At 64.8% G+C, this 94,528-nt stretch carries 83 protein-coding genes and 1 other annotated feature; of the genes, 42 read left to right on the top strand and 41 right to left on the bottom strand.

What is annotated here, in order from left to right; all coding sequences use genetic code 11:
• Positions 1-114 precede the first annotated feature (114 nt).
• Positions 115-3,159: a TonB-dependent receptor plug domain-containing protein gene (locus tag ASE58_RS17315; protein ID WP_055764167.1), complete on the bottom strand. Its 3,045-nt coding sequence runs from the start codon at positions 3,157-3,159 to the stop codon at positions 115-117.
• A 175-nt stretch (positions 3,160-3,334) separates the two neighbouring features.
• Here ASE58_RS17315 and ASE58_RS17310 point away from each other — a divergent pair, with 175 nt between their 5' ends.
• Positions 3,335-3,796 (top strand): GNAT family N-acetyltransferase, encoded by a 462-nt coding sequence (locus ASE58_RS17310; RefSeq protein WP_055824292.1) that lies wholly within the window; start codon positions 3,335-3,337, stop codon positions 3,794-3,796.
• A gap of 10 nt (positions 3,797-3,806) precedes the next feature.
• On the opposite strand, the gene ASE58_RS17305 is transcribed toward ASE58_RS17310, so the two are convergent.
• Positions 3,807-4,931: a hypothetical protein gene (locus ASE58_RS17305; RefSeq protein WP_200909397.1), complete on the bottom strand. Its 1,125-nt coding sequence runs from the start codon at positions 4,929-4,931 to the stop codon at positions 3,807-3,809.
• A 219-nt stretch (positions 4,932-5,150) separates the two neighbouring features.
• Between ASE58_RS17305 and poxB the strand changes: the two genes are divergently transcribed.
• Complete coding sequence (gene poxB / locus ASE58_RS17300) at positions 5,151-6,869, top strand: ubiquinone-dependent pyruvate dehydrogenase (protein WP_055824287.1); 1,719 nt, start codon at positions 5,151-5,153, stop codon at positions 6,867-6,869.
• 18 nt (positions 6,870-6,887) lie between these two features.
• Here poxB and ASE58_RS17295 read toward each other — a convergent pair whose 3' ends face one another.
• The 7 genes from ASE58_RS17295 to ASE58_RS17275 form a co-directional block, all read right to left on the bottom strand.
• Positions 6,888-7,346: an SMI1/KNR4 family protein gene (locus ASE58_RS17295; protein WP_055824284.1), complete on the bottom strand. Its 459-nt coding sequence runs from the start codon at positions 7,344-7,346 to the stop codon at positions 6,888-6,890.
• A gap of 195 nt (positions 7,347-7,541) precedes the next feature.
• Positions 7,542-7,973, bottom strand: coding sequence for an NTF2 fold immunity protein (locus ASE58_RS17290; RefSeq protein WP_082457245.1), 432 nt, complete (start codon positions 7,971-7,973; stop codon positions 7,542-7,544).
• A 42-nt stretch (positions 7,974-8,015) separates the two neighbouring features.
• Positions 8,016-8,423, bottom strand: coding sequence for an NTF2 fold immunity protein (locus ASE58_RS17705; protein WP_082468229.1), 408 nt, complete (start codon positions 8,421-8,423; stop codon positions 8,016-8,018).
• 57 nt (positions 8,424-8,480) lie between these two features.
• Positions 8,481-9,056 carry a hypothetical protein gene (locus ASE58_RS17285; RefSeq protein WP_055824281.1) on the bottom strand — a complete coding sequence of 192 codons (576 nt, stop codon included), beginning with the start codon at positions 9,054-9,056 and terminating at the stop codon, positions 8,481-8,483.
• 819 nt (positions 9,057-9,875) lie between these two features.
• A complete protein-coding gene (locus ASE58_RS17700) occupies positions 9,876-10,403 on the bottom strand; it encodes a DUF4303 domain-containing protein (RefSeq protein WP_082468227.1) in 528 nt (175 codons plus the stop codon).
• A gap of 13 nt (positions 10,404-10,416) precedes the next feature.
• The gene (locus ASE58_RS17280) at positions 10,417-14,901 is read right to left on the bottom strand and encodes an RHS repeat-associated core domain-containing protein (RefSeq protein WP_055824279.1); all 4,485 of its coding nucleotides are present in this window, start codon (positions 14,899-14,901) and stop codon (positions 10,417-10,419) included.
• A gap of 13 nt (positions 14,902-14,914) precedes the next feature.
• Positions 14,915-15,340 carry a DUF1795 domain-containing protein gene (locus ASE58_RS17275; protein WP_055824276.1) on the bottom strand — a complete coding sequence of 142 codons (426 nt, stop codon included), beginning with the start codon at positions 15,338-15,340 and terminating at the stop codon, positions 14,915-14,917.
• A gap of 121 nt (positions 15,341-15,461) precedes the next feature.
• Here ASE58_RS17275 and ASE58_RS18085 point away from each other — a divergent pair, with 121 nt between their 5' ends.
• Positions 15,462-15,971: a hypothetical protein gene (locus tag ASE58_RS18085; protein ID WP_156347822.1), complete on the top strand. Its 510-nt coding sequence runs from the start codon at positions 15,462-15,464 to the stop codon at positions 15,969-15,971.
• Between the two features lie 4 nt (positions 15,972-15,975).
• Here the strand turns inward: ASE58_RS18085 and ASE58_RS17265 are convergent, their stop codons facing one another.
• Positions 15,976-16,434 carry a hypothetical protein gene (locus ASE58_RS17265; RefSeq protein WP_055824270.1) on the bottom strand — a complete coding sequence of 153 codons (459 nt, stop codon included), beginning with the start codon at positions 16,432-16,434 and terminating at the stop codon, positions 15,976-15,978.
• A gap of 298 nt (positions 16,435-16,732) precedes the next feature.
• On the opposite strand from ASE58_RS17265, the gene ASE58_RS17260 reads away from it, so the two are divergent.
• The 6 genes from ASE58_RS17260 to ASE58_RS17235 all read left to right on the top strand — a co-directional run bounded on the left by ASE58_RS17260 (position 16,733) and on the right by ASE58_RS17235 (position 22,953).
• On the top strand, positions 16,733-19,120 hold the full coding sequence (locus tag ASE58_RS17260; RefSeq protein ID WP_055824267.1) for a TonB-dependent receptor: 2,388 nt from the start codon (positions 16,733-16,735) through the stop codon (positions 19,118-19,120).
• 162 nt (positions 19,121-19,282) lie between these two features.
• Complete coding sequence (locus tag ASE58_RS17255; RefSeq protein ID WP_055824263.1) at positions 19,283-19,966, top strand: Fe2+-dependent dioxygenase; 684 nt, start codon at positions 19,283-19,285, stop codon at positions 19,964-19,966.
• Positions 19,963-20,595, top strand: a complete 633-nt coding sequence (locus ASE58_RS17250; RefSeq protein ID WP_055824259.1) for a PepSY-associated TM helix domain-containing protein — start codon at positions 19,963-19,965, stop codon at positions 20,593-20,595. The genes ASE58_RS17255 and ASE58_RS17250 overlap by 4 nt, the downstream gene beginning before the upstream one ends.
• A gap of 14 nt (positions 20,596-20,609) precedes the next feature.
• Entirely contained in the window at positions 20,610-21,098 is a 489-nt protein-coding gene (locus ASE58_RS17245) for a DUF2271 domain-containing protein (protein WP_055824257.1), read from the top strand.
• Positions 21,099-21,124: 26 nt separating this feature from the next.
• A complete protein-coding gene (locus ASE58_RS17240; RefSeq protein ID WP_055824254.1) occupies positions 21,125-21,970 on the top strand; it encodes a DUF4198 domain-containing protein in 846 nt (281 codons plus the stop codon).
• Complete coding sequence (locus ASE58_RS17235; RefSeq protein ID WP_235513681.1) at positions 21,970-22,953, top strand: FAD:protein FMN transferase; 984 nt, start codon at positions 21,970-21,972, stop codon at positions 22,951-22,953. Before ASE58_RS17240 ends, ASE58_RS17235 begins: the two co-directional genes overlap by 1 nt.
• 36 nt (positions 22,954-22,989) lie before the next feature.
• On the opposite strand, the gene ASE58_RS17230 is transcribed toward ASE58_RS17235, so the two are convergent.
• The 5 genes from ASE58_RS17230 to ASE58_RS17695 all read right to left on the bottom strand — a co-directional run bounded on the left by ASE58_RS17230 (position 22,990) and on the right by ASE58_RS17695 (position 32,936).
• Positions 22,990-26,376, bottom strand: a complete 3,387-nt coding sequence (locus ASE58_RS17230; RefSeq protein ID WP_055824251.1) for a glycoside hydrolase family 2 — start codon at positions 26,374-26,376, stop codon at positions 22,990-22,992.
• Positions 26,373-27,674: a sugar porter family MFS transporter gene (locus ASE58_RS17225; protein ID WP_055824248.1), complete on the bottom strand. Its 1,302-nt coding sequence runs from the start codon at positions 27,672-27,674 to the stop codon at positions 26,373-26,375. The genes ASE58_RS17230 and ASE58_RS17225 overlap by 4 nt, the downstream gene beginning before the upstream one ends.
• Positions 27,671-29,173, bottom strand: coding sequence for a tryptophan halogenase family protein (locus ASE58_RS17220; protein WP_055824245.1), 1,503 nt, complete (start codon positions 29,171-29,173; stop codon positions 27,671-27,673). The genes ASE58_RS17225 and ASE58_RS17220 overlap by 4 nt, the downstream gene beginning before the upstream one ends.
• Before the next feature lie 175 nt (positions 29,174-29,348).
• Positions 29,349-32,390 carry a TonB-dependent receptor gene (locus ASE58_RS17215; protein WP_055824243.1) on the bottom strand — a complete coding sequence of 1,014 codons (3,042 nt, stop codon included), beginning with the start codon at positions 32,388-32,390 and terminating at the stop codon, positions 29,349-29,351.
• 177 nt (positions 32,391-32,567) lie between these two features.
• Positions 32,568-32,936: an excalibur calcium-binding domain-containing protein gene (locus ASE58_RS17695; protein ID WP_082468225.1), complete on the bottom strand. Its 369-nt coding sequence runs from the start codon at positions 32,934-32,936 to the stop codon at positions 32,568-32,570.
• Between the two features lie 188 nt (positions 32,937-33,124).
• Between ASE58_RS17695 and parA the strand changes: the two genes are divergently transcribed.
• The 3 genes from parA (at position 33,125) to ASE58_RS18080 (ending at position 34,327) form a co-directional block, all read left to right on the top strand.
• Positions 33,125-33,778 (top strand): ParA family partition ATPase, encoded by a 654-nt coding sequence (gene parA, locus ASE58_RS17205; RefSeq protein WP_055764050.1) that lies wholly within the window; start codon positions 33,125-33,127, stop codon positions 33,776-33,778.
• Complete coding sequence (locus ASE58_RS17200) at positions 33,775-34,047, top strand: ribbon-helix-helix domain-containing protein (protein ID WP_055824240.1); 273 nt, start codon at positions 33,775-33,777, stop codon at positions 34,045-34,047. The genes parA and ASE58_RS17200 overlap by 4 nt, the downstream gene beginning before the upstream one ends.
• A 103-nt stretch (positions 34,048-34,150) precedes the next feature.
• The gene (locus ASE58_RS18080) at positions 34,151-34,327 is read left to right on the top strand and encodes a hypothetical protein (protein WP_156347821.1); all 177 of its coding nucleotides are present in this window, start codon (positions 34,151-34,153) and stop codon (positions 34,325-34,327) included.
• A 269-nt stretch (positions 34,328-34,596) separates the two neighbouring features.
• Here ASE58_RS18080 and ASE58_RS17195 read toward each other — a convergent pair whose 3' ends face one another.
• From ASE58_RS17195 to ASE58_RS17185, 3 genes are all read right to left on the bottom strand, one after another.
• Complete coding sequence (locus ASE58_RS17195) at positions 34,597-35,166, bottom strand: class I SAM-dependent methyltransferase (protein ID WP_055824236.1); 570 nt, start codon at positions 35,164-35,166, stop codon at positions 34,597-34,599.
• 307 nt (positions 35,167-35,473) lie between these two features.
• Positions 35,474-36,604: a sensor histidine kinase gene (locus ASE58_RS17190; RefSeq protein WP_055824233.1), complete on the bottom strand. Its 1,131-nt coding sequence runs from the start codon at positions 36,602-36,604 to the stop codon at positions 35,474-35,476.
• 231 nt (positions 36,605-36,835) lie between these two features.
• A complete protein-coding gene (locus ASE58_RS17185) occupies positions 36,836-38,074 on the bottom strand; it encodes a sigma-54-dependent transcriptional regulator (RefSeq protein WP_235515934.1) in 1,239 nt (412 codons plus the stop codon).
• 90 nt (positions 38,075-38,164) lie between these two features.
• Between ASE58_RS17185 and ASE58_RS17180 the strand changes: the two genes are divergently transcribed.
• The 4 genes from ASE58_RS17180 to ASE58_RS17165 all read left to right on the top strand — a co-directional run bounded on the left by ASE58_RS17180 (position 38,165) and on the right by ASE58_RS17165 (position 43,444).
• The gene (locus tag ASE58_RS17180; RefSeq protein WP_235515933.1) at positions 38,165-39,454 is read left to right on the top strand and encodes an efflux RND transporter periplasmic adaptor subunit; all 1,290 of its coding nucleotides are present in this window, start codon (positions 38,165-38,167) and stop codon (positions 39,452-39,454) included.
• Between the two features lie 12 nt (positions 39,455-39,466).
• A complete protein-coding gene (locus ASE58_RS17175) occupies positions 39,467-40,144 on the top strand; it encodes an ABC transporter ATP-binding protein (protein WP_055824230.1) in 678 nt (225 codons plus the stop codon).
• 101 nt (positions 40,145-40,245) lie between these two features.
• Entirely contained in the window at positions 40,246-40,992 is a 747-nt protein-coding gene (locus ASE58_RS17170) for a GIN domain-containing protein (protein WP_055824227.1), read from the top strand.
• A gap of 22 nt (positions 40,993-41,014) precedes the next feature.
• Positions 41,015-43,444 carry an ABC transporter permease gene (locus tag ASE58_RS17165; RefSeq protein ID WP_055824224.1) on the top strand — a complete coding sequence of 810 codons (2,430 nt, stop codon included), beginning with the start codon at positions 41,015-41,017 and terminating at the stop codon, positions 43,442-43,444.
• A 36-nt stretch (positions 43,445-43,480) separates the two neighbouring features.
• Here the strand turns inward: ASE58_RS17165 and ASE58_RS17160 are convergent, their stop codons facing one another.
• Positions 43,481-43,870 carry a type II toxin-antitoxin system VapC family toxin gene (locus ASE58_RS17160; protein ID WP_055824221.1) on the bottom strand — a complete coding sequence of 130 codons (390 nt, stop codon included), beginning with the start codon at positions 43,868-43,870 and terminating at the stop codon, positions 43,481-43,483.
• Entirely contained in the window at positions 43,863-44,111 is a 249-nt protein-coding gene (locus ASE58_RS17155; RefSeq protein WP_055824219.1) for an AbrB/MazE/SpoVT family DNA-binding domain-containing protein, read from the bottom strand. The genes ASE58_RS17160 and ASE58_RS17155 overlap by 8 nt, the downstream gene beginning before the upstream one ends.
• A gap of 209 nt (positions 44,112-44,320) precedes the next feature.
• Between ASE58_RS17155 and ASE58_RS17150 the strand changes: the two genes are divergently transcribed.
• Positions 44,321-44,881: a recombinase family protein gene (locus ASE58_RS17150; protein WP_055824216.1), complete on the top strand. Its 561-nt coding sequence runs from the start codon at positions 44,321-44,323 to the stop codon at positions 44,879-44,881.
• 149 nt (positions 44,882-45,030) lie between these two features.
• Here the strand turns inward: ASE58_RS17150 and ASE58_RS17145 are convergent, their stop codons facing one another.
• Positions 45,031-47,370: a bifunctional diguanylate cyclase/phosphodiesterase gene (locus ASE58_RS17145; RefSeq protein ID WP_055824214.1), complete on the bottom strand. Its 2,340-nt coding sequence runs from the start codon at positions 47,368-47,370 to the stop codon at positions 45,031-45,033.
• 419 nt (positions 47,371-47,789) lie between these two features.
• On the opposite strand from ASE58_RS17145, the gene ASE58_RS17140 reads away from it, so the two are divergent.
• From ASE58_RS17140 to ASE58_RS17130, 3 genes are all read left to right on the top strand, one after another.
• Positions 47,790-48,131 (top strand): type II toxin-antitoxin system RelE/ParE family toxin, encoded by a 342-nt coding sequence (locus ASE58_RS17140; RefSeq protein WP_055824211.1) that lies wholly within the window; start codon positions 47,790-47,792, stop codon positions 48,129-48,131.
• Positions 48,128-48,412, top strand: coding sequence for a helix-turn-helix domain-containing protein (locus tag ASE58_RS17135; protein WP_055824209.1), 285 nt, complete (start codon positions 48,128-48,130; stop codon positions 48,410-48,412). Before ASE58_RS17140 ends, ASE58_RS17135 begins: the two co-directional genes overlap by 4 nt.
• A 100-nt stretch (positions 48,413-48,512) precedes the next feature.
• Positions 48,513-48,734, top strand: a complete 222-nt coding sequence (locus tag ASE58_RS17130) for a type II toxin-antitoxin system ParD family antitoxin (protein ID WP_235513677.1) — start codon at positions 48,513-48,515, stop codon at positions 48,732-48,734.
• A 225-nt stretch (positions 48,735-48,959) separates the two neighbouring features.
• Here the strand turns inward: ASE58_RS17130 and ASE58_RS17125 are convergent, their stop codons facing one another.
• Positions 48,960-50,297, bottom strand: coding sequence for an ABC1 kinase family protein (locus ASE58_RS17125; RefSeq protein ID WP_055824206.1), 1,338 nt, complete (start codon positions 50,295-50,297; stop codon positions 48,960-48,962).
• An 89-nt stretch (positions 50,298-50,386) separates the two neighbouring features.
• Between ASE58_RS17125 and ASE58_RS17120 the strand changes: the two genes are divergently transcribed.
• The 8 genes from ASE58_RS17120 to ASE58_RS17085 all read left to right on the top strand — a co-directional run bounded on the left by ASE58_RS17120 (position 50,387) and on the right by ASE58_RS17085 (position 54,251).
• On the top strand, positions 50,387-50,836 hold the full coding sequence (locus ASE58_RS17120) for an SMI1/KNR4 family protein (RefSeq protein WP_082468223.1): 450 nt from the start codon (positions 50,387-50,389) through the stop codon (positions 50,834-50,836).
• Between the two features lie 87 nt (positions 50,837-50,923).
• Positions 50,924-51,196, top strand: coding sequence for a hypothetical protein (locus ASE58_RS17115; RefSeq protein WP_055824198.1), 273 nt, complete (start codon positions 50,924-50,926; stop codon positions 51,194-51,196).
• Positions 51,197-51,329: 133 nt separating this feature from the next.
• Positions 51,330-51,749: a hypothetical protein gene (locus tag ASE58_RS17110; RefSeq protein ID WP_055824191.1), complete on the top strand. Its 420-nt coding sequence runs from the start codon at positions 51,330-51,332 to the stop codon at positions 51,747-51,749.
• Complete coding sequence (locus ASE58_RS17105) at positions 51,746-52,153, top strand: hypothetical protein (RefSeq protein WP_156347819.1); 408 nt, start codon at positions 51,746-51,748, stop codon at positions 52,151-52,153. Before ASE58_RS17110 ends, ASE58_RS17105 begins: the two co-directional genes overlap by 4 nt.
• Before the next feature lie 215 nt (positions 52,154-52,368).
• Positions 52,369-52,836 carry a suppressor of fused domain protein gene (locus ASE58_RS17100; protein ID WP_055824186.1) on the top strand — a complete coding sequence of 156 codons (468 nt, stop codon included), beginning with the start codon at positions 52,369-52,371 and terminating at the stop codon, positions 52,834-52,836.
• Positions 52,837-52,921: 85 nt separating this feature from the next.
• Positions 52,922-53,227, top strand: coding sequence for a toxin-antitoxin system YwqK family antitoxin (locus ASE58_RS17095; RefSeq protein ID WP_055824181.1), 306 nt, complete (start codon positions 52,922-52,924; stop codon positions 53,225-53,227).
• Positions 53,224-53,511 (top strand): hypothetical protein, encoded by a 288-nt coding sequence (locus ASE58_RS17090; protein WP_055824177.1) that lies wholly within the window; start codon positions 53,224-53,226, stop codon positions 53,509-53,511. Before ASE58_RS17095 ends, ASE58_RS17090 begins: the two co-directional genes overlap by 4 nt.
• Complete coding sequence (locus tag ASE58_RS17085) at positions 53,490-54,251, top strand: hypothetical protein (protein ID WP_055824172.1); 762 nt, start codon at positions 53,490-53,492, stop codon at positions 54,249-54,251. The genes ASE58_RS17090 and ASE58_RS17085 overlap by 22 nt, the downstream gene beginning before the upstream one ends.
• A gap of 43 nt (positions 54,252-54,294) precedes the next feature.
• Here ASE58_RS17085 and ASE58_RS17080 read toward each other — a convergent pair whose 3' ends face one another.
• The 5 genes from ASE58_RS17080 to ASE58_RS17060 all read right to left on the bottom strand — a co-directional run bounded on the left by ASE58_RS17080 (position 54,295) and on the right by ASE58_RS17060 (position 58,169).
• A complete protein-coding gene (locus ASE58_RS17080; protein ID WP_055824169.1) occupies positions 54,295-56,784 on the bottom strand; it encodes a TonB-dependent receptor in 2,490 nt (829 codons plus the stop codon).
• Between the two features lie 76 nt (positions 56,785-56,860).
• Positions 56,861-57,121 (bottom strand): WGR domain-containing protein, encoded by a 261-nt coding sequence (locus ASE58_RS17075; protein ID WP_055824166.1) that lies wholly within the window; start codon positions 57,119-57,121, stop codon positions 56,861-56,863.
• An 81-nt stretch (positions 57,122-57,202) separates the two neighbouring features.
• Entirely contained in the window at positions 57,203-57,442 is a 240-nt protein-coding gene (locus ASE58_RS17070) for a hypothetical protein (protein ID WP_055824161.1), read from the bottom strand.
• Positions 57,439-57,921, bottom strand: coding sequence for a hypothetical protein (locus tag ASE58_RS17065; protein ID WP_055824148.1), 483 nt, complete (start codon positions 57,919-57,921; stop codon positions 57,439-57,441). Before ASE58_RS17065 ends, ASE58_RS17070 begins: the two co-directional genes overlap by 4 nt.
• Positions 57,918-58,169: a hypothetical protein gene (locus ASE58_RS17060; RefSeq protein ID WP_055824146.1), complete on the bottom strand. Its 252-nt coding sequence runs from the start codon at positions 58,167-58,169 to the stop codon at positions 57,918-57,920. The genes ASE58_RS17065 and ASE58_RS17060 overlap by 4 nt, the downstream gene beginning before the upstream one ends.
• Before the next feature lie 215 nt (positions 58,170-58,384).
• Here ASE58_RS17060 and ASE58_RS17055 point away from each other — a divergent pair, with 215 nt between their 5' ends.
• On the top strand, positions 58,385-58,639 hold the full coding sequence (locus tag ASE58_RS17055) for a hypothetical protein (protein ID WP_055824143.1): 255 nt from the start codon (positions 58,385-58,387) through the stop codon (positions 58,637-58,639).
• Between the two features lie 300 nt (positions 58,640-58,939).
• Here the strand turns inward: ASE58_RS17055 and ASE58_RS17050 are convergent, their stop codons facing one another.
• Together ASE58_RS17050 and ASE58_RS17045 are read right to left on the bottom strand one after the other, a co-directional pair.
• The gene (locus tag ASE58_RS17050; protein WP_055824140.1) at positions 58,940-59,632 is read right to left on the bottom strand and encodes an anti-sigma factor family protein; all 693 of its coding nucleotides are present in this window, start codon (positions 59,630-59,632) and stop codon (positions 58,940-58,942) included.
• Complete coding sequence (locus ASE58_RS17045) at positions 59,629-60,111, bottom strand: RNA polymerase sigma factor (protein WP_055824137.1); 483 nt, start codon at positions 60,109-60,111, stop codon at positions 59,629-59,631. The genes ASE58_RS17050 and ASE58_RS17045 overlap by 4 nt, the downstream gene beginning before the upstream one ends.
• A gap of 234 nt (positions 60,112-60,345) precedes the next feature.
• On the opposite strand from ASE58_RS17045, the gene ASE58_RS17040 reads away from it, so the two are divergent.
• The 6 genes from ASE58_RS17040 to ASE58_RS18075 all read left to right on the top strand — a co-directional run bounded on the left by ASE58_RS17040 (position 60,346) and on the right by ASE58_RS18075 (position 69,581).
• A complete protein-coding gene (locus tag ASE58_RS17040; protein ID WP_055824134.1) occupies positions 60,346-61,614 on the top strand; it encodes a S8 family serine peptidase in 1,269 nt (422 codons plus the stop codon).
• Between the two features lie 94 nt (positions 61,615-61,708).
• Positions 61,709-62,419, top strand: coding sequence for a hypothetical protein (locus tag ASE58_RS17035; RefSeq protein ID WP_055824131.1), 711 nt, complete (start codon positions 61,709-61,711; stop codon positions 62,417-62,419).
• 67 nt (positions 62,420-62,486) lie between these two features.
• Positions 62,487-63,371 carry a hypothetical protein gene (locus ASE58_RS17030; protein WP_055824128.1) on the top strand — a complete coding sequence of 295 codons (885 nt, stop codon included), beginning with the start codon at positions 62,487-62,489 and terminating at the stop codon, positions 63,369-63,371.
• Positions 63,372-63,577: 206 nt separating this feature from the next.
• Positions 63,578-65,548 carry an asparagine synthase (glutamine-hydrolyzing) gene (asnB, locus tag ASE58_RS17025; RefSeq protein ID WP_055824125.1) on the top strand — a complete coding sequence of 657 codons (1,971 nt, stop codon included), beginning with the start codon at positions 63,578-63,580 and terminating at the stop codon, positions 65,546-65,548.
• Positions 65,549-65,720: 172 nt separating this feature from the next.
• The gene (locus ASE58_RS17690; protein ID WP_235515932.1) at positions 65,721-67,067 is read left to right on the top strand and encodes a sugar transferase; all 1,347 of its coding nucleotides are present in this window, start codon (positions 65,721-65,723) and stop codon (positions 67,065-67,067) included.
• Positions 67,068-67,880: 813 nt separating this feature from the next.
• Positions 67,881-69,581 (top strand): hypothetical protein, encoded by a 1,701-nt coding sequence (locus ASE58_RS18075; protein ID WP_156347818.1) that lies wholly within the window; start codon positions 67,881-67,883, stop codon positions 69,579-69,581.
• Between the two features lie 106 nt (positions 69,582-69,687).
• Here the strand turns inward: ASE58_RS18075 and ASE58_RS18070 are convergent, their stop codons facing one another.
• The 5 genes from ASE58_RS18070 to ASE58_RS17000 all read right to left on the bottom strand — a co-directional run bounded on the left by ASE58_RS18070 (position 69,688) and on the right by ASE58_RS17000 (position 76,416).
• Positions 69,688-70,863 carry a hypothetical protein gene (locus ASE58_RS18070; protein WP_156347817.1) on the bottom strand — a complete coding sequence of 392 codons (1,176 nt, stop codon included), beginning with the start codon at positions 70,861-70,863 and terminating at the stop codon, positions 69,688-69,690.
• A gap of 50 nt (positions 70,864-70,913) precedes the next feature.
• On the bottom strand, positions 70,914-73,103 hold the full coding sequence (locus tag ASE58_RS17015; RefSeq protein ID WP_082468245.1) for a GumC family protein: 2,190 nt from the start codon (positions 73,101-73,103) through the stop codon (positions 70,914-70,916).
• Positions 73,104-73,113: 10 nt separating this feature from the next.
• Positions 73,114-73,824 (bottom strand): polysaccharide biosynthesis/export family protein, encoded by a 711-nt coding sequence (locus tag ASE58_RS17010; protein WP_055824119.1) that lies wholly within the window; start codon positions 73,822-73,824, stop codon positions 73,114-73,116.
• A gap of 48 nt (positions 73,825-73,872) precedes the next feature.
• A complete protein-coding gene (locus ASE58_RS17005; RefSeq protein WP_055824116.1) occupies positions 73,873-75,240 on the bottom strand; it encodes an O-antigen ligase family protein in 1,368 nt (455 codons plus the stop codon).
• 123 nt (positions 75,241-75,363) lie between these two features.
• Complete coding sequence (locus tag ASE58_RS17000) at positions 75,364-76,416, bottom strand: EpsG family protein (protein ID WP_082468241.1); 1,053 nt, start codon at positions 76,414-76,416, stop codon at positions 75,364-75,366.
• A 185-nt stretch (positions 76,417-76,601) separates the two neighbouring features.
• On the opposite strand from ASE58_RS17000, the gene ASE58_RS16995 reads away from it, so the two are divergent.
• Complete coding sequence (locus ASE58_RS16995; protein ID WP_235513684.1) at positions 76,602-77,807, top strand: glycosyltransferase family 4 protein; 1,206 nt, start codon at positions 76,602-76,604, stop codon at positions 77,805-77,807.
• A 74-nt stretch (positions 77,808-77,881) separates the two neighbouring features.
• On the opposite strand, the gene ASE58_RS18065 is transcribed toward ASE58_RS16995, so the two are convergent.
• The 4 genes from ASE58_RS18065 to ASE58_RS16980 form a co-directional block, all read right to left on the bottom strand.
• Positions 77,882-78,214 (bottom strand): hypothetical protein, encoded by a 333-nt coding sequence (locus ASE58_RS18065; RefSeq protein ID WP_156347816.1) that lies wholly within the window; start codon positions 78,212-78,214, stop codon positions 77,882-77,884.
• A 138-nt stretch (positions 78,215-78,352) separates the two neighbouring features.
• The gene (rffA, locus tag ASE58_RS16990; protein ID WP_055824107.1) at positions 78,353-79,504 is read right to left on the bottom strand and encodes a dTDP-4-amino-4,6-dideoxygalactose transaminase; all 1,152 of its coding nucleotides are present in this window, start codon (positions 79,502-79,504) and stop codon (positions 78,353-78,355) included.
• Positions 79,489-80,238, bottom strand: coding sequence for a GNAT family N-acetyltransferase (locus tag ASE58_RS16985; RefSeq protein ID WP_162233542.1), 750 nt, complete (start codon positions 80,236-80,238; stop codon positions 79,489-79,491). The genes rffA and ASE58_RS16985 overlap by 16 nt, the downstream gene beginning before the upstream one ends.
• A complete protein-coding gene (locus tag ASE58_RS16980) occupies positions 80,228-81,430 on the bottom strand; it encodes a glycosyltransferase (protein WP_156347815.1) in 1,203 nt (400 codons plus the stop codon). Before ASE58_RS16980 ends, ASE58_RS16985 begins: the two co-directional genes overlap by 11 nt.
• Before the next feature lie 101 nt (positions 81,431-81,531).
• Here ASE58_RS16980 and ASE58_RS16975 point away from each other — a divergent pair, with 101 nt between their 5' ends.
• Positions 81,532-82,761, top strand: a complete 1,230-nt coding sequence (locus ASE58_RS16975) for a hypothetical protein (RefSeq protein ID WP_156347814.1) — start codon at positions 81,532-81,534, stop codon at positions 82,759-82,761.
• Positions 82,762-82,816: 55 nt separating this feature from the next.
• Complete coding sequence (locus ASE58_RS16970; RefSeq protein ID WP_082468235.1) at positions 82,817-84,241, top strand: glycosyl hydrolase family 28-related protein; 1,425 nt, start codon at positions 82,817-82,819, stop codon at positions 84,239-84,241.
• Between the two features lie 75 nt (positions 84,242-84,316).
• Here the strand turns inward: ASE58_RS16970 and rfbB are convergent, their stop codons facing one another.
• Both rfbB and rfbA read right to left on the bottom strand, forming a co-directional pair.
• A complete protein-coding gene (gene rfbB / locus ASE58_RS16965; RefSeq protein ID WP_055824089.1) occupies positions 84,317-85,387 on the bottom strand; it encodes a dTDP-glucose 4,6-dehydratase in 1,071 nt (356 codons plus the stop codon).
• An 8-nt stretch (positions 85,388-85,395) separates the two neighbouring features.
• A complete protein-coding gene (gene rfbA, locus ASE58_RS16960) occupies positions 85,396-86,289 on the bottom strand; it encodes a glucose-1-phosphate thymidylyltransferase RfbA (RefSeq protein WP_055824086.1) in 894 nt (297 codons plus the stop codon).
• Between the two features lie 351 nt (positions 86,290-86,640).
• Between rfbA and ASE58_RS16955 the strand changes: the two genes are divergently transcribed.
• The 3 genes from ASE58_RS16955 (at position 86,641) to ASE58_RS16945 (ending at position 90,199) form a co-directional block, all read left to right on the top strand.
• Positions 86,641-87,555: a replication initiator protein A gene (locus ASE58_RS16955; protein ID WP_055824082.1), complete on the top strand. Its 915-nt coding sequence runs from the start codon at positions 86,641-86,643 to the stop codon at positions 87,553-87,555.
• A 432-nt stretch (positions 87,556-87,987) separates the two neighbouring features.
• A complete protein-coding gene (locus ASE58_RS16950) occupies positions 87,988-88,848 on the top strand; it encodes a helix-turn-helix domain-containing protein (RefSeq protein ID WP_055824077.1) in 861 nt (286 codons plus the stop codon).
• Between the two features lie 370 nt (positions 88,849-89,218).
• A complete protein-coding gene (locus ASE58_RS16945; RefSeq protein ID WP_055824074.1) occupies positions 89,219-90,199 on the top strand; it encodes an NAD-dependent epimerase/dehydratase family protein in 981 nt (326 codons plus the stop codon).
• 30 nt (positions 90,200-90,229) lie between these two features.
• Here the strand turns inward: ASE58_RS16945 and ASE58_RS16940 are convergent, their stop codons facing one another.
• Positions 90,230-91,717 carry a SulP family inorganic anion transporter gene (locus ASE58_RS16940; RefSeq protein WP_055824071.1) on the bottom strand — a complete coding sequence of 496 codons (1,488 nt, stop codon included), beginning with the start codon at positions 91,715-91,717 and terminating at the stop codon, positions 90,230-90,232.
• 60 nt (positions 91,718-91,777) lie between these two features.
• Positions 91,778-91,833: a sequence feature (sul1 is cis-regulatory element that is thought to sense ions involved in sulfur or methionine metabolism; They are found in Alphaproteobacteria), on the bottom strand.
• Between the two features lie 172 nt (positions 91,834-92,005).
• Here ASE58_RS16940 and katG point away from each other — a divergent pair.
• Positions 92,006-94,312, top strand: coding sequence for a catalase/peroxidase HPI (katG, locus tag ASE58_RS16935; protein ID WP_055824068.1), 2,307 nt, complete (start codon positions 92,006-92,008; stop codon positions 94,310-94,312).
• Positions 94,313-94,528: the final 216 nt, after the last annotated feature.

Here is a 94,528-nt window from a genome sequence, read left to right as displayed (position 1 = left end):
CCGCTCCCCCACCCGGCCACCCAATCAGGATACGCTGTGGGTGGCCGGGTGGGGGAGCGGGCCGGTACCGCCCTGATCCGGCTTTGCCGGATCAGGCTCCAGGTACCCGATCGATCAGAAGCGGAAGCTCGCGCCTGCGCGGAACTGACGGCCGATCAGGCCGGCATAATGCCACGTCGTCAGGAAGTTCGGCGCGCTGGCATAGGCGGCCGGAGCCAGCGGAGCCTTTACGTCGAACAGGTTCTTCACGTTCAGGAAGAACGAGAAGTTGTCGTTGACCTTCGCCGTGCCGTTCAGGTCGACGTTGATGAACGATTTGACGTAGCAGAACTGTTGGTTCTGCGGGGCCGAGCGGGTGTAGAGATTGCCGGTGGCGCAATCGCGCGGCAGGTTCTGGTCTTCCGACACTGCCTTGATCCGGCTGACATAATAGGTCGTCGCCGACAGGGCGTAGGGCCCGACCTGCAACGTGTTCTGCCAGTTGCCGCGCCATGCGGGCGTGCCGTTGCCCGACGACAGGTTGTACGGCCCCATCGTCCCGGCATAGTTCTGGACGTTGCCGTTCGCCTCACCCGCATTGAGGTTGTATTCGAGGATGTGTGTCACCTCGACGCGGCTCGTGAAGTTCGCGTCGTCCGCGATCGGCGCGGTCAGCGTCGCCGCGAAATCGATGCCCGACGTGGTCGAGTAGTTCGCGTTCACATAGGGCACGTTGATGATGAGCACGCGCGGCAGCGCGTTCGGGAAGTTCGGATCGACCGCATCGACGCTGTTGACCGAATACCCCTGCCCGATCGCCGCGACCGCGGCCTGTGCGGCGGCGAGGTTGGCCGAGTTGTAATAGGCCTTCACCGCATCGCCGACCAACGGGCCGCTGACGATCAGGTCCTTCTTGCGCACATTGTAATAGTCGACGGTGAAGCTGAACCAGCGGACGGGCTGGAAGATCATGCCGGCGGTGAAGCTGCGCGAGATTTCCGGCTTCAGGTCGGGATTGCCCGCCGACCCGCGGCCCAGCGAATATTGCAGGTTGTACGGGTTGCCGTTGGCCGAACACGACGTGGTGGTGCCGGTCCCGCCATGCTGCAGGATGAAGTTGCACGGCGGCGTGGTGGTCACGAAGCCGGCATATTGGCTGCGTGCGCCCGATTCCGCAAAGGTCGGCGCGCGGAAGCCCTCGCTATAGGTGCCGCGGAACGCCAGTTCGCGGATCGGCGTGAACTTCACCCCGACCTTGGGCGAGAAGTGGCTGAACCCTTCCGAATAATGGTCGTAGCGGCCCGACGCGTTCACTTCGAGCTGCTTGACGATCGGGGCGCCCAGTTCGAAATATGCCGCCGACACGGTGTGCGCGCCGAACGCCGAAGCGGTCGTCAGGCCGTAGGTGTCGAGGTTCACGTTCTGGTTGTTGTTTTCCAGCGTCTCGCGCCGCACCTGCCCGCCGATGGCGAGCTGGAGCGGACCGCCCGGCAGGTCGAGCAGGCGCGCGCTGAGCGACGCATCGGCCGATGCCATGGTCGAGAAGGACGGCGTAACCTTGTCCGGGGCGATCAGGTCGCGCACCGCCTGGCTGTTCGCCTGCGGATTGACGAAGTTGTACGAGCCCGTGTTGATCGCGCGCAGCAGCTGCTGGATGTTCAGCAGGCCGTGCTGGGTGATCTGCATCTCGTCACGGGCGTACACGCCGTCGACGCGCCATGCGAAGCGTTCGTCGTCGAACGATCCGGTCAGGCCGGCGGCGGCACGGTACACTTCGTTCTTGCGGTCGCTGCCACCGGCGATGTCGCCGAACATGTAATAGATGCGCGCGGCGCTGGCCGTCGGATCGGCACCGGCCACCGCGAACGGGTTGTTCGGGTTCAGCTGGCGATCGGCGGCGGTGGCGCAGTTGGTGCCGGCCGAGCAGATGTACATCGGCAGGACGATGCCCGGGTTCGCCGATGCGACCGACGGTGCCGCGCCGAAGGGCTGCGTCGCGCGGATAACCGACGGTGTGCCGTTGATGCTGACGTCGCTGCGGCTGTAGCTGGCGGTGACATAGCCTTCGGTCGTGTCGCTCAGGCGGACGCTGAGGCGCGCGTTCAGCGCATAGCGTTCCTGCAGCGGCTGAATCTGGCGATACAGGTCGACCAGGTCGTACTTGCAGCCGGTGCCCTGGACCGCGGTGGTGTTCAGGGTGAAGGTGTCGCGGGCGCAATTGCCCAGACCCAGCGCGCGATACTGGCTGGTCAGCGGCGACCCGGCCGCACCGCTCAGCGGGTTGTTCAGGTCGGTCTGGCGAACGCGCGTGACATAGGCGGTGGGGACATTGACCGTCAGCGAATTGTCCGACGGGTTGTTGTCGAGACCGCCGATCGAGGTCAGGTCCTGCGTGTTGTACGGGAAGCCGCGGCTGTGGTTCGAAACCCGGCCGTCGCGCTGATATTCGCCGTTGATGAACACGTTCCAGCCATGGGCGTCATAGTCGCCGGTGCCGATCGTCAGGTGCGCGCGCTGGTGCGAGGCATCGCCGCGTTCCGCCACGCCGCCTTCGACCAGGCCGTCGATGCCGGTAAAGTGCTTCTTCAGGATCACGTTGACCACGCCGCCGATCGCATCGGCGCCATAGGTCGACGATGCGCCGTCCTTCAGCACTTCGACCTTGTCGACCAGGCTGAACGGGATCGAATTGAGGTCGACATAGGCGTTGCGGCCGTCATCGTTCAGCGGGAAATTGGCCGAACGCAGCCCGTCGATCAGCACCAGCGTCGACGATACACCCAGGCCACGCAGCGACACGGCCGAACCGCCGGCCGAGAAACCGCTCTGGAAGCCGGTGCCGATCGAACCCGCGCCATCGGCCGAGATCGAGCGGATCGCGTCCGACACGTTGGTGATGCCGGCCTTCGCCAGCGTGTCCGACGTCAGCACGGTGACCGGCGAGGGGGTTTCGCTGTCGGTGCGGCGCAGCAGCGAGCCGGTGACGACGATCGTGTCGTCGGCGCCCTGGTCGGCGGTGCCCTGCGTCGTCGTCGGGTTCGTCGCCTGGTCGCGCGCATCGAGGGTGCCGGGCGTGGCGGGCGTGGTCTGCGCGGCGACGGGGCCGGCGATCAACGCGGTGGCAAGCGCACAGGTGGCGGCACCCGCGACGAAGCGCGAGCGACCGAAAACGATCTTCATAGGTTGTATTCCCTCCGGTCGAGGCGAACGATCCCCCCCGGACCGCCGCGTCATGCGCGACAGATGTTCGAGTGTCTCACCCGAGTAAAGCAGGCCGATACAAGTCCTAACATATTGTAACGATATGTTGCCCGAACGACACACCATTGTAATACATCGCGTATCGGGAGGGCATATGGAGACACGCAGGGCAGCGATCGCGGATGCGGAGGGGATGCACCGCGTGCTGCGCGCGATCATCGCCCGGACCGGACGCGAACGGCCAAGCGACGTGGCGTTCGTCACCAGCCACTACATCGCCAACCCGGCCGGCATATGCTGCACGGTGGCGATCGATGCGGCGGGCGCGGTCATCGGGTTCCAGTCGCTGGTCCGGGCGGAGGCGGGCAATCGCTACGCCGTGCCGTCGGGCTGGGGCATCATCGGCACCCACATCGCCCCGCACGCCCACCGGCAGGGCGTGGGCGCCGCGCTGTTCCGCGCCACCCGCGCGGCGGCACAGGCGGCAGGGCTGACCAAGATCGACGCCTATATCGCGGCCGACAACGCCGGCGCGCTACGCTATTACGAGGCGATGGGCTTCCGCACCTATCGCACGCCGGAGGGCATCGTGCAGAAGGTCTGCACGCTGGGGTGACGGCCGGGCGCTAATAGTCCCGCGCGGCGTCGAACCATTGCAGCGCCAGCGCGTCGGTGGTGCCCAGCGCCGTCGCCGCATCGGCACGGCCCAACTGCCACACCGCGTCCGCCAGCGTCTCGCGCTCGGTGGTTTCGATCCCCTTCACCGTGTTGAAATGCGCGGCAAAGGCGGTGATCGCCGCCTGAACCTCAGCCAGCGCCGTCGCCGCCGCGATCGCGGCCTGTGCGGTGTCGAACGCGGCATTGGCGGTCTTCGCCCGGCGTGGCGGCCAAGCGGCGAACGGCCGACCATATTCGCGCGCCCACCAGTCGGGTTTCCGCAGCTTCGCGATCCGGGTGTGGTTGGCGAACGGGCGTTGCCTGGCGCGGGCGTTCAGTTCGCGGCGCAGGCGCTTGCCGACGCCATCGTCGATATCGATCGCGATGAAGCCGTCCAGATCGGGCCAGGTGGCAAGCGGCGGCAGGCCGCTGAGGTCGGGCATGTCGCGAAGCTCAAGCCCCGTCAGCTGCGGATGATCGGCAAGCCGGTCGAGATCGGCGATCTCGCCCCTGAGCGTCAGCGAGCGCAGGTTCGGGAAGCGGGCAAGGCCGCGCAACGACACCGGCTGCACCAGCGGGTCGTTCCACAGCGTCAGGCGCTCGACCTGTTCGAGCACCCCCAGCGCCGGCAGATCGACCGGCCGGTTCGCGTCGCGTCGCCGGGTGGCGGGGGCGAGGGTCAGATATTTCGGCGGCACCCCCTCGCACGACAATCGCGAAAGATCGCCTTCCAGCTCCAGCGTGAAATGCGGCGATGCCGACCGGTCGGGCAGGATCAGGTGCAGCCGACCGCCCGGTTCGGTCAGGTGCAGCCTTAGCTTGTGGAGCCGGGAATCGCGCGCATCGATCGTCCGGTCCCCGGTTAGCAGCGGGACCCATGTCGCATCCTCGATTCTGCGGGTGCGTGCCCAGTCGAACAGTCCGCCATCGCTGCCGATATAGGTGATGAAGCGCGGCCACGGATAATCGGAACCCGTGCGGAACGGGTCGAAGACGTGCCAGTCGATGCGATCGTCCGCCGCGACCACCAGGTCGACCTGCCGGCCGGGCGATGCCGGCCCGATCGACAGCGATCCGACCCCCGGCTCCTTCACCAGCACATGGCTCTGCGGGCCGGTCAGGTCGATCGAATGACGTTCCCAACCTAATTATCGCTTGTCCATTCCACCCCCGCTGTGGTTGCCGCACGCGCTGAACCGTCGAGGCGGCGAAGGCGTTGCGTTGGTTTCGCAACCCATCTTGCGCACTTCGCACGAAGCCAATCGCGTGCTCGCCGGTTTCCCCTCCCGAACCCGTTTCGCGAAGGACATCCCATGCAGATCGCCGACCTCATCACCGACACGCTGGTCGCCGCCGGCGTGGAGCGCATCTGGGGCGTGACCGGCGACAGTTTGAACGCGATCAACGACAGTCTGCGCCGCTCGGGCCAGATCGACTGGATGCATGTCCGCCACGAAGAGGTCGCCGCCTTTTCGGCGGGCGCGGAGGCCGCCGCGACGGGGAAGCTGGCGGTGTGCGCGGGCAGCTGTGGCCCCGGCAACCTGCACCTCATCAACGGGCTGTTCGATTGCCAGCGCAACCGCGTGCCGGTGCTGGCCATCGCCGCGCATATCCCGTCGAGCGAGATCGGCCTGAACTATTTCCAGGAGACGCACCCGACCGAGCTGTTCCGCGAATGCAGCCATTTCTGCGAGATGGTGCAGACCCCCGAACAGCTGCCCGAACTGCTCCACCGGGCGCTGCGCACCGCGATCGGGCAACAGGGTGTGGCGGTGCTGGTGATCCCCGGCGATGTCGCGCTGAAGGACGCGCCGAAGGGCACGCGCGCCGACTTCGCCGCCCCCCTCCCCCCGCGCATCGTGCCGCAGGCGGGGGAAATCGAGCGTCTCGCCGAACTGCTCAACGGATCGCAGGCGGTGACGTTGCTGTGTGGTGCGGGCGTCGCCGGCGCGCATGACGCGGTGGTCGCGCTGGCAGCGAAGCTGAAGGCGCCGATCGTCCATGCTTACCGCGGCAAGGAATGGATCGAGTGGGACAATCCCTATGACGTCGGCATGACCGGGCTGATCGGCTTTTCGTCGGGCTATCACGCGATGATGGAGTGCGACACGCTGCTGATGCTCGGCACCGACTTCCCCTATCGCAACTTCTATCCGGACAAGGCGAAGGTCGCGCAGGTCGACCGTGACCCCTCGGCATTGGGGCGGCGGGTGCAGATCGACATCGGCATCGTCGGCGATGTGGCCGAGACGGCGGCGGCGCTCACCCCGCTGATCGCGCCCGGACGCAACGAGGGTTTTCTGACCAAGGCGCGCGCCCATTATGCCGATGCGCGTAAAGGGCTGGACGACCTCGCCACCCCGCGCGACGGCGACAAGCCGCTGCATCCGCAATATGTCGCGCGGGTGATCGATGCGGTCGCCGCCGACGATGCCGCCTTTACCGTCGATGTCGGCACCCCGGCGGTGTGGGCGGCGCGCTATCTGACGATGAATGGCAAGCGGCGGCTGATCGGATCGTTCAACCACGGGTCGATGGCGAACGCGATGCCGCAGGCGCTGGGCGTGCAGGCGGCATATCCGCAGCGGCAGGTCGTGTCGCTGTCGGGCGATGGCGGGCTGACCATGCTGATGGGCGACATGCTGACCGCGGTGCAGATGGCGCTGCCGATCAAGATCGTCGTCTTCAACAATTCGACCCTGGGCTTTGTCGAGCTGGAGCAGAAGGCGGCGGGCTATGTCGATACCAATGTCGCGCTGAAGAACCCCGATTTCGGGGCGATCGCGGCGCAGATGGGCTTCTTCGGCGCGCGCGTGACCCGGTCGGACGAACTGGAGGAGGTGTTGCGCGCCGCCTTCGCCCATGACGGCCCGGCGCTGGTCGATGTTGTGACCGAGACGATGGAACTGGCCATGCCACCCAAGATCAAGGCGGAACAGGTGAAGGGCTTCAGCCTCTATACGCTGCGCGCGATCATGAGCGGGCGCGGCGACGAGGTGATCGAGCTGGCACGGGCGAATTTGTTGCGGTGAGGGTGGCGAGGGGCTTTGCTATTCGGTCAGCTTGTCGAAGAAACCGGCAATCGAACCGCTAAGCCGCTCCATGGTGCGGGCATGATTTTCCGCGGGCGACTTGTCTTCTTCCCAAGTGTCGAGCGGATGATACCAGACACTGCCATCGCAGCGCGCAACCGAAAAATAGTTACCGCCGCCATCCATGCCGAACGCCAGATGATCGGCAGGGATCAGCTGTCGCTGCTGCAACGCGGTGTTGACGTGCACGATATCCTGTCCGGCGGGTTCCAATCCTTCTTCCGGGATGGGGAAGAAGTAGTCCATGGCATAGTCATCCCCGGCATCGCTGAGGAACAGCGATCGTTCCATGACACCGCCATTCTGACCATGGTAGATTGCGAGAAGGGTATCCGGGATCGGGCCTATCGCGCTTTCGGCGTGCAGGACGTCGTGATCGGACAGCGACGACGAGCCGAATGTGGTGTGCAAAACCATGCTTCCTACTTCTCGATACGAGGTACGGTAGAATCTCTGGCATTCTGGAATGTTGCAGGCGGTGCAGCGAAGGAAATCGACGAGCTGACCTGTCGATACAGGATATCCGGCGAAGCGTGACTGTCGTTGCCGGCTAGCGGTGTAATCCCATGGCCGGGACCCGCTATAACTCGGGACATGTCGGCCGATGCCTATCTACAGCAGGTATCTTTCCCATTTCCCGGTCTGGTCGCGGAAAATATGGCTTTTCTCGATCATCCAGCGGCCATCATGCAGGCTGAGGATGTGACGGAATCTGTCGCCGAACTGCGTTTGCTTCCGCACATGGATCGTCACGTTCGAACGACCGGCTTCGACCCTCTCGATCAGGTCACACTGCGGATCGTGATCGGGCGGAAACCCGACATCGGGCCCGGCCATGCGCCCTGCATCGGAGCGGTAGCCGTGGACATATTCGTCGAAGATCGCGCGAAGATCGTGTCTGGCCTGCTCCGCATGCTGCGACCAATCGGATTGGATGAGCGGGAAATAATAAAGTTCCCACCGGTTCATCACCGTTTGGAATTCGACGAACCTGTTTCGTGCTGCTGAAGCGTCCGCCACGATATATTCCCGGATTGATGCCATTATCGATCGGATATCGAAAATACGTCAGGCGTATCTGCCCTATCAAATATGATGCGATTTCCAACCGTCAGAAATTTCGTCAAATATCTGTCTTTTGGAGAGGCGCCAGTCATCTCCTTTTCGCGTGAATATGTGACGAAACATATCTTTGAAACCGACATGGGTCTGAACGTTCAATGTCGCCTTGCTACGAGTAAGGTCGACCTTTTCGATCGTTTCAGTTTCGGGATCATAGTCGGAAGGAAAGCAGGCAGAAGGGGCATGTAGTATTTCCTCCCGCCGGGTGGCATCATCCCACACATAGCGGTCGAAGACAGGCCGGAGTTCGTCAACGGCCTGATCTATAACGGCCGCTACATTCTCTCGCATGAGAGGATAGAATTTATCGTTCCATTTTTTCATTTCCGATGAAAAGGCGCGATATATCAGGCAAATCTCTTCTTCCGTCATACTGGATTCCCTGGGGTGGAGCGTTGCAAGTGTCCGCTGCGTGCCACGGGCAATGCATCATTCTCCCAGCAGAAGGGCGAGTGCAGCATCGGAATCGTCCAGGCCGGTGGTCTTCCGTATCATATCGCGAACCGCGTCGCGGGTGGCGGCGTCGATGCCAAAATCGTCGTCGAACAGGTTGCCGCCGCGTTCGACGATGAAATAGCGTAGCCAGGCGGCCAGAAGATCGAAGAAGCCGGAAAGATCGGGCGCGATCGGGGCGTAGGTCCAGTTCCCCTCGCCATGGCGGGCATAATGGATCGCACCGTCCGCACCGATGCTGATCGGATTGGCGGTCCAGTCGGCGATCACATGATGGCTCGCGTCCCAGTTCGCCGACGCCTCGCCGGTGCGGGCATCATACCGATAGCCTGCCTGACGCCCGGCCAGTTCATCCAGCGGATAGAAATAGAGTTCCTCCACGATGCACGGGAGTTCGGCGCCCGCAGTATAGCCTGCTGCCTCGATTTCCCGAGCAAGGGCATCGCCGAAGATGGCGCGATCGACGGCCTGTCCGGGGCGATGCAAGGCGATCGCCACGTCTGCCTCCGCTCCCGCGCGGACGAGGTTCTGGGCTGCTTCGGCGTAGGTCATCGGGTCGTGCCGGGTTTCTGCGTATTTTGCTGCGCCTGCCGCCAATGCATCCTGACCACCGGCAGCAGGTACATGTGTTGCATCACGCGGTTTGAACGATGGAACGTGTCGTATCGTCGTCCGGATCGATAAAGACGTACAGTTGAGACGTATCGTGCTTCAAACCATTCAGACTTAACTGCCCCACAAATATCAGGGGCCTTTCCCCTTCAAAAAGCCACGTGGGGGACTGCAGCCGTTTTGGAGGTTTGCCCAGAAATCTAAAAATCCTGTTCTATTGCATCCTTCACGATGCCGCGTGATTTTTTGGCATCGTTTCCTTTTATCTTATCCTGCATATTTTTCATGTAAGATTCGGGAGGGTTTAGCCAGGGCGGCATTGCCTTTAGTATCAGCTCATATTCCTGCAGGGCAGAATTGTCGTGGGAGTAGGAAACGCCCTTCCAATCTAGAAATTTTCTAAGAACATCCTGCAGGTTGACGCTTGTCGCTGGGTTGTCATAGTTTTGACTGATTATGTATAAATACAATGATCCATCGTTGGTATAAGGTTTGGTGAAGAATCCCTAGAAAAAAGCTTCTGCATCAAGGTAAGATATAATATTTTTGTGTAGACATTTTGCTGAAATTTTGCCTTCTACAAAGGACTTTATATCTTCGATCAGGTTCATGGCGCTATCCCCATACCTTCCTGTGTGAAGTGCAGTATGAGATGAGCGTGCCGCTAACTCTCGAGGTGTAATTTTTAACCGGTAACGTATGACAAGAATATAAATCTTGCGAGTTAATGTAACCCTGCAAGCATTATTCCGTTTTACCCTAACCAATGCGCGAAACGAAGCCTTGGGCTACTTCCGGAGGATTTATCTCGACAGCAGAGCGATTTTCTATTTTTTTTGATTCATCGCTATCCGTTATGGTAACGAACAGCGTAATATCATGCAATAATTTTGCTTGAGATTCACGGAGCTTGCGAAGCGAAGCAATCATAAGATTGATCAATTGGAGAAAGTCAGAGTCGTTTAGTTCGTCATTCAATACGACTTGCGTAAGTGTATCATTTATCGGCTGAAAAATATCATCGCCGACCCCTTCAAAGCACCATTCCGCCGGAGACCAGCGCAGATAGCTTTTGTATTGCGGCGTTATTTCTTCAATAGCGCTTTCGCTGGATAGCTTTTCGTTAAAGCAGGACTCGGTAGTGGCGTTCAGGCCAAGGCCCATACCGTCTTCGGAGATAGATAGGCAAAGAGCATACAGCCCATCGGTCCCGTTCTCGGCCACGAAATCGTCAAATGCTTGCCTGACAGCTTGTACAAGCTGGTTCTCGATAGCTTCCCAATCCATTGATCTTCCTTCCTTAAGGCCAGCCAAATACGGATGAGCCGATTTTTTGTAATTCGCCCTTCATGGCACTGGTTGCATCGGCGGGTGATAAGTTCTGACTGGAAATACGGGTATCTGCAGCTTCCAATCCGTCGGCCACCTGTCTTGCATTGGTGACACTATGTCCCCGATTTGGTGCCCACATAAGGGCATCGGGATCATTGACCGGATCGATATTGTACTTTGCCATTACGGCCCTGCTACGCCCTAGAGCGGTTTGCATTGGAGGAATGTTATCGAAATCTCCCTTGAAAACGATATGGTGCGCATGGGGTCGCGGCATACCGGTCGGGGGTCGGGTATTGGTTTGACGCGCGTACCATGCACCCCAATTACATTCCGCCAACCCCTCCGGGTCCATCCACCGCAACGGATCATGGACATAGGCATGGGTGCGCAGCCCGCCGTCCACGCCGATCGGGTCGGGGGAGAGATACTGGCCGGTGTCGGGGTCGTAGTAGCGGTTGAGGTTGTAGTGCAGCCCGCTCTCCGCATCCTCCCATTGCCCCGGAAAGCGCAGCGCGCAGGGCGTCGCCTCGTCCGCATCGCTCCCCTCGCGGCGTTCGCGCAGCAGGGCACGGGCGGTGCGGGTGCGGCCCCATAGTTCGGGCTCGGCGCGCCAGCGGCACGCACCGTCCTCGCCGAACAGCGCGTGCGGCGCGCCCAGCTGGTCGGCGACGATCGGGAGCCATTCGCCCTCGGCGGCAAGCGGTTGCGCATCGGCTCCGGCCGGCACCAGCTCCTTGGCGAGCGGGCGCAGGCCGCCGGGTTCGAAATGCCAGCGTTCGATCGACAGCCGGTCCTGCCCGTCCTCGCCGCCCGCATGGTGCCATGCCTCGGCCAGCGAAATACCCTGCCACACATAGTCGACCCGCCGCGTGCCCGGAGCGTCGCCGCCGACCAGCGCCTTGCCCACGCGCCGGCCGAACGCGTCGTAGCTGTAGCGCCAGCGCGCGCCATCGGGCGTCTCCAGCCCGACCAACCGGTCGAACCCGTCCCAGCGATAGCGCCAGCAGCGCGGGCGAAAGCCATGTTCGGACAGGATGCGTTCGACCATCCGCCCGCGCGCGTCGTAGCGGAAGCGGTTGGCGCCCGCCTCGACCACGCAGTCGTGCCAGTAGCGGTGCTCGCCAGCCAATCCTTCGGCAAGGTTCATCAGCGCGTCGTAGCGATACGCCTCGCGCATCCCGCCGTGCTCGACGCCGACTGCCTGGTCGCGCAGGTCGTAGTGGAAGCGGGTTTCGCCCGTGCCCGCCACCGATCCGCCATCGGCGATCCCGGTCAGCCGCCCGGTGCGATCCCAGTCATAGCGGCGCAGCAGCGCGTCCGGCGTCTCGCGCGTGCCCGAAAAGACGGCGACGCCCCCAGCCCGCTGTTCGGCAAGGCGACCGGCCGGATCATAGGACTGCGCCAGCTGGAACGCGGTACGCGTGCCGAGTGCCGCCGTCTCGCGCAGTGTTTCCAGCCCGCTGGGGTCATGGGCGAAGCGCAGCGTGTGGCCGTTGCTGTCGTACCGGCGCAGCAGGCCAACATCGTCGAACTGCATCGCGGTTTCGCCGCTGGGACTGGTCCGGCCAATACAGCGCCCGGCATCGTCATAGCGATAGGTGACGGCGATGCCGTTCTGCTCTTCGGCGATCAGCCGGCCCTTGCCGTCATAGCTAAGCGTGACGTCGGCGATCCGGCGGGGCGTGTCCTCCGCCAGCTGCCATGTCGTGGCCCCGGTCAGCCGGTCGGCATCGTCGTAGCGATAGGTGATCGCGTCGCTGCCGGCGATCACGCGGACGATACGGTCGCGGTCGTCCCATTCGAAATGCTGCTCGGTCGCATCCGGCATCCGCTTGGCCAGCACCCGGCCGATCGCGTCGCGGGTATAGCGCGTCTCGCGCCCGGCCCAGTCGAGCTGCGCCTCTAGCCGGCCGGCGGTATCGTAGCGGAAGCGCCATGCCTGCCCGGTCGCATCGGTGATCGTCGTCAGGCGGCCGGTGCCGTCATAGCCGAAACGGGTGGTGGCACCCATCGGATCGATCGTCTGGCGCAGCGTATCGAACGCGCCATGGACGAAGCGCGTCGTCTGTCCGTCGCCCCGGATGCGCGCGGCGAGCAGCCCTTCGCCGTCATAGGCGAAGCGGATTTCGCCACCATCGGGCGTGCGCGTGCGGCTGACCGCGCCGCGCGGATTGTCGGGCGATCGGTCATAGAACCAGCTGCTGGTCCGCCCGGCCGGATCACTATGGTCGAGCAGCCGCCCGAACCGGTCCCAGCGATAGCGGGTGACCCGCGCCACGCCGGTGGCGGACGGCGGGTCGTGGCGGGCGACCGGGCGACCGGCCGCATCGTTTTCATATCGGGTGGTGCCCGCGCCGACGACGCTCTCCTCGACCAGCGCGCCGCGTTCGTCATAGCGGGCGGTGCCCCGGATGCCGTCGGTGCCGGTCCACGCCGTGATGTTGCCGGCGGCGTCGCGCGTCCACTCTGCGCTACCCTCCGGCCCGGCGAACGCTACCAGCGCCCCCCACCGATCATAGCGCCACGCCGCGCTGCGCCCGGCCCAGTCGGTCTGCGCGATCAGCCGGCCGTCACCGTCATAGGCAAAGCGCGTTTCGCGGCCGGCAGGGTCGATGCGGCGCTGCAATCGCTCCAGCGTGTCCCATTCGCTGATCGTGCGCGCGCCGAGCGGATCGACCTCCTCGACCACCAGGTTGTTCGCGTCGTAGCGGAAGCTGGTGACCGCGCCGGTCGCATCGACATAGCGCGACAGGCGCTGTTCCGGGAAATAGAGGAACCGGTCGTCGAACATGCCGTCGCCGGTACGCGTGCCGGTCACCCGCCCGGCCGCATCGTACAGGATTTCGACCCTGGTCAGGCCGCTGTCCTGCCACCCGTTCAGCCAGCCTTCGCGCGAATAACGATAATGGAATTCGCCGGTGAAACTGCCCAGCACGTCGAGCAGCTGCCCGCCCGCGTCATAGCGATAGCGGACGACGGGCTCGCGCTCGCCCTCCATCCACAGCGCGGTGATCCAGCCCTGCGGCGTGGTGTCGATGCGAAAGGTCGTGCCGTCGGGAACGCGGACCTGCCGCAGCCGCCCCTCGGCATCGCGGGCGAAGGCGATGCGGTTGCCGCTGCGATCCTCGATTCCGGCCAGCAACGGCATCGCGGGATCGCGTGCCGGCGCGAACAGCAGGAATTGCTGGCTGCGGCTGTCATAGAGGCGCAAGGCATCGCGCGTGCCGGTCAGGTGGTAATAGGGCGCCTTCAGGTGGCGGGCATCGACATGGGCGTCGTCGCCGATCGCGAACAGCAGCCGCTGTCCCCCGGCATCCTCCAGGAGGACGGTCCCCGCCGCCGCGTCGAGCAGCAGCCGTTGCGACCAGTTGCAGATCCAGCGTGGGCCCAGCGCCCCTTCGACCCGCATCCTGCCCGGATAGGTGCGATCAAGGCGCAGCGGCAGCAGCCCCGGATATTCGAAATCGGTGCGCGCATCGGCATAGTCGCCGGTGACGACATCGACCGGCTCACCGAACAGCCGGCGCAGCGGGCCGTCGAGCAGCCCGCCCTTGCGCGTCGCCGAGCGCATGCCCGCGACCTCGGCGACCGATAGTAGCAGCTGTTCGGCGACCGACAGCGCGGCATCGGGCGTGCCATAGCTGCCGGTGGTGTTGTCGGCGAAGATCGTCGTGCACCCTTCCTGCACCACGGCGTCGCACGACAGCTTGTGGCCGATCCGCGCCATGGGCAGGCTGTTGATGTAGATCGTCTCGCTGCCCTCGATGATCGCGGAGGGCGGGGTGCCGGGATGCTTGGTACAGGCGGCGGTGTCGGTGACGCGCGCGGCCTTCTTCCCCTCCAGGAACACGTTGGGGGACCCGGTGTTGATCGGGCCGGACAGGGTGGCGGTCTTGGCACCGGCACCGGCGATGGCGGTGGTGACGAAGCCGCCCGCCGCGCCCGCGCCGAACGCGACCGCCGCGCCCACCAGCGGTGCCGCCATGCCCGCCGTGCCGATGATCGCCGCCGCGCTGACCGCCACCACCGCGCCGACGACGATCCCGGCCGCGATCCCGGCGAGCAGGCCGTTGAAGGTATTGTCGTGCGCGATCTGGTGTTCAATATGCGCGGGCTGTGGTCCGGGCGATGCGATGCGTTTCGCGCCGAATTGTTTTGCTACCCAGAAGGCTGCCTCGTCCGCATGGACCGCTTCGGCAAGCGCCGCCCCCGCCATTGCCCCTGCGATCGGCGCGGCGATCCGCCCGGCGAAGCATTTAACCGCGGCCATCCCGCCGGACATGCCGGCCGATGCGGCGCCGGCCGCGACGATCCCGCCCGATACGACATGGCCGGTGGTGGCGATCGCCGATACGGTGCCGGCGTTGCTCGACGCCGCCGTCCGGTCGCGCAGGTCGCGCAGCTTCGCGTCGGCGGTGGGCGTCGGGGCGGGGGTCGCGGGTCCCGTCACGCCGTCGCGTCCGTTATGCGGCGGCGAAGCTGAACGAGGTGATCGCGGCGACCAGCGCGTCGCGCGTTTCGACCTCCAGCCCCCCCGGGATCGATCCGGTGAAGTTCAGGATCGCATTGTCGCTGTGCAATACCATGGCCATCACCTGATGGATCGGTTTCCCGTCGGTCTTCCAGGCAAGTTCGATGAAATGTGCCTCATGCCCGTCGATGCGACCGGGGGCGTCGGCGATCGCTTCGAACCCGGCAAGCTGCGATGCGAAATTCTGGCGCTGCTGGATCACATAGTCGTGGAACGTCATCCCCATCGGCAACCGGTCGCGGGCGATGACGAGGCTGGTGCCCATGACCTTGGCGTCGCGGGGCAGCAGCACGTTGATGCTCTGATCCTGCCACGGCATCGGCGCGGCGAGCGATCCTTCGGCAATCCGATACGCCATGCGTGGTCTCTCTCCGCTGTCGATCGTTACGCGTCTAGGTAGCGGCTCGAACCGGCTGCGCCTACCCTTGTTGCAAATAACCGCCTGATTTGGACCGGATGCACGTGGATGGAGGTTGCGGATGAGCGGTAGGGACCGGCCGGTCGTGGGGCAGATTTTCTACGTCCCGCTGTACGAAGGGGGCTACGCTTTTGGCTATGTAACCTTGATATATAAATACTTCGGAAATATGTGCAATTTCTTCGATATGATATCGGAAACGCCGGAAGTGCCGGCGGAAATTACGACGACACCGATCATATTATATGATCTTCTGGTCGGCGGAGCGGAGTTCCGACGAAATCGAGAGATCGCCGACAAGCAATGGAAGGTTACATCCTTTCATATGCCCGGCGATGTTCGCCCGCGAAGTGCGTTATTTATCATGCATTCGCGGCCGGTTCATCAACTCGTCGACCTGAATAGGGAGCAAGCCAAGCGCCCGGCAACGGACGAAGAGATCGCGCGTTATCCGGTGTTGGCAAGTTTTTTCTCGCCATTTACTACCAAGATCGTCGAGAAGGCGGTTCGCCATCTGGATATCGATCCGAAGCTGATCGGTGTCGACCGTGCCGCAGGAACGGTGCACTGACGCGCTATTCCGGCTGACCGTTGATGAGCTGAACCCGCAACTGCCGGTAATAGCGGGCCGACGCGGCATTGCCGGCGCGGCGATGGGCCTCGGCGGCGGCGGTAGCGCCGGCGAAGCTGTTCTGGAAGGCATGCTCGGACGTATCGGCGGCCTGGTCGATATAGGGGCGCTCCGGTTCGGGCGTCGTCGCGACCATCATCCATCCGTCCTCGTCCATCACGACGATGCCGTAGTCGGCCTGCCCGGCCCGTGCGCGCCCGGCGAACACGCCCGTTCCCAGCGGCGCCCGCACCCGCCCCGCGCCCAGCCCGTCGGCCAGCCCGGCACGGCATCCGCCGGCCCAGCCCCCCATTACCGGCCCGCCCTCCACCGCGATGCGGCAGCGGACGCCGGTTGCCGGGGCGGGGGCTGCCGCGACCAGGGGCAGGAGGAGAAGGGCCAGGATACGCGCTTTGCCTGCCATATCGTCACCTCGATCATTAGACATGTCGACACATCGACACCCCTGGCCCGCCGGGTGGACGGGCCTGTCGGGCGCGTGATGTTATAGTGCGAGGCGCACCGTCGCCAGCACCGATCGCGGGCTGCCGGGCAGCAGCTTGCAACACTCCGCCGGCTTCGCACCCGGATAGTTCGGCGATCATGTCTGCAACCGGCTTCAAACCGGCAGTCTCACCACCCGCACCAAACACAATAACCATTCGCATTAGCATTGACTCTGCGATTAACTCGCAATAGCTGGCGCCACAAAGGGGACCAGCATGACCGATCGAATGAGCTTTCTGGCGATGACCTGCATCGGGTTCATCGCATCGGCGCCCGCCGCCGCTGCGGAGCGCGATGTGGTGCCGACCGCTCCGACCGGGCCGACGCAGGACCGGGTCGAGGAGCGCGACGTGATCGTCGTCAACGGTCAGAAGGCGGCCGAGGCGAAGCTGGAAAGCCCCAAGGCGACCGGGCCGCTGATCGACACCCCGCAGACGATCACCGTCTTGAACGACCAGACGATCCGCAAGCAGAACCTTCAGACGCTGCGCGACGCATTGCAAACCATTCCCGGCATCACCTTCGGCGCGGGCGAAGGCGGCGGCGGTTATGGCGATACGATCAACCTGCGCGGCTATTCGGCGGCGAACGACATCACCGTCGACGGGGTGCGGGATTCGGCGCAGTATAGCCGCACCGACCCGTTCAACCTGCAGCAGATCGAGGTCTATAACGGCGCGAACACCGTCTTCAACGGATCGGGGTCGGTCGGCGGCACGATCAACCTGGTGTCGAAGGTGCCGGGCGTCGAGGACCTGTCGATCGTGCAGGCTTCGGTCGGCACCGACGACTATTACCGTGCCTCGATCGACGCCAACAAGCGGGTGTCCGATCTGGTCGCGGTGCGGCTGACCGGGGCCTATCACCATAACGGCGTGCCCGGCCGCGATGTCGAAAAGTTCGAACGCTGGGGCATCGCGCCGTCGGTGACGATCGGGATCGATGGTCCGACCAGCCTGACGCTCGCCTATGTCCATCAGGAGGATCGCAACACGCCGCTCTATGGCGTACCCTATTTCCAGAGCGCGATCGGCGGGGGCGTGCTGCCCGGCGTCGACCGGTCTGACTATTACGGTATCGCCAATCTCGACCGGCAGGACCAGACCGTCGACCGCTTCACCGCGACGTTCCGCCATGCGATCGACGACCATCTGTCGGTGCGCAACCTGACCCGTTGGCAGCGGGTCGAGCAGGCCAGCATCACCAGCGCGCCGCAGGGCACCTATTGCCTCGGCACCACCGGATTGCAGCCGGTCGGCGCGAATGCGGCGGCGACGGTCGGCATCGCCTGCCCCGCGGGCCTCGCGGCCGGCAACTGGCGTCCGTCCGGCCCGCGCGGCCTGTCGCGCGACCAGGTGAACGAACTGCTCTACGATCAGGTCGACCTGCGCCATGAGACGGGGACGAAGGGGGCGTTACGCAACGTCGCCAATATCGGCGTGTCGGGCGCGCTCGAAAATTACCACATCACCAGCGGCAGCCTGCTCCGCACCGCCGCCGGGGTCGCGGTGACCGCGCCGGATCTGGCGATCAGCAACCCCGACACGCGCTGGACCGGCCCGGTCAACCTGACCGTGACCTCCCGCGCGCGGTCGGAAACGCAGAATCTGGCGGTCTATGCGTTCGATACGCTGGAGCTGGGCCGTTATGTCGAGCTGAACGGCGGGGTCCGCTGGGAAGTGCAGGACGCCGCGTTCCGCAACCTCCCGCTGGCGGTCGTGCCGCCGGGCACCACCGCGCTGACCGACCTGCAACAGCGGGTGCAGCGTTCGACCGAGCGGCTGTTCTCCTATCGCGGCGGGGTGGTGGTCCACCCGGTCGAGGCGGTCAGCCTCTATGCCGGCTATGGCAAGGCAAAGACGCCCTCGTCGCAGACGGTGCGCCTGGGCTGCGGCGTGCCGACCGCCATCGGCGCGGCCGATCCGTGCGTGGTGGCGCCGGAAACCGCCGAGAATATCGAAGCGGGGGTGAAGGCCGCGCTGTTCGGGCGCAAGCTGGAATTGACTGCTGCGGTGTTCCGCAACGAACGCACCAATTACCGCGTGCCGTCGAACGATCCGGCGCTGCCCGCCGGGTTGCAGGTGCTCGACGGACGCGCGCGGGTCGACGGCGTTGCGCTGGGCCTGTCGGGATCGCCGCTGCCGGCATGGACGATCTTCGCCAACTACACCTATCTCGACGGACGGGTGCGGCAGTCGATTTCCGACCGCGACCTGGGCCTGGGGGTCCGCGACCCGCAGGCCGGCGCGCAACTGGTGCAGACGCCTGAACATTCGGGGTCGCTGTTCACCACCTACAAGCTGCCCTTCGGTCTCGAAGTGGGCTATGGCCTGACCTATCAGGGATCGATCGCGCTGAACGTGCCGACGGCGTTGCAATCGGTGCAGTTCCGCGCCGACGATTACCTGATCCACCGGGCATATCTGGCCTATACGATCGGGAAACGGGCGACGGTGCAGCTGAACGTACAGAACTTCACCGACGAACGCTATCTGACCGGCATCCGCAGCAACGTGAACGCCACGACCGGCGCGGTCAGCGGCGGGTGGGCGATGCCCGGCGACCGGCGTCAGGCGGTGCTCAGCCTCTATTACAACTTCTGATTTGAAAATGCGTCGAAACGCATTTTGCGGCACCGGTCCGCTCCCCCACCCCACCACCCACAGCGTATCCTTGATGGGTGGCCGGGTGGGGGAGCGGGCCGGCGCCGTCGCGAAAATCGCTCTTTCGCGATTTTTCGAACCGACATCGAAAGGCGGCGTCCGATGCTGATCGCGATACCCGATGTGCTGGACGCCGCCGCCCTCGCCCGCGTCCGGGCGCTGGTCGACGGTGGCGACTGGGTGGACGGCAACGTGACGTCGGGCGCGCAATCGGCGCTGGCCAAGCGCAACCGGCAGCTGCCCGAGGACAGCGCCGCCGCGCGCGAAGCGGGGGCGATGGTGCTCGACGCGCTGGGCCGGTCGCCGCTGTTCATCGCCGCCGCGCTGCCGCTGAAGGTCTTTCCGCCGCTGTTCAACCGGTATGAAGGGGGCGAGGCGTTCGGGCTGCATGTCGACAACGCCATCCGCATGAAGCGCGGCACCGATTTCCGCATCCGCAGCGACCTGTCGGCCACGCTGTTCCTCGAAGACCCCGACCGCTATGACGGAGGGGAACTGGTGATCGAGGACCGGTTCGGGCCGCAGACGGTGAAGCTGCCCGCCGGGCACATGGTCCTGTATCCCGCATCCAGCCTGCACCGCGTCACGCCGGTCACGCGCGGGGTGCGGATCGCCGCGTTCTTCTGGATCCAGTCGATGGTGCGCGACGATGGCGAACGCCGGCTGCTGTTCGACCTCGACCGGTCGGTGCAGGCGCTGGCCGCCGATCGCGGACAGGGCGACGGCGAGGTCGTGGCCCTGACCGGGCTGTACCACAATCTGCTGCGCCGCTGGGCCGACGCATGACCGCCGCCACCGTGAAACGCCGCCGCAACTGGCGTGCCTGGTGGGCGAAGCAGCTGATCGCGTGGCATTGGATCAGCGCCGGCATCTCGCTGGCGGCGATGCTGTTGTTCGCGGTGACCGGCATCACGCTGAACCACGCGGCGACGATCGCCGCCGAACCGGTCGTCGCCGAACGATCCGGACAATTGCCCGCGTCCCTGCTGCGTCCGCTTACCCGCGCGGCGGTGGCGAAAGGCCCCCTGCCCGGCACCGTTGCCACTGCCGTCGAACAGGCGGTCGGGCTGACGGTCGCGGGCCACGGCGTCGAATGGTCGGAGGGCGAGGCCTATGTCGCGCTGCCCCGTCCCGGTGGCGATGCGTGGGTCAGCATCGATATCGCCAGCGGCGCGGTGCGGGCCGAGACGACCGACCGGGGCTGGATCAGCTACTTCAACGACCTGCACAAGGCGCGCAATGCCGGGTCGGCATGGTTCTGGTTCATCGACGTGTTCGCCATCGCCTGCGTCCTGTTTTCTATCACCGGCCTGTTGCTGTTGCAGCTTCATGCGAAGCGCCGCCCGTCCACCTGGCCGCTGGTCGCCGGCGGCATCGCGCTGCCGGTCGTGCTGGCCGTGTTTCTGATCCACTGAAGGGGGAAGTCCCGATGCGTATCCTGTCACTGGCGGTTCTGGGCGGTGCCACCGTCGCCGCCGCATCCGCGCCGCCCGCCGGAACGGTCAGCGTCACCATCCCGCGCCTGTCGGTCGCCGAATATCACCGGCCCTATGTCGCGGCGTGGATCGAACCGGCGGGCGGCGGTGCGGCGCGGACGCTGGCGCTGTGGTATGATGTCCGCAAGGCCGGGGCCGAGCCGGGGACGAAATGGCTGTCCGACCTGCGCGCGTGGTGGCGCAAGGGCGGGCGCAGCATGGCGTTGCCCGCCGATGGCGTCAGCGGCGCGACCCGCGCGCCCGGCACGCACAACATCGCGCTGCCCGCGGGCCTGCGCCCCGGCGCCTATGTCCTGAACGTCGAGGCCGCGCGCGAGACCGGCGGGCGCGAACTGGTGCAGGTGCCGCTGACCATCCCCGCGCGCGCCGCCCGCGCGACCGGATCGCACGAATTGGGCGCGGTCACGATCGCCGCCCGCTGACCCCCACCCTGTCGAGGACTTCGCCCATGCCCCGTTTCGCCCGGCACCTGCTTGCCGCCGCCGCCCTGTTGTCGCTGCCCGGCGCCGTGTCCGCCCACCGGCTGTGGCTGTTGCCCTCGGGCACCGTATTTTCCGGCACTGACAGCTGGGTGACGGTCGATTTCGCCGCGTCCAACGACCTGTTCTACGCCGATCACCAGCCCGGCCGCCTGGAAGGGGTGAAGGTGTGGCAGCCTGATGGCACGCCGGGACAGGTGCAGAACGGCGCGACCGGGCGCTATCGCTCGGTCTTCGACGTGAAGCTGGACAAGCCGGGCACGTGGAAGATCGGCACCGCGATGTCGGGCGTGATGGGCAGTTTCAAGGTGAACGGCGTCGAACAGCGCGTCGGCGGACGCGGTGGCCCGCCGGGGCCGGACGGGGTGCGTCGCCCGCCGCTGACCGTCGCCGACATTCCCGCCGACGCGACCGATGTGAAGTTGATCGAAACCGGCAGCCGCAACGAGATTTTCGTGACCTCGGGCGAACCGACCCGCACCGTGCTGAAACCTGCGGGCAAGGGGCTGGAGATCGATTTCGTCACCCATCCCGACGAGCTGGTCGCGGGCGAACCGGCGAAGTTCCGACTGCTGGTCGACGGGCGGCCGGCGCCGGGCGTGAAGGTGACGGTCGTTCCCGGCGGCAAGCGCTATCGCAATGCCGAGGGTGCGCGCGAGCTGACCACCGGTGCCGACGGGATGCTGTCGATCGACTGGCTGGCGGCGGGGATGTACTGGCTGAGCGCGGCCCACGAGGACGCGAAGCCCAGCGCCCCCCGCGCGACGGGGCGGCGGCTGTCCTATGTCACCACGCTGGAGGTGATGACCCCCTGATGCCGGTCCCGCCGCGGATCGCGCTGCCGACCGATCCGCAGGCGGCGGCGCTGGCCAGCCACGACCCCGCCGCACCGGTGGTGACGTGGACCGGGGAGACGATGGGGACCAGCTGGGCGGTGCTCGCCGCGCTGCCGCCGGTGATGGCGGGCGCGGCGGCGGCGTTGCGACGCGCGATCGTGGCGCGGCTGACCGATCTGGTCGCGCAGACGAGCCATTGGGACCCGGCCTCCGCGCTCTGCCGGTTCAACGCGCTGCCCGCCGGGGGCGTCGCGACGCTGCCGGACGATCTGGCGCGGGTGGTCGACCTGTCGCTGCGCATCGCCCATGCGAGCGACGGCGCGTTCGATCCCGCGATCGGTCGTCTGGTCGATTTGTGGGGCTATGGTCCGCCGGGGCCGTGCCCGCCTCCCGCAGCGGCGGCGATCGATGCGGCGCGGGCCGTGTCGGGCTGGCAGCGTTTGCGCTTCGATCCGGCCACCGCGCGATTGCGCCAGCCCGGCGGCCTCGCGCTCGACCTGTCCGGCGTGGCGAAGGGCCATGCGGTCGATGCCGTCGCCGACCTGCTGGCGGCGCAGGGCGTGCGGCATTGCCTGGTCGAGATCGGCGGCGAGCTGGTCGGGCGGGGGATGCGGCCCGATGGCGATCCATGGTGGGTCGACCTCGAAGACCCGCCGGGCGCGGTCTTCGCGCCCTTGCGCCTCGCGCTGCACGAGACTGCGGTTGCGACGTCGGGCAATTATCGCCGGGGCGACCACTCGATCGACCCGCGCACCGGCTATCCGGCGGCGAACGGTGTGCTGTCGGTCAGCGTCGTCGCCCCCTCGGCGATGCTCGCCGATGTACTGGCGACGGCGATCGCGGTCGCCGGGCCGGACAGCGGGGTGATCCCGGCGCTGGACGTTGCCGCCCGGATCGTGGTGCAGGACGACGGCAGGGTGCGCGAGATCCTGACCCCCCGCCTGCGGGCGATGCTGGCCTGATCTACCTGTCGACGTGTCGACAGGTAGATTCCTCGTTCAGCGCGCGACCGGGACCTCCGCGATATTCCACCCGCGCAGCGTCACGCCGGGCGTGGCGGTGACGGTGGCCGGATAGCGGATGGTGATCGTCCGCTTTTCGCCCGGCAGCAGCGCGACGTAATTGTCGCTGTAGAAGGCGGGCAGGATGCGCTTGCCGTCCGGCCCCAGCAGCGTCAGCTTGGCGTTGAGCGCCGGCACCTGGCCGTCATTGGCGAGGTCGACGGTGACCATGTGGTCGCTGCCGTCGACCACCGGAGCCGCCATGCGCGCGGTGAGGGTCGCCGGGGCGAGGCCGTTCAGCGCCTGATACGAAGCGGCATCACGCCCGCGCCAGTAGAAATTGTCCGACACCCGCCGGCCCGCCGCATCATCGAGCGTCAGGCGCACCAGCACCACCGGATGCTGCGCGTAGAGGCCATCGAGCGGCACGGGGCTGAGCGGCGTCGCGCGGTTGGCCAGCGCGTCGACACGGTCGCTGCGCGTGAACAGCTGCGCATTATCCAGCCCGACGACGCGCACCGTGGCGCGCAGCCCCTTGGCATCGGCCTGCGTCGTGTTCAGCACCACCAGCTCGTTACCCGGCAGGTTCAGCTGAACGTGCAGCGGCTCGGCAGCCTTCTTCGCCCCGTAATAGGCGGCGTGGGTGTCGTAATCCCACGAATAGATCTGCCACGCATTCGACGGCCACGCCGGATGCGTCATCCACAACAGCCGCCCGCTATTCTTGGTCCACAAATGGCCCAGGAACCCCTCGTACATCGCCTTGTGCGTTTCGAGGTTCATCATCTGCGCCTTGCGTTCGAAATCGGCGAAGTCGCGGCCGGGGCCGAACATCGTCGCAAGCGTCTGCATGAAGGTTTTCGTGTCGCCGTTCCCGGCGAAATGCCAGTCGTGATAGGCGAGCACATCGCCCAGCGGCCAGCGATCCGCCGCCGGCACATACGACGCGATGGACTCCGCCGTCGAGAAGGACGGCGTGCCGGTCTCGACCGAGAAACCGGTGGCGAGGTCGGTGAAATACCCCTCCGGCGCGCGGTAGTTGTACGGCCCCGACCCCTGCAAATTCACGACGTTCGAGCTGCCGGTGAACCAGCGGGTGCCGTCCAGCTGGAACACGGCATCGTCCAGCCCCTCGTTCAATGCCGGATAGGGTACGCCCTCGTTACGGCCGAACCACAGGATGATCGACGGGTGGTTGCGATAGCGGGCGATGGTGTCGCGCGCGTTGGACAGGAACAGCGCGGCATCGTCGGGTTCGATCTGGAAATTCTGGGTCGATTGCCAGAAATCGTTGAGGACCATCATGCCGTTTTCGTCGGCCAGGTCGTAAAACTCCTCCTCGGTATTGGTCCCCATCCAGTTGCGGATGACGTTCATGTGCGCCTCGCGCTGGAGGCGGAAGAAGGGAGCGAGCCAGGCATAGCTCACCCGCTTCATCGCGTCGTCCATGCCCCAGTTGCCGCCGCGCGCGGCGATCTTCACGCCGTTCACCCGGATCGCCAGATGCGGTTCAGGCAGGGTTTCGGCGATCGGGGTCACCGCCTTCGACACTTCCCCCGCAGCGGTAAGCGATTCCGCCCATCCGGTCGGCGACTGCTTGATCGCGCCGTGACGGACGTCGATCAGCTTCTGGACCGACAGCCCGCCATCGGTGGTCTGCACGTTGACCCGGCGCAAGGCGCCGGCGGCATCGAACAGCGACAGGTCGTAGCTGACCTCGCGGATGCCGAAGCGGCCCGCCTTGCTGTCCGACACGCCGCTCGCGTCGCTGACCTGATAGGTCGCGTGATAGAGATGCGGTTCGCCATAGCCGTTGGGCCACCAGAGTTTCGGGTTGGCGACGGTGAGCGGGGGCAAGTCGGCGGGGGTGAAGCGCACCTCGCTGCGCCCGGTCGGCGCGGTCACGGCCTTTTCGACCGACACGCCCTCGAACGCGACCTTCACCGTGACCTGCGTCGCGGGGCCGCTATTCTCGATCGGCACCGTGACATGCACGTCGGCGCGGTCGGTGCGCGGCAGCGGCAGGTCGGTGACGACATGCGGGTCGAGGATGCGGACGGCGCCATGCGCGACCAGCTCGACCGGCCGCCACAGGCCGGTATTGCGGTCGCGGATGCCCGGAATCCAGTCCCACCCCTCGGTCGCGACGAAGGTCGGACCGTCGATCGCCAGCTGCCCGCCATTTTCGCCCACGCCCGCGCTGACCGATTGTTCGTGCGGGATGCCGGGATGCGGCGGGGGCGAGACCTTCACCGCGATGACGTTCTCGCCCGCTGCGGGCACGATGTCGAACTGGCCACGGATGAACGCACCGCGCGTGCTGCCGAGCTTGGCACCGTTGAGCCAGATGTCGGCGGCATAGTTGATGCCGCCGAACACGATCGTCAGCTTTTTGCCCGCCGCTTGCGGAGGCACGGTGAAGCGGGTGCGGTACCAATAGTCCTGCCGCGCCAGCTTCTCCGGGATCTTCAGGTTGTTGAGGCCATAATAGGGGTCGGGATAGACACCGCGATCGACCAAGGTCTGCAACACCGTGCCCGGCACAGTCGCCGCGCGCCATCTGCCTATGAGCGCCCCGGGTCGCGACAGCGTGGCACCGTCCTCCATAACATCCGGGGCGGCAGCTAGTTGCCAGCCATTGATTTGCCAACGGCCCGGTGCGGTTGGTTGTAGCGCGGGCGCATTCGGTAGCGGCTTTGTGACGGGGGCTGTATAGTCTTCGCCCCTGCCCCGAGGCAGGGTCCATGCGTCCTGTTGCTGGGTAAGGCCGATATTGGCCTGTTTCTGGAACGGCCAGCTGACGCCGACTTCCCAGAGCTGAACATTGGCGAAATCCGGGGCGGGGATGGCTGCGACCTGCGCCGCCGTCAGCGCGCTGGAATGCAGCGTCGCACCCACCAGCGTGCCGCCGAAATGCGGACGTCCGGGCAGCGCGCGCGCAATGTGCAGCACCGGTGCAGTCGGCGACGATGCCAGCATAGCCTGCGCGGTCGGGCGTCCGTCGATATAGAGTACCACGCGGGTGCCGTCCGATACGGCGGCCACCTTTGTCCAGCGGCCTGGAGCGATCGTCGTCCCGGCGATCGTCCTGCCGCCATCGGTAAGCGTCAGCCGACCGCCCACCAGCGACAGCACACGCGCATCGCCCAGCGCCATTAGCGGTACGTCGCCCGGCTGCGTCCCGTTCGTCTGGACCCACATGGTGAAGCTGTACGGCGCACCAGCCCGGGCGACGGCCTCACCACCCTCGACCGGGCGTTCGATGCCGATCCCGCCGGGCAGGAAGCTGGCATTATACGGCCCGCCATTGGCCGGCACCTGCGCCGCCGCCATGCCCGTCAGTCCCACGCCGGCCAGCAGCGCGGCGATCATTGCCGTTTTCATGCAATCGTCCTTTTCGTCAGGTCGGCGCTGATCGCTTCGAGATCGCGGCCACGGGTTTCGGGAAAGAAGCGCCAGACCAGCAGCGCCTGCAGCAGCATCGCGGCGGCAAAGCCCCAGAAGGGCAGCGCACGGTCCCACTGCGCCACCAGCGGAAAGGCGAAGGAGAGGACGGCATTGGCGACCCAGTGCGTCGCACTGCCGATCGCCTGTCCGCGCGCCCGCACGTCGGTCGGGAAGATTTCGCTCAAGTACACCCAGATCACCGCCCCCTGCGACATGGCGAAGGCGGCGATGAACAGGATGAGGAGCGGCAGCAGCAGTGCGGGCGACGCCGCCCCCATATAGACCAAGGCGACCCCGCCCAGCGCGATCGCGGTGACGATCCCGCCACCGATCAGCAGCGGCTTGCGCCCCACCCGGTCGATCACGCCCATGCCGATGACGGTCGCGATCAGGTTCGCGACGCCGATCGCGATCGCCTGCACATCGCCCGACACGCCGGTAAAGCCGGCGGCGGCGAAAATGTCGTTGAGATAATAGAGGATCGCGTTGATCCCCGACAGCTGGTTGAACAGCCCGATGGCGATGGCGAGCAGGATCGGCGTGGCATGCAGCCGCCAGTCGAGCCGCCCGGTGCCGCCACCCTCCCCCGCCGGAATGGCGTCGAGGCCGAGGCGCGCGGCGGCGCGGTCCGCGTCGTCGCTCCGCCCGCGCGCACTCAGCCAGCGCGGGCTTTGTGGCAGGCCGGTCAGCAGGATCAGGAACAGCGCGGCCGGCACCGCCGCCACGCCCAGCTTCCACCGCCATGCGATGTCGGGGGCGACCGCTTGCGCGACCAGATAGTTGCTGAGATACGCGATCAGGATGCCCGCGACGATGTTGAACTGGAACAGCCCGACCAGCAGCCCGCGCCGCTTCGCCGAAGAGATTTCGGCGATATAGACCGGGACCAGCACCGACGACGCGCCGATCGCCAGGCCGCCCAGCACGCGAAACGCGACGAAACCGGTCAGCGTGGTGGCGATGGCGCAGCCGATCGCGGAGACGACATAGAGGAAGCCGATGACACGCAGCACGGCAAGACTGCCCCAGCGGTCGCCCGGCGCGCCGCTGAACAACGCCCCAACCAGCGTGCCCCAGAGCGCGGCGGAGACGGCGAGGCCGAGCCCCGCTTCGGACAGGGCATAATGCGTGCGCAGCGCATCGGTCACGCCCGAGATGACGGCGGTGTCGAACCCGAACAGCAGCCCGCCAAGGCTCATCGCGACGACGGCGCGGGTGTGGGTGGCACCGCTCATGCGCCCGCCACCCGGTTCAGGAAGCGCCCGTGCGGTTCGGCATGGGCCAACGTCTTGCCGATCGCATCGCGCATCCGCGCAAAACTGTCGGCCAGCGTGTCGACGGGAACCGCGTCGGCCAGCGGCGAATGGCGGGTCGGCAGGTCGTTGAACCCCGCATAGAGGCTCAGCCAGCTCGGGTCCTGGAACGTATCCCACTCGTTGCGCACGAATTCTCCTCCCGAACGCCATGCGTCCAGCTTGATCTGCAAGGGTTCTGGCGGTTCGACCGCGCGGATCGCCTGCCAGAACGGTTCGTCCCGACCATTGGCAAGGTAATGGAGGAACAGGAAGTCGCGCAGCCGTTCGAACTCCAGCACCGATTGCCGGTTATAGGTCGCGGCAAGGCGCGGATCGCAGTCCCGGTCGGGGAACAGCGCGACGAAGCGTTCGAGGCCCGACTGAATGAGCGAGATGCTGGTGGATTCGAGCGGTTCTAGAAAGCCCGACGCCAGCCCCAGTCCGACGACATTGCCCGACCAGAACCGCGCGCGGTGGCCGGTGACGAAGCGCAGCCGGTTGGGATCGGCCAGCGGTTCGCCCTCCAGCGAAGCGAGCAACGCATCCTCGGCATCGCCGTCCGACTGGAAATCGCTGCAATAGACCGATCCGTTGCCGATGCGGTGGCGAAGCGGGATGCGCCATTGCCATCCCGCCGTGCGCGCGGTGGCGACGGTATAGGGGACGGGATCGCCCGGCGCCGCCTTGCACGGGATCGCGACGGCGCGGTCGCAGGGCAGCCAGTGGCGCCAGTCGACATAAGGCACGCCCAGCGCCTCGCCCAACAACAGGCTGCGGAAACCGGAGGCGTCGATCCACAGGTCGCCGGCGATGCTGCGTCCGTCTTCGAGCGTGACCGACGTGACATGCCCACGCGCCGGATCGGTCGCGACCTGCGTGATCCGCCCGTCGACATGGCCGACCCGGTTGGCGAGTGCCAGGCGGCGCAACAGCGCGGCGAACTTCGCCGCATCGAAATGCAGCGCGAAGTTGAATACGCCGAGATCATTGGCGGGCCGGTCGGCGGGCGGCAGGAACAGGCCGCCCCGCGCCAGCTGCGTCGCGAGGCAATAATCGCCGATCGGCCCGGCGCGCCCGGCGGCGTGGAGCTTCAGCCAATACTGATGGAACGCGACCCCGCCCGCGCCGACGCCGTACAGGCCGAAGGGGTGGAAGAAGCGATGCGCCGCCCCGCCCCAGCCATCGAAGCGGATGCCGTATTTGATCGTGCCGCCGGTCTCGCGCAGCACATCGGGTTCGCCGAGTTCAATCGCCGACAGGAAATCGCGGATCGCCGGCACCGTCGCCTCGCCCACGCCGACCGTGCCGATCGCCGCGCTGTCGATGACGGTGATCGACAGGTTCAGATGGGTCAGCCGCCGCGCCAGATAGGTCGCCGCCATCCACCCGGCAGTGCCCCCGCCGACGATGACGATCGAGCGTACCGGTTCGTGTGGCATCGTTCCCCCTGTTCGCACGTGGCGTTCGTATCGCTCACCACCGTACCCCCGCGCAGGCGGGGGTCCAGAGCCAAGCAGAACAGCGTTGGCGTATGAGGCCCTGGACCCCCGCCTGCGCGGGGGTGACGCGTGAGGTATGGCAACATGTCGACACCTCGACACGTCGCCACCGCGATCAGAACTTCGCCCGCACGCCGGCGATGAAGCGGCGCTCATAGATGTTCTCGTTGAACACCTGATCCTGCCACGTAAGGTAATAGCGCTCGGTCTCGCCGGTCAGGTTCGATGCCTGGCCATAGACGCTGAACTGCGGCGTGATGTCGTAGCTGACCGACGCGTCGAGATAATGGGTCGGCTCCTGATACTGGGCGAGGCCCTGGATGCCGCCATAGTTGGACGAGGCGAGCCGCTTCGAGCGGAAGTTATAGGCGACGCGCGCCTGCAACCCGTATTTCTCGAACCACAAGGCGGCGTTGACCTGATGCTTGCTGTTGTCCTGGAACGGCATCTTGTTGCCGGCCAGATCGACCTGCCCCGCATCGCCCAGCGACAGCGTATAGTTGGCATCGACGCCGAACCCGCCGAGGAAGCCGTTGACGCCGTAATCGGCCAGCGACTGGCGTGCCGATGCCTCGATCCCCTTCAGCGTGCCGCCTTCGCCCTGCGCCAGCGTGTTGGTGATGACCGGACGACGGATCACGCCGTCATTGTCGGGGATATCGGTGCGGGTTTCGGTCGTGGTCGTGATGAAGCTGTCGACCGAGATGTAGAACGCACCGACCGCGACCAGGCTGGAGCGCCCGGTATAATATTCGAGGCTCGCTTCGGCATTGGTCGCGCGCCACGGGTTCAGGTTCGGGTTGCCGCGCGAATCCGCCGTGCGCGCCTCGAACCGGGCCGGGTTCACCTGCGTATTGATCGCGTAATTGACGTTCAGACCGCCGCCCCATTGCAGGAAGTCGAGGACCGTCATCGTCTTCGAGAAGGCAGCGCGGGCGCGCAGCTTGTCGGTCACGTCGAACGCCACGTTGAACGCGGGCAGGAAGTCGGTGAACTCGCGCTTGGTCACGACGTCACCGGCATCGACCCCCGACACGCCATAGGGCTGCGGCGCGCCGACGATGTTCTGGCGCACGTTCAGGCGGGTGTTGACCACCTGCAACCCGCCATTGGCGCGGAACGGCATGCCCAGCAGCACGCCCTCGCCCGACACCTGGCCATAGCCCGAAATCTGGCTGACATTGACCGTGAAGCTGTCGGCCGGATTCACCAGATTCTGGCTGCCCGGATAGAATTTGTTCTGCCACGCCTCGCTGTCGTCCATCGCGTGCGGGTCGAGCGCATAGAGCGCGGGCGCGCCGCCGGCGGGCAGGGCATATTGCTTGATGAGGCCGGCAAAGATCGGGTCGTTCGCCTGCCGGGTATAGCCCGCGGTATAGGCATTGCCCTGCGCATCGCGCACCGCGCACTTGTTGTCGTTCAGGTTGACGTCGAACGCCTTCCACTTGACCAGGCACCCGCCCGCCGGATTGGCGGCATTGTCGGTGTTGCCGGCATAGAAGGGCGACACGCGATCGAAGGTGAACTGGTCGACGCTGCGTTCGCCATAGCGCCCGCCGAACGCCAGCTTCACGCCGTTTTCGGCGGTATATTCGCCGTCGGCGCGCACCGCCCACAGGTCGCCATTCTGATACTGGTTCCCCTCCGACGAAATCGTCTTCAGGCCATAGCGCGACGGATCGGACGCCTGTGCCAGGAACGCGGGCGAGAAGCCGAACACCGGCGCGCCGCTCGAATAGTCGACGGTCGCGGTCTGGCTGTAGATCTGGTAGCCGGTCGGATTGAACTGGCGATCGCCGCCGACCGATGCCGGATAGTTGCCGACGCCGTTATACGCCCATTGCGTGCCGTTGGTCAGGCTGAACTGCGTATAGGCCTGGTCGCGCTTGCGCGACGCCTTGCCGTAAATCCCGCGGATCGTGCCCTTGAACTGGTCGCTCGGCTGCCAGTCGAGCTGGACATTGTAGTTCTGCGATTCACTCTTGGTGCGGAAGGTTTCCGAATAGCTGTCGAAGCTCGGCAGGCTATAGGTATATTGCTGCACCGTGTTGACGTTGTAGCCGTTGACGACCGCGCCGGTATCGCGCGATTTCGTCGGCAGGAACGGCGACGACAGCCAGTCGACATTCTGGAACTGGAACCCGGCGGTACGGTCATATTGCGTCTGGCGGGTGTAGAAACCGTCGGCGGTCAGCTTCAGCGCATCGTTGATCTCGAACTGCAGCGAGGCGTTGGCCCCGAAGCGTTCGCGGTTGGTGATGCGGTTCCACGCGGTGTGCGACTGCGGCGTGATGAACGCGTCGTTGGCGTCGCCATCGCCGTTCACATCGTACCCGATGATCGTGCCCGCGCCATTGCGCACCGCACGCCCCCGGCTCACGCCGTTGTTGCCGGTCGCGAACGCACCCTGGTTGGTCGCGCTGCCGCCTTCGTTGTTCAGCGCGACGCCGTAATCCTGAATCCCACGGAAGCTGTTGCCGAGCGTCAGGTCGCTATAGGCCGCCGACACAAGCACCCCGAACCGGTCGCCGTGATAGGCGATCAGGCCGTTGGCCGATGGGCTCCACTTCTCGGTCTTGTCGCCATATTGCCCTTCGGCAGCGGCCGACAGGGTGAAGCCCTGCTTCAAATCCATCGGCCGGCGGGTCAGCAGGTCGACAGTGCCCGACAGGCCCGCCTGTTGCAGCGATGCGGTCGGCGACTTGAACACCGTCGCGCCCGAGAACAGCTGCGACGGGATGTCGGTGAAGTTCGGCTGTACCGTCGTCACCGAATTGGCGCCGAGGAACTGTTCGCCGTTCATCAGGGTCGTGACCTGCGGCAGGCCGCGGATGTTGACCGCGCCGCCCTCACCCGCCTCGCGCCGGATCTGCACGCCGGGGATGCGTTGCAGCGAATCGGAGATGGTGACGTCGGGCAGCTTGCCGATGTCCTGCGCGCTGATCGCCTCGACCACGCTGTCGGCATTGCGCTTGATCTCGACCGAGCGGGCCTGCGATGCGCGGATGCCGGTGACGACGATGTCGTCGGCGGGTGCCTCGGCCTGATCGGCGGTGGCGACGGGATCGGTCTGGGCCAGTGCCGGTGCGGCAAGTCCCAGGACGGATACTGCCCCCAGCAGCATCGAACGGACGATCGACGACGAACCGTGACGCATGAAAACCTCCCCATGCTGCGGTAGTGCGACGTGGCACTCCGCTTCTATTTAAGAAAATTGATATTAAATAATTTCCGGCGCTGTCAAACGCTCAATCGCGGCGGCCGGCGGATTTGCACGATGCTGACATTTTCGCCACGTCGGCCAACCTTCGCCGGGATGGTTTGGAGGAGAGGATCAGCGGTACGGCTCGCACGCTACCCCGTCCCCATCGCCGTCCATGTCTTCCCGATAGCTGGGCTCACCGGAATAGATCGGAGCGGTACCGGCCGCGCGGGCATCGTTGCAGCCGCCCCATCGATCGCCGGGTTGCGGTTGGCGTGCGCGCGCCAACCCTGCCTGTACGGCAACGGGTTTCAGCGCCGATGTGATGGCGGCGCGGCCATCCTGGTCGATCGCAACCGTGCCGATGCCGATGAGTGCGCCGAGCGCCGCCGCGATGCCGAGGAACCTGACGGCGGCTGTCCGGTCGTTGCGGCGCTGCTCACGTCGGTAGCGCTCGCCCAGCTTGATCGGGACGGCACGAAACGGCTTTTTGAAGCTCATTGGCTATGCAGCGGCAGGAAGGGCTGGGCCAGACATCGGCAGAACGTATCTTCTCCTGTGCTAACAAGCTGTTACCCCACCTCGGCCTCCACCGGGATACGTCCGGCGATACGGACGCGATTACCGATTCGGAACCATGGCGCTCGACAGCTTGACCTGTCGGCATGTCGACACGTAGAGGAGCCGACATGCCGACCATCGCCATCATTTCGCAAAAGGGGGGCGCGGGGAAAACCACGCTCGCGCTGCATCTGGCCGCCGCTGCACAGGCCTCGGGCCGGGTCGCGCTGGTCGTCGATACCGATCCGCAGGCGACCGCCAGCCAATGGGCGGCGTGGCGGCAGGAGGCTCCGCCCGAGGTGATCGACAGCCCCCCGCCCCGCCTGGCCGCCAAGATCGCGGCGGCGAAGGAGCAGGGCGCGGAGGTGATCGTGATCGACACCCCGCCGCACGCCGACAGTGCGGCGCGCGCGGCGGTGGAGGCGGCGGACCTGGTGCTGATCCCGTGCCGGCCCAGCGCCTTCGACCTGTCGGCGATCCAGACGACGGCGAAGCTGGTGCAGCTGTTGCGTCGCCCGGCCTTTGTCGTGTTCACCGCCGGCCCGCCCAATGCGCCGCGCATCTACCAGGAGGCGGGCGAGCTGGTCGACGGCTTCGGCACGCCGCCGTGCCCCGTGCTGCTGCCCGATCGCGCCGCCTACCGCCATGCCAGTGCCGAGGGGCGGACGGTCATGGAAAGCGAACCCGCCGGCAAGGCCGCGGAAGAGGTTCGCGAACTATACAAGTGGACATGTCGACAGCTCGACATGCCTGCCCCCCGTTTCAGAAAGGTCGCGTCATGAGCCGCAAGCCGTCCTTCGCCAACCTGCGCGACCGCACCCCCGCCCCGGCGGTAACCCCCGCGCCGACACCTGCCGCGCCCGCCGCTGCCGACACGAAAGGCCCGGCAAGCCGGCAGGGCCGCAAGCAGATCGCGGGCTTCTTCACCCCCGACATGTCGCTGGCGATGCACATGCTTGCGCGGCGACAGGACCGCAGCCTGCAGGCGCTGATGGCGGAGGCGTTCAACGATGTTCTTCGCAAATATGGCGAAAGTCCCATCGGCGACTGACCGTCGACCTGTCGGGTTGTCGACCTGTCGACGCGTCATGCGGTGGTGCGGCATATTTTGTCGGTGAACAACGCGTGCAGATGAACAAAAGTTAATGTCTGGCATGGACAATCCGGTCGCCGGATTGCAAGAAACCGGCATGGACGTCTCCCGCGAACTTCTTGCCTATGCCATCATCGGCATCGTCTTGCTGATCGGCGGGCCTGCGCTCGGCGTCGTGCTGCACCGCCGCAAACGCCGCAAGCTGCGCCAGCGCGGGATCAAGCGCTACGGCCACTGACGGGCGCCTTTCCTACATCGCGATACCCTGACAGGCTCGCCCGACGCTCTGTACCATCGTCGACGTCCACCACGCTCCCCACGCGCGCCGCTGCAAATAGCGCGCGAGTGTGAACTTAGTGACCTTTGGCAGTTTTCCGCCGTTTCTTGGGTAGGCATCCGCCGCTCCGATCGTCACCCCGGACCCGATCGAAGCCTTCGCAAACCCCGTCCATTCGCCGTGCCCCCGCGCATGGTAAGTCTGCCCACAGGTCCCGCTCCACCGCCGTCCTACCCGACCGCCGCGAAATAATGATTGCCGCCGCTGTCTTCATGGCCGTCGATCAACCGCAACCCAGCCTCCTCCAGCAGCACGCGATACCCCGCCTCGCCCAGCGACCGGGACTCCCGCCCGGTCAGCGTGTCGGTCCAGCGACAGGCGACGGGTGGCGCGCTGAACAGGAACCGCCCACCCGGTCGCAATGCCTGCGCGACCCGGCCGATCACCACCGCCTGCGTCGCGGGCGGTAGCAGGAACAGCAGCCCGATCGCCACCGCACCATCGAAGCGTTGCCCGAAATAGCCGCTCGCCTCCGCCGTCTCGCACGCCGCCGGTGCACCGGGTAGCGCGCGGCGGAACGCGGCGAGCAGGGTCGGGGAGGGGTCGATGCCCGATACCGCGAACCCCGCCCCGGCCAGCGCCAGCGCGACCGGACGTCCGCTGCCGCACCCGATATCGACCACACTGCCCCCCGGCGGCAGGTCCGCCGCCCAGCGGCGCACGACGTCCACCCCCACCTCGCTGCGGATCGCGGCGAACCGCCCGGCAAGCGCCTCCCAGCCATGGGTGGGGTCACTCATCGATGTTCCGACAGGTAGAGGTGTCGACATGTCGGATGGTTAAGATGTCGTGTTGGCATGATGGTCCGCGCGGCTGCCCAGACACCACCGTGCCCCCGCGCAGGCGGGGGCCCAGGGCCAAACAGAACAGCGGCCTGCGCTCGGGACCTTGGACCCCCGCCTGCGCGGGGGTGCGGCGTGGGTACCGGGCGGGACGAAGCAGCTATCGTGCGAACAGATCGCATCAGCCGGGGATGGCAAGGCTGTCCCCCCGCCAACTCCGGACGCTCCCCACCTACGTCGACCGTTCTACCTGTCGACATGTCGATCACGCCGGCACCGTCAGCCGGAACCGCGTCTCGCCGGTGTCAAGCAGCACCAGCTCCCCGCCATGCGCCCGGGCGATCCGGCGGGCCAGCGTCAGGCCGATGCCCGATCCGCCGGCCTTGTCGGTGTGGAAGGCACGAAAGATCCGCGCGCGGTCGGCGGCGGCGATGCCGGGGCCGCTGTCGGCGACCTCGATCGTCAGCTGCGCGCCGCCGGTGATCGACAGCGTGACGCTCGGCGGGGTGGGGGGCGGGGCGGGGGCGGTCAGCGCAGCCTCGGCACCGTTCTGCAGCAGCGCCCACACCGCCTGCACGAGCTGTCCCCGGTCGAGCGTCGCGGTGCCGTCCGCGCGCACCGCCAGTGCGACCGTTTCGCCGAAGCGCCCGGCGAACAGCCGCGCCAGATCGTCGGCCAATTCGCCCAGCGCAACCGGGGCGACGACCGGATCGGGCAGCCGCGCCAGCGCGCGATAGGCGCGGGTAAAGCCCTCCAGCCCCTCCGCCCTGCGGGCCAGCGTGGCGAGGATATCGCCCAGCATCGCATCGCCCTGTGCCGCCGCCGTCACCGCGCTGTCGGCCAGCGACACGATCGGCGACAGGCCGTTCAGCAGTTCGTGGCCGAGGATATCGATCATCTCGTCCTGCGCGCGCTCCTGCGCGGCATGTTCCTCGGCATCGACATCGATCAGCGCGGCAAGGCGGTGCGCGTCGCCCAGCGTCACCGCATCGATCCGCCAGCGCCGCCCGGCATGGCGCAAATGGTGCCGGGCGGGATCGGTCAGCGCGGCGGGCGGGGCAGGGATGCGGTCGTCGGCGACGAACAGCGCGCGGGCGGCGCGGTTGATCGCGCGGACCCGATCGCCCTCGATCCGCAGCAGCGGGACCGGCACCTGGTCGAGCAGCGCGGCGATCGGCCCGTCGCTCGCCCGCGCAAGGGGCGGGGCAGGGGCGGCACCCCGCCGCGCCGCGATCCAGCAGCCGAGCGCCAGCGCCCACGCGACCACGCCGCCCGCACCAAGCAGCGTGCCCCACATCCCCGCCTGCGCAGCGGCCAGCGCGGCGGCCCCGCCGGCGGTGAGGAGGACGCCCGAGCCGAGCGCGGTGAGGGCGCGGCGACGCTCCGGGGTCAGCATGGTCGGCGGCTCGATACGGGTGACAGCGCGGGCAGCGCCGATTGCCCCAAGCCCCCTCGTACCCCGGCGAAGGAACGACCGACCCGCCCGGCCTCCACCGTACCCCCGCGCAGGCGGGGGGGCAGGGTCCCGAACGCAGGGGATTCCTTGGGGCTCTGGATCCCCGCCTGCGCGGGGATACGGGACGGGGATAGTCGGGTCCGACCGCCCCACCTCCGAAGCCGGTCCCCCCTACAACCCATGGCGTGCCATCCGGCGGTACAGTGCGCCCCGGCTCAGCCCCAGCGCGGCCGCTGCGTGGCTGACATTGTGGCGATGTTCGCGCAGCGCCGCCTCGATCACCGCGCGCTCATTCTCGTCGAGGTCGAAGCGGGCGGCGGGGCTTTCCGCCACCGCGATGACGGGATCGGGGGCGAGCAGCGCCGCATCGATCGTGTCGCCCTCGCCCAGCAGGATCGCGCGCTCGACCGCCGCGCCCAGCCCCCGCACCTCGTCCGCCCATGGCCCCGACAGGATGCGCGCCTCCGCCGCCGGCGTGAAACGGGGTATTGGCCGGGCATAGCGCACCGCCGCGATCCGCGCGAAATGGCGCGCGAGCAGCAGCGCATCGTCCGCCCGCGTCGCCAACGGCGGCACCGCGATCTCGACGGTGGCGATGCGGCGGGCGAGCGCGGGCAGGATGCCGGCCGCGCTGTCGGCGATGGCGATGCAGCGCGTCGCGGGCGCGATCCGCGCGAGCAGCCGGGCCTGCGCCACCTCCCCCAACCGGTCGGGATGGCGCAGCAGCAAGGTTGGCGCGGGATTGTCGAGCAGCCCCCACGCCGCATCGTCGCGCAGGTCGATCACCGGCATCGCCGCCCCGGCATGGGGCGATGCGGCGTGGAGCGCGGCGGCGGCCAGCCCGCGTCCCGATCCGGCCGGGCCGGTGACGACCACCCCGGCCTCGGTCGGGCCGATCCGCCGGATCAGCGCGCGCAACCGCTCGATCGCCGGGCTGTCGCCCAGCAGCCGGGCGGGTTCCGCCGCGACCGGCGCGGTCACGGCCACCGCCCGCGGCGCGGCGGCGGCGGCGATGCGGGCGAGCAGGTCGGCGTTGCGCCACGGCTTCATGATGAAGTCGCGCGCGCCGGCGCGCATCGCCTCCACCGCGATCCGCACCCCGCTATGCGCGGTGATGACCACCACCGCAGCCCCCGGATCGTCGGACAGGATGCGCGCCAGCAGCGCCAGCCCCTCCGCCCCGTCGGTGCGGTTCGCGGCATAATTCATGTCGAGCAGGATCACGTCGTAGCGGGCGGCGGCAAGGCGCGACAGCGCCTCCTCCGGTCCGCACGCGCAGTCGATCCGGTGCCGGCCGAGCCGCAGCGCCAGCGCGATCGATTCGGCGATGCTGGCATTGTCGTCGATCAGCAGCACCGACAGGCCGCTTGACGCTGCCGGCGACTGTCCATTTCCGGACAGGCTGTCCACGACCGGACGGTCACCCGGCGGACAGTCGATGGAATATGGGGATAGTTCAGACACTTAGGATTTTCCGCCCCGATCGGTGACACTGGGTCCATGATGACCGAAGCGACACAGGGCGCAAGCACCACCGAAACACCCCCCGGCGCGGCGATGGACAAGCGCATCGCGCGGCCCCGTCGTGCATGGTGGCAACGGCGCGTGACGTGGATCGTGGTTGCGGCGGTGCTGGCGGCGGTGGCGCTGTGGCGCTGGCTGCCCGCCGCCGGATCGACCGATATCGCCGCCAGCGCGATCGAGACGGGCGAGGTCACGCGCGGGGCGTTCGACGATTACCTGCCGGTGCGCGCCACCGTCGCGCCGCGGCTGACCACGCTGGTCGGGGTGCTGTCGGGCGGGCAGGTCGAACAATTGCTGGTGCAGGACGGGGCGATGGTCGCCGCCGGCCAACCGCTCGCCACACTCGCCAACCCCGAACTGCGGTTGGACGTGCTGACCCGCGAGGCGGCGATCGCCAGCCAGCTGGGCAGCATCGCCGGCGAAGGGCTGGGGATCGAGCGCAGCCGGCTCGACCGCTCGGCACAGGTGTCGCAGGCGGAATATGATCTCATCAAGGCGCGGCGCGACCTGGCGATCCGCCAGCAGCTGTTCGACAAGGGGATCGTGACCGAGGCCGGGGTCGCGGGCTACCGCGCCGAGGCGGAATATCAGGCGCGGCGCCTGGCGCAGCTGCGCGCCGGGGCGGGGACCGAGGCGCGGATCACCGCGACGCAGGGGCAGCGCCTGGCGGATACGCAGGCGCGGCTGTCGGGCAACCTTGCGGCGGTGCGCGGCGGGCTGTCGGCGCTGACCATCCGTGCCCCGGCGGCCGGGCGGCTGACCAACTTCACGCTGCAACCGGGCCAGACGCTGAAACCCGGCGACCCGGCGGGGCAGGTCGACAGCGAAGGGTCGTGGAAGCTGACCGCCGATGTCGACGAATATTATCTCGGCCGTGTGGCGGTGGGGCAGAAGGCACGCGCGGAAGGCGCGACCCTGACCGTCAGCAAGGTGCTGCCGGCGGTGAAGGAGGGACGGTTCCGGGTCGAGCTGACCTTCGACACCACGCCCGCCAATCTCAACCGGGGCCAGACCCTCGACATCCGCATCACGCTGGGCGCCGCGTCGAAGGCGGTGGTGGCCCCGGTCGGCGGGTGGCTGGCGGTCGACAATGGTGCGTTCGCCTTCGTCGTCGATGCCGATGGCACCCACGCCACGCGCCGCCCGGTGAAGCTCGGCCGGCGCAATCCGGAAGCGGTCGAGATCCTGTCGGGGCTGACCCCCGGCGACCGCATCGTCACCACCAATTTGTCGTCCGTGAAGGGCGACGCCATCAACATCCGATAAGGGGGGAAGCCCATGATCCGGTTAGAGAATATCCAGCGCCGCTATGTTTCCGACGAAGTGGAGACGACCGCGCTGGCCGACATCAACCTGGCGGTCGAGGCGGGCGAATTCGTCGCGATCATGGGGCCGTCGGGCTGCGGCAAGTCGACGTTGCTCAACACGCTCGGCACCGTCGACCGGCCGACCGGGGGCAAGTACCTGTTCGGCGCGCAGGACCTCGCGACGATGGGCGAGAGCGATCTCGCCAAGTTCCGGGGATCGACGCTCGGCTTCGTGTTCCAGAGCTTCAACCTGATCGACGAGCTGACGATCGAGGAGAATGTGGCGCTCGGCCTCGCCTATCGCGGCGATGCCGGCGACCGGAAAACACGGGTGGCGGCGGCGATGGACAAGGTCGGCATCGCCCACCGCGCCCGCCATTTCCCGCACCAGCTGTCGGGCGGGCAGCAGCAGCGCGCCGCCATCGCCCGCGCGATCGTCGGCGATCCGAAGCTGATCCTGGCCGACGAACCGACCGGCAACCTCGACACCGCCAATGGCGAGCAGGTGATGAACATCCTGATGGGCCTGAACGCCGAAGGTGCGACGATCGTGATGGTCACCCACTCGCCCGCGCATGCCGACATGGCCCGGCGGCGGATCGACATGCTCGACGGGCGGATCGTCGCCAGCGCCATGCGGGCGATGTGAGCTTTCCCGCGGCTCACCCGCAACCCGTGCGTACCCCCGCGCAGGCGGGGGTCCAGGGCCACCAACGCAGTCTTCCCCATTTCCTCTTCGGAGACCTCCCCATGAAACTCCTCCCTCTCGCCCTGCTCGCCACGCTCCTGCCGACCCCGGCCATGGCGCAGGACGTCCGCAGCTTCGCCGCCGCCGGGTTCGACCGTATCGCGGTGCAGGGCTGCGATCATGTCGCCATCACCTTTGGCGCAGGCTTTTCCGTCCGGGCGCAGGGGCAGGCGGGGTCGCTCGCCGCGATCGGCGTCGCAGTGCGCGGTCGGGTGCTGACGCTGCTGCGTGCGAAAGGCACCTGCGACAGCCGCGCGGGCAAGCCCGCCGCGACCATCGCCATCACCCTGCCACGGCTGCAGGCGATCGAGGCGAGCGGCACCGGATCGGTACGCATCGCCGCGCTCGACAGCCCGGCCTTTGCCGCAACGATGCGCGGTACCGGCGGCCTGACCATCGACGGCCTGCGGTCGGATCGCGCGGTCGTCACCCTGTCGGGGACGGGCACGGCAAAGCTGAACGGTGTGCAGGCCGCCCGGCTGTCGCTGGACCTGAGCGGCACCGGCACGATCACCGCCGCCGGCCGCGCCGATGCGCTGGCGATCGCGGCCAGCGGGACGGGTAATGTCGACACGTCGACAATTCGAACGCAGGCGCTGTCGATCCGCGCCAGCGGCACCGGATCGGTGCGCGCCGCCGTCGACGGCCCGGCGGGGATCGACGCCAGCGGCATCGCGCGCGTGACCGTCACCGGCCGTCCGGCCTGTTCGGTGAGCAAGAGCGGCATGGCCCGCGTCACCTGCGGCTGACACGGGAAAGAGGGGACACGCCATGAACCGCTTCGCTTTGCTGTCGCTCTATCGCTCGCTTGTGCGCCACAAGCTCTATGCCGCGCTCAACATCGGCGGCCTTGCGGTCGGGATCGCGGTGTTCCTGATCCTCGGCCTCTATGTCCGGTACGAGACCAGCTATGAAAAATGGCTGCCCGATCACGACAAGGTCTATGTCGTGCAGACGGTGTGGACCATGCCCGACAGCCCGGCGGACGGTGCCTATGCAACGACGATGGGTGGCCTGCTCGACCAGATGCACGAGGATTTTCCGGGCGTCGTCGGCACGCGGATCAGTGGCGGGCAGGGGGCCGGCTCCATCCTGATGAACGGCCGCGCGACCAAGGTCGATGCGGGACAGGTCGATGCGGCGTTCTTCGACGTCTTTCCCCTGCCGATGGTCGCGGGCAATGCGGCGACTGCGCTGGCACAACCGGGCAATGTCGCGATCGACCAGAAGACCGCGCGCGCCTATTTCGGGACCCGCGATCCGATCGGGCAGACATTGGTCGTGTCGATGGACAAGGTGCGGACATACCGCGTCGCCGCCGTGTTCCGCGACCTGCCCGACAACAGCGACCTGAAGCTGTCGGTATTGATGCCGATCACGCAGGATATGGCGAGCCGATACTGGTATCATTGGGGCAGCGCGTCGCTGTCCACCTTCCTGCGGTTCGACACCCCTGCCGCCGCGCGTGCGTTCGAAGGCAAGCTGACCGCGTTCGTCGACCGGCGCGGCAAGGATTTGAGCGACGGCAGTGGCAAGCCATCGGATTTCCAGCATCTGCAACTCCTGCCTCTGACCGACCTGCACCTTGAACCGCAGGGGCAGGACAGCAGCAGCGCGAAGACGACCGTCGTCACGCTGGGGCTGGTGGGTGTGCTGACGCTGCTGATCGCGGTGGTCAATTACGTGAACCTCGCCACCGCGCGCGCCGGCCTGCGCGCCCGCGAAGTCGCGATGCGCAAGGTTCTGGGCGCCGACCGTGCCACGCTGGTGCGCCAGTTCCTGGGGGAGGCGGTACTGACCGTCGCCATCGCCGCGCTGTTCGGGCTGATCCTCGCCGAACTGGGCCTGCCGTTGGTCAATGCAGCGGGCGGGTTGTCGTTGACGATGCCCTATGCACAGGTGGTGCCGGCGCTGGCCGTGCTGACGGTGGTCGTCGGCATGGCTGCGGGGGTGTATCCGGCGATCCTGCTATCGCGCTTTCCCGCCGCTTCGGTGCTGGCATCGGCGCGCTCGCCCGGTGGCGGACGGGCGGGGGCGCGGGTGCGCGAGGCGCTGGTGATCGGGCAGTTCGGCCTTGCCATCGCCTTCATGATCGGGACCGCGGTGCTGGTCGCACAGACGCGGCACGTCCGCGCTGCCGACCTGGGGTTCCAGCGCGATGGGCTGCTGCTGGTGACGTCGGGTACCGACCCGGCAGTGCCGGCGGCGCGCAAGCCTGCCATCCTCGCCGCGATCCGCGCGCTGCCGCAGGTGAAGGACGCCACGATCGCCAATGCGACACCCGGTGGCAGCGGCGAGGGCAACAATACCAACGTGCCGTTGCCCGGCGTCGCCGGATCGGGACCATCGCTGACGTGGGTACGGGTCAGCCCGCGCTTCTTCGAAACGCACGGTGCGCGGCTGATCGCCGGGCGGTGGTTCGACGACGCGCATGGCGCGGACGACATCACCGGGCGCAAGGATAGCGATCCGGCCAACATCGTCATCAACCGCCGCGCGCTGACCCCGTTGCGCTTCGCATTGGCACAGGATGCGATCGGCAAGACGGTGGGCGGCGACCGGCCGCGCACGATCATCGGCGTGGTCGACGACCTACGCTTCGACACGCCGCGCAGCCCGGTCTCGCCGACCTATTACCTGTATTTCCGTTCGCCGGAGGCGATCGAAACCTCGGTCATCGCGATCCGGGTGAGCGGCGACCCGCGCACCGCGCTGACGGCGGTGCGCGACCTGTGGCAGCGGATGGTGCCGCAGGTACCGTTCGCCGGACAGACCGCCGACGAACGCCTCGCCGACTTCTACGAAGCCGACGACCGCGCGACGCGGCTGTTCGGGATCGGCGCGGGGCTCGCCGTGCTGATCGGGTGCGTCGGGCTATGGGGCCTCGCCTCGTTCAACACCGCGCGGCGGACGCGGGAGATCGGCATCCGCAAGACGCTGGGCGCGTCGTCGGGGGACATCGTGAAGCTGCTGGTCGGGCAGTTCCTGCGCCCCGTGCTGATCGCGAACCTTGTTGCCTGGCCGCTGGCGTTCCTTGCGATGCGCACCTGGCTGGCCGGGTTCGAGGATGCGATCGCGCTGTCGCCGCTGTTCTTTATCGGGGCCAGCGTGGTGGCGGTCGCGGTCGCGGTGCTGACCGTGCTCGGCCAGTCGCTGCGCGCCAGTCGGGCGGCACCGGCCTGGGCGTTGCGGCACGATTGAGGGGGAGGGGCGTGGTCGGTGGCCACGCCCGCTTCGTCAGTGGCGGACGTTCGTCACGGTGACCGGCACTTCCGCCCGCGCGAGCGCCGCATCGGTCGTATAGAGTTCGGCCTCCAGATCGATCGCCAGCGCGAGGCAGGCGCGGTCGCCCAGCGACAGTCCGAGCGGACGCGTGGCCGGGCGCAGGTCACCGATCGTCATCGCCTGTGCCGTCGACAGGGGCCGGACATCGAGGTGCAGCCCGCCCAGCACTTCCTGCACTTCGGCCAGCGTCAGGCCACGTTCGCGCAGCTTCGACACCACCTCGCCCAAATTGGTTGCGCCGATCACTGACCGGGTCAGGACGGTTGCGACCCGATCCGCGCCAGGCTCTTCATTCAGCAGGCAGAGCAGGGCGGACGCATCGAGTACGATCCGGTTACTCACGTTCCGCCTCGGCACGACGATCCGCGATCAGCTCATCCGACAGGCTCGTGCCTTCGGGTATGTACCGGCGAAGAATGGCCCGTGCATTTTCCAGTGCCTTGTTGATCGAGCGTACCCGCAGCTCGCCATGGTCGATATCGACCATCACGGTATCTCCGGCGCTGATACCCAGTTCGCGACGCATCGCCGCTGGTATCACCAGCTTGCCCCCTTCGACGATACGAACCCGTTGCGCTTCCATGACCCTAATCCTCAATGGGTATGAACAGCACTATTTGTACCAGAATCAAATAGGGGTGTCACCCTACCATCTAATCTGCATAATAAGGGTATACCCTGAAAACGCACCACGCTGTAACACCCGCAACCGTTCGATCAGGGTCGTTCGCAGCGATATTGAACAGTTCGTACAAAGGGTCTAGAACCTGATCAAACAGAAAGGGGGCTGCGATGGCCTTGTTCGGCTATGCCCGCGTGTCGAGCGACTATCAGGACCTGCGCGTGCAGGAAGCCGCCCTGCGCGCGGCGGGGTGTCAGGCGATCCGGTCGGAAAAGAAATCGGCGACCGGCCGCACCGGGCGCAGCGAGTTGCAGGTCCTGCTCGACTTCCTGCGCGAAGGCGACACGCTGGTCGTCACCCGCATCGACCGCCTCGCGCGGTCGATGAAGGATCTGCAGGATATCGTGCATGAGTTGAAGGGGCGTGGCGTGGCGCTGAAGGCTACCGAACAGCCGATCGATACCGGCACGGCGGCGGGCAAGGCGTTTCTCGACATGCTGGGTGTATTCGCCGAATTCGAGACGAACCTGCGCCGCGAACGCCAGGCAGAGGGGATCGCGGCAGCCAAGGCACGCGGCGTCTACAAGGGCGGCAAGCCGCGCATCGACCCGGAAGCGGTACGGACGCTGGCGGCACAAGGGGTGCGCCCGGCACATATCGCGCGCGAGCTGGGAATTTCGCGCGGCACCGTCTACCGGTTTTTGCCGGGGGCGGACGGTAGAATGGAATAAGCAAACCGTTCGTGCTGAGTAGGGGCTGAGCGAAGTCGAAGACCCGTATCGAAGCACCTGCGGCGGTCCTTCGATACGTCGCTTCAACAAGCTCAGCGACTACTCAGGACGAATGGTTTGGTTCGGCTTCAGCCCGTTCCTAGCCGGTCCTACCCCGCCAACCGGGCGGCATCCGCCTGCCCCTGCCTGGGCAACGGCCCCGGCCGGCCGAGCAGATAGCCCTGCGCCTCGTCGCACCCCTGTTCGCGCAGGAAGGCGAGCTGTTCGGGCGTCTCCACCCCTTCGGCCAGGACGGGAATGTTCAGGCTCTCGCCCAGCGTCAGCACCGCGCGGACGATCGCCGCGGCCTGTGGCGCACCGTTCAGTTCGGCCATGAACGACCGGTCGAGCTTGATCTTGTCGAACGGGAACGACCGGAGCGTCGAGAGCGACGAATAACCGGTGCCGAAATCGTCCATCGCCACCGACACGCCGATCGCCTTCAGCTGGCGCAGGATATGGATCGTGCGCACCGGATCGGCGATCATCGCGGTTTCGGTGATCTCCAGCTCAAGTCGGGCGGGCGACAGGCCGGTGTCGAGTAGCACCTGCTGCACCAGGCGCGGCAGGTCGACATGGCCGAGCTGGACCGGCGACAGGTTGACCGCGATGCGGTGCGGTTCGGCCCAGCTGGCCGCCGTCGCACAGGCGGTACGCAGCACCCATTCGCCGATCGGCAGGATCAGCCCGGATTGCTCGGCCAGGGGGATGAAGTTCGCCGGCGACACGCTGCTGCCATCGGCGCGGGTCCAGCGCAGCAGCGCTTCGTACCCGATGACGGCGCCGGTCTCGACCGATTCCTGCACCTGCCAGTGGAGCGCGAATTCGCCATGGTCGATCGCGGTGCGCAGTTCCTGCACCATCTGCCGGCGCAGCCGCACCGTCTTGTCCATTTCCTCTTCGTAGAAGCACGCATCGACCGTGATCGACGCCTTGGCGCGGTACATCGCCAGGTCGGCATTGTTGATGAGCGTCGAGATTTCGGTGGCGTCGCGCGGCCATAGCGCCACGCCGACGCTCATGCCGCACTGCGCCTCGATCCCGCTGGGGTCGACGAGGACCGGCGCGCCGATCGCATCGCGCAGCCGGTCGATCAGTGCCACGGCATCGTCGGGTTCGGCGACCGGCAGCACCGCGACGAATTCGTCCCCGCCCAGGCGCGCGACGAACTCGCCGGGTAGCAACGCGGCCTTCATCCGTTCGCCGATCCGGGTCAGCATCCGGTCGCCGGCGGCATGGCCGTGCATGTCGTTCACTTCCTTGAACCGGTCGAGGTCGATCGACAGCAGCGCGACCGCGCGGTGTGCGCTGTCGGGGCCGGTCTGGCGCGTCAGCCATTCGAGGAACGAGGTACGGTTGGGCAGCCCGGTCAGACTGTCGTTGCGCGCCAGATGGGCGATGCGGCGTTCCTGCGCGATGCGGGCGCGCAGGTCGCGGATCGAATAGATGGTCTGCGGACAGGCGCGCCGCTGGTCGAAGCGGATCGTGATCTCGACCGGAATGTCGCTGCCGTCGTGCGCGTGCAGCGTCAGCTGAGCGATGCGGTCGGGATCGGCGGTGGCGATGTCGGGAATCCAGCGCGCCAGCGGCTGTCCGATCACCGCCGCGTCGCCGCCGACCAGCGCGGTAAAGGCGGCGTTGACCGCCAGCACCGTGCCGCCCTGCACGATCACCATGCCGTCGACATTGCTCTCCAGCAGCTCGCGCAGGCGGCGGCGGGTATCGGCGCGCGCCTGTGCATCGAGGATATAGGTGGCCAGGCCCGTGCCGACGACCAATGTCCCGACCCCGGCGACCGCGATCGCCATCACGATCGTGGCGGTGCTCGATCCCGTTTCGCCGGCGATGGGGGCAAAGGGGGTGACGACCATCGCCGCCATGCCGGTGAAGTGCAGCAGCACGATGCTGGCGACCATCCATCCGCTGGCCCACCACGGCCCGGCAAAGCGCCCGGTGCTGCGCGCGCGATCGAACGCCAGCGCGCCCAGCGCCACCGCGAACAGCACCGACATCACCACATGCCCCTGCGACCAGCGCACCATGCCGTGCGCGACGAACGCCTGCATGCCAACATAGTGCATCACGCTGACCGTCACGCCGAACACCGCGCCGCCGACCGCCGCCATCGGGTGCCAGCGGCGGGTGGCGAGGTGCAGCGCGCCCGCACTGCCGAAGATGGCGAGCAGCAGCGAGATGCCGGTCAGTCGCGGTTCGTAGGCGACTTCGACGCCGGGCTGATAGGCGATCATCGCGATGAAATGGGTGCACCAGATCGTCGCCCCGGTCGCCGCCCCGCCCAGGAACACCCACGCGATGCGCGTGCCGCGTTCGGCATGGCGGATACGGTCGAGCAGTCGGATCGTAATCAGCGATCCGACAAGGCAGAACCATGCGGCAAGTCCGACCAGGGCCAGGTCATGTTCTTCGGTCAGGCAGGTGATGAAACGCATACGGCGGACTCCATTCGTCCGGCCGTTACGCTTACGTTTCTAAACGAAATGTTATTTTCTTGCGATAGCGGTATCAGGGGTACGATCCGGTACAAATCCGCCATGTCGCGGAACATCCTGCCGCGTGGTCGAATATCGATATGATCCCGTGGGATTCTCTCATTTTCAGTTGCTTGCCGGGCGATGCTGGATGCGCCGGCATGCCAAAGTTCACAAAGTTCACACTCGCCACGTTTTTGTGTGCCGTGCGGTTCCGGTCCTGTCCCCGGCGCGGCGCGGGCGGGGGCAGAGGGATGCGGAACGACAGTGACGGGGGCGTGGCGTGTAGGAAAGCGGTTCGATGCCATCCACGCCGGTTTTTCTACGGGATATCCGTATATCGACTTGCCTGAGTACGGATTACCCGTATATTTGCTGCTGTGCAGTCGGTTATCGAAACCAATGCCTATCTCGCAGCGGCCAAGGACGTGGGCATGAGCGCCGACGAACAGCAGGCGGTGGTCGACCTGATCGCTGCCAATCCGGAAGCCGGTGAGATCATGCCTGGATGCGGTGGGGCCAGAAAGCTGCGGGTCGCCCGGCCGGGTGGCGGCAAGTCGGGCGGATATCGCATCATCACCTATTGGGCCGGACCCGCTGTGCCGACATTCCTGCTGACGGTGTTCGGCAAGAACGAGAAGATCAACCTTACCAAGAGCGAGCGCAACGCGCTGGCCGGCCTGACCAAGACACTGGCGGACAGCCTGAGGAGACAGCGATGAAGAACGCCTTCGACAAGATTGCGGCCGGTCTGGGCGACGCCATTGCCCATGCCGATGGTGCGGCGAACCGGGCAAGGATCGCGGCACCGATCGACGTGGCAGCAATCCGCAAGCGAACCGGCAAGACCCAGCATCAGTTCGCGCGGGCTTATCGCCTTCCCGTTGGAACGGTGCGTGATTGGGAGCAGCGCCGCAGCCAGCCAGACGCCCCGGCACGGGTATTGTTGGAACTGATCGGCGCGGAACCGGAGACGATCGAAAGGCTGGTCCAGCGCGGCTGACCGGCGGCGCTTTATCAACTGTTGATAGGCGTATAGGCTGCCGCCCTGAAGGAGAATGGCGATGATCAGCGCGGATCTGGGAAAGTAGCTGGAAGGGTTCGTGGCAAAGCTGGTCGCGGAGGGGCGCTATAATTCCAAGAGCGAGGTGCTGCGCGAAGGGGTTCGGCTGATCCAGGACCGCGAGGCGCGACTGGCCGCGCTGGATGCGTCGATCGCCCGTGGGATCGCCGATGCCGATGCGGGGCGGGTTCGTGACCTTGATGTCGTTTTCGACGAACTGATCGGTGCCTTGGAGCGAAGGGCTGGTGGGAAAGCCGGATGAAGATCGCCGTCACACCAAGGGCACAGGCTGGCCCCAGGCAACTCGTGCTGCGCTTTTCAGAATTCAGGCCGTACCCCCGCGCAGGCGGGGGTCCAGGGTAACGACAGGGCAACATTTGTGGCTCTGGACCCCCGCCTGCGCGGGGGTACGGCCGCAAGATTGATTGGTCCTGAACCCCACCGCGAAGTCGACCGGGCATCGGGACTGTGCTGACCACCCATCGCCCTACATGTCGACACGTCGACCTGTCGCTTCCGCCGCCATGCCGCGCACGTCGACCCGCGCCTTCAGCCGGGCGCCGAGCAGCGCCGTCCCGCTGATCTTGCGCTGGACGAACAGCGTTTCGACATGCGGTACGTGCCACGTTGCACGATCGGCGGCGAGGGCCTTTGCCTCTTCGCGCACGACGGGCACGAAGGCGCGGTCGCCGAAGTCGAACGGGCCGGGCCGCGCCATCGCGTCGTCGATCGCGGCGATGATCCGGTCGACGGCGGCGCGGTGGGCGCGCACGGCCGCCCCGCCCAGGAACCCGGTTTCGACCGCCACGTCGCGGATCGTGTCGCGGTCGTGGGCAAGGCCCGCAGCAATCAAGCGGCGGTACGCATCGGCGGTGTCCGCCGGCACCGGTCGCGTCGCGCCGAAATCGAGCAGGACGATGCGCCCGCTATCCGCCTGCCAGCGGTAATTGGCGAAATTGGGGTCGGTCTGCATCTCGCCGAAGTCGAACAGTTCGCGCAGGCACAGGTCGATCAGTGCGGTCATCGCGGCGTCGCGGGTCGCCTGTGGCGCGGTCGCCAGCCCCTCGATCGGGGTGCCGTCGATATAGTCCATCGCGAGGATGCGGGTGGTGGTCAGCGCTTCGACCGGGCGCGGCACGGCATAGCGCGGATCGCCCGCCAAGCGATCGGCATAGCGGCGCATCGCGTCGGCCTCGCGCGCGTAATCGGCTTCGTCGGCCAGCTGGCGCTTCGCCTCGGCGAGCAGGGGTTTCAGGTCCAGTTCGCGCGGCAACAGGTTGGACACGCGCAGCAGCGTGGCGACGTTGTCGACATCGGCGTCGATGCTTTCGCGGACGCCGGGATATTGCACCTTGATCGCGAGGCGCCGGCCATCGGCCAGCTCGGCGCGGTGGACCTGCCCGATCGAGGCGGCGGCGATCGGGTTCGCATCGAACTTCGCCAGCTTGCCACGCCAGTCCGGCCCCCATTCGGCGATCAGCAGCTTGTCGAGCTGCGCCGGGGGCATGGTCTGCCCCTGGTTACGCAATTGGGCGAGGATGGTGGCGAGTTCGGGGGGCAACAGGTCGCCCGCGTCCATCGAGATCATCTGCCCGAGCTTCATCGCCGCCCCGCGCAGGTGCGACAGCCGGTCGGCCATGCGCTTGGCATTGGCGGGGGTGAGGATCAGGTCGCCCATGCGCGGCCGCTCCCCGCTGGCGATGCGGCGCGCGCCCTCGGCCAGCATCCCGCCCGCGATGCCGCCGGCAAGACGCCCAAAGCCGGACAGGCGCGACAAACGGCCGCTGGGTACGGCGCGGCCGGGGCGAAGGGGTTCGTCGGTCATGGGGGTGGAGCGAGCAGGCGGGGTTGTGGTTCCGCCACGTGCCCGAAGGGGTGGGGGGAGCAAGGCCGGGCCGTCCGCGTTGGGTGACCATGTTGCTGTGGAGAGCCTATGTGGCGGACGATGTGCCGCCCCCCGACGACCGCGACCGGGCGCGGATCAAGGCGGCGATCGGCGGCCGCTTGCCCGATGCCTATTGGGCGCTGGTCATGGCGCATCAGGGCAAGGTCCCCGAGGGAGGGGAGGGCGATCCACCGCCGATCGGTGTGCTGCTGCTGGCCAATGCATCCGACCGCGTAGGCGATGGCGACCGCAGCTATTGCATCGAGGAGTGCTGGCGGGCGATGCGCGACTACTATCCCGCAGGCCTGCTGCCCTTTTCCGACGATACCGGTGGCAATGTGTGGGCATTTGATTTCCGCCGCGATCCCGAACGACCGGCGGTGGTGTTCATCGACCATGAGATCGAGGGCGAGGCGGGGATCACGCCCGTTGCGCCCGACTTTGCCGGTTATTGGGCACTGGTGACAGGCACGGCATGAGCGGGTTCGGCGACCTTGCCGCCGCGAGGGGGAGCGGAACGCCGTGGGACGCGCTGGTCCCGGTGCAGGCGGCGCGACTGGCCGGGAGTGCCCGGCGTTTTCCTCACGTTTCTTGGCACGGTCGGCGCGGGCAGCCTGGGCGTTGGCTATCAGCTCTATGACGGCCTGGTCCCGGCGGGCGAGCTGTATGACAGCGACGCGGCGGTCGCGCTGTTCGGCGATGATCTGCAAGGGGTCGGCCATGGGTTCGCGCTGCCGGACGGGCAGATGGTCGAACTGGATGCGACCAATGGCAACGTCCGCCCGGTCGCGACGTCGTTCGCGGTGTTCATCCGCGCGACGATCGCCGATCTGGCATGATCGACGCGCTGTCCGACCTGCCGGCCCTGTCCGCACGCTGGCTCGCGCCGCTCAGGGACGTACCGAACCCGTTGTCGTAACGGGATATTATACAAGCCAGGAGTAGCGCCGGCCGACTTACGCGTCGGGTATCATGATCGAAACACTGGATGGCCATTATGTCGAACTGCAGGCGAAAATCGACGCGATGCGTGCGCTGTGCCGTGCGGGCGTGCCCGATCTTGCACGGCTTGCCCATGCCCGGCACCAATTGATGGCGATCAGCATGCGGCGATCCACCTATCTGAAGGACGTGGTGTTTCCGGCACTTAGCGCCGCCGACCTGCCGGGCGTGGCGGCGGGGATCGCCGCGCTCGACCGCGATCTGGCGGAAAAGCGGGTTGCGGTCAGCGGCCATATCGCGGCCTGGTCGCTCGACCGGATCGCCGGCGACTGGGCCGGCTATCGCGCGGCATCGGCGCGGGTGGCGGCGGGGATCGCCGACCGGGTGCGGCGCGAACAGGCGCTGTTGTATCCGGCGCTTACCGCCCTGTCGCTGCGCCAGCGGCCATGAGCGGAGCGACGCCCGGTGCGATGGCCGGGGGCTATACCATCAGCCATGACGCGGCCGCCCACCTGCTGACGATCACCAGCACGGGGTTCTGGTCGGTTGCGCTGACCACGCGCTTTGCGGCCGAATTGCTGGCAAAGGGGACGACGCTGCGGCTGCGCCACGGGGCGTTCTATACGCTGGTCGACCTGCGCGCCGCACCGATCCAGCCCGCCGGGGTCATCGACACGCTGGCGGCGATGATGCCGCGCGCGTTGCAGCTGACCAGGGCGCCGATCGCCGCCGTCGCCGGATCGAACCTCGGCAAGATGCAGACCGAACGCTATCTGCGCGCGCCCAACTGCCGCACCTTCCTCGACATCGACGAGGCACGGGCGTGGATGCTGGAGGTCGGGCTGCCGAAATAGCGGTGGTGTTGCATAGTCCCGCCGGTTGCTGCGTATTGTCCCCCATGTCCCCGACGCGAGGAGGAATGTGATGGGCCTGTTGCAACGGTTGCTGGGCGGGGGCGATGCGCCGGCGTGATAGGGGATGCATCGTGACGCGGAGCGGTTCGATCCGCCGCCATTACGAGACATGCTGGGGCCGCGCCGGGGAAACCAGCTCTTTCAACCGGGGGCCCATGTCCAAGCTTCCCGCGGACTTCGACGTGTTGGTGTTCCCGCCCCATGGCGAACGAGCCATGTGGACCTATGCGACGATTGGCATGGCGCAGCCGGGCGACGATGCGTCGATCGAACTGCACATATTCTCGCCCGATCGTTCGGACGCGATCGCCGAAATCCTGTATGCCGTGGCGCATTATCACCGGACTGGAACGCGCTTGGGTCTGGGCGACAGCGTGAATTTCGGTCGTCCGTGGTTGTCGGGAGCGACGTGCGATCATGGGCTGATCGCATTGCCGTATCTCGACGGACCGGCGCTGGAGGTCGGGACGATCGGCCGCGATACGATCCACTTCTATTGGCTGGTGCCGATCACGGCGGTGGAGAAGGCGTACAAGGCGCGGCACGGGCTGGAAGCGTTGGAGACGCGGTTCGAGGAGGGCGGCCTCGACTATTGCAACCCGGCGCGGCCATCGATGGTATAGCGTTGGTGTTTCGCACCGAATCGAATGGACCAGCAAGACGGCAGGGGTCCGCGCTGCTGGCGCGCGCGGCGGAAAGCTCCGGTCGATGACGGCGGGGCCGGGGCGCGACCTGTTCATCGCTGAAATCCCGTATGCAAGCGGATCGGTGCGTTTTCGATATACGCGCTATCTGGCCGAGGTCGGGGACCGGTGGGTCCGGCACGGGCCGTTCCTGGCCTATCATCCGGACGGGACGCCGGCGTCGCACGGGACCTATGACCATGGGCGCGAACAGGGAGCGTGGCAGGATTTCCACCCGAACGGCCAGCTGGCGGCTGAGGGTGCCTATGACAAGGGCGAGAAGGTCGGTGCATGGTGCTACTGGCTGGCGGATGGTACGCCGCAGGAATGACTGACTGGCCGTTCACCGATCTGCCCGATGTCGCCGTGTTCACGACACGGGCAGTCGTCGAGGAAGGCGCATGGATCGCGTATGTGTCCCATGACGACAAGGACGGCGCATGGCAGTTTCACGATGCCGGCCCCGGATCGGCGGACATGGCGGAGGCGCGAGTCGTGTGGCTGCGCAGCTTGGTAAAGCGCGATCCGGCGGTACGCGACATTCTCGACCTCCCAGCAGGCGGATGCGCATCGCGTGCCGCCCCCGACAGTCGATGGGTACGCGACCGGTGCTGACGATCGAGGACATCGAAGCGCAATGCGCGGAGGTGGTGCAGGTCGGGACGTGCGTGCGCTGTGCGGATGTGACGCCGCGCAGCACGCTCCATTACCATATCGCGCTGGGTGTCGAGCATGGGCGACCGGTCGACCTGCTGACGGTGTCGGCCGATCTACTGGACGATGCATTCGCGACACTGGTCGTGGAGGCGGCCGGCGGCGTCCCGCCGGCGTCCGTGTTGGAAAAGCGGGCATTGCCCGCCAATGGCCATGGCTTCGATGCGTTGCTGCTTGTTCCGCCGCATTATCACGACTATTTTGCAGGGCTGCTCGATGCGGAACGGGATCGGCTGATCCTGTGCCTGCCGATCTATGGCTGCGAATTCGCCGGTGACGAGACCGCCGAAATCTTCCGTCTGCTGACGCGCGAAGTGCCGATCCGTGACTGGCGGCGCTTCGCCCATCCCCGCACGCAGCTCCGCTTCAGCAACCCGGTGACCGGTGGCGGGACCGACGACGCCGTGGCCAGCGGCTATGTCTTTGCCGGCTATGACCTCGTGCTGCGCGAACTCGCCAATCTGGACGGGGTGACCGACGGGTTCATCGAACTCGTCAACCACCGGGGCAGGGTGATGGAGTTGCTGTCGCCTGCGCCGGGGCGGGTCGTCATCCTCACCGACCACGACGATGCGACCAGGGCGGAGGTCGATGCGTCGGCCGCGGCGGATATCGTCTGGGGGTTCTTGGCGACGTCGTGATCCTGGCGACGCGGGTCCGGCAGGGGACCCGCGCCCATCCCCCTCAGAACGACGCCGACACCGTGACGCCGTACGTACGCGGATCGCCCGGCTGTCCGACGATCAGGCCGGTATTGCCCGACTGGGTCGCCAGCAGCTCATAGTAATTCTGGTCGAAGGCATTGCGCAGCCACAGGAACGCGTTCCATCCGTCGTCGGCGCGGTAGCCCAGGCGGAAATTGGCGATGCTGTAGCCGTCGATATAGGTGTAGGCCGAGGGCGACGGGTTGGACGAGAAGCGCGAGCGATAGCTGCCGTCGAAGCCGAGATAGGCATTGCCGTCGGTGGTGCCGATCTTCGCCGGCAAGGTATATTCCGCGCCATAGCTGAACGCCCATTTCGAGATGCCGGGCAGCCGCTGCCCCGACACATCGCAGGCGGTCGGGCTGATCCCGCCGGGGGTGCCCGGCGCGCTGGGGCTTTGCCCTGCCGCCGCTGCCGTGCCGCCGGCCAGTTCGGGCGGGCAGGGGGCGTCGGTGAAGCGGACGTACTTCGCATCGGTATAGGCGGCGTTGGCATAGAGGTTCAGCCGCTCGGTCGGGCGGAAGGCGGTGTCGAGCTCGATCCCGCGCGTGCGCACCGCCTCGGCATTGGCGAGGTAGCCGCGCAGCACGCCCAGCTGGCCGTTGGTCACCGTCGCCTGATAATCGCCGATGTCGGTCCAGAAGGCGGCGAGGTTGGCGGTGATCCGCCGGTCGAGCCACTGGGTCTTTACGCCCAGTTCGTAATGGTTGACCCGTTCGGGCTTCACCTGCGCGGCCGCCAGGATCGGGTTGTTGTTGGCATCGAGCGGCAGGCCCGACAGGTTGATCCCGCCCGATTTATAGCTGCGGGCATAGGTCGCATAGGCATGGACGTCGCGCGCCACGTCATAGGCGATGGTGACGTCGCCCGACACGTTCCAGTCGTCGAAATCGGGGCGGTACGACTGTGGCGCCAGCACGCCGCAGCGGTCGCGCGTCACGCTGCTGGCGGCCTGCAATGCCGCCGAACAGTTGAGGACCGCGCCGGTGCCGGTGGTGACGACCGAGACGTAATCGCCGGTCTTCTTGTCGTAATTCACCCGCACGCCCGGCGCGATCGACAGCGCGTCGGTCAGGTGCCAGGTCAGCTTGCCGAACACCGCCGCGCTGGTGTTGGAAAAGCCGATCGTGTTGCGCGCGGTCAGCCCGTTCAGCACCGCCGGGTTGCACGCATTGGCCGTGGCGGTGGCGCAGCCATTGGTGCCAAAGGGCGGGTTGCCGGGATTGAGCAGGAAGCGCGACGCCGCCGGCCCCTGCACCTGCAACCCCTGCGTATCGATCGTCTGGTGGAAATAGAACAGGCCGGCGACATAATCGATGGCGCGCTTGCCATTCGACGCGATGCGCAGTTCCTGGCTCCACTGGCGCTGCTGCGACGGATTGGCCGACACGGTGGTGATCGGCAGGCCGGTAAAGTCGCGGTCGTTCGACGGGTCCCAGTTCCAGAAGCGCCACGCACTGACCGAGGTCAGTGTCGCCGCGCCCAGATCGAGATTGCCGACCAGCGAGACGCCGCCCAGCTCCTGTCGTGCCCTGAGCGGCGTGTCGAGGTCGGTCAGCCGGTCGAACGCGTCGGTCGAGGGCGCCCGATAGCCGAGCGCGCCGGCCAGCGCGGCATATTGGCGCGCCAGCGGGCGCTGCGTCGTGCCGGTGCGGACATAAATCTGCGCACAGCAATCGGGGTTCTGATGCCCGTAATCGCCGTAGAGCGTGATATCGAGGTTGGCGGCGGGCTTCCACAACAGCTGCCCGCGCACGCTCTGGTTATCCTGCGCATTGGCATAGCCGCCCAGCACCGTATTGCGGATCGTGCCCCGCCGCGACGTGACCGAGGCGGAGATGCGCGCGGCCAGCGTGTCGCCGACGAGCGGGCCGGAGGCGGACGCCTTCGCCTGGATGAAGTCGTAATTGCCGGTGGTCAGCTCGACGCGTGCTTCGGGGGTGAAGCTGGGCTTGCGCGTGGTGATGTTGATCGCGCCGGCGGTGGTGTTCTTGCCGTACAGGGTCCCTTGCGGCCCGCGCAGGATTTCGATGCGTTCGGTGTCGGTGAAGTCGAACGTCGCCGAGGCGATGCGGCTGTAATAGACGCCATCGACATAGATGCCGACGCCCTGTTCGATGCCGTCATTGGTCAGGCCAAAGGGGGCGCCGAGGCCGCGGATGTTGGCGGCCGAATTGCGCGGGTTGGTCGAATAGAATTGCAGCGTGGGCTGCAGCTGGGTCAGGCGGTTGACGTTGTACGCGCCCGTGTCCGCCAGCGTCGTGCCGCCGATCACCGACATCGCGATCGGCACCTGCTGCACGGTTTCCGCACGCCGCCTGGCGGTCACGACGATCTCGCCGGTGGCGGCGGGGGCAAGGCGGCCGGTGTCGGCGCGGGCGTCCTCCTCCGGTGCCTGTACGACCGGTTCGGGGGGCGGCGATCCTTGCGCGGCGACCTGCGCCAGAATCAGCGCCAACGACAATGCCATGCGTAATCTCCCTGCCTTTGATGGGAGAATGACGCAGGGCTATATGTCCAGCAACAGCGTAGGAATTTAGCGCGCCCTAGTTTGGCTTGTAGCCCACCCCGATCCGACGGCGCGCGCCAGCCCGCCGGGCGAGCAGACGACGGACATGGGCCAGCGCGGCGCTATCGTCGGCAAACGCGCGCACCAGTCGTTGCCCCGCGCGTCCGATCCGGCCCCATTGCGTCTCGACGAGCAGCATCCCGAACAGGTCGCGATAGACGACCACGCGCCAACGCCGTGCGATCCCCCGTGCGGGATTGCGGGCGGTCAGCTCGATGGGCACGAAGGGGAGGTCCATCGACACACTATCGCGGGCGCGCGCAGGGGTGTCCTGCGGATTGTTTGAATCAGTGCGGCGGGGTTCGATCGATCGAGTGAATCAACGGTGCCGCCGCAGCCGGGCGGCGTGGACGACGTCGACGGTGCGGCCGTGGCCGCGCCATCCGGCGCGCACCATCTGCCCGACGCGCTTGCCGTGCAGCAGCAGCGGTAGCGCGAGGAGCGCCAGCGGCAGGAAGGCGAGCGCCAGCAGCGATCCGTCGAGCGCGGGCGCCATCGCGCACGATAGCGCCAGCAGCGCCAGCCCGGCCGCCTTCCAGCGCAGGTCGCGCCGCGTCATGCCGGGCGTCCCGTGTCGGCGATCACCCGGATCGCGGCTGCGGCCAGCACCGCCGCCATGCCGGTTGCATCGGCATCGCGCCCGCCATGCCACAGCAGCAGGTCGGCGGGGGCCTCCGCCTCCTGCACCAGCGCGCCGCGCATGTCGGTCATGTCGAAGGTGAGGCCGATCGCCGGATCGTGCAGCCGCGCCGCGGCGGCGCGGGCGCGGCCGATCATCGCCGGCGACCCGTCGATGCCGCGCCCCTCGATCGCGGTGAAGCCCATCGCGCGGGCATGGCGCGCAACCTCGATCAGCAGCGTGCCGCAGGCGCAATCGGCATCGACGATCCGCACCGCATGGCGATGGGCGTCGCGCAATGCCTGCAACGCGGCGACGATATGCGGCCAGCGCGGATCGGCGCGCACTGCGCGGCGGATGGGGGCCGGGCGCGGCGCGATGCGCTGCGCGGCGGGGGAGATGCGAACGGCGGTCCTCATGCCACCACCCGATCGCCATCGGTCAGCGGCGCGAAGGACACGAACGGCACCAGCGGCGCAGTCGCCATGCACAGGCAGGCATGGTGCATCCGGCATTCGCCGCGGGCATAGCCGATCGCGGCATCGCGCGACACGAACCGCCCTTCGAGGCGGTGGCCGCTGTCCTGCACCAGCCAGTGGCCGGCGGCGTCCTGCCCGACATAGATGGTCGCCGGTTCGTCAGGCTCCGGATTGGGTTCGCGTGACATGCAATCTGTCTTCCAAAGGTCGGGCGTCCTGCACCCGCCACCGTCAGCTATGCCCCGCCGCATTGGGTTTCGAGAGCGATTCCAGGGAATTGCATAGCGCGCGCATAGTGGCCGCGCGGCGATTATGCCGGCGCTATGCGAAAGGCAGAAATCGCTCTCGTCTTGCTACGCCGCGCCCGATAGCTGGTGTGCCACGTTGGGAAGGGAGACGTGGCATGGAGCAGTGGCTGACCCGCCGGGGCGACCTGGCCTTGCGCCTGATGGGGCTGGTGTTGCTGATGGTGGCGGGGGCGGCGCTGCACTGGCTGTACGCGCTCCATGTGCCGCCGCAATCGGCGGGGCTGCTGGCCTACGGGCTGGGCGCGGTCACCTATGTCGGGGCGAGCAGCGGCGCGGCGCTGGTGATATTGGGGCGGCATCTGTTCGACGAGGTGGCGGTGAGTGCGCGCTGGGGGCGGCATCGGGGATAGCGGGTTCTCGACGGACGCTTCTCGACAGGCTCGAAGCTGCTCGAACCGAACGGGTTGTTGGGGGGCATGCCCACGCGTCATTCCGGCGCAGGCCGGAATCCATTGTGTCGGGTGTTCACGATCGAAGCGCGACGTCACCCCATCCATGGATTCCGGCCTGCGCCGGAATGACGGACGGTGGTGTGAGAAGTCGTGCCCCCGCGCAGGCGGGGGCCCAAGGGCGACAAGCGCCGGTCGCTGTTTTGTTTGGCCCTGGGCCCCCGCCTGCGCGGGGGTACGTCCATCCATATGGGTGCGCCCCTACCGCCCCTTCAGCGCCGCCGCCTCGCCCGCCGCATCCAGTGGGTCGCCGGCGGCCATCGCCTGCGCCTGTTCCAGCACCGCCGCCATCGGCGACCCGGCCTGGGCATAGGCGGTGGTGGTCGTCTTGGCCCCGCCCTGCAGCACCTGCACCCGCCACGGGCCGCTGTCGCCGGCACAGGCGATGCCGCCGGTGGTGCCGGTTTCGAACGTGCGGCACAGCGCGCCGGCGCGGTCGCGGAAGGTGATGCCGATCCTTACCGGTGCCTGCGCCCCCTGCGTCGAGGCGAGCTGCGTGTCGAGCGCGCGGGCAAGGCTGCCTTGCGCGACCGCCGTGCCGCCTTCGAACGCCAGATCGCTGCCGGCACGCGGCACCAGCTGCCCGAGCAGCAGCCCGGCGACGAGGCTGGCGGCGACCGCGCCCCACCAGCGCTGCGGCCTGGGTGCCGGTTTGCGGGTCGGAAAGGCCACGACGTTATCGGCGCGCGCGAACAGCGCCTCGACCCCGGCGGGCATCGGCTGTGCGTCGAGGCCGGCGAAGCTGCCGCGCAGCCGGGCGGTCAGCGCGCGGTGGCGCTCGACCTCGGCGGCCAGCGTCGGATCGTCGGCCATCGCCCGTTCGACGCGCTTTGCGGCGATCGGGTCCAGCTCGCCATCGGCATAGGCGGCCAGCGTTTCGGGATCGATCGTCATGCCGCTTCCCCCAGATGCCCCAGCAACGCTTCCCGTCCGCGCACCAGGCGCGAGGTGAGCGTGCCGATCGGAATATCGAGGATCTCCGCCGCCTCACGGTACGCAAAGCCCTCCACCATCACCAGCGCGATCACCTCACGCTGTTCGGGGGGCAGCTTGCCCATCGCCCGGCCGATATTGTGCATTTCCACGGTCATTTCCTGTTCGCCCTGCCGCCCCACGGCGTCGCCTGCCTCCGGTGGCACGAAGGTCTCGCGCCGCCGTGCCTGTGCCCGAACCGTGTCGATCCACAAATTGCGCAGGATACGGATCGCCCATGCATCCAGCCTGGTGCCGGCCTGCCACTGGTCGCGGCGGGTGAGCGCGCGTTCGACCGCCGCCTGCAACAGGTCGTCGGCATCGGCGGGGTTGCGGGCGAGCGCATGGGCGACACGCCGCAACAGGGGCAGATGCGTCAGCAATTCGTTTTCGAAGCGCAACGGTGTCCTTTCGGGCTTCGGGGATGAAACGGATGGCGTCGCCCGTTTCATCCGGCATGGCGCACGAAAATCCTAGCGGCGATTGGATTCGGCGGGTGATGTCGGCGGGGACGCCCGCCAAAACCATCTTCGTCACCCCGGACTTGATCCGGGGTCCCGCTTCTTCTTCTGGCGTAGGAGAGAAGCGTCGATTGGGTGGCAGGCGCCAGGCGCGGGCAGGGAAGGCGGAGTGTGATGACGGGATCGAACTTCCTGCGATGCGTGGCATTGGCGCTGGCCCTGCCGACGGCGGCGTCGGCGCAGTTGCTGCCACAGGTGCCGCAACTGCCGCAGCTGCCCGGTCGGGTGGGGGAGGCGGTGGGCGACCTTCGCGGTGCGCTCCCGATCGACGATGCGGTGGCCGATACGCGCCAGCTGGTGCGGCAGTCGGTCGAGCGCGCCCGCGACCTCGCGCGGCGCTTTCCCGACCGGATCGAGCTGGACCGCGACGATAATCCCGTCCGCGCGGGCGAGGTGACGCTGGCCGATCCCGATCCGGCGCTGCTGGCGCTGGCGCAGCGCGCGGGGTTTTCGGTGATCGCGAACGAACGCTACGACGATCTCGGCATCGGTTTCGCCCGGCTGCGTGCGCCCGCCGGGCTGTCGGCGGTCGCGGCGGCGCGGGCGCTGGGCAAGATCGCCGGTGCCGACCGGGTGACGCTGGACCCGCTGTACAGCGCCAGCGGGGAGGCCACGCCCGCCCGCATCCCGGCGGAGGCCGGGGTACGGGGCGGGGATGGCCCGGCCCCCGGCACCGGCGGCAAGCGCATCGGCATCATCGACGGCGGTGTTTCGGCCGGCACCCCCGGCCTTGCCGCGCAACAGGGCTTTGCCAGCGGTGCCCCGCGCGCCAGCGATCATGGCATGGCGGTCGCCTCGCTGCTGACCGGCGGCGGCGGAATCCGGGCCAGCGCCCCCGGCGCGGCGCTGCATGTCTCCGACGTCTATGGCAGCGACCCGGCGGGCGGCAGCGCCAGTGCGCTTGCCCGCGCGCTGGCGTGGATGGTGCGCGGGCAGGTGCCGGTGGTGGTGATGAGCCTTGCCGGCCCCGACAATGCGCTGCTCGGCCGCTTCGTCGCGGCGGCGCGGGCGCGGGGGACCGTCGTCGTCGCGGCGGTCGGCAACAACGGCCCCGCCGCCCCGCCGGCCTATCCCGCCAGCTATCCCCAGGCGATCGCCGTCACCGGGGTCGACGGGCGCGGGCGGGTGCTGCTGGAGGCGGGGCGGGCCAGCCACCTCGACTATGCCGCACCGGGGGCGGACATGCTGGCGCTGAACGCTGCGGGACAGGCGCGCGGCGTGCGCGGCACGTCGTTCGCCGCGCCGCTGGTCGCCGCGCGGCTGTCGGCGGTGTGGGGCGGGGATGCGGCGACGGCGATGAAGGCGCTCGACCGCGAGGCGAAGCGTGGCGGCCGCACCGGGCGCGGCGTGCTGTGCGGGGCGTGCCGGACGCCGGTGCGGTAGGGATAGATCGGTTTCGGAGGCAACTCCACCGCAGCGCCCTTCCGTCCGCTTCTCCAGACATTATACGTTTCGGTAGGGAAACGGGGGAAGGCACATGACATTCTGGATGGGCGCGTTGGCGTTGCTCGCATCGGGCACCGCACAGGCGCAGACCTGCGAACTGCATATCTGGCCGAGCGAAACCTATCGCGGCATGAAGATGAGCGGCCTGGGGATGTTCGGCGGGGCCCTGGGCGGGGTGATCGATCAGGCGGCGAACAAGGGCAGGGTCGCGACGATCACCGACCGGATGCACGACGACCTGTCGCCCGAAGCGCAGGTGGAGGCGCTGCGTGCCGCCGATGCGGCGGGGATGCTGGGCCTTACCGGCTATACCATCGTCGTCGAACCGGCGGTGCCGTCCGATGCGGCGGCCAAGGCCGATCCGGCGGTCGGGCAGGCGCTGCGCACGATGCAGGCCAGCCTGAAGGCGGGCAGGCGGCTGAGCGACGCCACCACGCCCTGCTATGCCGAGCTGGTCGGGGGTGAGCTGTTCTACGTCAGGAAACCGCTGGTCGGCACCAACCTGTTCGCCAAATGGACCTTTCGCGATTTCGGGCGTGATGGTGGCGTCAAGCCGCGCAGCTTCCCCGGACAGGTGAAGAACCCGCTGGCGATCTTTCCGGCGAAAATGCCCGATCAGGTCGACGCGGCGACGGCCGACCTGCGCGACGCCTATGCCCGGGGGTTCGCGGAATATGTCGCGAAGAAGGTGCGCGGCGCGTCGCACTTCCCCGCCGAAAAAAATCGCACCCATCGGGATTAAAGCGAAACCGGCACCCGTTCTCCTTCCCGAAGCGCCCCTCGCGGCGCACGAACGCAGGAGAACAGCCATGAAGACCATGTTCCTGATGGGTGCGGCGCTTGCCGCCGCGATCGCGACCCCCGCCTCGGCCCAGCTGCTGGGCGGCGGTGGCGGTGGCGGGCTGGGCGGCAGCCTGAGCGGTGGGATCGGCGGTAACCTCGGTGGCAATATCGACCGCACCGTCGCCCCGGTTCGCGACCGCGCCGACACCACCGCGCGCACCGCGCGGCGCGGCGGCGGCGAGGTGACCGCCGAACGACAGGTCGACCGGCGCAGTGGCCGGGTACGCGGCGGTGGATCGGCGCGCGGCGACGGCGCGGTCGACGGCACCGCCCAGGCGCTGGGCAGCACGATCGGCGGTTCGGGCAGTGGCTCGGGCAGTGCAGGTGGCAGCGTCGATGCGCAGTTGATCGGCACCGATGCCGTCCGCGACACCGCCGGCGCGGCGCGCGACCGGGTTCGTAGCGGCGTCGCCACCACCCGCGATCGTGCGGCCGGCGCGGTCGGCACGGCGCGCGACCGGGCGCAGGGCGCGATCGGCCAGGTCCGCGACGGTGCCGGCACCCTGACCGGTGCCGCCAGCGGCAGCGCCTCGGGCATGGCGAACGGCGCGGTCGGGGGCGGCTCGGCCTCGGCCAGCGGATCGGGCGAGGGCGCGCTGTCGCTGATGGGCAGCGGCGCGATCCCCGCGCTGAACCCCGGCCAGACCGTCCGCGACGCAAAGGGCGAAGCGATCGGCCGCGTCCAGTCGATCCGCCGGGGTGCCGCCGGTCGGGTGGAATCGGTGACGATGGCCGTTGGCAAGCGCGTAGCGACCCTCCCGGCCGACAACTTCACCGTGCAGGGCGACGTGCTGGTATCGGCCATGGGCGAAGGCCAGGTAAAGCGCGCGGCGAAGGATCAGGCGGAGTAACGCACTCCGGCCTGAACAGGGACGCCGGCCACGGGAGGGAGCCCGTGGCCGGCGTTTGTGAAAAGTTTGGCAGTCCGGGGAGTGACAGCAGGCAAATGTCGAGGAGGAGGATGCGCAGCGGCCATGCCACAATATCCTAATACTGGATTAGATGGGGCGATCAGGTTAGGGCGACCGGCAAATCCAGTGGGGACGGAACGAGCAGCATGTGTGGCATTACCGGGCATATCGATAGTGCCATGCGACGTTCGGACGATGCCAATCGACGGCTGACGGAAGCAATGGCCGATACGATCCGCCATCGTGGTCCCGATGGGTGGGGAATATGGGGCGATAAGGCAGCGGGCGTGTATCTCGCCCATCGTCGTCTTGCGATTGTTGATCTGAGCGATGCCGGAGCACAGCCGATGGCGACGCCGGACGGCCGTGGTCACCTCAGCTACAATGGCGAAGCCTATAATGCTCCCGCGCTTCGTCCGGAGTTGGAGCGTGCCGGATACGTATTCCGTGGCCATTCCGACAGCGAAGTTATACTTTACGGCTGCCACAAATGGGGCGTGATCGAAACGGCGCGACGTTTGTGGGGAATGTTCGCATTCGCATATTGGGATCAACAGGATCGTCGCCTTTGGCTTGTGCGCGATCGGTTGGGCAAAAAGCCGATCTACTGGACGAAGTCCGAAGGTAGCTTTGCTTTTGCGAGCGAAATTAGGCCCTTGTTGCTGCATCCCGAAACGCCACGGGAAATCGATCGTTCGTCCGTCGCTGAATATCTGCGTACAAGCTATATCGCAGCACCGCATTCGATCATTGACGGAATCCACAAGCTCGAACCTGGCGCAGCGCTCGCTTACTCCCCGGAAACCGGGGACGTCCGGATCGAGCGTTACTGGCAGCTGGAAGACGCGCTCGCGCGTGGGCATGCTGATCCGTTTTCCGGTTCGCCGCAGGATGCCGTAGCCGAGGCTGAAGCGCTCCTGTCGGATGCAACTCGTATCCGCCTGATGTCCGATGTTCCCTTGGGCGCGTTCCTGTCGGGCGGCGTCGATTCCTCCGTCGTTACCGCACTGATGCAGCAGCAGGGTGGCGGTTCGACCCGAACCTTTTCGATTGGCTACCAGAGTGCCGAGTACGACGAGGGCGAGGATGCGGCACGTGTTGCCGCGCATCTGGGTACCAACCACACGCGGTTCACGCTGGAGCCGCGCGATGCGATGGCGATCGTGCCGAACATGGCACAGATTTTTGATGAACCTTTCGCCGATGCATCCCAGATTCCCACGTTCATGGTTTCTAAGCTGGCGCGTGAACATGTCACCGTCGCTCTGACCGGCGATGGTGGAGACGAGGTTTTCGCCGGCTATAATCGCCATGCCGCTGCTGGAGGCATGCTCGGCCGTCTAGGCACCCTGCCGCGGCCGATCCGTTCGATCGTGGCTCGCGGTATGACCGCATTATCACCTCGCCAATGGCAGCGAATATTCCAGGTGGTTCCCGCGAGCATGCGACCACGCGCGGCCGGTGAGAAGATTCACAAGCTCGCACCGCTGCTGCGGTTGGATAGTCGCGAGCAATACCGTCGTGTCACCAGCCTATGGCATGATCCAGCCAGTGTCGTCGTGAAGGGCTCCGAACGCCTGGGCGTCATCGACGACAAGCAGCTGACTTCCATGTTTCGCGATCAAGTGGAGGAATTCCGATATCTCGACTTGGCGACCTATCTTCCCGGCGACATTCTGACCAAGGTCGATCGCGCATCGATGGCGGTGAGCCTCGAAACCCGGGCGCCCCTCCTCGATCATCGCTTGGTCGAATTCAGTTTTCGACTGCCATCTTCCGTGCATTTGAACCAGGGCAGGACGAAGTGGATCTTGCGCCAGATACTCGAACGGTATGTACCGCGCGAACTGTTCGAGCGTCCCAAGATGGGCTTTGCCGTACCGATCGAATCCTGGCTGCGATCCGATTTGCGTGATTGGGCCGAAAGCCTGCTCGATGAGAACGTGCTGATCGATCAGGGGCTGCTGCGACCCGAACCTATTCGGGCGTTGTGGCAGCAGCATTTGTCCGGGCGGGTCAATGCGCAGTACGAACTATGGAACGTCCTGATGCTGAATGCCTGGGTAGATGCCTATGCCAAAGACTTGCGTGCGCCGCACGCGTCAGCTTTCGCCTGATACCGATTTCCTGTTCGCTGGATGGATAGCGTGCCGGAAAGCCCGGTAATCAGCAAATCATCCGGTTCCAGCGCGGAGTTTTTGATCTTGGATCATACCGGCGAAAGTGCTCGATATGAACAGCAGTGGCTCATAGCAGCTGCTGTCGTAATTTACCGTTCATCTTTTTGTCATGCCGATCAGCAGACATGACAGGGTTTTTACCGAGGTTGCCATGTTGTTGACCCGATTGGAAACATCTCATGCCAATCGCGGCCTGCTTATCGAGCGGGTTCGCGTTCAGATTGTCTTGGGTGTTATATTTGCAGTTGTTGTGCCATCGGCTGCAATTTTTGTCAAAGACCCTGTCGTAATGACGAATTCTGTTACGGCATTGTACGGTATCAAAAACAGCGCATTGGCTGCGTTGTTTGCGGTCTTGCTCGCTGTAATGATTTTCAGAAGAGTCACATCGTTTCCAGGAATCAGGGCATTCAGGTTCGTGATTCCAACCTATTGCGGAGCATATGGTGTCGTTCTTGCAGCAATTTTAGCGCTACGTGTTAATTATAGCGGACTGATGTTGCTCCTGTCGTTTATACTGGCAGTCGGTGTTGCATTTTGCTCCAACTTCTATGTTCTTCGGAACGGGATAAGAAGATTTTATCTAGTACCTTTCGGCAGATATGAGGTCGCGACGCGCGTCAAGAATGCCGAATGGATCGTGATGGATGAACCGCGTATTCCAGAAGACCCTGCAGCAATTATTGTTGCGGATTTGCGGTTTGACCATGAGCAGGAATGGGAACAGATGCTAGCGCACGCAGCGGTTGCCGGTCATCCTGTCTACCACATCAAACAGCTGCGTGAGTCTTTGTCAGGCAAGGTCTCCATCGAACATATTTCCGAAAATAATTTCGGTTCGATGCTTCCAAATCTGGCTTATAGAAAAGTGAAGCGGGCTGTGGATTTGGCAAGTGCGCTGGCGTTATTGCCGCTGCTGGCAATTCCGCTCATGATCGTGGCGTTACTGATCAAGCTGGATTCGCCTGGTACCGTGCTGTTCCGCCAGCAACGGATGGGATATCGTGGGAAACCGTTCAGTATCTATAAGTTTCGAACCATGCGACCTGCTCCGGTTGGTGCTGTCAACGATGCTCGCGAAGCTGCACGGACAGGGCAAGATGATCCGCGAGTAACACGGTTCGGACGTTTCCTGCGCCAAAGCCGGATCGACGAACTTCCCCAAATTCTGAATATCATTGCCGGTGACATGAGCTGGATTGGACCTCGTCCGGAAGCCGTTGCTCTGTCGGAATGGTATGAGAAGGAAATTCCATTTTATTTTTATCGCCACATCGTACGACCCGGTATCACTGGTTGGGCACAGGTAAATCAGGGGCATGTCAGCGACATTGATTCTGTCTCTACCAAGTTGGCCTATGATTTTTACTATATCAAAAACTTTTCGGCGTGGCTGGATGTGCTGATTTCGCTTCGCACAATTAGTACAATGATAAACGGGTTTGGCGCTCGCTGATCTCGTTTAGGCGCCTTAGACAATTTGCCGTAAACGAAGGGCTGACGAGCTAACTTTGCCAATGGTGTTATTCCGCGGAGTAGAATGCGATATTTTAGTGCCGGGGGCACAGCGTGACCGATCAGTCCGGTTTCGTTTTCGCTGACCGCCATGCCTGGTAGCCCGCGATGCTTGGCGATGGCGGTGAGTTTGCAAAAATGCGCCTGTCTGACGTCAATGCGTCGACGATGCGCACCGAGCATTCCCCCCCCCCCCCCGGCGCTGGGTGCGCCGGCTTCAGGCCAACACTTCCATCCGCGTTGTCGAGCAACCTGCACTGGCTGCGTTCCTGCGGAATATCCATTGGTGCCAGCCTGCCCAGCGCCCTAGCGCCTGTTTCCGGTTGCTACACTTGCGCCCCGTCAGCCGCTCTTCGCAATATGACCGGCATGTGTTTCAAGTTCATCTTCTTGCGTTCTCGCTTGGTCATAGCCGCCAGTTGTCGAGGCTTGTCCTCCAGCTTCCTCGATCCGCCGCTTTCGACAGGTGCATCCCGCCGCACGTTGTCTTCGAGTTGTAGAACGATGTATCGTTGATCCGATGCTTTCGGCGCATCTTCACGCCAAGCTGATGCCTTTGCCGCATGTCGGTGGTTTCGCTTTCGGCGAAGAAACCTTGCCGCATCACTCGTCACTATGCGGCAAAACAAATCATGGGAGTATCATTCTGGAAAAGCAGAATTCATTATATCTTTATTTCGCCTGTATATGGTAAGTGAAAAATATATGTTCTTATGTTAATTTCGAATCACTGATTTCAAAAAAATGAAAAGATGTGAATAATATGTACGATGTATTAGAGGTTGGTACGTTTCAACAGGCTCAGTTGCTGAGCTACCAACCGGAGGTCGTGCGAATTCGGACAAATGGGTTCTTGCTAGACGGTGATGGTGGGGCCGCCTTCTATGACCGTTGGACTGATGTCATAAATCCGTTGCCGGTTAATGGCCGCGGTATCTGGTGGTTTGAAGCGTTCGACACGTCCTGTTGGCAAATTGCTGCTGCTGCGCAACATAATGCCCAGCAATTCGGCGCGTTAGGCGGTGTCGAGATCGATGCTGCGCCGATCCTGAACGCAGCGTTTGCCGCTTCCATGGTTCGGCAGATACAGATCGGCGCGTTGACGCATTATTTTACCCCGGAAATTGTTGTGCCTAGCGGCAAGGGGCTACGTGGGATTTCGCGCACGCTCTCGTGGATGAAGGTTATCCCCCTTGCTGATGAGGAAACGCAAACGACACCGCGCTTCGCGATCGTTCATCGCGACGATTCCGACGGGTTTTCCGAAGACTACTCAATCGACTGTCAGCGCTCTGGCCTTGGGCGCGGAGACGATAATCGTACCCATGGTCTCTGTATCATCGCTACGGCCGATGGAGCTTGTGAGGGAACTCGGATTCGGCGCGTGGACGTCCATAATGCATGGGGATACGCCCACTACACGGTCGTAACCGTCGGCGGCAGTGCGAGCCTCCAGAATGTGGCGCATGAAGATTGCCGCTGTTTCAATTTCCAGGTGGGATTTGAAACGACGGGGTATGTAAGCGCCTCTTGGTCGCGCGATACGACTGCATACGGCGATCCTGTCGATGGCGGACTGAAGGTTCCAGTGGAAGCGCTGTATCATGAATACGGCGCGATTCAGTCGTTCACGCGCTTCAATGCCGTCGGTCGCGGAACTGGTGGTGCAGGTATCCTTATCTACACGACTGATAATGTCGACATCGAACAGATAACCTACCGTGCGCCGGATATCTTCATCGATACGCTCGGCGGTACGGCAATGGTGGTTGAGGGCCGCACCGGTAATCGCGTCAACCGCTTCGTCATAGACGGTGGATCGGTCATCGGTGCGGATATGGGCGCCGTGTTTCGTTTCGGCCAGATGGTTGTTCGTAATACCAATATTGTCGGTCTCGACGGTAACGGGCTGGAGATCGGAACCGGCGCGACGGTCGACCTCCACGCCCCCATGATCGAAGCCAATCGCGACGCAAATGGACCGGTTGCCGCAGTCGCGGTCCCAATCAACACGATCGAACAGATTCGTTGGTATGGCGATGGCCGGGTTGCGGCGAACGGACCAATCACCAGCTATTCGATCGACAAGACGTTGGTCAGATTTTTTGGAACGCCGGAGATTACCCCGTTTGGACCACCGATCCCGCCTGTCCCGGGCTCGATCCTTCGTGAACGCATGTTTCGCATTCCGCGTACGGACTGGATCGTTTCGGGAACGCAGGATTTTCAGGTTCGGATCAATTTGACCGCATCACCAAACGATCGTGTCGCGGATATCCAAAAGGCACATCTGATCCCGACGCTTGAATTCCCCTTTCCCAACGGTGGCGTCTATAATCCGACTGTTTCGTTTGGGACGCTATGGATCGATCCGACCCAGGTCCGAATCTACGTAAAAAGTGACCAGCCTCTTACTGGTTGGGTGCTGAAGGCTCGGCTAACCGAATATGCCTGACCTGCCGTGAGGTAGAAATGCCTCGTACCCGGCGATGACCTTGTGCGCATCAGGGACAGAGAACCAACGCTGAACGATGGCCTCCGGTTGTCGCGCCGGGGAATGCTTACGGGACTGGTGTTAGCTGTGCGCTTTCGATTTGCCCGGTAACCCCCGATATCTGGTCGGACGGCTTTGCGACGAGTGTGAGTTGCTGGGTGGGGCAACCGGCCGGCACGTTGAATTCGCCCGAAAAACGGCCTTTCATGCGTGCTGATGCGGGAATGGTTACCCTGCCCACTTCGTGACCATCGGCACAGCTCAACAGCCAATAAGGTAGCGTGGCGTCGGGCTGGTCGATCCCTGCGCTACGGCCTTCTATCCGATATTTGCCAGGTGGCAGCATCTGCGTTTGCCGCAGAAGCGGGCCGCCAAGGTTCGAAGGTGCGACAAAATCGAAAATGCCGCCCCGATCGCCGCGCTGTATCGTCGTTGCAATCCCGCTGTCGCCAAGCGGATTCCAGTCGAATGGCGTCATGCGATTGGCGGTAAAATTAGGATCGCGCGACCGTCGGCGATCTGCTCCCGGTGTGATTGCCGCATAATAGCGCCACGCATCATCGACATGCCCTTCCGCAAGCAGCCGTGCCATCAATGCTGCAGCCGAGCCATCGGGTTGCGGAATACCTGATTGCTGCAACCCTGACATGAAAGCCGCCGTTGCGCGTGCGTCAGGTCCGTTCTCTGCAACGTAACCGATGAACAACTGCCCCCATGGCGGACGCTTGGCTAGGGTCATGACCAACCCGCGTCGAATGTCAGCTTCGCTTATTGCGCTCGCCAAGACAGGAAATAGCAGGTCCGGAGCAACCCGCGAGGTACGGAGCGCGATATCGTAATTGCGCAGCGCTGCTGGAATATCATTCCGTCCAACGGCATCCTCGATCGCCCATAAGCGGGTACGCAGATCACGGCGCGACAGGCGTTCAGAATAAACGAATATCTCCCGCGCCGCAGCGGTGTCGCCCCGCACCTGCGCGTTGATGCCTAGTGTCGCTATTGCCGGTACTGCCGTTGCATCCTGACGCAGTGCAAGCCGGGCAAGGTCGTCGGCGCGCTTACGATCGGTCGGGCTTGCGGCAGGTCCCGACAGTTGCTCGGAGAGCAAGGCGGTGATCCGCCCGTCCCATGGAGCCAGCGCGTGTGCCCGTGCCGGTGCGCTGCCCCGGATCATATAGGCCAGCGAATGCAGGATCGAAACGGTGCCCAATCCCGCCGCCGCCACCGCCAATGCGCCGCGCACTGCCCATTCGGTCGCAGACCGTCGGGGTGATGATGCGCGACGCCTTGGCATCAACCCTTGGCCTCGGTCGCCTTTTCCCGGCCATAGCCATAGCCATATTCGTAGCCGTAGCCGTAATGCGCCTTGCGTGCTTCGAACTTGGTCAGGACGCCACCAAAGATGTGTGCATTGGCCGCCGCGAGCCGCGCCAGCGCCGTCTTGACGAGCGTCGACCGGATACCGTGCGATTCAACCGCATAGACGACACCTTCGACGCGGCTTGCAATCAAAGGCGCGTCGGCCAGGCCCATGACCGGCGGGCTGTCGATCACGACATGATCGAAATGTTCATGCAGGCGCTCGATCAGCAGCGACAAGCGGTTGCCGGTAAGCAGTTCCGCCGCGTTCGGCGGAATGGGACCTGCCGACATTGCGGTGAAGCCGAGATCGGCCATGTCGAACGTCAGCGGTGCGATATCTTCCTGCCCAGCAAGGAAGTTGCTGAGACCATGGTCGTGGTTCACTCCACCCAGATGATGGACCGATGGCGAGCGCATGTCGCCGTCAACCAGGATGACCCGCTTGCCGCTACGCGCCAGCATAGTGGCAAGTGCCAGTGCCGTCGTAGACTTGCCCTCTGCCGGGCGGGTCGAGGTGACGGAGAGCGAACGGGGTACGCCATGTTCGGTGGTGAAGGCTAGGTTCGTCTGGATCGCAAGATAGGCGTCGACCAGTTCGGACTTGCGATCGAGCAACGCTTCCTTCGGCGTAACATTCTCCACCTTCGGTACCGAACCCAGCAGCGGCAGGCCCAAGCGTCGTTCTACCTCGCCAGGATCGGCAATGGCCTCATCCATCTGTTCAAGAGCGAAGGCCAGTGCCGCACCGATGCTGAGACCGGCGACGAGCGCGATTGCCAGATTGATTAGTAGGCGCGGGCTGGACGGATGCTGCGGTACGTCAGCTTGATCGACGACCGCCACATTGTTGACGCCAACACCACCGGCGACGCCGATTTCCTTGAACCGCTGCAGTAACCCTTCATACAGCGCGCGGTTGGTATCCACCTCTTGCTGAAAGATATTGTACTGGATGGAGCGTCGACGCAGATCGAGATAGCTGCTCTTGAGCTGTTCGACCCGAGCCTGCAGCGCACGTTCGCGCTCTACCGCGCCGCGATAATCGGTCTCGATCGATCCGGATACGCGACGTTCCTCGTTAGTGATGCTGCGATCGAGCTGGTCGATCTGCGACTTCAGCGCCTTCGCAGCCGGATATTCCGGTTCGAACTGGGTCAACAGCTTCTGATATTCGGCGGCATATTCCGCACGGCGCTGACGCAACGAGTTGATCGCCTGATTGCGCAATGCTTCGGAAGAGGCGCCTGCACGACTGCCTTCGCGATAGCGGGATTCCGCAGCGATGCGTTCCGCAGTTGCCTGGCTCAACGCGGTATTCAGCGAGGCCAGATCGTCGGCAACGATCGAACGTTCCGCCGTCGAACCGTCTGCATTCGACTGTGCCGGAAGATTGATAATGCGTTCCTGCGACGCATAGGTGACCAGCTGACGCTGACTTTCGTCAAGCCGCTCCTTCTGCTGTGCCAGCTGCCGTTGCAGCAGGTTCCGCCCGTAGGACGTCGCCTGCACCTTGCGCTCGAGATTGGTCTGGATGAATGCATCGGACCAGGTGTTGACGATCTTGGCCGAAAATTCGGGATTTGGGCTGGTGAAGCGAATATCGACCAGACGCGACAAGCGAGTTGGCACGATTGCCAGATGATCGATCAGGATTTCGCCGGCGACGCGCTGGCGCGTTGCTCGCCCGGAAGCCGGATAGCGGCCGTTGACCAGCTGGAATGCGGGATCCTCGCTCGAAAAGCCGAAGCGTTCGTAGAAGCTGCGATCGTCGACCAGTCGCAATTGGGTGGCGACGCGTTCGGACAGCGAACGGGATTGCAGCAGCCCATATTGCGTTTGATAGAATTCCTGGTCCGCTACGCTCGTTTCCCGCTCGACGCCTTGGAAATTGGTGACCTGGTTTGCTTCGCGCGAAATCTCGATCGTCGCGGTCGCCGTGTATTTGGGCGTCATCAGCAACGTGACGATAAGGCCCAGCAGGATGCACGCAGCGGTCACACCCAGGATGACATAGCGCCAGCGCAAGGCAATGCGCAGATACTGGCGGATGATTGGCACCTCGCTGGCCGAAGCGGCCGTGGTCGGGGTGACAAAGTTCGAAGCGGGAATAGCGGACGTCATGATGCGGACCTTACTGCAAGACCGCAATCAGCGGAGCCGCAAGCAGCGGAGAAATGGATACGAGGTCACGGAACAGGCGACGTTGCGGAGAGTCGCCTACCACGATGACGTCGTTTGCGAATACCGGCGGATCGTCATACGCACCCTGACGGATGGCCGCGACGTTGTAGAGACCGGCCATCCGGCGATCGCCCACGGTGCGCAGGATGACCACATCATCCTGGCGCGCGAATTCCGACAGCCCCTTTGCCGATGCGATCACGCGCATCAGAGTCATCTGGTTCGTGACGGGATACAGACCCGGCTCGACGACTTGTCCGTCGATCGTAACCACCTGACTGACCGAGCTCTTGATATTTACGGTGACGTCCGGATTGCGAACGAATTTCGCCCGTAGCGCCGTCTCAATCGTGTTTGCCAATTCTTCGGCAGTTTTGCCGCGGGCGTCGATCGTGCCGGCGAGCGGCATGGCGATGCGTCCACTGGCATCGACCTGCATCTCCCGGTTCAGTTCGGGGACATTGAAGACATCGACCTGGATCGTGTCCAGAGGTCCGATCAACGCTGGTCGATCCGCGGCGACAAGGTCGCCTCGCCCCGGTGGCGGCAGTACATGGCTACCCTCCATGACCGTCAGCCGATCGGTGGATGTTAGCTGCTGGCGGCTTGCGCAGCCAGACATGGCCGCCGCGATAGCAAGGGCGATACAGAACTTACGCATGCGCTTTCGGGCTTCCGGAAAAGCTGTGATAAACGCGTTGGGCTATAGTTAGCCGTCCGCAGCAGGTAAAGCCGTCCGCGCCGCGTCGGTTCGATTTAATCCAAGCCAAATCGCAGCGATTACGATGATAATCATCATCGTTGGCGTTCTAGCCGGATAGTCGAATATTGAAGATATCAAAGTCAGGCCAAGAATGGATGATCCCACTTTTGCGAGTTCCGGGCCATTGCGCCACGCCTTCATGCTATACAGCGCCCACCATCCAACAGCGAAGATGCAGATCAATATGGCAGCAATGCCGCCGTCAAGCGCAATTTCAAGAAAATCATTATGTGCGTGATTGAAATATGTCGCCTTAAGCATGGAAAATGGTTCGTGAATCCTGAATATGGGGTCAAATCCCCCAAATCCTGTACCAAATGGAAAGTAATCCATGACCATTGATAGCACCACTGGAATGGTACGTGCGCGCAAATCTTGGCCGGCATCGAGTGACAGCAATCTATCAATGGATACTGCGCGATTAGAATTCATGCTTATCGCGATGAAGATGGCTAGCAGGGCAAGTATGGCGGCGAAGGTGGTAGGCAAAAACCAGGATGGAAGACCGCGATAGTTCCGGCGAATGCCATGATAAAGCATTGGCAGTCCCGCAGCGACCCCTAGGCCGCCGACCATCAATCCGGCCCGCGACCCGCTGGCCAGGATCAGCAGGACGAATAATATTACCAGCCCACCCGCGACCGGGGCGCGCCACCTCGCCCGGCCTGATCCGGAAAATGCCCAAGCTGGTGCCAATGCGCAGCCGAATGCCAGGAACAGCGCGAAATGATTGCGATTGGCGAAATTGCCGCTCACTTGCCCCGGCGTGTCGTTGATCAGTGGATGGTCGAAGCCTGCGCCTGAAAATTGCAGCAGCCCAGGTATCGCAGCTGCCGCGATCATGCCCAGCAGAAGTGAGGGCAGCCATGCAAGTTCGCGCTTTTCCAGTCCGGCAACCAACAACAGGGCGGCAAAGGGCACGACGAGTGCTTCAGCGCTGTTTGCTGTTGCGCCTGGCACCAGGGCTAGCGGTCGCCACTCCGGTGAGCCAAGTAATTGGGCTGCCGTAATGGCTTGGCGCCCCGGCAGCATCTGCCATAAAGCCGGAGGCAGAGGGATCAACTGCACCAGCACCAGCACCAGAGCCGCCGACAGGATCAAGAATGCTGGCTTGGCTGCGGGCAGCGATGGTCGCGCGCCGAACAGCAGGCTGCCGATGATTGCGATCCAAGCGACCGTTCGCATGACGGTCTGGCCAAGGACGTCGGCGCGCGCCGCCCCCCCCGCGACCCAGGCCGTGACGATCAGCCCGAACAGCAGTGCGGCATTGACGCTTATCGTCGGCAGTCGGGTCGGTCGAGTGGATGCGGACATGCAAGTGCCTATCTTAGAGCCGAGCAAATTCGATCATGGTGGATCGCTATCCGGGCGACGGACTGCGAATTCAGCCGGTGCCCATGGTCGTTTTCCGGTCGATAAAATTTCACAAACGTTATGCTAGTCGAGCAATATGAATTTGTATGGGAGCCAATATTCTGCGTTTGAGGCGAAGTTAAGCCAGACAAATTGTACCGCAGCGGCGTAGGCGACAATGCCAAAGGTGATTATTTTGCTGGGCTGGCCTTCAGGGTTGAAGATCAATGGTAGCCTGGAAAAAACCAGCATCTGCATTGGGATGACGTAGATACCGATCCGGTCGAGGGCGACGGTCGACGCGGTGAAAAGTAACAATATGTTCAATAGCAGGCCCAGACAGGCAAAGGCGATCCAAAGGCGACGTTCGGCGCCCTCTAGGCGCAGCCTTTGTGAGAAAAACAGTACCATCAGGGCCGGTATGATATTCATTGCAAGTCGCGGCGCTGCACCGTCCGCTTGATAGACCTGCTCGACATACGTCGTCGAATAGCGGTCGACCGCAGAATCTAGTAGGAATACATAACCAAGAACGGATGCCATCAAGGTAAAGAACAATACCTGAAAGCGGTTCTGCGTATTGGAAATGCCGATCAGTGGTATCAAAACCAGTGCGGAGCGATGGAACGTGCTTGCAAGCAGTACGTAGAAGATGCTGGTGCGGATCGAATTATTGTGCAGTGCCACTAGCGCGAGCATGGCAAGGCCGATCGCCGCACCTTGGCGGGTGAAGCCCATCGCCACCACGATAGCCAGGAACGGCACGGCTACCACAATGGCCAGCCACGGATTTGGCTGTAGTTTCGCAAATCGTATCAAGCCCCATGCGAACAGCACGGAACATACGATGTTCACCGCCCAGATCCCCATGCCAAGCCGGTCGGCGGCTAGGTTGAGGAGCCCATAAAGTGGCTCGGTGATTTCGAACGCGGCGATAAGGCCCCACTGCGAAATCTCATCATACATGCGTTCGTAGGGGAACCAGTCGGCACCAACCTGCCACCGTAGTCCGATGAGCAGCACCATCAATGCGGCCGCGATCAGCAGCATCGGTGTCGGTCGATCCTGTTTCGACCCGCCATCCCAACCGAGAGCGCCAAGCGCAAAGACCGAGAACAGCAGCCAATACGGAAACATGATCAAACTCTCGACTGGGTGGGCTGCCTATCCGTCAGGGCTGTAATGTTGGGTCGAGGGGGGGTCCAGCCCGTTTCTTGTTCGACCGGCTCTCACGAACGTCGATCGGCCATTAAGATGTGGCCTCGCCCGGCTTGTCTGCTAAGCGGTCAGTTGGACGGGCGGCGCAAGTGGGGCGGTGGCGAGTGGTTTTTGACGGTTCAAATGCTTTGAGGGCAAACGGCGCTTCCGGTGGCGTTACAGTACCTGACCAGTCGCCAAAAACTGCAGCGATCCTGACAAACGGCGCGTATTCCCTATCGAATTTTCGTGGACCGCTGATCAAGGCGATGGTGAACGCCGGGGTTCGGGTCTATGCGCTTGCCCCGGATTTTGATGATTACACGCGCCAAGCGGTGGTTCGGCTTGGCGCTGTCCCGGTCGATGTCTCGATGGAGCGCACCGGTCTCAGCCCGGTGCGCGACCTGGGCGATACGATGGGATTGTATCGCACGCTACGCCGGCTGAAGCCGGATATGCTCTTCAGTTACTTCATCAAGCCGGTAATCTACGGAAGCATCGCAGCGCGTCTCGCCGGCGTCCCCCGCCGCTATGCGCTGGTGGCCGGGTTGGGCTACATCTTCGGATCGGATGATCGCAACAAGACGCCTAAGCGTCGTGCGCTGCGCTTGCTGGCATTAAGTCTGTATGGCCTCGCCTTCCGTGCCTGCCAGACGGTATTCTTCCAGAATCAGGACGATGTGCAGGAGTTCGTCGATGCGGGCATCCTGCCCGCAGCCAAGGCGTACTTGCTGGAGGGAACAGGCATTGATCTGAACGTGCTGGCAGAGGTCCCGCCCCCTACGTCGCCGGCAACCTTCCTGCTGATGGGACGGCTGCTGCGCGAAAAGGGGATCGTCGAATTTGCCGGGGCAGCGAAGATCGTCCACCAGAAATATCCGGATGCGCGTTTCGTACTGTTGGGCGGCCTCGACCCCAATCCCGGTGGCCTCAGTCAGGCGGAAGTCGAAGGGATGGTCGTCGACAGCGGTATGGAATGGCTCGGTCACGTCAATGACGTGAAGTCCCATATCGCCGCGTCGAGCGTCTATGTGCTGCCATCCTATTACCGGGAAGGAAAGCCGCGCAGCACGCAGGAAGCGATGGCGGTGGGCCGCGCCGTCATTACCACCGATTCTCCGGGTTGTCGCGATACGGTCGTCCCCGGCGTGAACGGCTTCATCGTTCCGGCGCGCGATGCCGATGCACTGGCGGCGGCCATGTGCCGCTTCATCGAAGAGCCCGACCTGATCGTCACGATGGGGCGTGAAAGTCGACGCCTCGCCGAGGAACGCTACGACGTTCACAAGATCAACCGCCAGATGCTGCAGAAATTTTCTATCGCCACCTGATCTGCGCGGCCCATCGGCCTTACGTCAAAATCGGCTCGATCATCACCATTGCCCTTTGTGATGACGAACCCTGTCTAGCGGGGGCGACGACCTCCGCGTCGCAGTTGTTCGCCAGCCACTGCAAAAGGTGAAGCCGCATTGGCCTGCGGATCGTAATAGCGATCGATGCGATTGCGGATACGCGACTGCACCCGGTTCTGGATGCGGGCGTCGATCCGCGCCATCGGAGTAATTCCGGTTTCCGCGGCCAAATCGTCGCGGGTTTGCTTCTGTCCGACCTGTCCCGCGGAGGATGTCGCGGTCTGGCCCAGCGGCGAGAGAATGGGCGCAGGTGCTGGAGCCACGGTTTCCGGTACGTCCTGCGGAGCGACCGCCACCCAAAGCAAAACAAAAGCTGCGATCGTCATGCCTGTTTCCTATTGCGGGCAGTGGCCATGTTTGTTCTTGCCACGCTCTATGGCAAGGAATGGCGGCCCCATGGGTTTCCCGGTTCCGTCGCTGGGAACCGGAATACGCCTGTCACGCGATCGACACCACCCCTTTGCTCAGGAGGGCGTGCCGGTCCAGAAGTCGCACACTGCATCGCAGACGCGATCGACCTGATCGTCGGTCATGTCGGCATAGAGCGGCAACCGGATCAGGCATTCGGTATACCGGTCGGCCTGTGGCAGCGGGCGGCCATCATGACGCCCTTCGAAGAACTTGCTGCGATGAAGCGACTGATAGTGGAAGACCGCACCGATCTTACGCGTCTTCAGATGTGCCAGCAGATCGGTTCGAACCTGTGCCGACGGCATCACCATGTAATACATGTGGGCATTGTTGGTGGCATAGTCCGGGATCGACGGCATCTGGACGCCGTGATTGCCTCCGATGGTGCGCAGCCGCGCGTCATAGCGCTGCCAGACATGCTTGCGACGAGCCTGGATCGCATCGATTTGTTCGAGCTGCGCCAGAAGATAGGCGGCGATCAGTTCGGACGGCAGGAAGGACGATCCGATATCGACCCATCCGTATTTGTCGACTTCGCCCCGGAAGAATGCGGATCGGTCGGTCCCTTTCTCCCGAATGATCTCCGCCCGGGCAACCAGGTCCGGCCGGTTGATGTGCAGCGTGCCGCCCTCACCGGCGATGATGTTCTTGGTTTCGTGGAACGAGAAGGCGGCAAGATCGCCCAGCGTGCCCAGCGGACGGCCGCGGAAGGATGATGCGATCCCCTGTGCGGCGTCCTCGACGATCATGATATCGTGACGCTGTGCAATATCGCGCAATGCATCCATCTCGCAGGCCACGCCCGCATAATGGACCGGGACGATGGCACGGGTACGCGGCGTTACCAGTTCGCGAACAGCCTCGTGATCCAGGTTCGGTTGGTCGGGAAGGCTGTCGACGAAGCGAATGGTCGCGCCGCGCAGCGCAAACGGATTGGCCGACGAAACGAAGGTGTAGCTGGGAACGATGACTTCATCGCCCGGCTTGATGTCGCACAGGATGGCCGCTGCTTCCAGCGCGTCGGTGCACGAGGTCGTCAGCAGCGACCGGCCCGAACCGAACTGTTGTTCGAGCAAGGCCTGCGATGCCTTGGTGAAGGGGCCGTCGCCGCACAGCTTCCGATTGCCGATTGCCTGCGCGATATACTCGGTTTCACGACCTGTGGCGTGGGGCACATTGAAGGGGATGTTCACGAGATCGTCCATAAGTGATGAATATCCGTTTGCGTTGCCAGACTGAAGCCCATGCGCGCATAGAAGCGGCAGGCGCCGATGTTATCCTGTTGAGTCGCGACGAAGATATTCGCCAGCCTTTGTCGCGCAGCCCAGGCATGGGCTGCGGTAATGAGTGCCCGGCCGACGCCCGATCCCTGGAAGGCCGGGTCGACGGCGATCAACCCGATCCTCGCCTGTTCGTCGCGTGCCTTGATCGTCACGAACCCGGTGATCCGATCCTCAGCGCGGTGGACGAGTACGATGTCCGCGATCGCACCGGACAGGCTGTTCTCAACCCATAGGCGATAGAGGCGCGACCAATTGTCGTGGCCGATCCGGGGATCGATCCTGAAGCGCGAATGCTCACCGCTTATCAAGGCAAGTGCGTTGAGGGCTTGTACTTCGGCAGAAGTGGCTGCGGCTGTTAACGCATCGACATGCTCCGGCCAGTCGGAACCGTTCGGGACATCGGTTCGATAGTCGAACTTCACGTCCACCAGTTGCCCGCCCGCATCCGCCACTGCCTGACGAAGGTCCGCACGATCGCTGGGATGGCTGACGACGATTAGCCGATAGCGGGCGTTGTCCGGCGGCCCCAGTGCATTACGGATGGCGGATCGATCGGCTGTGTTGTCGAGCGACAATGCGCCAACGTCATAACCGAAAAAAGCGCTATCCCATGTCAGCGGTTCGACCAAAGGATGAAGTCGCGGTTCAACGGACACGATAGGCTCCCTTGCCCATTGCGACGCGGGCAACCTCGCGCACGACGCCGAGGCTGTACTGCACCCGATCCAGGATGCCGAGCCGCGCGCAGGAGGGTTTTGCATTTGCGATCATGCGCTGTATTTCCCGCTCGGCTCCATCGATCGAATAGGATTGCGCCCGTGCCATCGATCGATCCGCCAGCGACTGGCGCGCTTCTTCCGACAAGTCGGCGAAGGCTGCTATCGCGTCCTTGAAGGGGATGGGGTGATCGTCATCGGCCCAGTCCGAGGTAAAGGTGCCGGTACGATCGGCAAAGAAGCCGGGGGTCGTCGGCTCTGGATTGTCGTCCAGGGCAACCAGCGATGGGACGCCCAGCGCTGACGCCTCGATCAACGTGGTGCCGGCACCGATATACAAATCGGCGCGGCCGACCACCTCCGCAAAGCGGGCATAGTCGAGTTTTCCGGCAAGATGGATGCAGTCTCCGACACCGGCCTGGGCAATCGCCTGCTGAATTCGCGGTGCTTCGACACCGTCGCCATAGATCGTCCATTCCACCGGAATGCCGGATGCCCGCAGGTCCGCGATCGTCGACGGCAAGGTGAAGTTGTACGTCTTGAACGGCGTGAAGCTGCCGATCGACACGATGCGCAGCGGCGTGCCTTCCGGTCGTGCGGGCCGGCGTTCGGGGGCATGGTCCGGTAACTGGATAAGCAGCGGCGACACGATGGAAGAGGCGATATCGGGCCCGAGCGTCGGGGCGTGGAACACGCGACAGCCCTCGGTGCAGAACACTACGTTTCCCAACCCGATCTGATCGAGTATCTGGTGGCTCAACCGGGATTTGTAATCATCCGCGACGCCCGAATATTCCCATTGAGAGAACACCCCGGCAACAAGCGGGGGGCAATGCGGCGAGCGAAGGGCCAGTGCCCCGAAGATGAGCGACAGACGGCCCGTGGTGAAGACGAGATCGCAATCCGCGGGGACCGCAGGAGCAAAGGGGAGAAAGGGTACCGGGAGCCATCGCGACAGAAAGCGCACTTCTGCCACACGCTCGAACTCGCGAAGCAGCGCCGGATCGCCCCCCGGCTTGACGAACCATATGTCGAGCTTATGGCCGCGCCGATGGAGCTCGCGGCACATCCGCAAGGAATAGGTTTCGATACCGCCCAAGGCCACCTGGCCTATGATGAACAAAATTCTCAACCAAATTTCCTCTGCGCCGGCAGTCGTCTTGATCGCGCTCTATTTGCCTCTCGGGTGCAAATCAAGGGATGCGTCCAATCTATAGGATCCGCATACACGTCATGCTAAACTATGTCGCATTCTACGGATTGGCCCGAATTCTATCAGGGTTGCTACTGTATTTATCATTTGTTGCGGCTCTATACGGGCTGGACAAGCAGCAATACCAGTATTTCTCGGTATCTTACCCGATGTATCAGATCATTGCGATGATCTGTTTCGGATGGATTACCGGGATCATGCCTTCGCTATTTTCAGGCGTGACGCCGGAAATGCGACATCGTGCAGAGCAGCAGGTAGTTCGTGCCTATGGTTGGATGATTGTCACGGCGATCATCTTGCTTTCGACAGTCTATGCAACGGGCGGCATCGAAATTCCTCTATTTCTAGTCGTTGTGCTGACCGGGCTTGTCATTATCGCCAGTGCAGGGGACGGTGTTCTCGTGCTGATCAATGCGCAGGAACGCCACCGGAGCTATCTGTTCGTTTCTCTCATTCGATATGGCGCCGCGCTGATATTGATGCTCGCGGTATTCCTGATGCCGTCCCTTGGTGCAGCGGGTGCCCTGGGGGCGTTGGCGTTGGGTGCTGCCTTTTCAATCGCTGCGTGGTGGCGGCAGCGTGAACGATACGCAGGTGAAACGCATCGCGTGCATTTGCGCGAGATCGGCTCGCTATTGGCGATCGGCCTGCCGGCGATGGTCGCGTTCAGCGTCTACCAGCTGTCAATGTCCGCCAGTCGCCTCATCATCGCACAGGGGTGTTCGCTGGCCACGGCGGCCACCCTGGGCGGGGTCAACGATCTGCTGACCGGCCCCCTGCTGATGATTTTCCAGGTCATCAACATGGCGTTCAATCCCAAGCTGTACGCGGCTGCGAACCAGGGCAATCTTGCCGCCCTGCGCAAGGTAGCCTTTACCGTCATCGGCGTGCAGCTGGCCGTGATCGTGCCGACGTCGCTGTTCCTGCTGGTGGCAGGGAAGCCGGTCGGCGCACTCCTGCTCTCCGATCGTCTGGGGCCGCAAGCGTCCGCGATCCTGCCCTATGTCGGCCTGGCAACATTGCTGTCGGTGTCACTCAACACCTCGATCGGCGTCGCCCTTGCGCGGAAGAAAGCGGGCATGATGGCGTTTTTCGGCCTTGCGGTAATCGCGGCGGCGTTGGCGCTGGCCTTTTTCCGCGGATGTGATCTCGTCGGCTTTACCCGGGGTTTCACGCTGCTCATGGCGATATCCGGCTGTACGGGCCTTGCCCTCATCTATGGTCTGACCCGGCCACTACCTGCCGATTGATGGGTACTCACCGGCCGTGCTGGATGCCGTTCCGGGGGCATGGTATTTCCGCAGAATGAAGCTTACTCGACGTGCTTTGCTGGGCTCCGCCGTGGTTCTGGGAAGCGGCCTGTCCGCCGGTGGTGCCAGTGGCGATGTCGTCTCCCCGAAGGATTTCGGCGCCCGGGGCGACGGGATCACCAATGATACCGACGCCTTTGCGGCCTGCGCTGCCTATATTAACGCCAGGGGTGGCGGCACGGTCGTTATTCCGCCCGGGACCTACATCGTCGGCCGTCAGGTAAAGGCCGGCGCATTGGGCAAGGGGGCCGCCTATCGCCCGGCACCCATATTACAGTTCAGAAATTGCTCCCGTCCGGTAACGATCAGCGGAAAGGGTGCCACGCTAAGGTTTGCGAAAGGCTTGCGGATGGGGGCATTCCATCCTGTCACTGGTGCTGCGCGCCTGACGCGACTGCCGTTCGTTGACTATGACTACCGCGCTGATCCGGGGATCATGATCGATGCGTCCGGCTGTGCCTCGCTGATCGTCGAGCACGTCGAACTGGACGGTAATCTTGCCGAACACGTCATCGGCGGCAAATGGTCGGTCGACGAGGGGTGGCAATGCTATGCCCATGGTATTCATACGGTATCGAACGACCGGGTGACCATCAGAGCCGTCCATGCGCATCATTTCGCCGTGGATGCGATGATGCAAGTCGATCATCGGCTTTCGCCGAATGCTGCGTCCAGACCAGTCACGCTGATGGACTGCACCTTTGAATATAATGCTCGACAGGGACTGAGCTGGGTCGGTGGCAATGCGCTTTCGGCAACCGGATGCAAATTCAATCACACCGGGCGCGCCCGCAATATTGGCCTTGATCGTGTGCTATCCTCTCCGCCGGGGGCGGGAGTGGATCTTGAGGCGGAAGAAAGCATCGTCCGTAACGGCCAGTTCATCGATTGCGAGTTTGTGAACAATGTCGGCGCAGGTGTTCTCGCGGCAAGCGGGCCAGTGCAGGATGTCGGTTTTTCAGGATGCAGGTTCGTTGGCACGACGGCTTGGTCGGCTTGGCCGGACAAGCCAGGCTTCCGTTTCGACGACTGCACGTTCCTCGGTGCCGTGGTCAATCCTTACGGCGACGGAGACGCAAGCCGTGCGACACAATTCCACCAGTGTAGGTTCGATGACGATCCTGCCGGGTCGCCAACCGGGCAGGTATATGGCGGTGTCAATCTGGATCGCCCGCTCGTGGACATGTCGAACCGGGAAAATGTCCTGTTCGACCTTTGTACGTTCCGCGCCACGCGTGGCAGTGCCCTGCCTTGGTCGACGCGAGCCATCTACAAGGATTGTACGATGCAGCAAGGGACCGGTGTGACCGGCTACCCCCGTGGCCGGTATATCGGTCGCAATTCGATCATTGGCAAAGTCGATATCAATGGATCGACCATCGGCGGTACATTGCAGTTGAACGGTCGGTTTCAAAACTGACAACAGGCTGTCGCGATCCTGTGCCACGATGCCACCGACCAAGCGATGGTCCCGTGACACAGGATCCCGGTACGGTCAGGCCCGCGTAGTGCCCAGGCGCTGGCCAACATACTGGTCGCGCAGCGGACGCCACCAGGCTTCGTTGGCGAGATACCAATCGATCGTACGCGCCAGTCCGGTCTCGAACGATTCTGCCTGGCCCCAGCCCAGTTCTTGCTCGATCTTCGACGGATCAATCGCATAGCGGCGGTCATGTCCGGGACGGTCGGTGACGAACTCGATCAGGTCGGCATATTTACTGCCATCCTTACGCGGCTGTCGCTCGTCCAGCAGCGCGCAGATCGTACGCACCACGTCGAGATTGGTCCGTTCCGCCCGTCCGCCGATCACATAGGTCTCGCCCGGCTGTCCATCGCGCGCAACGCATTCCAAGGCGCGCGCGTGATCCTCGACGAAAAGCCAATCGCGGACGTTTGCACCTGCGCCGTAAACCGGCAGTTTCTCACCATGCAATGCGTTCAGGATGGTGAGCGGGATCAGCTTTTCGGGATAGTGGAACGGCCCGTAATTATTCGAGCAGTTCGAAAGCACTACCGGCAAACCATAGGTGTGGTGCCAGGCGCGCGCCAAATGATCCGATGCCGCCTTGGACGCCGAATAAGGCGAAGAGGGATCATAGGGTGTGGTTTCAGTGAACACGCTGTCGTCGAACGGCAGGTCGCCGAAGACCTCGTCCGTCGACACATGATGGAAGCGGAATACCGCTCGGTCGTCCGCTTCCAGCTCGCGCCAATATTGCAGTGCGGCCTCGAGCAGCCGGAAGGTCCCTACGATATTCGTTTCGATAAAGTCGGCAGGCCCGTCGATTGACCGATCGACATGGCTTTCCGCTGCCAGATGCATGACCGTATCGATCTTCTCTTCGCGCAACAGTTGCCCGACAAGCGCGCTGTCGCCGATATCGCCTTGGACGAAACGATAATTGTCATTGCCATCGATCGTCGCAAGCGATGCCAAGTTGCCGGCATAGGTAAGCTTATCAAGATTGATCACCCGGCATTTGCCGCCGGCCGCCAAGTGACGGCACACCGCCGATCCGATGAAACCGGCGCCGCCCGTGACGAGAATGTTCTGAAAGCGTTGCATATCAAACTCTACCGGAATGCTGCTGTGGCGGGGCCTTCTGCGGCCCGACGATGGAGGTAGGTGGCATAGCCGGACTTTCCGAGCTTTTCGGCGCAACGGCGCAATTGCGTCGTATCGATATAACCCAGATCGAATGCGATCTCCTCAGGAGCCATGACCTTGATACCCTGCCGCAATTCCATCATCCGAACGAAGGCGGACGCTTCGTGGAGGCTGTCATAGGTCCCGGTATCGAACCATGCGAAGCCACGACCGAACAGTTTTACGTCCAGTGCTCCGCTTTCGAGATAGACCCGATTGACGTCGGTAATCTCCAACTCGCCTCGCGGAGACGGCGCGATCTTCGATGCGATGTCGACCACCATATTATCGTAAAAATATAGTCCGGTGACCGCCCAGTTTGACTGGGGTTCGGCGGGCTTCTCGACGATATCGAGTGCCTTTCCGGTTTCGGCGTCTATCGTAACGATGCCATATCGATGAGGATCATCGACGCGATGCGCAAATACGGTTGCACCTGACGAACGAGATGCGGCCTGACGGCACAAGCTGCCAAGGCCGGAACCATAAAAAATATTGTCGCCCAGTATCAGCGCAACGGAGTCATCTCCGATAAAGTCTCGACCGATAATGAATGCCTGGGCTAACCCGTCAGGGCTTGGCTGCTCAGCATAACTCAGCGAAATTCCCAGGCTGCTTCCGTCTCCTAACAAGTTACGGAAGGCAGGCAAATCTCTGGGCGTGGAAATGATTAATATTTCCCTAATGCCTGCAAGCATTAGTGTCGAAAGCGGATAATAAATCATCGGCTTATCGTAAATTGGCAGCATCTGCTTTGAAAGTGCCAGCGTAACAGGATAGAGGCGAGTGCCGCTCCCTCCAGCAAGAATTATTCCTTTCAAAGTCAAAATCCTTCCAGTCGCGTCGTAATTTACGTGGGACCCTTAGTCGCTTTGGTAAATCTCGCAAGCCCCGAGGAGGTGTGTGCTGCCCTCGCTTAGCAGGGCTTTCAATCTGGGACGGTAAGCATCTTGTTCATGGATCGGTCACGCGCGTCATCTTTTCGCCTGCATCCATGCCTTGGTGAGGCCGTATCATACGATGTCTCGAAATTTGCTTTGGGGGAGTGGTCCAGCAATACGGCACCATATTTTCTACTCGAAAGCACGAAAACACGCGTCTCACGTGAGGCATATCGTGCGGCCGATCGCGCCACCCTCCCCAATCTTCGTGCTTTCGAGTAGAAATACCCCATGACCCGCAAGCCTCCCGCCCCGCGCACCCCCACCCGTCCGCAGGGCGACCTTTTCCGCCTCGACAGCCCGCTGACCGCCGAGATCCGGGGCGAGCGGTCGTTGATGGCGTTCCCGTTCTTCGCGCTGGCCAAGAATGCGTGGATGAAGCCGCTGACCTACCAGGCGAACAACGTCACGATCGAGGTCCGCCCGTCGGCGAGCGGGGTCGCGACCATCTATGACAAGGAAATCGTTCTCTATATCGCCAGCCTGATGCTGGCGAAGATCGAGGTGGGTGAGAGCGTTACCCAGGATTTCGTCTTCACCGCGCACGATCTGTTCACGGTGACCGGGGCCAATCACTCGGCCCGGTCGTACGGGCGACTGTCGGAGGCGCTGGAGCGGCTGCAGGGTACGCAGATCAAGACCAACATCGAAGCGGGCGGCGAAGGCGAGGAAGGCTTCTTCTCGTGGCTGTCCGAGGCCAAGCTGCATTATTCGCGCACCCGCGGCGGCGAGCGGCGGCTGAAGGCGGTCAAGGTGCGGCTGTGCGACTGGCTGTTCCGCGCGATCCTGCTCGACCGGCACGTGCTCGATTATGCTGCGGCGTATTTCCAGCTCGGCCCGATCGAGCGGCGCATCTATGAAGTGGCGCGATCGAGCGGTGAGGAGCGGTTGGAAACCGACCTCGCGACGTTCCGCCTGCAGATCGGCTACCAGAACCCCCTTCCCAATTTTCGCAATGCTTTGAAGCAGATAGCGGCAGCCGACAGCATCCCCGACTATCGGCTCGAGCTGATCGAACAGGCGATGGACGAGAGCGATGCCCCTAGGCGTGGGCGGCGCAGCGCCCCGGTGCAGGTGGTGCTGACCCGGCGGCCGGCGCAGCTGGGCCGTAGTGATTCGGAAGCAGGCGAATCACCCGTCGGTTGAGCGGCGCATTTCCTACCCGAAAGCACGAAGTTGCGCGGCGTATTCCTATCCGAAAGCACGAATCGGCAGGTGCTTTCCTACTCGAAAGCACGAATCGAACGGCGGAGTTTGCGCCGAAACGGGTGCAATTTCGGCTTTCCTACTCGAAAGCACGAACCGGGAACGCTTCCGATGTTGGATTTCATCTGCAAAGGTCACGTCAGCAGTCGGCAGCGGGGCCGGCGGATGAGGGAATGGCCGTGACCACATAAAGGAAAGCCCGGCACGAAGGCCGGGCGTCCCAAGGGTATTTGGAGCGACGTCGCCAAACGTCGAACTCATCTCAACAGGTTCTCCAAATACCCCCGATCGCTTGCCGGTTCAAGGACGCGCGTTTCGCGCCACGCCCCTTTTTTGCAAAACTGGTCCCGGCCCCGGACAAGGGGGACGATGATGGCGCTCATTCTGGCGCAGGCGATTGCGCGCATCGGCGCGCTGGACCAGGGCGCGCGCATCGGCGTGGTGGGGAGCGGTACGGCGACCGAACCGCGGGCACCGCGCCGCGGCGGCCTGCATCGCACCGGCATGCCGGTACGGCGCGGCAGCGTCGAGGCGGGGACGGTCGAGGACAATTTCTTTGCGGTACCGGCCAAGGGCGAGACCGACCGGCTGCTGCGCGCCGCGCGCGCCGCGCTGGATGCCGGTCGCCGTGCCCGTCGCACGGCGCGCGCCGAGGGGCGGATACTGGATGCGGGTGAGGCGGCGCTGGCCGGCCTTACCGCCGGCGCCGTGCGTGTGTTCGAGGAGATCTGCACGCTCGCCCGGCTGAATGCCGGCAAGGTCTTTCCAACCTATGACCATCTGGCTCGGGCGACCGCGCTCGGCCGGGCGACGGTGGCGCGAGCGCTGTCGGCGCTGGAGGCGGCGGGGTTCCTGATCCGCCAGCGCCGCTTCTGCCGCACGACTGGCAGCGGCCCGCGCTATCGCCAGACCTCGAATATCTATCGCGCGCTGCTGCCGGGCAAGCTGTTGCGCTTGCTGCCGCGCAGCCTGCACCCCGCACAGCTGCCGTGCGACGCGATCGTGCATCAGGCGGAAGCGGCGGCCGAGCTGGCTGCGATGCGCGCGACGCTCAGCTGCAAGGAGCTGGCCGAGGTGACGCTGGGTGGTGCGCTCGGTCGGGTGTTGGCCTCGCTTGGCGCAGCGATCGATCGTGCCGCGTGCGAGTCTCATTCCGATCCGGAACCACTACAAGAGTCTTATCATAAGACGACAAATGTCGTTGGCCTTGCCGGCCAACGGCACCAAGCCTGACGGCTACAATGAGGAAGAAACAACGCCCACCGAAAAACCAACCGCCAGCGGAACCTGCGGGACGCACCGGCTTACGCCGGCGCGATGCTCTCCGGCGAGAGCAAGTGGCGGCCGGGAGGATGACCATTTGCGTAAATCTGCTTGGAAAGGGCAGATTCTCATCAAACCATCATATGGTCCACGAAGGTGCCACTCGTCGGGACATCAGCCAATGCCCTCGTATTTTTTGTGAGGTGCGCCGATACCGGTCTTGGCCAACCCCTTTCCCCTGAGAAATGGCTGATGGCGATCGTTGCGAATCGCCGATTTCATTCGGATGGAAAGCTGGTAGAGGCCCGGCTGACTTGTGAACGATGTGGATGTTGGAACGATGAAGAGCCCTGTTCTGGTTACCGGTGTCGCGGGCTTTATCGGACATGCTACTGCCCATCGCCTGCTCGATCGTGGCGAACGGGTAGTCGGCGTGGATATCGTAAACGATTATTATGATACTTCCTTGAAGGAGGCGCGTCTTGCGACCTTTGCAGGGAAGGAAAACTTTGAATTCCATCGTGTCGATATTTCGGATGCGCCCGCGATTTCGGAGCTTGTTCGATCGTACGGAATTACGCGGGTCGTTCACTTGGCTGCGCAGGCCGGCGTTCGCTACAGCATCGATAATCCGTTCGCCTATGAACGGGCCAACCTTGCTGGCCATCTCTCCATTCTCGAAGCATGCCGCCATGCGGACAATTTCGTTCATCTGGTCTATGCGTCCTCCAGCTCGGTCTATGGTGATAAACCGATGGGAGGGGCAGGATTTACGGAAGAGGAACCGGCAGCCGAGCCGGTTTCTCTTTACGCTGCGACCAAGCGTGCCTGTGAATTGATGAGCCATTCCTATGCAAAGCTTTATGGCTTCGCGCAGACCGGACTGCGCTTCTTCACGGTGTATGGCCCGTGGGGCCGGCCGGACATGGCCTATTTTTCCTTTTCCCAGAAAATCCTGGCGGGACAGCCGATCGAAGTCTTCGGAGAAGGCCGCATGGCGCGGGACTTCACCTATATCGATGATATCGTCGATGGCATCCTGGGTGCGCTCGACAATCCTCCACCCGCCAAGGAGCATCGGGTGCTCAATATCGGCGACAGCCATCCGGTTGGGTTGATGGAGATGATCTCGACGCTGGAAAAGGCGATCGGCCGTGAAGCAATCAAGATCATGAAGCCGATGCAGCTAGGCGACGTCACGGCGACCTATGCCGACGTATCCAAGCTGCATGCGCTGACCGGCTATGCTCCGAAAGTTATGTTGGCGGAGGGGTTGCAGCGTTTTGCGGATTGGTATCGGGAATATTACGCACAACGCTGATCCAAACTAAGGGGGATGAAACCATCCCCCTCAGTGCGGCGCGACGCCCAGTTCGACGCCGGTCTTGTCGTGGAGCGCGAAGCGGTCGATCAGGTCGGCGCTGGCGCGGTTATAGCCGATGACGGTGACGGTCGCGCCCTGCTGGCGCAGGCGGGCGACGATCTTGTCGAGTGCGTCGACGCCCGAAATGTCCCAGAAATGCGCCGCCGACACGTCGATCGTCACCGGCCCCGGCGCTTCCACGGCAAAGGCGCGGCGGAAGCGGTCGACCGAGGCGAAGAAGATCTGCCCCCCGACCCGGTAGGTCACGCCGGCCGCATCCTCGGTTCGCTCGACCGCGAACATCCGCTGGACTTTCCCTGCGAAGAACACGCCCGACAGCAGCACGCCGGCCAGCACGCCCAGCGACAGGTCGCGAGTCGCGACGACGACCGCGACCGTCACCAGCATGACGATCGAGGAGGTCGGCGGGTGACGCCGCAGGTTGGCGATCGAATTCCAGCTGAACGTGCCGATCGACACCATGATCATCACCGCGACCAGCGCCGGCATCGGCACCCGCCCGACCCAGGGGCCGAGCACGGCGAGCAGGAACAGCAGGAACGCACCGGCGACGAAGGTCGACAGTCGCCCGCGACCACCCGAGGTCACGTTGATGACCGACTGCCCGATCATCGCACAGCCGCCCATGCCGCCGAACAGCGCGGCGACGATGTTCGCGCCGCCCTGGCCCGCGCATTCCTGCGCCTTGTCACTGTCGGTATCGGTCATGTCGTCGACGATCTGCGCGGTCAGCAGCGATTCCAGCAGGCCGACGGCGGCCATGGTCAGCGACGTGGGCAGGATGATCCAGAGCGTCTCGAGCGTCAGCGGCACCTGTGGCCACGCGAAGCTCGGCAGCCCCTCGGGCAATTGCCCCATGTCGCCGACGGTGTTGACCGGCAGGCTCATCGCGATGCTGATGCCGCTCAGCACGAGGATCGCGACCAGCGGCGACGGCACCGCGCGGGTGATGCGCGGCAACAAATAGATGATGGCGAGGCCCAGCGCGATCAGCGCATAGCTGTGCCAGCTGACCCCGGTCAGCTGTGGCAGCTGCGCCATGAAGATCAGGATGGCGAGCGCGTTGACGAAGCCGGTGATGACCGAGCGCGACACGAACTGCATCACCCGGTCGAGCCGCAGCAGCCCGGCGGCGATCTGGATCAGGCCCATCAGGATCGTCGCGGCGAACAGATACTCGACGCCGTGGTCGCGGACCAGCGGCCCCACCAGCACCGCGACGGCGGCGGTCGCGGCGGAGACCATGCCCGGCCGCCCGCCCAGAAACGCGATCGTCATCGCGATCGCGACCGAGGCGTACAGGCCGATGCGCGGGTCGACCCCGGCGATGATCGAAAAGCCGATCGCTTCGGGGATCAGCGCCAGCGCGACGACGATCCCGGCGAGGACGTCGCGGCGGATCTGGACGGCGCCGCCGAACCATTGGCGGCGGTAGGTTGCAAAATCGAACGTCATGGAAATTCCACATCGGGCCGCAGCGCGCATCACTCGGGCGCGGATCATGGCTGCGGGGGATGTTGTCCGGCGGATCGGCGGCCGGAATAGCCACCCGGAATTGCACCGGGTCCTTGCGAATGGTGCGCCCATAGCCGCAAGCGGGCGGTGTGGGCAAGCCGCCGCGTTGGTCCGCCAACATCCGCAACCTGCGCGTAGGTTATACGTTCTGCCGGGCGGTCGACCCTTGTGTCCCGCCGCCGTGGTTTCGCGGTTCGGGGCGCCCCCATCCGAAAAGCGCCCGCGACCATGGCGAGAACGAGGCCGAACATGCAGGATTACAAGACGGTGCTGGCTGGCAAATGCCCCTTTGGCGGCGACCGGATCGGCGGCACCCTCGGCACCCCGCCGACGCTGGCCGACTGGTATCCCGACCGGCTGCGCATCGAGCTGCTGGCCCGCAATGCCCCCTCGGCCAACCCGTTGGGCACCGATTTCGATTATCCGGCGGCGTTCGCGAAGATCGACCTCGCCGCGCTGAAGAACGAAATCAAGGGCTTCCTGACCAGCTCGGTCGACTGGTGGCCGTCCGACTATGGCAATTACGGGCCGCAGATGATCCGCATGGCGTGGCATTCGGCCGGCAGCTACCGCATCGCCGACGGGCGCGGTGGTGCCGGTGAGGCGATGCAGCGCTTCGCCCCGATCGAAAGCTGGTGGGACAACGGCAATATCGACAAGTCGCGCCGCCTGCTGTGGCCGATCAAGGCGAAGTATGGCGCGTCGCTGTCGTGGGCCGACCTGATCGTGCTGACCGGCACCTGCGCGCTCGAGATCATGGGCTTTCCGACCTACGGCTTTGCCGGCGGGCGCGAGGATGCGTGGATCGCCGACGACGCGACCTATTGGGGCCCGGAGGTATGGGACCCCGAGCATATCGAATCGTTCGATTCGATGACGATGCGTGACAAGCGCTGGCGGGGCCAGAATGGCGATGCCGATTACGACCTCGAACAGCCGCTGGCCGCGTCGAACCAGGCGCTGATCTACGTCAATCCCGAAGGGCCGTATGGCAAGGGCGATCCGGAAGCATCGGCGCGCGATATCCGCGTGACCTTCACCCGGATGGCGATGAACGATGAGGAGACGGTGGCGCTGATCGCCGGTGGTCACGCGTTCGGCAAGAGCCACGGCATGGTCCCGCCCGATCGTATCGGCGCGCCGCCCGAAATGGCCCCGGTCGAGGCGATGGGCCTGGGCTGGCATAACCCTGAAGGTAGCGGCAACGCCGAAAACACCATGACCAACGGTATCGAGGGCAGCTGGACCCAGCACCCGACGCGCTGGGACAATGACTATCTCCACAATCTGTTCGGCAACGAATGGGAACAGACGCGCAGTCCGGCGGGATCGCTGCAATGGACCCCGGTCGACAAGAACGCACCGCAGACCCCCGACGCGCATATTCCGGGCAAGACCCATCCGCTGATGATGATGACCAGCGACATCGCGCTGAAGGTCGATCCGGTCTATCGCACGATCTGCGAGCGGTTCCTGAACGACTTCGATTACTTCACCGAGCAGTTCTCGAAGGCGTGGTACAAGCTGACCCACCGCGACATGGGGCCGCGTGAGCGCTATATCGGGCCGGAGGCGACGATCGCCCCCGACCTGCTGTGGCAGGACCCGATCCCGGAGCGTGACCATGCGCTGATCGATGCGGGCGACGTGGCGGCGCTGAAGCAGACGATCGCGGGCACCGGCCTGTCGGTGTCCGACCTGGCCTATACCGCGCTGTCGGCGGCACTCCCCTATCGCGACAGTGACAAGCGCGGCGGCGCGAACGGCGCGCGCCTCGCGCTCGCCCCGCAAAAGGACTGGGACATCAACGCGCGTACCCGCCCGGTCATCGAGGCGTTGCAGGGCGTAAAGGCCGCGTTCGACGGTAGCGCGGGCGACAAGCGCGTGTCGCTTGCCGACCTGATCGTGCTGGGCGGCGTGGTCGCCATCGAACGCGCGGCGGCCGATGCCGGCCATGCGGTCGAAGTACCGTTCACCGCCGGGCGGCGCGACACCACCGATGCGCTGACCGATGCCGACAGCTTCGAATGGCTGCGCCCGGTCGTCGACGGCTTCCGCAACTATACCGACCCGCATTTCGCCGAGGTGACGGCGGGCCGTGTCGCGCCGGAACAGCTGTTCCTCGACAAGGCGGCGTTGCTGCGCCTGAGCGTGCCCGAATGGGCGGCGCTGACCGGCGGCCTGCGCGTGCTGGGCGCGAACTGGGACGGCAGCGAGGCGGGCGTGTTCACGACCCGCAAGGAGACGCTGACCAACGACTTCTTCGTGCATGTCACCAGCATGGACCATGTGTGGGCGAAGGCCGACGAGGCCGGGCAGCGCTTCGCGATCAACGACCGGGCAACGGGGGAAAAGCGCTACGACGCGACCCGCTACGACCTGATCTTCGGCGCCAACAATCAGCTGCGCGCGGTGAGCGAGGTCTATGCGGCGGTCGACGGGCAGGAGCGTTTCGTGCGCGATTTCGTGGCCGCATGGGACAAGCTGATGACCGCCGACCTGTTCGGCGAGGCACGGGCGCACCGCATCGGGTAAGGACGCCGGTCGCACCCGTCCTTCGAGGTCCCGTACCCCCGCCTGTGCGGGGGTACGGGACTGTAATCCGCAGAATGCAAAACGGCGGCCCTCCCCTGTCGGGAGGACCGCCGTTTTCCTGTGGCGTGGGTTCTGATCGACTTGCGTCGATGCGGTACCGGCCCGCTCCCCCACCCGGCCACCCAATCAGGATACGCTGTGGGTGGCCGGGTGGGG

Source organism: Sphingomonas sp. Leaf9 (assembly GCF_001421355.1).
Classification (GTDB): domain Bacteria; phylum Pseudomonadota; class Alphaproteobacteria; order Sphingomonadales; family Sphingomonadaceae; genus Sphingomonas.
The sequence above is the reverse complement of the archived record's forward strand: the minus strand, read 5'-3'. Positions and strand labels throughout refer to the sequence as shown.

Coding starts and splice junctions, on each gene's coding strand:
- ASE58_RS17310 (WP_055824292.1), top strand. CDS start 3,335: ATGGAGACACGCAGGGCAGCGATCGCGGATGCGGAGGGGATGCACCGC.
- ASE58_RS17245 (WP_055824257.1), top strand. CDS start 20,610: ATGCGTATCCTGTCACTGGCGGTTCTGGGCGGTGCCACCGTCGCCGCC.
- ASE58_RS17260 (WP_055824267.1), top strand. CDS start 16,733: ATGACCGATCGAATGAGCTTTCTGGCGATGACCTGCATCGGGTTCATC.
- ASE58_RS18080 (WP_156347821.1), top strand. CDS start 34,151: ATGGACAATCCGGTCGCCGGATTGCAAGAAACCGGCATGGACGTCTCC.
- ASE58_RS17225 (WP_055824248.1), bottom strand. CDS start 27,674: ATGAGCGGTGCCACCCACACCCGCGCCGTCGTCGCGATGAGCCTTGGC.
- ASE58_RS17040 (WP_055824134.1), top strand. CDS start 60,346: ATGACGGGATCGAACTTCCTGCGATGCGTGGCATTGGCGCTGGCCCTG.
- ASE58_RS17180 (WP_235515933.1), top strand. CDS start 38,165: ATGATGACCGAAGCGACACAGGGCGCAAGCACCACCGAAACACCCCCC.
- ASE58_RS17015 (WP_082468245.1), bottom strand. CDS start 73,103: ATGACGTCCGCTATTCCCGCTTCGAACTTTGTCACCCCGACCACGGCC.
- ASE58_RS16970 (WP_082468235.1), top strand. CDS start 82,817: ATGAAGCTTACTCGACGTGCTTTGCTGGGCTCCGCCGTGGTTCTGGGA.
- ASE58_RS17150 (WP_055824216.1), top strand. CDS start 44,321: ATGGCCTTGTTCGGCTATGCCCGCGTGTCGAGCGACTATCAGGACCTG.
- ASE58_RS17135 (WP_055824209.1), top strand. CDS start 48,128: ATGAAGAACGCCTTCGACAAGATTGCGGCCGGTCTGGGCGACGCCATT.
- ASE58_RS17080 (WP_055824169.1), bottom strand. CDS start 56,784: ATGGCATTGTCGTTGGCGCTGATTCTGGCGCAGGTCGCCGCGCAAGGA.
- ASE58_RS17030 (WP_055824128.1), top strand. CDS start 62,487: ATGAAGACCATGTTCCTGATGGGTGCGGCGCTTGCCGCCGCGATCGCG.
- ASE58_RS17090 (WP_055824177.1), top strand. CDS start 53,224: ATGACTGACTGGCCGTTCACCGATCTGCCCGATGTCGCCGTGTTCACG.
- ASE58_RS17175 (WP_055824230.1), top strand. CDS start 39,467: ATGATCCGGTTAGAGAATATCCAGCGCCGCTATGTTTCCGACGAAGTG.
- ASE58_RS17055 (WP_055824143.1), top strand. CDS start 58,385: ATGGAGCAGTGGCTGACCCGCCGGGGCGACCTGGCCTTGCGCCTGATG.
- ASE58_RS17170 (WP_055824227.1), top strand. CDS start 40,246: ATGAAACTCCTCCCTCTCGCCCTGCTCGCCACGCTCCTGCCGACCCCG.
- parA (WP_055764050.1), top strand. CDS start 33,125: ATGCCGACCATCGCCATCATTTCGCAAAAGGGGGGCGCGGGGAAAACC.
- ASE58_RS17035 (WP_055824131.1), top strand. CDS start 61,709: ATGACATTCTGGATGGGCGCGTTGGCGTTGCTCGCATCGGGCACCGCA.
- ASE58_RS17255 (WP_055824263.1), top strand. CDS start 19,283: ATGCTGATCGCGATACCCGATGTGCTGGACGCCGCCGCCCTCGCCCGC.
- ASE58_RS17075 (WP_055824166.1), bottom strand. CDS start 57,121: ATGGACCTCCCCTTCGTGCCCATCGAGCTGACCGCCCGCAATCCCGCA.
- ASE58_RS17095 (WP_055824181.1), top strand. CDS start 52,922: ATGACGGCGGGGCCGGGGCGCGACCTGTTCATCGCTGAAATCCCGTAT.
- ASE58_RS17065 (WP_055824148.1), bottom strand. CDS start 57,921: ATGAGGACCGCCGTTCGCATCTCCCCCGCCGCGCAGCGCATCGCGCCG.
- ASE58_RS17250 (WP_055824259.1), top strand. CDS start 19,963: ATGACCGCCGCCACCGTGAAACGCCGCCGCAACTGGCGTGCCTGGTGG.
- ASE58_RS16975 (WP_156347814.1), top strand. CDS start 81,532: ATGCTAAACTATGTCGCATTCTACGGATTGGCCCGAATTCTATCAGGG.
- ASE58_RS17290 (WP_082457245.1), bottom strand. CDS start 7,973: ATGGCATCAATCCGGGAATATATCGTGGCGGACGCTTCAGCAGCACGA.
- ASE58_RS17240 (WP_055824254.1), top strand. CDS start 21,125: ATGCCCCGTTTCGCCCGGCACCTGCTTGCCGCCGCCGCCCTGTTGTCG.
- katG (WP_055824068.1), top strand. CDS start 92,006: ATGGCGAGAACGAGGCCGAACATGCAGGATTACAAGACGGTGCTGGCT.
- ASE58_RS17145 (WP_055824214.1), bottom strand. CDS start 47,370: ATGCGTTTCATCACCTGCCTGACCGAAGAACATGACCTGGCCCTGGTC.
- ASE58_RS17070 (WP_055824161.1), bottom strand. CDS start 57,442: ATGACGCGGCGCGACCTGCGCTGGAAGGCGGCCGGGCTGGCGCTGCTG.
- ASE58_RS17200 (WP_055824240.1), top strand. CDS start 33,775: ATGAGCCGCAAGCCGTCCTTCGCCAACCTGCGCGACCGCACCCCCGCC.
- ASE58_RS17005 (WP_055824116.1), bottom strand. CDS start 75,240: ATGTCCGCATCCACTCGACCGACCCGACTGCCGACGATAAGCGTCAAT.
- ASE58_RS17190 (WP_055824233.1), bottom strand. CDS start 36,604: ATGCTGACCCCGGAGCGTCGCCGCGCCCTCACCGCGCTCGGCTCGGGC.
- ASE58_RS17285 (WP_055824281.1), bottom strand. CDS start 9,056: ATGACCTACGCCGAAGCAGCCCAGAACCTCGTCCGCGCGGGAGCGGAG.
- rffA (WP_055824107.1), bottom strand. CDS start 79,504: ATGGACGATCTCGTGAACATCCCCTTCAATGTGCCCCACGCCACAGGT.
- asnB (WP_055824125.1), top strand. CDS start 63,578: ATGTGTGGCATTACCGGGCATATCGATAGTGCCATGCGACGTTCGGAC.
- ASE58_RS17165 (WP_055824224.1), top strand. CDS start 41,015: ATGAACCGCTTCGCTTTGCTGTCGCTCTATCGCTCGCTTGTGCGCCAC.
- ASE58_RS17105 (WP_156347819.1), top strand. CDS start 51,746: ATGAGCGGAGCGACGCCCGGTGCGATGGCCGGGGGCTATACCATCAGC.
- ASE58_RS16940 (WP_055824071.1), bottom strand. CDS start 91,717: ATGACGTTCGATTTTGCAACCTACCGCCGCCAATGGTTCGGCGGCGCC.
- ASE58_RS17265 (WP_055824270.1), bottom strand. CDS start 16,434: ATGGCAGGCAAAGCGCGTATCCTGGCCCTTCTCCTCCTGCCCCTGGTC.
- ASE58_RS17155 (WP_055824219.1), bottom strand. CDS start 44,111: ATGGAAGCGCAACGGGTTCGTATCGTCGAAGGGGGCAAGCTGGTGATA.
- ASE58_RS18065 (WP_156347816.1), bottom strand. CDS start 78,214: ATGACGATCGCAGCTTTTGTTTTGCTTTGGGTGGCGGTCGCTCCGCAG.
- ASE58_RS17275 (WP_055824276.1), bottom strand. CDS start 15,340: ATGGCGTATCGGATTGCCGAAGGATCGCTCGCCGCGCCGATGCCGTGG.
- ASE58_RS17695 (WP_082468225.1), bottom strand. CDS start 32,936: ATGAGCTTCAAAAAGCCGTTTCGTGCCGTCCCGATCAAGCTGGGCGAG.
- ASE58_RS16950 (WP_055824077.1), top strand. CDS start 87,988: ATGGCGCTCATTCTGGCGCAGGCGATTGCGCGCATCGGCGCGCTGGAC.
- ASE58_RS16945 (WP_055824074.1), top strand. CDS start 89,219: ATGAAGAGCCCTGTTCTGGTTACCGGTGTCGCGGGCTTTATCGGACAT.
- ASE58_RS17315 (WP_055764167.1), bottom strand. CDS start 3,159: ATGAAGATCGTTTTCGGTCGCTCGCGCTTCGTCGCGGGTGCCGCCACC.
- ASE58_RS17100 (WP_055824186.1), top strand. CDS start 52,369: ATGTCCAAGCTTCCCGCGGACTTCGACGTGTTGGTGTTCCCGCCCCAT.
- ASE58_RS17010 (WP_055824119.1), bottom strand. CDS start 73,824: ATGCGTAAGTTCTGTATCGCCCTTGCTATCGCGGCGGCCATGTCTGGC.
- ASE58_RS17125 (WP_055824206.1), bottom strand. CDS start 50,297: ATGACCGACGAACCCCTTCGCCCCGGCCGCGCCGTACCCAGCGGCCGT.
- ASE58_RS17705 (WP_082468229.1), bottom strand. CDS start 8,423: ATGACGGAAGAAGAGATTTGCCTGATATATCGCGCCTTTTCATCGGAA.
- ASE58_RS17295 (WP_055824284.1), bottom strand. CDS start 7,346: ATGGTTTTGCACACCACATTCGGCTCGTCGTCGCTGTCCGATCACGAC.
- ASE58_RS17060 (WP_055824146.1), bottom strand. CDS start 58,169: ATGTCACGCGAACCCAATCCGGAGCCTGACGAACCGGCGACCATCTAT.
- ASE58_RS18085 (WP_156347822.1), top strand. CDS start 15,462: ATGAGCGGTAGGGACCGGCCGGTCGTGGGGCAGATTTTCTACGTCCCG.
- ASE58_RS17195 (WP_055824236.1), bottom strand. CDS start 35,166: ATGAGTGACCCCACCCATGGCTGGGAGGCGCTTGCCGGGCGGTTCGCC.
- ASE58_RS17220 (WP_055824245.1), bottom strand. CDS start 29,173: ATGCCACACGAACCGGTACGCTCGATCGTCATCGTCGGCGGGGGCACT.
- rfbB (WP_055824089.1), bottom strand. CDS start 85,387: ATGCAACGCTTTCAGAACATTCTCGTCACGGGCGGCGCCGGTTTCATC.
- ASE58_RS17235 (WP_235513681.1), top strand. CDS start 21,970: ATGCCGGTCCCGCCGCGGATCGCGCTGCCGACCGATCCGCAGGCGGCG.
- ASE58_RS17120 (WP_082468223.1), top strand. CDS start 50,387: ATGTTGCTGTGGAGAGCCTATGTGGCGGACGATGTGCCGCCCCCCGAC.
- ASE58_RS17230 (WP_055824251.1), bottom strand. CDS start 26,376: ATGAAAACGGCAATGATCGCCGCGCTGCTGGCCGGCGTGGGACTGACG.
- poxB (WP_055824287.1), top strand. CDS start 5,151: ATGCAGATCGCCGACCTCATCACCGACACGCTGGTCGCCGCCGGCGTG.
- ASE58_RS17215 (WP_055824243.1), bottom strand. CDS start 32,390: ATGCGTCACGGTTCGTCGTCGATCGTCCGTTCGATGCTGCTGGGGGCA.
- ASE58_RS17000 (WP_082468241.1), bottom strand. CDS start 76,416: ATGTTTCCGTATTGGCTGCTGTTCTCGGTCTTTGCGCTTGGCGCTCTC.
- ASE58_RS17700 (WP_082468227.1), bottom strand. CDS start 10,403: ATGGATTGGGAAGCTATCGAGAACCAGCTTGTACAAGCTGTCAGGCAA.
- ASE58_RS17110 (WP_055824191.1), top strand. CDS start 51,330: ATGATCGAAACACTGGATGGCCATTATGTCGAACTGCAGGCGAAAATC.
- ASE58_RS16955 (WP_055824082.1), top strand. CDS start 86,641: ATGACCCGCAAGCCTCCCGCCCCGCGCACCCCCACCCGTCCGCAGGGC.
- ASE58_RS17050 (WP_055824140.1), bottom strand. CDS start 59,632: ATGACGATCGATCCCGAAACGCTGGCCGCCTATGCCGATGGCGAGCTG.
- ASE58_RS17690 (WP_235515932.1), top strand. CDS start 65,721: ATGCCGATCAGCAGACATGACAGGGTTTTTACCGAGGTTGCCATGTTG.
- ASE58_RS17085 (WP_055824172.1), top strand. CDS start 53,490: ATGGGTACGCGACCGGTGCTGACGATCGAGGACATCGAAGCGCAATGC.